This window comes from Actinoplanes sp. CA-015351, assembly GCF_050955685.1.
GTDB lineage: Bacteria > Actinomycetota > Actinomycetes > Mycobacteriales > Micromonosporaceae > Actinoplanes.
In genome coordinates, this window is sequence record NZ_CP192102.1 from 5577102 (window position 1) to 5692444 (window position 115343).

At 69.7% G+C, this 115343-nt stretch carries 95 protein-coding genes; 37 read left to right on the forward strand and 58 right to left on the reverse strand.

Annotation, left to right across the window (positions count from 1 at the left end):
* The first annotated feature begins 5 nt into the window (after positions 1–5).
* Positions 6–1121, forward strand: coding sequence for an alanine dehydrogenase (gene ald, locus ACQP2E_RS25525; RefSeq protein WP_433825465.1), 1116 nt, complete (start codon positions 6–8; stop codon positions 1119–1121).
* A 296-nt stretch (positions 1122–1417) separates the two neighbouring features.
* On the forward strand, positions 1418–2116 hold the full coding sequence (locus ACQP2E_RS25530) for a lytic polysaccharide monooxygenase (protein WP_433825466.1): 699 nt from the start codon (positions 1418–1420) through the stop codon (positions 2114–2116).
* Between the two features lie 51 nt (positions 2117–2167).
* Here the strand turns inward: ACQP2E_RS25530 and ACQP2E_RS25535 are convergent, their stop codons facing one another.
* From ACQP2E_RS25535 to ACQP2E_RS25565, 7 genes are all read right to left on the reverse strand, one after another.
* Positions 2168–2986 (reverse strand): MetQ/NlpA family ABC transporter substrate-binding protein, encoded by an 819-nt coding sequence (locus tag ACQP2E_RS25535; protein ID WP_433825467.1) that lies wholly within the window; start codon positions 2984–2986, stop codon positions 2168–2170.
* A 14-nt stretch (positions 2987–3000) separates the two neighbouring features.
* A complete protein-coding gene (locus ACQP2E_RS25540; RefSeq protein ID WP_433825468.1) occupies positions 3001–3657 on the reverse strand; it encodes a methionine ABC transporter permease in 657 nt (218 codons plus the stop codon).
* Positions 3654–4628, reverse strand: coding sequence for a methionine ABC transporter ATP-binding protein (locus ACQP2E_RS25545; RefSeq protein WP_433825469.1), 975 nt, complete (start codon positions 4626–4628; stop codon positions 3654–3656). Before ACQP2E_RS25545 ends, ACQP2E_RS25540 begins: the two co-directional genes overlap by 4 nt.
* A 137-nt stretch (positions 4629–4765) precedes the next feature.
* Entirely contained in the window at positions 4766–5458 is a 693-nt protein-coding gene (locus ACQP2E_RS25550) for a response regulator (protein WP_433825470.1), read from the reverse strand.
* Positions 5446–6606 carry a sensor histidine kinase gene (locus tag ACQP2E_RS25555; protein WP_433825471.1) on the reverse strand — a complete coding sequence of 387 codons (1161 nt, stop codon included), beginning with the start codon at positions 6604–6606 and terminating at the stop codon, positions 5446–5448. The genes ACQP2E_RS25550 and ACQP2E_RS25555 overlap by 13 nt, the downstream gene beginning before the upstream one ends.
* A complete protein-coding gene (locus ACQP2E_RS25560) occupies positions 6603–7289 on the reverse strand; it encodes a YqeB family protein (protein WP_433825472.1) in 687 nt (228 codons plus the stop codon). Before ACQP2E_RS25560 ends, ACQP2E_RS25555 begins: the two co-directional genes overlap by 4 nt.
* A gap of 94 nt (positions 7290–7383) precedes the next feature.
* Positions 7384–8580, reverse strand: a complete 1197-nt coding sequence (locus ACQP2E_RS25565; RefSeq protein WP_433825473.1) for a PucR family transcriptional regulator — start codon at positions 8578–8580, stop codon at positions 7384–7386.
* A 77-nt stretch (positions 8581–8657) separates the two neighbouring features.
* Between ACQP2E_RS25565 and ACQP2E_RS25570 the strand changes: the two genes are divergently transcribed.
* Both ACQP2E_RS25570 and ACQP2E_RS25575 read left to right on the forward strand, forming a co-directional pair.
* The gene (locus ACQP2E_RS25570) at positions 8658–9767 is read left to right on the forward strand and encodes a ferredoxin reductase (RefSeq protein ID WP_433834050.1); all 1110 of its coding nucleotides are present in this window, start codon (positions 8658–8660) and stop codon (positions 9765–9767) included.
* A gap of 85 nt (positions 9768–9852) precedes the next feature.
* Positions 9853–11028, forward strand: coding sequence for a fatty acid desaturase family protein (locus tag ACQP2E_RS25575; RefSeq protein ID WP_433825474.1), 1176 nt, complete (start codon positions 9853–9855; stop codon positions 11026–11028).
* Between the two features lie 38 nt (positions 11029–11066).
* Here the strand turns inward: ACQP2E_RS25575 and ACQP2E_RS25580 are convergent, their stop codons facing one another.
* The 10 genes from ACQP2E_RS25580 to ACQP2E_RS25625 form a co-directional block, all read right to left on the reverse strand.
* Positions 11067–12395 carry a 6-phospho-beta-glucosidase gene (locus ACQP2E_RS25580; protein ID WP_433825475.1) on the reverse strand — a complete coding sequence of 443 codons (1329 nt, stop codon included), beginning with the start codon at positions 12393–12395 and terminating at the stop codon, positions 11067–11069.
* Positions 12396–12402: 7 nt separating this feature from the next.
* Positions 12403–13467 carry a carbohydrate kinase family protein gene (locus tag ACQP2E_RS25585; protein ID WP_433825476.1) on the reverse strand — a complete coding sequence of 355 codons (1065 nt, stop codon included), beginning with the start codon at positions 13465–13467 and terminating at the stop codon, positions 12403–12405.
* Between the two features lie 43 nt (positions 13468–13510).
* Positions 13511–14062, reverse strand: a complete 552-nt coding sequence (locus ACQP2E_RS25590) for a hypothetical protein (protein ID WP_433825477.1) — start codon at positions 14060–14062, stop codon at positions 13511–13513.
* Positions 14063–14238: 176 nt separating this feature from the next.
* A complete protein-coding gene (locus ACQP2E_RS25595) occupies positions 14239–14748 on the reverse strand; it encodes a GAF domain-containing protein (protein ID WP_433825478.1) in 510 nt (169 codons plus the stop codon).
* 1 nt (position 14749) lies between these two features.
* Positions 14750–15022 (reverse strand): hypothetical protein, encoded by a 273-nt coding sequence (locus tag ACQP2E_RS25600; protein WP_433825479.1) that lies wholly within the window; start codon positions 15020–15022, stop codon positions 14750–14752.
* 86 nt (positions 15023–15108) lie between these two features.
* Complete coding sequence (locus ACQP2E_RS25605) at positions 15109–16731, reverse strand: methyl-accepting chemotaxis protein (RefSeq protein ID WP_433825480.1); 1623 nt, start codon at positions 16729–16731, stop codon at positions 15109–15111.
* 121 nt (positions 16732–16852) lie between these two features.
* The gene (locus tag ACQP2E_RS25610; protein ID WP_433825481.1) at positions 16853–18403 is read right to left on the reverse strand and encodes an MFS transporter; all 1551 of its coding nucleotides are present in this window, start codon (positions 18401–18403) and stop codon (positions 16853–16855) included.
* A 40-nt stretch (positions 18404–18443) separates the two neighbouring features.
* Positions 18444–18887 carry a MarR family winged helix-turn-helix transcriptional regulator gene (locus ACQP2E_RS25615; protein ID WP_433825482.1) on the reverse strand — a complete coding sequence of 148 codons (444 nt, stop codon included), beginning with the start codon at positions 18885–18887 and terminating at the stop codon, positions 18444–18446.
* A 28-nt stretch (positions 18888–18915) separates the two neighbouring features.
* Entirely contained in the window at positions 18916–19362 is a 447-nt protein-coding gene (locus ACQP2E_RS25620; RefSeq protein WP_433825483.1) for a hypothetical protein, read from the reverse strand.
* 450 nt (positions 19363–19812) lie between these two features.
* Positions 19813–20574 carry a TIGR02452 family protein gene (locus ACQP2E_RS25625; protein ID WP_433825484.1) on the reverse strand — a complete coding sequence of 254 codons (762 nt, stop codon included), beginning with the start codon at positions 20572–20574 and terminating at the stop codon, positions 19813–19815.
* 115 nt (positions 20575–20689) lie between these two features.
* Between ACQP2E_RS25625 and ACQP2E_RS25630 the strand changes: the two genes are divergently transcribed.
* The 6 genes from ACQP2E_RS25630 (at position 20690) to ACQP2E_RS25655 (ending at position 26293) form a co-directional block, all read left to right on the forward strand.
* The gene (locus ACQP2E_RS25630) at positions 20690–21472 is read left to right on the forward strand and encodes an ABC transporter ATP-binding protein (RefSeq protein ID WP_433825485.1); all 783 of its coding nucleotides are present in this window, start codon (positions 20690–20692) and stop codon (positions 21470–21472) included.
* A gap of 22 nt (positions 21473–21494) precedes the next feature.
* Positions 21495–22496 (forward strand): aliphatic sulfonate ABC transporter substrate-binding protein, encoded by a 1002-nt coding sequence (locus tag ACQP2E_RS25635; RefSeq protein ID WP_433825486.1) that lies wholly within the window; start codon positions 21495–21497, stop codon positions 22494–22496.
* Positions 22493–23284, forward strand: a complete 792-nt coding sequence (locus ACQP2E_RS25640) for an ABC transporter permease (RefSeq protein WP_433825487.1) — start codon at positions 22493–22495, stop codon at positions 23282–23284. The genes ACQP2E_RS25635 and ACQP2E_RS25640 overlap by 4 nt, the downstream gene beginning before the upstream one ends.
* 293 nt (positions 23285–23577) lie before the next feature.
* The gene (locus ACQP2E_RS25645) at positions 23578–23757 is read left to right on the forward strand and encodes a hypothetical protein (RefSeq protein ID WP_433825488.1); all 180 of its coding nucleotides are present in this window, start codon (positions 23578–23580) and stop codon (positions 23755–23757) included.
* Positions 23754–24965, forward strand: coding sequence for an FxsB family cyclophane-forming radical SAM/SPASM peptide maturase (locus tag ACQP2E_RS25650; protein ID WP_433825489.1), 1212 nt, complete (start codon positions 23754–23756; stop codon positions 24963–24965). Before ACQP2E_RS25645 ends, ACQP2E_RS25650 begins: the two co-directional genes overlap by 4 nt.
* On the forward strand, positions 24962–26293 hold the full coding sequence (locus ACQP2E_RS25655) for an aKG-HExxH-type peptide beta-hydroxylase (protein WP_433825490.1): 1332 nt from the start codon (positions 24962–24964) through the stop codon (positions 26291–26293). The genes ACQP2E_RS25650 and ACQP2E_RS25655 overlap by 4 nt, the downstream gene beginning before the upstream one ends.
* Positions 26294–26320: 27 nt before the next feature.
* Here the strand turns inward: ACQP2E_RS25655 and fxsT are convergent, their stop codons facing one another.
* From fxsT to ACQP2E_RS25685, 6 genes are all read right to left on the reverse strand, one after another.
* On the reverse strand, positions 26321–30517 hold the full coding sequence (fxsT, locus tag ACQP2E_RS25660; RefSeq protein WP_433825491.1) for an FxSxx-COOH system tetratricopeptide repeat protein: 4197 nt from the start codon (positions 30515–30517) through the stop codon (positions 26321–26323).
* 266 nt (positions 30518–30783) lie between these two features.
* Positions 30784–32082: a ferredoxin reductase family protein gene (locus ACQP2E_RS25665; RefSeq protein ID WP_433825492.1), complete on the reverse strand. Its 1299-nt coding sequence runs from the start codon at positions 32080–32082 to the stop codon at positions 30784–30786.
* 119 nt (positions 32083–32201) lie between these two features.
* Positions 32202–33203 (reverse strand): TAXI family TRAP transporter solute-binding subunit, encoded by a 1002-nt coding sequence (locus tag ACQP2E_RS25670; protein WP_433825493.1) that lies wholly within the window; start codon positions 33201–33203, stop codon positions 32202–32204.
* Positions 33200–35218, reverse strand: a complete 2019-nt coding sequence (locus ACQP2E_RS25675; protein WP_433825494.1) for a TRAP transporter permease — start codon at positions 35216–35218, stop codon at positions 33200–33202. Before ACQP2E_RS25675 ends, ACQP2E_RS25670 begins: the two co-directional genes overlap by 4 nt.
* Positions 35219–35279: 61 nt before the next feature.
* Entirely contained in the window at positions 35280–36875 is a 1596-nt protein-coding gene (locus ACQP2E_RS25680) for a methyl-accepting chemotaxis protein (protein ID WP_433825495.1), read from the reverse strand.
* Positions 36876–37216: 341 nt separating this feature from the next.
* Entirely contained in the window at positions 37217–39538 is a 2322-nt protein-coding gene (locus ACQP2E_RS25685; protein WP_433825496.1) for a beta-galactosidase, read from the reverse strand.
* A 209-nt stretch (positions 39539–39747) separates the two neighbouring features.
* Between ACQP2E_RS25685 and ACQP2E_RS25690 the strand changes: the two genes are divergently transcribed.
* The 6 genes from ACQP2E_RS25690 to ACQP2E_RS25715 all read left to right on the forward strand — a co-directional run bounded on the left by ACQP2E_RS25690 (position 39748) and on the right by ACQP2E_RS25715 (position 46310).
* The gene (locus ACQP2E_RS25690; RefSeq protein ID WP_433825497.1) at positions 39748–41055 is read left to right on the forward strand and encodes an ABC transporter substrate-binding protein; all 1308 of its coding nucleotides are present in this window, start codon (positions 39748–39750) and stop codon (positions 41053–41055) included.
* Positions 41056–41110: 55 nt separating this feature from the next.
* Positions 41111–42082 carry a carbohydrate ABC transporter permease gene (locus ACQP2E_RS25695; protein WP_433825498.1) on the forward strand — a complete coding sequence of 324 codons (972 nt, stop codon included), beginning with the start codon at positions 41111–41113 and terminating at the stop codon, positions 42080–42082.
* A 2-nt stretch (positions 42083–42084) separates the two neighbouring features.
* Complete coding sequence (locus ACQP2E_RS25700) at positions 42085–42936, forward strand: carbohydrate ABC transporter permease (RefSeq protein ID WP_433825499.1); 852 nt, start codon at positions 42085–42087, stop codon at positions 42934–42936.
* A gap of 14 nt (positions 42937–42950) precedes the next feature.
* Positions 42951–43970, forward strand: coding sequence for a LacI family DNA-binding transcriptional regulator (locus ACQP2E_RS25705; RefSeq protein ID WP_433825500.1), 1020 nt, complete (start codon positions 42951–42953; stop codon positions 43968–43970).
* Between the two features lie 136 nt (positions 43971–44106).
* On the forward strand, positions 44107–45213 hold the full coding sequence (locus tag ACQP2E_RS25710; RefSeq protein ID WP_433825501.1) for a glycoside hydrolase family 53 protein: 1107 nt from the start codon (positions 44107–44109) through the stop codon (positions 45211–45213).
* Positions 45213–46310 carry a glycoside hydrolase family 53 protein gene (locus ACQP2E_RS25715; RefSeq protein ID WP_433825502.1) on the forward strand — a complete coding sequence of 366 codons (1098 nt, stop codon included), beginning with the start codon at positions 45213–45215 and terminating at the stop codon, positions 46308–46310. Before ACQP2E_RS25710 ends, ACQP2E_RS25715 begins: the two co-directional genes overlap by 1 nt.
* Before the next feature lie 68 nt (positions 46311–46378).
* On the opposite strand, the gene ACQP2E_RS25720 is transcribed toward ACQP2E_RS25715, so the two are convergent.
* Together ACQP2E_RS25720 and ACQP2E_RS25725 are read right to left on the reverse strand one after the other, a co-directional pair.
* Positions 46379–46651 carry an ArsR/SmtB family transcription factor gene (locus ACQP2E_RS25720; RefSeq protein WP_433834052.1) on the reverse strand — a complete coding sequence of 91 codons (273 nt, stop codon included), beginning with the start codon at positions 46649–46651 and terminating at the stop codon, positions 46379–46381.
* 47 nt (positions 46652–46698) lie between these two features.
* Positions 46699–47145: an SRPBCC domain-containing protein gene (locus ACQP2E_RS25725; protein WP_433825503.1), complete on the reverse strand. Its 447-nt coding sequence runs from the start codon at positions 47143–47145 to the stop codon at positions 46699–46701.
* A gap of 113 nt (positions 47146–47258) precedes the next feature.
* On the opposite strand from ACQP2E_RS25725, the gene ACQP2E_RS25730 reads away from it, so the two are divergent.
* Entirely contained in the window at positions 47259–48140 is an 882-nt protein-coding gene (locus ACQP2E_RS25730) for a hypothetical protein (protein WP_433825504.1), read from the forward strand.
* Between the two features lie 46 nt (positions 48141–48186).
* Here the strand turns inward: ACQP2E_RS25730 and ACQP2E_RS25735 are convergent, their stop codons facing one another.
* The 5 genes from ACQP2E_RS25735 to ACQP2E_RS25755 form a co-directional block, all read right to left on the reverse strand.
* Complete coding sequence (locus tag ACQP2E_RS25735; RefSeq protein WP_433825505.1) at positions 48187–48489, reverse strand: TM2 domain-containing protein; 303 nt, start codon at positions 48487–48489, stop codon at positions 48187–48189.
* Positions 48490–48569: 80 nt separating this feature from the next.
* Positions 48570–50774, reverse strand: a complete 2205-nt coding sequence (locus tag ACQP2E_RS25740; RefSeq protein WP_433825506.1) for an MMPL family transporter — start codon at positions 50772–50774, stop codon at positions 48570–48572.
* 18 nt (positions 50775–50792) lie between these two features.
* A complete protein-coding gene (locus ACQP2E_RS25745; protein ID WP_433825507.1) occupies positions 50793–51356 on the reverse strand; it encodes a TetR/AcrR family transcriptional regulator in 564 nt (187 codons plus the stop codon).
* A 71-nt stretch (positions 51357–51427) separates the two neighbouring features.
* Positions 51428–52162, reverse strand: coding sequence for a hypothetical protein (locus tag ACQP2E_RS25750; RefSeq protein WP_433825508.1), 735 nt, complete (start codon positions 52160–52162; stop codon positions 51428–51430).
* Positions 52159–53835 (reverse strand): AAA domain-containing protein, encoded by a 1677-nt coding sequence (locus ACQP2E_RS25755; RefSeq protein ID WP_433825509.1) that lies wholly within the window; start codon positions 53833–53835, stop codon positions 52159–52161. Before ACQP2E_RS25755 ends, ACQP2E_RS25750 begins: the two co-directional genes overlap by 4 nt.
* A 132-nt stretch (positions 53836–53967) precedes the next feature.
* Here ACQP2E_RS25755 and ACQP2E_RS25760 point away from each other — a divergent pair, with 132 nt between their 5' ends.
* From ACQP2E_RS25760 to ACQP2E_RS25770, 3 genes are all read left to right on the forward strand, one after another.
* Positions 53968–55503, forward strand: coding sequence for a glycosyltransferase 87 family protein (locus ACQP2E_RS25760; RefSeq protein WP_433825510.1), 1536 nt, complete (start codon positions 53968–53970; stop codon positions 55501–55503).
* Positions 55504–56096: 593 nt separating this feature from the next.
* Positions 56097–57296 (forward strand): hypothetical protein, encoded by a 1200-nt coding sequence (locus tag ACQP2E_RS25765; RefSeq protein WP_433825511.1) that lies wholly within the window; start codon positions 56097–56099, stop codon positions 57294–57296.
* Between the two features lie 39 nt (positions 57297–57335).
* Positions 57336–58973, forward strand: a complete 1638-nt coding sequence (locus ACQP2E_RS25770; RefSeq protein ID WP_433825512.1) for an amidohydrolase — start codon at positions 57336–57338, stop codon at positions 58971–58973.
* A 61-nt stretch (positions 58974–59034) separates the two neighbouring features.
* Here the strand turns inward: ACQP2E_RS25770 and ACQP2E_RS25775 are convergent, their stop codons facing one another.
* Entirely contained in the window at positions 59035–59736 is a 702-nt protein-coding gene (locus ACQP2E_RS25775; protein ID WP_433825513.1) for a hypothetical protein, read from the reverse strand.
* A 277-nt stretch (positions 59737–60013) separates the two neighbouring features.
* Between ACQP2E_RS25775 and ACQP2E_RS25780 the strand changes: the two genes are divergently transcribed.
* Positions 60014–60736, forward strand: coding sequence for a laminin G domain-containing protein (locus ACQP2E_RS25780; protein WP_433825514.1), 723 nt, complete (start codon positions 60014–60016; stop codon positions 60734–60736).
* 43 nt (positions 60737–60779) lie between these two features.
* Here the strand turns inward: ACQP2E_RS25780 and araA are convergent, their stop codons facing one another.
* The 5 genes from araA to ACQP2E_RS25805 form a co-directional block, all read right to left on the reverse strand.
* Positions 60780–62270: an L-arabinose isomerase gene (araA, locus tag ACQP2E_RS25785; protein ID WP_433825515.1), complete on the reverse strand. Its 1491-nt coding sequence runs from the start codon at positions 62268–62270 to the stop codon at positions 60780–60782.
* The gene (yjfF, locus tag ACQP2E_RS25790) at positions 62271–63296 is read right to left on the reverse strand and encodes a galactofuranose ABC transporter, permease protein YjfF (protein WP_433825516.1); all 1026 of its coding nucleotides are present in this window, start codon (positions 63294–63296) and stop codon (positions 62271–62273) included.
* Positions 63293–64300: an ABC transporter permease gene (locus ACQP2E_RS25795; RefSeq protein ID WP_433825517.1), complete on the reverse strand. Its 1008-nt coding sequence runs from the start codon at positions 64298–64300 to the stop codon at positions 63293–63295. Before ACQP2E_RS25795 ends, yjfF begins: the two co-directional genes overlap by 4 nt.
* Entirely contained in the window at positions 64297–65823 is a 1527-nt protein-coding gene (locus tag ACQP2E_RS25800) for a sugar ABC transporter ATP-binding protein (protein ID WP_433825518.1), read from the reverse strand. The genes ACQP2E_RS25795 and ACQP2E_RS25800 overlap by 4 nt, the downstream gene beginning before the upstream one ends.
* Before the next feature lie 64 nt (positions 65824–65887).
* The gene (locus tag ACQP2E_RS25805) at positions 65888–66877 is read right to left on the reverse strand and encodes a substrate-binding domain-containing protein (RefSeq protein WP_433825519.1); all 990 of its coding nucleotides are present in this window, start codon (positions 66875–66877) and stop codon (positions 65888–65890) included.
* 345 nt (positions 66878–67222) lie between these two features.
* Here ACQP2E_RS25805 and ACQP2E_RS25810 point away from each other — a divergent pair, with 345 nt between their 5' ends.
* A complete protein-coding gene (locus ACQP2E_RS25810; protein ID WP_433834054.1) occupies positions 67223–68251 on the forward strand; it encodes a LacI family DNA-binding transcriptional regulator in 1029 nt (342 codons plus the stop codon).
* Between the two features lie 179 nt (positions 68252–68430).
* Positions 68431–69087: a hypothetical protein gene (locus tag ACQP2E_RS25815; RefSeq protein WP_433825520.1), complete on the forward strand. Its 657-nt coding sequence runs from the start codon at positions 68431–68433 to the stop codon at positions 69085–69087.
* A 1003-nt stretch (positions 69088–70090) separates the two neighbouring features.
* Here ACQP2E_RS25815 and araD read toward each other — a convergent pair.
* The 7 genes from araD to ACQP2E_RS25850 form a co-directional block, all read right to left on the reverse strand.
* Positions 70091–70804, reverse strand: a complete 714-nt coding sequence (gene araD / locus ACQP2E_RS25820) for an L-ribulose-5-phosphate 4-epimerase AraD (protein ID WP_433825521.1) — start codon at positions 70802–70804, stop codon at positions 70091–70093.
* 78 nt (positions 70805–70882) lie between these two features.
* Complete coding sequence (gene pstS, locus ACQP2E_RS25825) at positions 70883–71917, reverse strand: phosphate ABC transporter substrate-binding protein PstS (RefSeq protein WP_433825522.1); 1035 nt, start codon at positions 71915–71917, stop codon at positions 70883–70885.
* Positions 71914–73179, reverse strand: a complete 1266-nt coding sequence (locus tag ACQP2E_RS25830) for a hypothetical protein (protein ID WP_433825523.1) — start codon at positions 73177–73179, stop codon at positions 71914–71916. The genes pstS and ACQP2E_RS25830 overlap by 4 nt, the downstream gene beginning before the upstream one ends.
* 101 nt (positions 73180–73280) lie before the next feature.
* Positions 73281–74486, reverse strand: a complete 1206-nt coding sequence (locus ACQP2E_RS25835; protein WP_433825524.1) for an esterase-like activity of phytase family protein — start codon at positions 74484–74486, stop codon at positions 73281–73283.
* A gap of 58 nt (positions 74487–74544) precedes the next feature.
* Entirely contained in the window at positions 74545–80607 is a 6063-nt protein-coding gene (locus ACQP2E_RS25840; RefSeq protein WP_433825525.1) for a DUF4011 domain-containing protein, read from the reverse strand.
* A 1086-nt stretch (positions 80608–81693) separates the two neighbouring features.
* A complete protein-coding gene (locus tag ACQP2E_RS25845) occupies positions 81694–84387 on the reverse strand; it encodes a hypothetical protein (protein WP_433825526.1) in 2694 nt (897 codons plus the stop codon).
* Between the two features lie 206 nt (positions 84388–84593).
* On the reverse strand, positions 84594–85613 hold the full coding sequence (locus ACQP2E_RS25850; protein WP_433825527.1) for an NADP-dependent oxidoreductase: 1020 nt from the start codon (positions 85611–85613) through the stop codon (positions 84594–84596).
* 104 nt (positions 85614–85717) lie between these two features.
* Here ACQP2E_RS25850 and ACQP2E_RS25855 point away from each other — a divergent pair, with 104 nt between their 5' ends.
* The 3 genes from ACQP2E_RS25855 to ACQP2E_RS25865 are packed head-to-tail and all read left to right on the forward strand — an operon-like array spanning position 85718 to position 87620.
* The gene (locus ACQP2E_RS25855; RefSeq protein WP_433825528.1) at positions 85718–86335 is read left to right on the forward strand and encodes a TetR/AcrR family transcriptional regulator; all 618 of its coding nucleotides are present in this window, start codon (positions 85718–85720) and stop codon (positions 86333–86335) included.
* Positions 86336–86356: 21 nt separating this feature from the next.
* Positions 86357–87103 (forward strand): NADPH-dependent F420 reductase, encoded by a 747-nt coding sequence (locus ACQP2E_RS25860; RefSeq protein WP_433825529.1) that lies wholly within the window; start codon positions 86357–86359, stop codon positions 87101–87103.
* Between the two features lie 28 nt (positions 87104–87131).
* Complete coding sequence (locus ACQP2E_RS25865; RefSeq protein WP_433825530.1) at positions 87132–87620, forward strand: molybdenum cofactor biosysynthesis protein; 489 nt, start codon at positions 87132–87134, stop codon at positions 87618–87620.
* 23 nt (positions 87621–87643) lie between these two features.
* Here the strand turns inward: ACQP2E_RS25865 and ACQP2E_RS25870 are convergent, their stop codons facing one another.
* Positions 87644–87799, reverse strand: coding sequence for a hypothetical protein (locus ACQP2E_RS25870; protein ID WP_433825531.1), 156 nt, complete (start codon positions 87797–87799; stop codon positions 87644–87646).
* Positions 87800–87933: 134 nt separating this feature from the next.
* Between ACQP2E_RS25870 and ACQP2E_RS25875 the strand changes: the two genes are divergently transcribed.
* From ACQP2E_RS25875 to ACQP2E_RS25885, 3 genes are all read left to right on the forward strand, one after another.
* On the forward strand, positions 87934–88281 hold the full coding sequence (locus tag ACQP2E_RS25875; RefSeq protein WP_433825532.1) for an ArsR/SmtB family transcription factor: 348 nt from the start codon (positions 87934–87936) through the stop codon (positions 88279–88281).
* A 13-nt stretch (positions 88282–88294) separates the two neighbouring features.
* Complete coding sequence (locus ACQP2E_RS25880) at positions 88295–88777, forward strand: SRPBCC family protein (RefSeq protein WP_433825533.1); 483 nt, start codon at positions 88295–88297, stop codon at positions 88775–88777.
* A gap of 168 nt (positions 88778–88945) precedes the next feature.
* Entirely contained in the window at positions 88946–90031 is a 1086-nt protein-coding gene (locus tag ACQP2E_RS25885; protein ID WP_433825534.1) for a methyl-accepting chemotaxis protein, read from the forward strand.
* Here ACQP2E_RS25885 and ACQP2E_RS25890 read toward each other — a convergent pair.
* The 5 genes from ACQP2E_RS25890 to ACQP2E_RS25910 all read right to left on the reverse strand — a co-directional run bounded on the left by ACQP2E_RS25890 (position 90011) and on the right by ACQP2E_RS25910 (position 93968).
* Entirely contained in the window at positions 90011–91042 is a 1032-nt protein-coding gene (locus ACQP2E_RS25890) for an LCP family protein (RefSeq protein ID WP_433825535.1), read from the reverse strand. The two genes, ACQP2E_RS25885 and ACQP2E_RS25890, sit on opposite strands and share 21 nt — an antisense overlap.
* 111 nt (positions 91043–91153) lie before the next feature.
* Entirely contained in the window at positions 91154–91774 is a 621-nt protein-coding gene (locus tag ACQP2E_RS25895) for a TetR family transcriptional regulator (protein WP_433825536.1), read from the reverse strand.
* A gap of 42 nt (positions 91775–91816) precedes the next feature.
* Positions 91817–92545: an ABC transporter permease gene (locus ACQP2E_RS25900; protein WP_433825537.1), complete on the reverse strand. Its 729-nt coding sequence runs from the start codon at positions 92543–92545 to the stop codon at positions 91817–91819.
* Entirely contained in the window at positions 92542–93267 is a 726-nt protein-coding gene (locus ACQP2E_RS25905; RefSeq protein WP_433825538.1) for an ABC transporter ATP-binding protein, read from the reverse strand. Before ACQP2E_RS25905 ends, ACQP2E_RS25900 begins: the two co-directional genes overlap by 4 nt.
* A gap of 26 nt (positions 93268–93293) precedes the next feature.
* A complete protein-coding gene (locus tag ACQP2E_RS25910; RefSeq protein ID WP_433825539.1) occupies positions 93294–93968 on the reverse strand; it encodes a dienelactone hydrolase family protein in 675 nt (224 codons plus the stop codon).
* A gap of 134 nt (positions 93969–94102) precedes the next feature.
* Between ACQP2E_RS25910 and ACQP2E_RS25915 the strand changes: the two genes are divergently transcribed.
* Positions 94103–94516 (forward strand): hypothetical protein, encoded by a 414-nt coding sequence (locus tag ACQP2E_RS25915; RefSeq protein ID WP_433825540.1) that lies wholly within the window; start codon positions 94103–94105, stop codon positions 94514–94516.
* 34 nt (positions 94517–94550) lie between these two features.
* On the opposite strand, the gene ACQP2E_RS25920 is transcribed toward ACQP2E_RS25915, so the two are convergent.
* Positions 94551–95396 carry a GAF and ANTAR domain-containing protein gene (locus ACQP2E_RS25920; protein ID WP_433825541.1) on the reverse strand — a complete coding sequence of 282 codons (846 nt, stop codon included), beginning with the start codon at positions 95394–95396 and terminating at the stop codon, positions 94551–94553.
* 304 nt (positions 95397–95700) lie between these two features.
* Here ACQP2E_RS25920 and ACQP2E_RS25925 point away from each other — a divergent pair, with 304 nt between their 5' ends.
* On the forward strand, positions 95701–96405 hold the full coding sequence (locus tag ACQP2E_RS25925; RefSeq protein ID WP_433825542.1) for an ANTAR domain-containing protein: 705 nt from the start codon (positions 95701–95703) through the stop codon (positions 96403–96405).
* A gap of 1129 nt (positions 96406–97534) precedes the next feature.
* Here ACQP2E_RS25925 and ACQP2E_RS25930 read toward each other — a convergent pair.
* Entirely contained in the window at positions 97535–98905 is a 1371-nt protein-coding gene (locus ACQP2E_RS25930; protein ID WP_433825543.1) for a pyridoxal phosphate-dependent decarboxylase family protein, read from the reverse strand.
* Between the two features lie 83 nt (positions 98906–98988).
* On the reverse strand, positions 98989–100305 hold the full coding sequence (locus tag ACQP2E_RS25935; RefSeq protein ID WP_433825544.1) for a jacalin-like lectin: 1317 nt from the start codon (positions 100303–100305) through the stop codon (positions 98989–98991).
* Positions 100306–100488: 183 nt separating this feature from the next.
* Between ACQP2E_RS25935 and ACQP2E_RS25940 the strand changes: the two genes are divergently transcribed.
* Positions 100489–102393, forward strand: coding sequence for a phosphatase PAP2 family protein (locus ACQP2E_RS25940; RefSeq protein ID WP_433825545.1), 1905 nt, complete (start codon positions 100489–100491; stop codon positions 102391–102393).
* A gap of 73 nt (positions 102394–102466) precedes the next feature.
* Here the strand turns inward: ACQP2E_RS25940 and ACQP2E_RS25945 are convergent, their stop codons facing one another.
* Positions 102467–103222, reverse strand: a complete 756-nt coding sequence (locus tag ACQP2E_RS25945; RefSeq protein WP_433825546.1) for a DeoR/GlpR family DNA-binding transcription regulator — start codon at positions 103220–103222, stop codon at positions 102467–102469.
* 57 nt (positions 103223–103279) lie between these two features.
* On the opposite strand from ACQP2E_RS25945, the gene ACQP2E_RS25950 reads away from it, so the two are divergent.
* Entirely contained in the window at positions 103280–103963 is a 684-nt protein-coding gene (locus ACQP2E_RS25950; protein WP_433825547.1) for an NUDIX domain-containing protein, read from the forward strand.
* A 6-nt stretch (positions 103964–103969) separates the two neighbouring features.
* Positions 103970–105265: a prolyl oligopeptidase family serine peptidase gene (locus ACQP2E_RS25955; protein ID WP_433825548.1), complete on the forward strand. Its 1296-nt coding sequence runs from the start codon at positions 103970–103972 to the stop codon at positions 105263–105265.
* Here the strand turns inward: ACQP2E_RS25955 and ACQP2E_RS25960 are convergent.
* Entirely contained in the window at positions 105244–106149 is a 906-nt protein-coding gene (locus ACQP2E_RS25960; protein WP_433825549.1) for a LysR family transcriptional regulator, read from the reverse strand. The genes ACQP2E_RS25955 and ACQP2E_RS25960 overlap by 22 nt on opposite strands.
* 104 nt (positions 106150–106253) lie before the next feature.
* Between ACQP2E_RS25960 and ACQP2E_RS25965 the strand changes: the two genes are divergently transcribed.
* Positions 106254–109619 carry a bifunctional proline dehydrogenase/L-glutamate gamma-semialdehyde dehydrogenase gene (locus ACQP2E_RS25965; protein WP_433825550.1) on the forward strand — a complete coding sequence of 1122 codons (3366 nt, stop codon included), beginning with the start codon at positions 106254–106256 and terminating at the stop codon, positions 109617–109619.
* A gap of 72 nt (positions 109620–109691) precedes the next feature.
* Here the strand turns inward: ACQP2E_RS25965 and ACQP2E_RS25970 are convergent, their stop codons facing one another.
* The 3 genes from ACQP2E_RS25970 to ACQP2E_RS25980 all read right to left on the reverse strand — a co-directional run bounded on the left by ACQP2E_RS25970 (position 109692) and on the right by ACQP2E_RS25980 (position 111495).
* Positions 109692–110306, reverse strand: a complete 615-nt coding sequence (locus ACQP2E_RS25970) for an RraA family protein (RefSeq protein ID WP_433825551.1) — start codon at positions 110304–110306, stop codon at positions 109692–109694.
* Positions 110307–110421: 115 nt separating this feature from the next.
* Positions 110422–110877, reverse strand: coding sequence for a hypothetical protein (locus ACQP2E_RS25975; protein WP_433825552.1), 456 nt, complete (start codon positions 110875–110877; stop codon positions 110422–110424).
* Positions 110878–110898: 21 nt separating this feature from the next.
* The gene (locus tag ACQP2E_RS25980; RefSeq protein ID WP_433825553.1) at positions 110899–111495 is read right to left on the reverse strand and encodes an HAD family hydrolase; all 597 of its coding nucleotides are present in this window, start codon (positions 111493–111495) and stop codon (positions 110899–110901) included.
* 57 nt (positions 111496–111552) lie between these two features.
* Here ACQP2E_RS25980 and ACQP2E_RS25985 point away from each other — a divergent pair, with 57 nt between their 5' ends.
* Positions 111553–112176, forward strand: a complete 624-nt coding sequence (locus ACQP2E_RS25985) for a maleylpyruvate isomerase N-terminal domain-containing protein (protein ID WP_433825554.1) — start codon at positions 111553–111555, stop codon at positions 112174–112176.
* Between the two features lie 713 nt (positions 112177–112889).
* Here ACQP2E_RS25985 and ACQP2E_RS25990 read toward each other — a convergent pair.
* The gene (locus ACQP2E_RS25990; RefSeq protein ID WP_433825555.1) at positions 112890–114356 is read right to left on the reverse strand and encodes an aldehyde dehydrogenase family protein; all 1467 of its coding nucleotides are present in this window, start codon (positions 114354–114356) and stop codon (positions 112890–112892) included.
* Positions 114357–114510: 154 nt separating this feature from the next.
* Between ACQP2E_RS25990 and ACQP2E_RS25995 the strand changes: the two genes are divergently transcribed.
* Entirely contained in the window at positions 114511–115320 is an 810-nt protein-coding gene (locus ACQP2E_RS25995; protein WP_433825556.1) for an IclR family transcriptional regulator, read from the forward strand.
* Positions 115321–115343: the final 23 nt, after the last annotated feature.

Here is a 115343-nt window from a genome sequence, read left to right on the forward strand (position 1 = left end):
ACCCCATGCGCATCGGCGTACCGAAAGAGGTCAAGAACCACGAGTACCGGGTGGCCATCACCCCGGCCGGCGTGGTCGAGGCGGTACGGCACGGGCACGAGGTTCTGATCCAGGCCGGCGCCGGCGTCGGATCCGCGATCACCGACGAGGACTACCTCGCCGCCGGCGCGTCGATCGCGCCGGACGCGGACGCCGTCTGGGACGCCGCCGACATGGTCCTCAAGGTGAAGGAGCCGATCGCCTCCGAGTACCACCGCCTGCGGGCCGGCCAGGTCCTCTTCACTTACCTGCACCTCGCCGCCGACGCCGAGGGGACCAAGGCGCTGCTGGAGAGCGGGACCACCGCGATCGCGTACGAGACGGTGCAGCTCGCCGACGGCTCGCTGCCGCTGCTGGCCCCGATGTCCGAGGTCGCCGGGCGGCTCGCACCGCAGGTCGGCGCGTACAGCCTGATGAGCAACAGCGGTGGCCGCGGTGTCCTGCCCGGTGGCGTGCCCGGCGTGACCCCGGCCAAGGTCACCGTGATCGGCGGCGGTGTATCCGGGGTGAACGCGGCGACCATCGCGCTCGGCCTCGGCGCCGACGTGACGGTTCTCGACCTGAGCATCCCGCGTCTGCGGCAGATCGACGCGCAGTTCGGCGGGCGGGTCAAGACGCTGGTGTCGAGTTCCCTGTCGATCGAGCAGTCGGTGATCGAGGCCGACCTGGTGATCGGCGCGGTGCTGGTGCCCGGCGCGAAGGCACCGACCCTGGTCAGCAACGACCTGGTCAAGCGGATGAAGCCGGGCTCGGTGCTCGTCGACATCGCCATCGACCAGGGCGGCTGCTTCGAGGACTCGCGGCCGACGACGCACCAGGACCCGGTGTACCGCGTTCACGAGTCGGTCTTCTACTGCGTCGCGAACATGCCGGGCGCGGTTCCGAACACCTCGACCTACGCGCTGACCAACGCCACCCTGCCGTACGTGCTGCGGCTCGCCGACCTCGGCTGGAAGGACGCCCTGCGCGCCGACCCGGCCCTCGCGCTCGGCCTCAACACCCACGACGGCACGCTGACGAACGACTCGGTGGGCTCGGCGCTCGGCCTCCCGACCGAGACGGTCGCGAGCATCCTGGCCTGATCACCCTCCCCCCACGCGCCCTCCGCTGCTCCCCCAGCGCGAGGGCGCGCCCCTTTTCCAGAGGGCTGACAGGAAAAGGGCGCGACCACTCACGCAGGTCGCGCGGTGCCAGGGCGCGGTCTGGACGCGCAGCGGCCAGCGCCCGGCACCGCGCCCTCGGCGGGAGCGGCGGTCCGTACCCCCGCCCTGATGCGACATCTTGAAATTGACCTTGGGTCTTCGCCTTTTCTGTTAGGAAAGTTTGCTTTATATTTTTGTCACACCCATCAATTGATGTTCATCATTGGAGGAGTGACATGCGCAAGTTGCTCGCCCTGCTCGCGGTCGCCATTGTGGGCGCCGCCGGGTCGTTGCTGGCGGCATCCCCAGCAGCGGCGCACGGGTACGTCTCCTCGCCGCCCAGTCGCCAGGCGCTCTGTGCGCAGGGCGTCATGTCGTGCGGGCAGATCAAGTACGAGCCGCAGAGTGTCGAAGGCCCGAAAGGTCTGAAGACCTGCAACGCGAACGTGGCCGGGTTCGCGGAGCTCAACGACGACAGCCGGGGCTGGCCGGCCACCAGTGTGAGCACGTCGCAGACGTTCACCTGGGTCAACACGGCGCGGCACGCGACGGCGAACTGGGAGTACTGGATCGGGAACACCCGGGTCGCGTCGTTCAGCGGCAACAACCAGCAGCCGCCGGCCACCCTGTCGCACACGGTGAACCTGAGCGGGTTCTCCGGGCGTCAGAAGATCCTCGCCGTCTGGAACATCTCGGACACCACCAACGCGTTCTACTCGTGCATCGACGTCAATGTCGGCGGCAGTGGCGGCGGAGGCGGGACCACTCCGCCGCCCACCGGCAGCTGCGGCGGGGTGTCGGCGTGGACGAGCTCGACCGTGTACGTCGGCGGAAACTTCGCCACCTACAACGGCCGCAAGTGGAAAGCGTCCTGGTGGACCCAGGGCGAGACGCCGGGCGCAGCGGCGGTCTGGGTGGACCAGGGCGCCTGCTGAGTCTTTACCTGCAAAGCGGGCCGCGCGATGCGCGGCCCGCTTTCCATCAGCTCAGAACGCGGCGAGGACGGAGCCCTGGTACTTGTCCTCGATGAACTTCTTCACCTCGGCCGAGTGCAGCAGCTTCTCCAGCTTCACGATCCGCGCGTCGGACTCGTCACCGGTACGCACGACCACCAGGTTCGCGTACGGGTTGTCGTCACCCGTCTCCAGCGCGAGCGCGTCAGTCGACGGCTTCAGGCCGGTCTCGATCGCGTAGTTGCCGTTGATCACCGAGATCGCGGTGTCCTCCAGGCTGCGCGGCAGCTGCGCGGCTTCGAGGGCCTTGAACTGCAGGTTCTTCGGGTTCGCGGTGATGTCCTTCTCGGTGGCCTTGACGCCGACGCCGTCCTTCAGCGTGAGCAGGCCGTTCTTGGCGAGCAGGCTCAGGGCACGGCCCGAGTTCGACGGGTCGTTCGGGATCGCGACGACGCCACCGGCGGGCACGTCGGCGATGGCCTTCACGGTCTTGGAGTACACGCCGAGGGGCTCGATGTGCACCGGCTTGAGCGCGGTGAACGTGTAGCCCTTCGCGGCGACCTCCTCCTCCAGGTACGGGATGTGCTGGAAGTAGTTCGCGTCGATCTGCTTCTCGCTGAGGGCGACGTTCGGCTGGATGTAGTCGTTGAACTCGACGATCTCCAGCTTGAGGCCCTCGGCGGCGGCGAGGTTGTCGGCGACGTACTTCAGGATCTCGCCGTGCGGAACCGGGCTGACACCGATCTTGAGGGTGTCGGACGCTTCCGAGGAGGAGTCGTCGGATCCGCAGGCGGCCAGGCCTCCGACCAGGAGCGAGGCAGCGGCAAGTACGGCGAGGGAGCGGCGGCGCATTGTCGTGGGACCTTTCATCGATGGGAGAGCCGGCGGACGAGGACGTCGCCCACCATCTGGACAAGCTGGACGAAGACCACCAGCGCCACCACCGTGGCGATCATGACTTCGGTCTCGAAGCGCTGGTAGCCGTACCGGATCGCGAGGTCACCGAGGCCACCGCCGCCGACCGTGCCGGCCATCGCCGAGTACCCGATGATCGCGATCACGGTGATCGTGAGGCCGGCGATCAGGGCCGGCAGCGCTTCGCGGAGCAGCACCTTGCCGACGATCTGGCGGCGGGTGGCACCCATCGCGACGGAGGCCGCGACCACGTCGGCCGGCACCTCGCGCAGGGCCGCCTCGACGATCCGGGCGAAGAACGGGATGGCGCCGACGGTCAGCGGGACGATCGCCGCGTCGGTGCCGATGGTGGTGCCGACGACGGCCCGGGTGAACGGGATGATCGCGACGAGCAGGATGATGAACGGCAGTGACCTGCCGACGTTGACGATCAGGCCGAGCACGGCGTTGACCGGTCGCGCCGCAAGCAGGCCACCGGAATCGGTGAGCACCAGCAGCACGCCGACGAGCAGTCCGCCGGCCGCGGTGAGCAGCGCGGAGACGCCGACCATCCAGGCGGTCTCCTGGAACCCGGTGCCGAGCAGCTCGAAGACTTCGGACCAGGTCATGACGCCACCCCCACCTGAGCGCCCGACTTGCGCAAGAAGTCGATGGCGTCCTCGTTGGTGGTGCCGGGCAGAGCGATGCGCCACCGGCTGGCTCGCGTCGCGGCCAGGGTTTCCACCGAGCCCGCCAGGATGCGCACATCGACGTCGAAACGCCGGGCCAGCTCGGTGATGAGCGGCTTGTCCGCGTCCGCACCGCTGACCGTCACGTCGATCACCGTTGAACCGTCGAGCTCAGCGGGCGCCTCCAGCGGAAACAGGTCGCGAGCCAGCTCGGAGTCACGGCGCAGCAGGTCGGCGACCCGGCCGGACTCGACGAACTTCCCGTCCCGCATCACCGCGGCCGACGTGCATATCCGCTTCACCACAGTCATCTCGTGGGTGATCAGCAGGATGGTGAGGCCGAGCCGCCGGTTCAGGTCGAGCAGCAGCCGCAGGATCGATTCGGTGGTCTCCGGGTCGAGCGCGGACGTCGCCTCGTCGGAGAGCAGAACCTTGGGCCGCGCGGCAAGCGCGCGAGCGATACCCACCCGCTGCTTCTGCCCACCGGAGAGCTGCGACGGGTACGCGTCAGCCCGCCCACTGAGCCCGACAAGCTCCAGCAGTTCCGCCACCCGTGCCCCGCGCTCGGCCCGCGGCGCGCCGGTCACCTCCAGTGCGAACGCGACGTTGCCCGCCACGGTCCGCGACGAGAGCAGCGCGAAGTGCTGGTGGATCATCCCGATGCCGTGCCGGGCGATCCGCAGCTGCTTGCCGCCGAGCGCGGTCAGCTCGACGCCGTCGACCGAGACGGTCCCGGTGTCCGGCCGCTCCAGCATGTTGACGCAGCGCAGCAGCGTGCTCTTGCCGGCACCGCTCTGCCCGAGTACGCCGAAGACCTCGCCTTCGCCGACAGTCAGGTCGACGTTGTCGACAGCATTGACGGATTGCTTTCTTGAGCGGTACGTCTTACGAAGCCCGCGGATTTCTATCACGTAAAACACCCTGGTCAGCCGATGTGACGCACGTCGCAAAACCTACTGGATCGATGGGCTTTGCACCGCGGCCTACCGTAGCGTTCAGGATGCTGTGAATCCAATCGGTGTAACGACCCTCACGGCGTTCGTTACTTTCACCGCCGCTGGGCGGCCTCGTGCACCAGGATGGCGATCTGCACGCGATTGGCGCATTTGAGCTTTTCCAGCAAACGGGACACATACGCCTTCACCGTCGCGATGCTCATGTGGAGATCGCGGCTGATCTCCGCGTTCGACGCGCCGGTGGCAACCGCCTCGGCGACGTCACGCTCCCGCTCGGTGAGCCGGTCCAGAGGACTCGGCCGACGGCCGGCACCGGGCGGAGCGGTGCCGGGCTGGCCGGCTCCGGGATTCTCGCTGCGGCCGATCGCGTGCGAGATCAGTCTCGGGACCACCGACGGCGCGAGGATGGACTCGCCGGCCGCCGCCCGGCGCACCGCGGTCAGGATCTCGGTGGGCGCGATGTCCTTGAGCAGGAAACCGTTGGCGCCCAGCCGCAACGCCCCGAGCAGGTGCTCGTCGGTGTCGAACGTCGTCAGCACCACGATCGCCGGCAGCGGCCCGTCGAGGCGCAGCTCGGCCGTGGCGGCCAGGCCGTCCATCCGCGGCATCCGGATGTCCATCAGCACGACGTCCGGCCGCAGCTTCCGGGCGGCCGCGACCGCTTCCACCCCGTCGCCGGCCTCGCCCACCACCCGCAGGTCCGGCCCAGCGCCCAGGACCAGGGTCAGGCCGACCCGCACGAGCGGGTCGTCGTCGGCGATGAGAACCCGGATCAGCTCGGCCACGGCAGCCACGCTTCCAGATAGAAGGCCGTGCCGGTGAACGGGTCGGCCCGGACACCGTGGCGCAGCCGGCCGCCGATCAGCTCGACACGCTCGGTGAGCCCCACGAGCCCGGCGTGCGCCCCGGGCACCGCGGTTTTCTGGCCGGGCTTCAACGGGTTCGAGATGAGTACGTGCAACTCGGCGCCCCCGGAGCGCTCCAGGAGCAGGTGCACCGGTGCGGTGGGCGCGTGCTTGCCGGCGTTGGTGAGGCCCTCCTGGACCAGGCGGTAGACCGTGCGGCCCAGTGACGCGGAGACGGGTGTCCCGTTGAGGCGGTCGACGGCGTTGACGCGTACCCCAGCGGTCTCGGCCTCGGTGAGAAGGTCGCTGAGCCGGCTCAGGTCGGGTTGCGGCCGCAGGCCGCCGTCGGTCTCCCCCGCGGCCTGCCCGCCGGCACGCAGCACTCCGAGGATCTCGCGCAGGTCCTCGAGGGCGTGGTGTGCGCTGTCGCGGATCGTCGCGGCCGCTTTCGCCACCTCGTCGGCGGTGAGGTCGGGGCGGATCTGTAGGGCGCCGGCATGCAGGCTCACCATCGAGATCCGGTGGGCCAGGGAGTCGTGCATCTCCCGGGCGATCCGCTCGCGTTCCAGCGAGCGCAGCCGGTCGGCGCGCAGCCGGGCCTGCTCCTCGGCCTGCTCGGCGCGGTGCCGCAGCGACTCGATCAGCTCGAACCGGGAACGCACCGCCACCGCGACCGCGATCGCCACGACCAGCAGCGCCGAGGTGAGCAGGAGCTCCGCGACCGGCGGCAGCTCCGGATCGGGGCGGCGCCAGCCGTACACGGCGGCGGTGATCATGCTGAGCACGATCGTCACGGCGAGCGCCCGGGTCCGCCGCTGGATGACGAGCGTGTAGAGCGCGGCCACCGACGCGTAGGCCGCCGCGTCCGTGATCGCGGCGATCGGCATCAGGAAGAGCGCCACGGCGAACGGGTGGCTGCGCCGCCACCAGAGCGAGAGCGAACCGACGCAGCCGAGCAGGAGAACCCAGAACGTCTCCTCGCCGTGGATCCGGCCGGTCGACTCGGCCTCGCCGGCGAGCACCATCGCGCAGAAGCAGGAGATCAGGATGGCGGCGACGTCGATCGCCCGGTCCTTGGCCCCTCTCATCGGTGGACCAGGGGGCGCCAGAACTGCTGGCCGCTGTCGTCGCGGACGGCGTATCCCAGTTTCTGCAGCGTTTCGCGCAGCTCGCCGGTCTCGGCGCCGGCTTTCTTGCGCAGTGCCACGGCGCGCGCCGACATCACCGCCTCGGCCTCGATCGGCAGCTGGCCGGACTCCGGCTCCCACCGGGAGTAGAGGTCGTCGAACGGGTCGGTGTCGTGCCACGGATAACCATGCCGGCGGAACGCCTGCCCCATGGCGGCCCTGCTCGCGCCGGGCTCGCCGTGGAACATCCGCCGCGAGTCGTGGTCGAGCAGGATCAGCAGGTCACGCTCCGGGTAGAGGGCGCCGATGTCGATGCGCGCGAACGTCCGCCGGTCGCCCGCGGTCTGCAGCTCGACCTCGTCGTCGTCGACGGTGACCCGGGTGACGCGCCGCAGGATCTCGGCGGTGACCAGCAGCCCGAGGACACCGAAGATCACCGTCTGCACGGCGAGCTGCCAGCCACCGTCGACGCCGGCCACGGCTTTCACCACGAAGCCGAACGGCAGGGCGATGCCGAGGCCCGCCAGCCATCGGGCAAGAGGCGGCAGGGCCAGGGCGAGCAGGACGCCGAGCGTCACCGGGCCGAGCACGATCAGTGCCCGGTCGAGCCGGGAAAGGCTGAGGACGGTCGGTTCGCTGCTCACGACAAAGACGCTAAGCCCTGGGCAACAGCCGGGCCAGACGACCAAAGTCGGCCGTTCGCGACTTTGGTCTATCCCACGAGGGATCCGGCTTGGTCTATCCCGCTGAAGGATCCGGCACCGCCAGGGCGATCGTCAGCGCCAGCACCCACTCCGGCTCCTTCAGCCGGTCACCGTACAGCTCCCGCAGCCGCGCCATGCGATACCGCACCGTCTGCGGGTGCACGAACAACTCCGCCGCCACGTCCTCACGCCGGCCGTGGTGCAGCAGCCAGCTGCGCAGCGTCTCCAGCAGTTTCGCCGCGGCCGCGCCCTTCTCCCCGGCGAGCGGCGCCAGGGCGCGGGCCCGCAGGTCGGCGAGCGCGCTCGGATCGGCGGTCACCACCACGCTGGCCAGGTGATCCTCGGTGTCGAGCACGCCGCCGGCACGGGTCCGGCAGAGCTCGTGCACCCGGATCACCCGGGCCACCGAGGTCTGCGCCTCCAGCCACGGTCGGGCCGGTCCGATGGTCGCGCTGTGCCCGGTCAGCAGCCGGAACAGCGTCGGCCGGGAGGCGCCCTGCGGGTCGGGGACCAGCAGCACGGTCATCCCGGGAACCTCCGGCACCGCGTCGGCGACCTGAAGGGTCCGCGAATCCAGAAGGTCTATCACCCAGCGGGCCGCGCGCTCCGGCAGCATGATCGCGGTGAGCGTCTGCGGCGGCGTCCACTCGGCCTGCTCGGCGGCGGCCAGCAGCACGTGCGGCGGCTCACCGGAGACCAGTGCCTGGGCCAGCTCCTGGAGATGCCGCAGGCGGATTCGCCCGGACGCGGCCAGCTCGTCGGCATGCCCGGCCACGCTCGCCGCGGAGAGCTCGTCGATGTAGGCGAAGACCAGCTCGGCGAAGTCGGCGATGGTCGAGGCCGGCTGCCCGGTGCCGACGCTGATCGCGGCCAGCTCACGCCAGGAGACACGCGCACCGACCCGATAGGCCGCCAGCAGGGCGTCCAGGCTGCGGCCCGATCGGGCCTCACCCCTTCCCAATGCGTACGCCCCGTCGAGCGCCGACTGCAGCGGAGTTCCCGGATCGGCCCCGGGACGCGACACGAGCTTGAAGAATGTGCCGAGTGCCGCCTGCACGGCCCGCTCGATCTTGTGCCCGAGTTCGCCGGCGAACGCCTCGGCGTACGCCGGCACCTCCATCGTGATGGCCGCGATCGTCTGCACGGCCACTTCGGGCAGCCCGTGCAGCAGCGGAGCGACGACTTCCTCGGGAAGCCGGTAGGAACGTACGTCGCGTAACGGCTCTCTCACGCGAAGTCCTCTCGTTTACAGTCCGACCCTTGTTCCCGCCGAACAATTATGCGGCCTCGGATTCACTTCCCCAGGTCATGCTTTCGCCCGGCCGAGCCAGCAGTCTTGTACACGTGCCAGTTACACAGACATTGCGCAACGGAGCGTGGCGTGTCGTCGAGCTGATCACCACACCTGTGGTGCCTGCTGATTACCTCGACGTCATCGCGCCGCTCCGCAATCCCAACGTCCTGCGTGCCCGGATCGAGGCGGTTCGCCCGGAGACGGAGAACTCCGTCACGCTCGAGCTGCGCCCAGGTCGCAACTGGCAGCCGCACCAGCCCGGACAGTACGTCCGCCTCGGCGTGGACGTCGACGGCGTACGGCTCTGGCGCGCCTACTCGGTGAGCAGCGCGGCCGGCCGTGCCGACGGCAAGTTCACGGTGACGGTGAACGCCGTCCAGGACGGTGTCGTCAGCTCGTACCTTCTGAAGCACGCCCGGCGCGGCATGCTTCTCGCGCTCGACCTGCCGGCCGGTGACTTCCTGCTGCCCGGACAGCGGCCGGCCAAGGCCCTCTTCGTGACCGCGGGCAGCGGCATCACCCCGGTGATGGGGATGCTGCGCAGCGCTGTGCACGAGCTGCCCGACGTGGTGGTGGTGCACTCCGCGCGTACCGAAGAGGATGTGGTCTTCGGCGCCGAGCTGCGATCGCTGGCCTCGCAGGGCAAGATCCGGCTGATCGAGCGGCACACCCGCGCCGACGGCCGGATCAAGGCGGCCGACCTGGCCGACCTGGTGCCCGACCTGTTCGAGCGGGAGACCTGGGCCTGCGGCCCGGGCGAGATGCTTGACGCACTCACCGAGCATTGGACGGACGCGGGCGCCGAGGAGCGGCTGCACGTCGAGCGCTTCCGGCCGACCGTGCTGGTGGCCGGCGACGGTGGCACTGTCACCTTCGAACGATCCGGGACGGTCGCCGACGCTCCCGGCAGTGTCTCGATCCTTGAGGCGGGCGAGTCCGCCGGCCAGCTGATGCAGTCCGGCTGCCGGATGGGCATCTGCTTCAAGTGCGTGCTGCCGCTGCGCGAGGGCATCGTGCGCGACATGCGCGACGGATCGTTGACCACCGCGACCGAACTCGACGAACCCATCCTGATCCAGACGTGCATCTCGGCCTCCGCCGGGCCGTGCCGTCTGGACGCCTGACATCAGCTCCTTTCTCCCTGAGAACCGAGCACCCCGAAGAACCGAGCTCCCTGAGAACCGAGTTCACGAAGAACAGAGGAACGCCGTGACCACTTTGCAGCGCAAGGACGTCAACCCGATCGCTCACCTCACCCCTGAGGACATCGAGGCGATCGGCGTCGAACTCGACGCCATCCGCGACGAGTTCATCGCCAAGCGCGGCGAGAAGGACGCCGCGTACATCCGGCGCGTCATCAAGGTTCAGCGGCAGATCGAGGTCGGCAGCCGCGCGGTGCTGCTCTTCTCGCTGTTCCCGCCGGCCTGGATCGTCGGCACCCTGGGCCTGACCATCTCCAAGATCCTGGAAAACATGGAGATCGGCCACAACATCCTGCACGGCCAGTACGACTTCATGCGTGACCCGAAGATCCACTCGACCACCTGGGAGTGGGACTCGGCGTCGCCGGCCGAGCAGTGGAAGCACTCGCACAACGAGCTGCACCACAAGTACACGAACGTGATCGGCCGCGACAACGACCTCGGTTACGGCATCATGCGCGTCGACGAGCAGCAGCGGTGGACGCCGGCGCACCTCGGCCAGCCGCTCTACAACTTCGTCAACGCCGTCTTCTTCGAGTACGGCATCGCGGCGTACGACCTGGAACTGGGCCGCAACCTCAAGTCCAAGAAGCGCCGCAACAACCCGGCGTTCCGCGCCGCGCTCGCCCAGGTCGGCCGCAAGATCCGCAAGCAGGCGGCAAAGGACTACCTGGTCCACCCGCTGCTGTCGGTGCCGATCGGCCTGGCCTTCGGCAACCCGTTCGGCGCGCTGCTGGGCACCCTGAGCGCGAACGTGGTGGCGAACGTGGCCCGCAACCTGTGGACCCACTCGGTGATCATGTGCGGCCACTTCCCGAACGGCGTCGAGACCTTCGAGCGCACCTCGATCACCGGTGAGACCCGCGGCGAGTGGTACCTGCGTCAGATGCTCGGCTCGGCCAACATCTCCGGCAGCAAGCTGATGCACATCATGACCGGCAACCTGTCGCACCAGATCGAGCACCACCTCTTCCCCGACCTGCCGGCCAGCCGTTACGCGGAGATCGCGCCGAAGGTGCGGGCGCTCTTCGAGAAGTACGACCTGAATTACGTCACCGGCCCGCTGCCCATGCAGGTCGCGTCGGCGTGGGCCAAGGTCATCCGCCTGGCCCTGCCGAACCGCACGCCGGCCAACGACATCGACCACACGGTCCCGCCGCGCCGCGAGCCGGCCGTCGTCTGATAACACCGTCGCCGCCGGCTTCTTGAAAGCCGGCGGCGTCAGCGCAGGTAGCCGAGCTCCCGGAACGACGCGCGGTAACCGTCGACGAGCCGGCCGGCGATCTCGGTGGATCCGACGAGCGGGTGGGCGGCCATCGCGCGTACCGCGGCCGCCCGGGAGCCGGTGGCGACCGCTTCCAGGACCCCGCGCTCGGCGGTTTTCACCGCCCGGACCAGGCTCACCGCGTGATCCGGCAAGGGCAGGACCTTCTCGGGTACGGCACCGCGGGCATCGATCGTGCACGGAACCTCGATGACCGCCGCGTCGTCGAGGACGTCCAGGGTGCCGCGATTGCGCACGTTCAGAATGAGCCGGGCCGGTTCGTCCCGGGCCAGGGCCCGCATCACCGACAGCGCGACGCCTTCGTAACCGGCCGGCCGGGACTCGTCGTGCTCGCGCTCGCCGGCGCCGGCGAGTTCCCGGTTCTCCGCCATGTACGTCGCTTCGCGCTCCCGCCACGCCCCGAGCCAGGCGTCGAGGGGATCGTCGGTGGCGGCCAGCGAGGCGTAACAGCGGTGCTGCTGTTCGAGCAGGAACGCGCCCCGGGTCTGCGGCGCGTCCCGGACCGCGGCGAGCGTGCCGGCCGCGTCGTAGTAGTAGTGCAGGTATTCGTTGGGGATCGCGCCCAGCTCACGCACGTGGTCGACCCCGAAGAGGCGGCCCTCCTCCAGCGACTCCAGTTTCGCCGTGTCGGCCAGCAGACCGGGAAGCAGGTCGTCCCCGACGCCGTAGAGCCAGCCGAGATGGTTGAGCCCCGCGTAATCCACCCGGGTCGTCGCCGGATCGACCCCGATCACCCGCAGCACCCTGTCGACCAGCCCGGACGGTGAGTCGCAGATCCCGATCACCCGGTCGCCGAGCTCGGCGGTCATCGCCTCGGTGACCAGACCGGCCGGGTTGGTGAAGTTGATCGTCCAGGCGTCCGGAGCCAGCCGGGCGATCCGCGACGCGACATGATGCGCCACCGGGACCGTCCGCAGACCGTACGAGATGCCGCCCGCGCCGACCGTCTCCTGGCCGAGCACACCGGCGTCGAGGGCGATCCGTTCGTCGAGGACCCGGCCGTGCAGGCCGCCCACCCGGATCGCGCAGAAGACGAAGGACGCGCCGGTCACCGCGGTGTCGAGGTCGGTAGTGGTCACCACGGCCGGAGCGTCCGGCACGTCCCGGGCCAGGGCGGCGAGCACCCGCCCGATACCGTCGAGCCGGGCCGCGTCGACATCGTGCAGCGCCACCTCGGTGATCCCGGTACGCCGATGGTCGGCCAGAAGTGCTCGGTAGACCAGTGGCACCCGGAAACCGCCGCCACCCAGAATCGTCAGTCGCATCAGGACCTCAATGCTCGGCCCGGGCGTCGGAGAGCCGGGCGATGGTCGCGGTGGCCCGGTGCACGGCGTCACGCCGGCCGGGCGGAATCACGGCGTCGAGGAACCCGAACCGGCGGGCCAGCTCGGCCTCGGCGGACTCGTTGTGGCCGCGCTCGGCGGCGGCGCGCGCATCGGTCCACCAGTCGGCGATGTCGCCCCAGCCGGGCGCGGAGAGCGACCCGCCGAAGTGCTGCACGGACAGCGCCGCCACCAGGTTGGCGAAGGCGAGCCGGTCGGCGAGCGGCCAGCCGCCCAGGGTGCCGGTGATGAACCCGGCGGTGAACACGTCGCCGGCGCCGGTCGGGTCGAGCGCCTCCACCGGCACGGCCGGCACCGAAGCCACCTCTCCGGTGCTCGCGTCGGCCGCGATCGCGCCGTCGCCACCGCAGGTCACCACCACGACGGGGGCGAGGCCGGAGAGTTTGTCGAGCGCCTGCCGGGGTTCGTCGGTGCGGGTGTAACGCATCGCCTCCACCGAGTTCGGCAGGAAGCCATGGCAGTCGGTCAGTGTCGCGAGGACCTCGGGCGACCACTCCTCGGTCTCGTCCCACCCGACGTCGGCGAAGACGAGCATGCCCTCGGCCTTGGCCCGGTGCACCCAGCCCATGCCGGAGCCGGCCAGGCTGACGGCCGCGCTGCGGGCCGCCGGAAGGCCGTTGACCAGACCGTCGGGCTCGGTCGGCAGCGGATGACCGTGAGTGATCATGCTGCGGTCCCGGTCGTAGGCCACCGAGACGGTGACCGGCGAGTGCCAGTCGCTCACGCGTTTCGACGCGGAGAGGTCGATGCCCTCCTGGCGGCTGAGCACCTGGTGGCAGAACTCGCCGTACGCATCCGTGCTGAGCGCGGTGCCGAGCCCGGTGTGCAGGCCGAGCCGGCTCGCGGCGACGGCCAGGTTGGCCACCCCGCCGGGGCACGAGCCCATCCCCGGCGCCCACACCTCGGTGCCGGGCCCGGGCAGCTCACGGAGGCCGGTGAAGATGACGTCGAGGTACACCACCCCCGGCACGAACAGGTCGAGCTGTCCAGGCATCGTCCGATCTTACCCCCGCCCCCATCGGTCAAGTATCAATTGATCAGCGCGGGCGGCGCAGGTCACCGTGGGCGGCACGCAGTGTGTCCACCGTCCGATCGGTCCCCGCCGGGCGGACCGCGTCGAGCGCCGCCCACGCCTCGTCGAGAGCCCGGGTGAGCTCGCTGATCCGGCCGGCGTGCTGACGGCGGACGTCCTCGCGGACCCGCTCGATCCGCTGCAGCCAGCCCTCCTGCACCCGCGACGGCGCCGCCTGGATCGGCGCTGACTGGATCGGCGCTGACTGGATCGGCGCTGACTGGATCGGCGCTGACTGGATCGGGGCTGACTGGATCGGGGCTGACTGGATCGGGGCCGCGTGGATCGGGGCGACCTGTCGCGGAACGGGTGCCGGGGCGGGTGGCGCCCCGGCCGGCGGCTTGTCGCCCACCAGGTCGCTGACCGGCACGATCGCGGCGATCGGCCGTCCACCGTCGACCACCACCGTCACCTGGCCGGTGACCCCGGTGACCCGAACGAGTTGCTGGAACCGCAGGCGCGCCTCGGCGACGGTGAGCTCGATGCGGCGGCGGATCGGTGTGGCTGGTTCTCCCATGCCGTGATGATGCCGCCTGCCTACGACAATTTTCGGCGGCGGCGAACCGGACGGTCCGTCATGGTCGCCCGCACGGATCACCCGGGACCGGTCACACCGGCAGATGTCCGTCAGACCGCGCGGAAACAGGAAACCCCGTGCGGAACAGGAAACCCCGTGCGGTAACGAAAACCCCGTCAACCCGCCCGGTAGGAGCCCAGCAACCGCATCGCCTTCTCCGCACCGTCGGTCAGCAGCGCCAGGTCGACATCCGTGAAGATCCGCCGGCGGCTGTCGATCACGCAGTGCGCCCCGATCACCTGCCCGCCCTCACCGAGCAGCGGCACCCCGAGATAGCTGCGCAGCCCGGTCATCTCCAGGAAGGGGTTCCCGGCGTGCCGCGGGTCGTCGCGGCCGTCGATCACGCAGTACGGCTCGCCGGCGAGCACGGTGTGCGTACACATCGCCCACTCCGCCGGCGTGCCCTGCGCCTGTTGCACCCAGCCGGAGACACCGTGCCCTCCGATGATCAGCTGGGACGTGTCCAGCACGATCGAGACCAGCGACACCGGCGCTTCGAGCAGCGTCGCGCTGCGCTTGGACACCTCGTCGAGGCCGGTACGCAGATCCGGGTTGAGCAGGTCGTACCCGGCGATCTCCCGCATCCGCTCCGGGGCGCCGAGCCGGTCGAACAGTTCGGTGTGCACGTCAGCTCCTGACTGTCGTCTGCGCGGCGGCCAGCTCGGTGTACGCCGTGAGCCGGATCTGCACGGCGAGCGCACAGAGCCGGGTGATCGGGTCGGCGGCCGCCATCACCGGCAGGAGCCGATCGAGCGAGGAGCCGGAACCGGCGGCCCGGACCAGCTGCTCCCAGATCACCGGCCCGTCCCAGCGATGCACCCGGAGCACGGCGTCCCGCGCGTCCTCGACGGTGGGCCGGGCGAGACCGTAAACCTCGGCGTCCAGCGTAAGCACAGTCATTCGGGGCTCCGGTTCGGCTAGGGGACCTCAGCGAAGGGAGCATCGGCGGATCGGCGGGTGAACCGAGAGATATGGCCGAGTGATGTCTAGTGCCGGAACCCGCCGACCAGGTTGGTGAGGTCACCGGCGAGCCGGGTCAGGTCGGCGGCGGCCTGCTGGGTGGCCCGCGCCCCGTCGGCGGTGGCGGTCGCGACTTCGGCAACCCCGGAGACGGTACGCGCGACGTCCCCGCTGCTCGTGGCGGCGTCCGCGACCGAGCGGCTCATCTCCCCGGTGGTGGCGGTCTGCTCCTCCACGGCCGAGGCGATCGTGGTGGTGTAGTCGCCGATCCGCTCGATCACGTGGGTGATCTCACCGATCGCGGTGGCCGCCGAGTTGCTAGATTCCTGGATCGCGCCGATCCGCTGGGTGATCTCCTCGGTCGCCTTGGCGGTCTGCTGGGCCAGCTCCTTGACCTCACCGGCCACCACGGCGAAGCCTTTGCCCAGCTCACCGGCGCGGGCCGCTTCGATCGTGGCGTTCAGCGCGAGCAGGTTGGTCTGTTCGGCGATGCTGGTGATCAGCCGGACCACGTCACCGATCTCGGCGCTCGCCGCACCCAGTTCGGCGACCTGGTTGTTCGTCCGTTCGGCGACGGCCATGCCCTCCTGGGCGACCCGGGCCGCTTGCGAGGCGTTGGAGGCGATCTCGGCGATCGAGGCGCTCATCTCCTCGGCGCCGGCCGCGATCGACTGCACGCCGGTGTTCACCTCTTCGCTGGCGGTACTGGCCGAGCCGGCTTTCGCCGCCACGTCGGAGGCACCGCTTTGCAGCTGGGCGCTGACCACCGAGAGTTCCTCGGAGGCGCCGGCCAGGGTGGCCGCGGACCCGCCGATGGTGTGCACGGTGTCCCGCAGCCGCAGGATCGCGGAGTCCAGCGCGCGGCCCATCCGGCCCGGCTCGTCGTGCGAGGTCAGACCGCTGCTGCGGGTCAGGTCGCCGTCGGCGAGGCCTTCGCACACCTCGGTGACCCGGCGCAGTGAGCGGACGATGCCACGGGCCACCACGACACCCAGGCCGATCGCGACGACGACGCCGCCGATGAGCAACGTGATCGATTGGAGCCGGCTGGACACATAGGCGTCCTGGGCCTGCTTGGCGGCCGCCGCGGCGGCGGCCTGTTCGATCTCGCCCATTTCCGTGACGCTCGCCTTGATCTCGGTGACCAAGGTCTGCAGGTCGCCGTTACGAATCTCCAGCCAGGTGGTCAGGTCGTTGCGCGCCGACGCCGGGAGCAGCTGCTCCTCCGCGACCTTCACGAAGGCCTGCCAGTCCTCCCGTGCCTCGGCCACCATGGTGGCCGGCGGGACCGGGCCGGTGGACTCGTACTCGTCCCAGCTGGCCTCGACGGCTTCGACGTCGGCGGCGTACAGATCCGCGAACTTCTGCTTCGTGGCGGCGTCCTCGTTCATCGCCGAGTTCGACAGGTCGAGGCGCGCCTGGGTCATGCCGTTCTGCACCTCGCCGAGTGCCGCGACGCCGAGCACATTGCTGCTGTAGATCAGCTGCGCCGAGGTGCTGGCGCTGGAGAGCGCGCGCAGCCCCAGCACCCCGATCAGGAGTGCGACCACCGCGGCCACGCAGACCGCCACCAGGATCTTGATGTTGACACTGAGGTCCGCCCAGTAAGCCCGGCCCTTGGCCTGGGGCAGCACGGCCGTCGCCGTCATCGCGCTCATGCCTACCCAGTCGGCAACTGTGTCGCAACTACTTAGACCCTGCCGGGACTATGCAAGTCCGACATTTACCCAGCAAAGCGACGGGCCCTCGCCGTGACGAGGACCCGTCGTTCTACTGATGCGCCGGCGTACCCCGGCGGATTCCGACGACCGCCACCAGCGCCCCGGCGAAACAGAGCACCGCCGCGACCAGCGCCGCCACGTGCACCCCGTTGATGAACGCTGTTCCGGCGCCTTCGACAACTGCTGCGCGTACCGACGCTGTCATGTCGGCGGTGACCGGCGCGACTCCCATGCTCACCGCGTCCTTGGCCTCGGAGAGGCCCTGCGCCAGAGGCGCAGGAACTCCCGCGTCGGTGAGCGAGCCGGTAAGCGTGGCGCCGACCCGGCTGCTGATCAGGGAGATCAGCACCGACGTGCCGAGCGCGCCGCCGATCTGCAGCATGGTGGCCTGCAGGCCACCGGCGACACCACCGTCCTTGACCGGCGCGTTGCCGACGATCGCCTCACTCGACGCGGCCATCACCATGCCGACGCCGAGACCGAGTCCGATGAACGACGGCCACATCACGTGGTAGCTCGAATCGGTGTCCAGGAAGAGCAGGCCGAGTGAGGCCGCACCCTGCAGGACCATGCCGAGCGGCATGGTCAGACGCGGTCCGAACCTGTCGGTGAGCGCCGCGCCGACCGGGGAGGCGACCACCGAGGCGAGGCTGAGCGGCAGGGTGAGCACGCCGGCCATCACGGGTGTGTAACCGCGGACGTTCTGCAGGTACAGCATGATGTAGAAGATCGAGCCGAGCAGCGTGAAGAAGTTGATCGCGGTGATCACCGCACCAATGGTGAGAGCCGGGCTGCGGAACAGCCGCATCGGGAGCAGCGGGTGCTCCTGGCGCGTCTCGAACCAGCCGAACACCACGATGATCAACAGGCCGGCAACGATGGTGCCGATCGTTGATCCGGAGCCCCAGCCCCAGGTCTCGCCCTTGACCACACCGAAGATCAGGACGAGCAGACCGGCCGCGAGCAGCAGCACGCCGACCACGTCGAACTTGTGCCTGCCGGTCGAGTTCTTGCTCTCCGGCAGCACATAGGCGCTGAAGATCAGCGCGATGATGCCGATCGGCGCGTTGATGTAGAAGACCGATTCCCAGCTCACGTTCTGCACGAGCAGGCCACCGACGATCGGGCCGAGCGCGGTCGAGACCGACGAGACCATCGCCCAGATGCCGACCGCCATGCCGAACTTCTTCGGCGGGAAGACCGCACGCAGCGTGCCGAGCGTGTTCGGCATGAGCAGCGCGCCGAAGAAGCCCTGCGCCGCGCGGAACGCGATGACACCCTCGATCGACCCCGCCAGCCCGATCGCGACGGACGCGACGGTGAAGCCGGCGACGCCGATCAGGTAATACCGCCGGCGACCGAATCGGTCACCCAGCTTGCCACCGAGAATCAGCGCCGCGGCGAGCGCCAGCAGATAGGAATTGGTGACCCACTGCAGCTCAGCAGTGCTCGCGCCGAGATCGCGGCCGATCTCCGGGTTGGCGATCGACACGACGCTGCCGTCGAGTCCGACCATGAAAAGACCGAAAGCGACCGCGATCAGCGACAGCCAGGGATTGCCGCGGCGGCCTTCGGCCACCGGCGGTTGTGGTGCGGGCATGGTGGTGCTCCATCTTCAAACCATTTGATACGGAAAAAGCTCAGCGCCCGCCGTCACGAATAAGTCGCGACACTTCGGCCAGCAATGGCATGGCGACACCCACCGCAACCCGCTGTTCCTCGCTCAGCTGGTCGAGCGCGGCCGACAGATAACCGGTGAAGAACCCCTGCACGGCATCCATCCGGTGCCGGGCCTCCTCGGTGGTGTGCAGCCGTACCACCCGCCGGTCCCGCTCATCGGGCTCCCGGCGCAGCAGGTTGTCGTTCACCATCGCGGTGACCAGGGCGCTGGCGTTGTTCGGCCGCAGCTGGAGCTCGTCGGCGAGCTCGCGGACCGTGATGCCGGGACGTTCCCGGACCTGCCAGAGCGCGACGAGCTGCATCTCCGGCGGTTTCGGGTGGGTGAAGTCAGACTCAAGACGGCGTTCCAGGTTGCGGTGCAACTGGTGTGCCAGGTGCATCAACTGAACGGCTGTCTCGGTCATGAACCCATTATTAGGTATGACGGCATACCTATTTCAAGTTCATGGGTGGCGCGTCACTTTTTCTTACGTACGGCACCACGGGTGTGATGGGCAGCCGCCGCAGGAACGGCGCGAACGGGTCGCCGAACGTGCGCGCCGCCGTGGTGAGCAGCAGCGCCATGGCGACCATGCCGATCGCCGGCATGCCGATCAGCAGCGCGATCACCGAGCCGGTCAGCCCCGCCCAGACCATCACGCGCAGGCCGACGTCCACGACGGGGATGCCGCTGGGCCGCTGCCGGGTCCAGATCGGCAGGAACGATGTGGCGAGCGCAAGCCCGATCGCGCCGAGCACCGCCGCGACCGAAAGAAACGCCTGCGACCAGTGGTAGTGCCGGCCGGCCGCATAGGCCCCGGAAAGCACGCAGCCGAACCAGACCTTGCCCAGCGCCCAGCGTCCGACGCGGACAAGCGGATCCTCGGAATTCGTCGCCATCGCCAGCCCCCACCGAGCCGAAGTCGCCGCCCGAAGCCTACCGGCCACCCACCAGTCCCCGGCACCTCAACCCAGAGCCCACCCACCCAGCCGGCCGAGGGGGGCGGCCGGCCGGCCGGGCGAGCGGGCAGCCAGCTGTCGTGTATGGCTGCCGGCTGTCACTGACGGCGACCGTGGCGTACAGCCGGTTCGGGCTGGCTGTCACTCACGGCTGCCGGCTGTCACTGACGGCGACCGTGCCGTACAGCCGGCCTTGAGAACTCACTGCCGCCGGCGAGCACGGCCAGGCGGGCGGCGCTCTGGAGCGTGTCGATTTTGGGTTTGTTTTGCACCCGAATTCAACACGCTGTGGGCCCGCCGCGGGCCGGGACCCGCGGCGGGGACCCGGCGGCGGGACCGGCGGGTGACCCCTCGCTCCGGTCGCGCGGCCGATCGGCCGGGCTTACCCAGTTAGCTCGCCCTGGCCAGCCGGGCGCGGAAGACGTCGCGGACCTGCTCGCGGCGATCCAGGATCGCGAAGACGACCCGGTCGAACCACGGCGCCTCCCGCAGCGCGGTGGCGAAGACGTCCGCCACCAGCGCCGGGTCGTTGCCGAAGACGCCGCAACCCCACGCGCCCAGCACCAGTTCCCGGTGCCCGTGCGCGGCCGCCACCCGCAGGATCCAGCCGGCCCGGCGGGCCAGCACGCCAGGAATCGCCGGGAGCAGATCCGGCCGATCACGGACGACGGCGGTCCGGTTCGGCGCGGCCGCGGTGAGGAAGGAGACCGGGTACGCCTCCGGCAGCAGCTCACCGCGGTCGTCCCGGAACACCGGCACCCGCGGCGAGTAGATCACCCGATCGCTGTAGAGCGGCCCCCGGTGCTGCCGGTGGTGCAGATAGAAGTCCTCGGCCGCGAGCAGGCTCGGATAGAGCGCCGAACTGCGCGCCAGACTCTCCTCCTGGGCCTGCGCCCCGTTGATGAAACCGCCGCCGGGCTTGGTGGCCGACGCGAAGTTCAGGCAGGCCGGGTCGTCGAGCCGCGCCGCCGCGGCCAGCGTGGACTCCCCGGTGATCTCGATCGCCGGACGGCCGTCCACGGCGACGGTCGCGGGAAGGTCGTCGCCGGGCAGGTACAGCCGGGTGCCGCGAATGGCCCTCTCGATCTCCTCGGAGATGTCGGCGCCGCGCAGGCGGCCGTCCTGGACGATGGCGAGAGTCTCGGCAGCCATGGCTCGCAACGTGGCACGCATATCCGGAAGTCTGCCATCCGACCACCAGGTATGGAGATCTTCACATGCCTCTTAGTCTAGTAAGTCCGTAGGATTTATGGGTAAACTTCGCCGCATGAGCGCCGTACCCCTGAAGATCTCCGGCGTCGGCAAGGAGTTCACCGCGAGCGGCCGCCGGCGCGCCGTTCTGGCCGATGTGGATCTCGATGTGGCCGCCGGTGAGGTGGTCGCGCTGCTCGGCCCGTCCGGCTGCGGCAAGTCGACGCTGCTGCGCCTGGCCGGCGGCCTGGACATCCCGAGCTCCGGAACGGTGCTTGTCGACGACAGCCCGGTCCGTGGCTTCGAGCCCCGATGCGCCGTCGTCTTCCAGGAGCCACGGCTGCTTCCGTGGCGGACCATCGAACGCAACGTCGCGTACGGACTCCCGCGCGGAACCACCGGTGAGCGTGCGCGTACCGAAGTGGCGCATTGGCTCTCCGTCGTCGGCCTCGCCGACTTCGCGCGGCATCGCCCCCGGCAGGTCTCCGGCGGCATGGCGCAACGCGCCGCTCTGGCCCGCGCTCTCGCCCGGCGTCCCGGCGTGCTGCTGCTCGACGAGCCGTTCGCGGCGCTCGACGCCCTGACCCGGCTGCGCATGCAGGACCTGCTCGCCGAGGTCCAGCGTGAGGCCGGCACGACGGTGCTGCTGGTGACCCACGACGTGGACGAGGCCCTGCATCTGGCCGACCGGGTGGTCCTTCTGGGTGCTTCCGCACCCGGCGAGCCCGCATCGGTACGCCTGATCCAGCCCGTTCCCGGCGACCGCCCCCGCGACCGCGGCGATGCCGGACTTGCCGCCCTGCGCGTGACGCTGCTCGCCGAACTCGGTGTGCACACCACAGCTCCTCTCCCCCACTGATTCCCCTCGGAAAGGTTTACATATGCGGATTTATCGCCTTCTCCTAGCTGCGACGGCCGCCACCGCTCTGCTCGCCGGCTGTGTCCAGGGTGAGGACACCCCCGCCTCCAGCAGCGCCGGCGCCGCCACCACGCTGCGGCTCGACTACGCCTACTACAACCCGCTCAGCCTGGTGCTGCGCGAGCAGAAGTGGCTGGAGACCGAGTTCGCCGCCAAGAACGTCACGGTCAACTGGCAGCTCTCGGCCGGCAGCAACAAGGCGAACGAGGCGCTGCGCGCGGACGCCGTCGACATCGGCTCCACGGCCGGCGCGGCGGCGCTGGTGGCCCGTGCCAACGGTTCGCCGATCAAGACGATCAGCGTGTTCAGCCAGCCGGAGTGGGCCGCGATCGTCGTACCCAAGACGTCGGCGATCACGAACGTGGCCGGGCTCAAGGGCAAGAAGGTCGCGGCCACCAAGGGCACCGACCCGTACTTCTTCTTGCTGCAGGCCCTCGACGAGGCCGGGCTCAAGCCCAGCGACGTGGTCGTCACGAACCTGCAGCACGCGGACGGCAAGGCCGCCCTGGAACGCGGCGACGTGGACGCGTGGGCCGGGCTCGACCCGCTGATGGCCACATCCGAACTGGAGGCCGGCTCGAAGCTGATCTACCGCAACGTCGGCTTCAACTCGTACGGCGTCCTCAACGCCCGCGAGGCCTTCCTCACCGAGCACCCGGAGCTGGCGCAGTCCGTGGTGAACGCGTACGAGAAGGCCCGTCAGTGGATCAAGGACAACCCGGACCAGGCCGTGGCACTGTACGCCCGCGAAGCCAAGATCTCGGAGCAGGTCGCGAAGACGGTGCTCACCACGCGTACCCGCCTCGACATCGACCCGGTACCCGGCGCCGCGCAGCGTGCCGTCTTCGAGAAGATCCTGCCGGTCCTGGTCGCGGACGCCAACGTGAAGACCGAGGAGTCGGCCAAGACCGCGATCGACACCCTCTTCGAGCCCAAGTACGCCACCGCCCGGAGCGTTTCGTGACAGTGCTCCACAAACGTCCCGCTCTGCGGCCGGCTCTCCTGGGCCGGCCGCAGGCGGCGATCGGCCTGGTGCTGCCGCTGCTGCTGCTCGCCGGCTGGCAGCTGGCGGCGTCCGCCGGGATCTACTCCACGGCGCAGCTGCCCCCGCCGAGCGAGGTCCTGTCGGCGCTGACCGAGCTGATCCGGCGCGGCGAGCTCTGGCACCACCTGGCGATCAGCACCCAGCGGGTCCTGATCGGTTTCACCGCCGGCTCGGTCCTCGGCCTGGCCCTCGGCGGCCTGGTCGGCCTCTCCCGTACGGCGAGCGCCGCCCTCTCCCCGACGATCCAGGCGATCCGCGCGGTGCCGTCGCTGGCCTGGGTGCCGCTGCTGCTGCTCTGGCTCGGCATCGGCGAGACCCCGAAGATGGTGCTGGTGGCGATCGGCGCGTTCTTCCCGGTCTACACCACCGTCTCGGCCGCCCTCGCGCACATCGACCCGCACCTGATCGAGGTGGGCCGCGCGTACGGCCGCTCCGGCCTGCCCCTGCTCGGCACGATCCTGTTCCCGGCGGCGACACCGGCGATCCTGTCCGGCCTCCGGCTGGGCCTGGCACAGGGCTGGCTCTTCCTGGTGGCCGCCGAGCTGATCGCCTCGTCGATGGGCCTGGGCTTCCTCCTGATCGACAGCCAGAACACCGGCCGAACCGACATCATGCTGCTCGCCATCATCCTGCTGGCCCTGCTCGGCAAACTGAGCGACACCCTGCTGGGCCAGGCCGAAAACCGTCTCCTGGCAGCACGTCGCTGAAGGCGCAGGAAGTGAATAGATCACTTCCGCTTATCGTTCACGATCCGTCCAACGAGGATTGGCCCGCGATTCCGGCTTCCTCTGCCATAGGCCTGAGGAGACGGCCTGGGAAACTTATCCTCATCGAAGTATGGTGTCCCCAGAATCTCGATAGAACCCTGCCGCTCCATTGAGATCATTTGCGGTTCCGGTGTCACCGGGGACGCCGGCCGCCGCGCGGTACGCGGCCCGGCCTCGACGCCGGCTGGCACGACCGTGACTTTCCCGAAGCCGCGGACGCGAAAGGCTGGCGAATGAACGAGACCACTGGCGGACCGGGAGGGTTTGACGAGGCCATGCCCGACGTCACCGAAATCCCATTGCGCGAGCTGGACCCCGAGGAAGATCGAGTTCTGGACGCCGCTATCCGCCGCCTGGTGGCGGACATCGTCAATCAACGAGAGATCACGGCCGGCTTCGGCAGCATCTCGTGACAGCGGCGCTGGAGTGGCCGGCGACCATCGATGTCCGGGCCACCATCGCGAACGGCTTCGCGCCACGCCCGCTCCGGGATTTCGTCCTCAAAATTCACCAGCGCTGCAACCTGGCATGCGACTACTGCTATGTCTACACGATGGGCGACGACAGCTGGCGGCACCGCCCGCCGATGATGCCGCCCGACGTCTGGCGGTCCGCGGCGGCCCGGATTCGTGACCATGTCCTGACACACGGCCTCGATGAGGTTCGGGTGATCCTGCACGGCGGCGAGCCACTGCTGGTCGGGCGGGATCACATTCAGGCCCTCACCGAGGATCTGCGCGGCATCGTCCCGGACACCTGCCGGGTTCGCCTGGCGGTGCAGACCAACGGGATTCTTCTCGACGAGGCCATGCTCGACCTGTTCCGGGCGGAGTCGATCGAGGTCGGCATCAGCCTCGACGGCGCCGCGGCCGACAACGACCGGCACCGCCGGCACGCCGACGGCCGGGGCAGCGCGGCATCGGTGCAACGAGCGCTCCTGATGCTGGCCGATGATCGTTACCGGCCCATCTTCGCGGGAATCCTGTGCACGATCGACCCGGCGAACGACCCGGTCGGCACCTACGAGTCGATGCTGCGTCATCGGCCACCGTTGATCGATTTCCTGTTACCCCACGCGACCTGGCGAACGCCGCCTGCTCGCCCGGCGATCGGTGGCGGCGCCGCCTACGGGGACTGGCTCGTCACGGTCTACGACCGATGGCTGAACGCACCCCGGAAGGAGACCCGGATCAGGATCTTCGAGGAGATCATCAGCCTCCTGCTCGGCGGGGCCAGCCGGTCGGAACACGTCGGGTTGAGCCCGGTTACCGTCGCGGTGGTCGAGTCCGACGGCGCGATCGAGCAGGTCGACTCTCTGAAATCCGCCTACCCCGGCGCCGGTGAGACCGGCCTGAACGTGGCGGGCAACTCCTTCGACGAGGCGCTGCGCCACCCCGGTGTCCTCGCCCGGCAGCTCGGCGTGGCGGCCCTGTGCGCGAAGTGTCTCGACTGCCCGATCCACTTGATCTGCGGCGCCGGGCACTATCCGCATCGGTATCGCACCGGATCCGGCTTCCTGAATCCCTCCGTCTACTGCGCCGACCTGACCCGGCTGATCACGCACGCACAGCAGACCGTGACCGCCTACCTCGCCGGCCGAGCCGTCCAGGACGGCCGATGACCGAGGTCTATCACGTCTCGGCGGCCGAGTTGGACGAGATGGCGTCCGGGCCCTGCGGCGCGTCTTCGATGCGCCTGCTGCGGAACAGCCAGTTCAGCCGGAACCTCCTGCTGCTCAGGCACATCACCGATGCGGCGCCGGCCTCGGCAGCGCGCGACGACGCCCTGTCCCTGATCGACGCCGCACGGGCACACGACCCCGGCGCCGCGAGCCGTGTCCTGTCCGATCCGATGATCAGCGCCTGGATCAACCGTGTGATCCGCCGGCTGCACGGTTCGCCGGAGCCGTCCCCGGATTGGCGCGCCGACCTCGGTCAGATGACCGCCGTGGCGGCGACGGTTGCCGCCGAGGCGGGAGTGGACGGTGAGCTGCCCCTGGAGCATCGGGGCGAGACCGTAACGGTGCCGACCCGGGGTGTACTGACCGTGTCCGGCGAGGCGGACCGGCCGCTCACTCTCCGCGTCCGGTCGCACGAACTCATCGTGAGCGACGGGAACGGCGGGATCGTTGTACCGCCGGCATCGGACTCACCGGACTTAACTGACTCACCGACGCAACGCTGGCACGGTCTGCGACGTCTGAGCGCGCCGGCCGGAGACGCGCTGGTCACGGTCACGCTGGACGACCTGACGCCGTACCGGGACGTCTTCCACGCGCCTGCGACGGACCGGATCGACGGCGAGGAATTCAAGCGCTGGCGGCGGCTGTTCACCGGCGCGGCCGGGCTGCTCGACCGGCACGCCGGCAACCGGACGGCCGAGATCCTGCAGGCGTCGCGGACCGTCGTGCCGCTGCGCGCCGACGGCAGCGGCACGCTGCGGAGCGGCACAGCACGGCACGTCTTCGGCGCTTTCGGCACGACGAGGCCGGTATCAGCGGCCGTTATGGCGCTCACGATGGTGCACGAAATACAGCATTCGAAACTCAATGCGATTCTGGAGTTGAAGCCACTGTTCGACTCCGCCGATCCGAAACTCTATTTCGCGCCCTGGCGCGCCGACCCACGCCCGATGTGGGGCTTGTTCCACGGCGTGTACGCGTTTCTCGCCGCCGCCGACGTGCTGAACCGGATGCGCGCCGAACCCGCTCAGGAAATGGCGGCCGAGGAACAGTTCGCACGGGTACGCGGGCAACTTCGGACCGCAATGAATTCCTTGTTGTCGGCATCCAGTCTGACCTCTGCCGGATATCGGTTCGCGTCCGTCATGGATCGTAACCTGCGACTCCTGGAAGACGTCAGCGTTTCGCGGCAGGCCACCGATTCGGCGAACCGGACAATGGATCGCACCCGCGACCGATGGCGTGAACGCAACGGCCGCGCGGATTGACTCCGCGCGGCCGGTAATTGTCGCGTCTTACGTCGGCGGCGGTTCGATGTCGCATTCCGCGCGCTTGAAACGGCCCGCGTCGATCGTCTCCGGGTGGTCCGCGCCGAGCACCGCGGCGAAATCGGCGGTCGTGGCGTCGAGCAGCGCGATGCCGCTCGCGTCCTGACCGGTGGCCTGCAGGTCCAGAGCCGTGTTCACCGCGCACGACAGCGTGTACGGATGGTGATCGCCACGCACCTCACGGGAGATCTCCAGCGTCCGCGTGGAAAGCTCGCGAGCGGCCTTGACGTCGTGCGCGAGCACCAGGTCGTTGGCGACGCCGGTGGCCGCACAGAGCGTGTAGCCGTGCCGCGCGCCGAGCACCTGAGTCATCTCCTCCAGCACCTGCTCGCCGACTCTGCGTGCTTCCCGGTTCTCGCCCAGGCCGCGATAGATGATGGCCAGGTTGGACCGGGCGACCAGGCTCAGCGGGTGGCTCCGGCCGAACGTGCCCTCGTATCGGGTGACCGCGTTCACGGCTTTCTCCCGGGCGTCCGGGAGCCGGCCGCTGACCCGCAGGGTGTTGGCATAGGACATCGCCGCCGACAGCGTGTGCTCGTGGTTGAGGCCGAGCCGGGACTCGCACTCGTGCAGGTTCTCCTCCGTCCACAGCAGCGCCGCCGAGTGCTGGCCGGTCTTGCGGAGCGCCACGCCGAGGGCCCGCGCCGCCCAGAGCACGTACACGTGACCGCCACCGAGCAGCGTCCGGTACCGGGTGAAGACCCGGTTCAGTGAGTCCAGGGCCTCGGTGTAGCGCCCGCGGCCGTTCAGGTCCAGCGCCCGGTTCACGACACTGAACATGTACCGATAGTCGTCGTCGCCGACCTCCCGGCTCCACACGTTCATCAGCTCGTCGTCGACGGCGAGCGCGCCCTCGAAGTCGCCGAGCATGCGCAGGTTGACCGCGCCGTTGCTGCGCGCCCGAAGGGTCTGCTCGTCCTCGTCGCCGAAGACCAGGCGGTGCCGGCCGACGTTCCGCTCGTCGAACTCGAGAGCATCCCGGTAAAGGCCCGCGACCCGCAGGTCCACCGCGACACTCATCGCCGTGGCGAGCGTGTGCTCGTGCTCGGGCCCGAACTCGTCGCTCGCCTCCAGCGCCCGGTAGACCTCCTCGTCGAGTTCCCGGGCGCGCTCCTTCTCACCCAGGTCGCGCAACGCGTTGGCGAGATGCCGCTTGGCGATGAGCGTCAGCTCGCCTTCCGGCCCGACACCCTCGCCGGTGGCCGTCATCCATGACTCGAGGGCCATTTCACCGAGTCGCCGGCTACGTTCGTAATCGCCGTTCACGTACAGATAGCGAATCTGATCGAGAACGACCTGCCGTGCGCCGTGGATATCGGAATTGATCAGGTCAGCGGCGATGACATGCGGGCCGATCTCCTGATAAACCAGACCGTACCGGCGGCGGTCGTCGGGCTGCGCCGGGTTTGCCGCCGCGAAGATTCTCTGAACGTTTTCCTTGCTGTTCTTGAGTCGTTCTTCGCCCAATTCCTCGCGCAATACGAGTTGAACCAGCCGATGCACCTGAATGCGCTGATCCGGGTCGACCTTCGCCAGTCCGTATTTCCGCAGGTCCCGAATCGTCCGGCCGAGCTTGATCGGCTCTCGGAGCACCGGACGCAACGGATCAGAGATCGGTGCCTCCCGGGCCCTGCGAAGCATTCCCGCGGAAAGGTGCTCGGCACCGAGAAATGCGAAGAGCTCGAGCAACTGCGCGAGCGCGGGGTTGTCCGAGCGCAATTTCGCGAAGGCCAGACTGACGAACGCGGCAACGGTCATCGGGTACCAGGGCGGTTTGCCCTCGTCCATCAGGTCCCGGACGTGTGTCTTGAAGAGTTCGAGGTACTCGGTGACGCCCATCCCGGTCGCGGCCTGCCAGTACCGGGCCTGGTCCAGGGCGAGAGGCAGGTCGCCCAGCGTGTCGGCGAGCCGATCGGCGTCGCCTGCGGTGATCACCTCCTGACGGTTCTTCCGCAACAGGGCAACGCTCTCCGAGCGGGTGAACACGTTCACTTCGATCGGGTCGCTCGACTGGGACCAGTCCGCGTTGCGCGAGGTGATGACGACGTGCCCACCGGAGGACGGCACCAGGGGCAGGATCTCGTCGGGCTCGTCGGCGTTGTCGAAGACCAGCAGCCATCGCAGGTTCCCGTTGGACAGGGCACGCAATACGGCGTCCGCGGTCTGTTGCTGGTCGACGTTCTGCGTCAGGCCCAGCTCGTCACAGAGGTTCGCCAGCGAGGTGAGCGCCAGGGATTTCTGATCGGAGGGAATCCACCAGATGAGATCGTATCGATCGGTGTATCGATAAACGTATTCAAGCGCCAGCTGTGTCTTGCCCACCCCGCCGAGCCCATGCAGCGCCCGCGGGAGAACCGATGCCCTTTCGCTGGTCTCCAGCGCCGCGCGCAAAGAATTCAGGAGATCCTCACGGCCCGTGAAGTCCGGGTTCCTGATTGGAATGTTGCCGCGAATTTGCTGGCGTCCCTCCACCAGCCGCAAAGGATCGACAGCGTTTTTATCGAGCACTGTTGTCTTCGGCACGGGATCTCCATTGGGTGGTAATTTATCGCCAACGGCAGCAATGTCAGCGACATTTTTCACCGGGCCTATGGTACTGGACCGCTGACGCTCCTCGCGGCATATATGCCTGATCACTTCCTGGTCCAGGCCGGCCGCGCTTCCCGCCATATCTATCCATTCGTGAAGCGCTTTGGATTCGCGTCGTTCGCGCTGATGTGCAACGCGCTCCACAAAAGTGAACAGTCTTGGCGGTTTCCCCTGCGATTCCGGAAGCCGTTCGATCCCCCGCACGGCATTTACAAGATCATTCCAGTCCGCCGGATCGGTGGACTCCGGCACGACTTCGTTGTAGGCGGCCACCAGGGCCGGCTTTTCCACCACCGCGAACTGTTCGACGAGGGATTCGCGGTGCGCCGCGCTCAGCAAGCCGTCAGCCTGCGCCGGCTCGGCGGGATGTGACCCACCGACCTCTTTCAGCAGGTGCTGGGCCGCCATCGACCAGCTCCGCAACCGGCCCAGCTGGGAGCGGATCTCGTCGGCACGCCGGAACGCGGCGTCCCGGTCGCGCAGCACGGCGTCGATAGCTCGCGCCCATCGGTCGACCAGATCGTGGTCACCGTCCGCCATCGACACGACGATGCGCTGGGCGTCGTCCTGCGGAAGCACGTCCTCGAGGAGCACACCGAGCCCGCTGGAGGCGCTGATGAGAGCCGGCGTGCCGGCCACGATCGCCTCGACACCGACCAGCCCGAAACCCTCCGCCCGGGACGGCATCAGCACGAGAGAGGCGCGGCGAAGATCGGCGGTGAGCCGTTCACTCACATGCGTGTACGGCCGGACCACCACGTTGAGTGAGGGAATCCTGGCCCAGTCCCGTACCCGCTGCCGCAAGTCCTCGCCCGCGGTCGCCGGAGCACCACGGATCACGAACTCGACGTCAGGTGCCGAGCGGCCCCGCCATCGCAACGCCTGGCCCATCGCCTGCGCCGCGATGTCCAGACCTTTCAGCCCGGCGTCCTCCATCCGGCCGAACAGCAGGACCCGGCACAGTCCGGCCGGAGCGAGCCGCAGCCCACCGGCGGCGTCGTCGAAGCCGGGATCGAGTCGCAGCGGGAGGATGTTCTCCGGCACCAGGTCGTTCTGCAGGCGCTCGAACAGCCGTGGCCCGACGGCGACGACCCGGTGGGCGGTACGGGCCAGGGCCAGCTCCCGCTCGGTGCGATCCTCGGCCCGGGTCGCCGCGTCCTCGGGACGGCCGAGTTTGTGCCACTCGATCTCGTCCGGCGCCATGTGCACCACGTGCAGGCGCCGCGCTGCCGGGAAATGGTCCTCCTGGAGTGCCTTGGCGAACGGGCCGGTCACCCGTGCGTGGCCGATGATGATCGTCGGAACGAATCCGGCCGGCAGGGCCGGACGCCGCGCCAGTGCCAGCGCCTGGTCCGTCTCACCGTTCGCGGTGGTGTCCACCAGCGTTACCCCGAGCTCACGGGCCTGGCGCTTCTCCGCGTCGGATGCCGCCAGGACCACACACACCACTCGGGCGCCCTCACCCGCAAGCGCCAGGCACAGCTGACGGTTGAACGTGGTGAGGCCACCCTGACTCGAGTCCCATTCACTGCAGACGGCCAGCACGTGGTGCTGATCGTGTTGCCTGGCATTCATCGTCTGACACTCCCGGGCCGTTCGCCGGTTCGGGCGGCCCGACAGTCGAACCGACACATCGGACACGGGGTCGAGAACCACCTCTTCCCACGACCGGCCCGATTCTTCCCGGGTTTTGATACCCGCCGCAAGCACGGAATCGACATGCCCCGCCGGCCCGGCTGTCAGAATCGCCATCGATCCAGGTGAGAGGCTGGTCAACGCTCCGGCCGGAGGGTTGACCAAGAAATCCGAGTCCGCGCCATCCGTGCTCGTTGGAGCGACAGTCAGCCCGCCAGGCGGAACAGCTCGGCGTGGATCTGGCGGCTGGGGACCTTCAGGGCTCGCAAGCTCGCCACCACCGTCCGGGTCAGCGCCGCCGGTCCGCACACGTAGACATCCCGGGCCGCCACGTCCGGCACCAGCGACGCCAGACCCTCCGGGCGGAACGGCTGGTTCCGCCCACCGGTCCGCCCGGTGATCAGGCGCAGCCGGGCTCCCCGCACCCGGGCCAGATTGCGCAGCTCCCCGATCAGCACCGCGTCAGCCGCCGACCGCACCCGGTACAGAACCACCACGTCGGAACCGATCGCCGGGTCCTCCAGCAGAGCCCGGATCGGCGTCACCCCGATGCCGGCGGCGACCAGCAGAATCCCCGGACACGTCCGCTGTGCCAGGGTGAAAGCCCCGTACGGCCCCTCGGCGTACACCCGGCTCCCGATCGGGAGTGAACGAAGCCCTGCGCTGGTCGTACCCATGGCCTTTGCGGTCAATCGCAGCGAGCGACCGTTCGGCGCGGCCGAGAGGGAGAAGGGGTTGACCTGCCACCAGGATTGGTGGGACGGGAATCGCCAGAGGAAGAACTGGCCGGCCGAGGCGTTGAGGCGTTCCAGGGAGCGGCCGGTGACGTGCACGGAGACGACGTCGCGGGACTCGCGCACGACGGCCGCGACGGTGAGCCGATGCCGGGCGTTGCGGATCAGCGGAACGATCAGACGCCCGGTGATCAGTGAACCCAGGGCGAACGCCCACAGTCCCCACCAGTAGACCTGGGTCCACACGTTGACGGTGAAAGCGGTCCCTTCGTAGACCTGGTGCACCACCCCGAGGACGACGACCACGTAGAGCAGCAGATGGACCGCGTGCCAGGCCTCGTAGGAGAGACGCCGGCGCGCGGCCCGCACGGAGAACGCGACCACCAGCACGATCAGCGCGACCGCGATGACGCCGAGCAGCACCGGAAGCTGCCGGGACAGCGACACGGCGGTCCGCAGGAACGACACCCGGTCATACCTGGCGAACCCCAGGATGACGAACGCCGGGTGCAGCACGGCGAGCCAGAAGATCGCGAACCCGGTCCAGCGGTGCCAATGGGTGAGTTTGTCCATGCCGATACCGCGGTCGAGGATCGGCAGGCGGGCCACCAGGAGCAGTTGCAGCGCCATCACGAACGCCAGGTTCAGGCCGAGCAGCCGGCCGGCCTCGCCGAACGTGTTGTGCGCGGGCGGGCCGGCCAGCGCGTACATCGTCTGCACGACGGCCAGGTTGACCAGAAGGAACGCCCAGAGCGCCACGCGAGCGATCATCCCGGCCTCCCCCGCTGGAATTCCTGTCTACCGGGTGTACCGCCTCGGTCACTCTCCGGTTCAGCACCCTGCCAGCCGGTAGGCCCGAGCCGGCCGCACCGAGAGGTTGCCCCGTTTGTCTATTGAGGTGCGCCCAGGTCGTCCAGGGCCTTGGTGGCTCCGCGGTGGACCGGGACCGGGTCGGTGGATCGGGCGGTGGTCAGGCTGATCTCCTTGGCGGCCGCGTTGGCCTGTTCGAGCTGGGTCTTGCGATCGAAGAGCGTCTTGGTGAGCACGCAGGCCACGTCCGGGTCGAGGTCTTCGCGGACCAGCAGCACGTTCGGCACCACGATCGTCGTCACGTCGGCCGGTGTCTTGTAGGTGGCGGCCGGGATGGTGCCCTCGGCGTACACCTCGTTGATCTTCTGCATCTCCGGCAGCAGCGGGGTGATGTCGAGGAACTCGACCTTGTCCGCCGATGTGGTGAGCAGGTCGGTGATGCCCGGCGTGGGCAGGCCGCCGGACCAGAACAGGGCATCGATCGTGCCGTCCTTGACCCCGTCGACGGTTTTTGCGAGGTCGAGCTTCTGCGCGCTCACGTCCGCTGCGGGGTCGAGCCCGGCGGCGGTCAGGATCCGGTTCGCGATCACCTCGGTGCCGGACTTCGGCGAGCCGGTGGAGACCCGCTTGCCCTTCATCCCGGCGACGTCGGTGATGCCGGCGGCCTTCCGGACGATCACCTGGGTGTAGTTGGTGTGGATCCGGGCCAGCGCCGCGACCGGCTGCTTGCTGGTGAAGCTGCCGGTGCCGTTCACCGCGTTCGCGGCCGTGTCGGCGAGTGAGAACGCCACGTCGTAGGTACCGGCGACGAGCTGCTGGATGTTCTGCACCGAGGCGCCGGTCTCCGAGGCGGTCGCCTGCACGGTGCCGCCCGCCGCGTTGATCTGCTCGGCGTACGCGTTACCGAGCGCGAAGTACACACCCGTGGCATTGCCCGTCGCGATGCCGATCCGGGTGGACTGGCCGACCTCGCAGGTGACATCACCACCGGTGTCGGTGGCCGCGCTGTCCTGCCGGCCACCACAGGCGGAGACACCCGCCGCCAGGACGGCGATCGATGCGATGCTCAGGATCCTTCTCATGCGCTCCTCCGGGAAGACGAATCGGAAATATCAGAAGTGTCGGATGTAGCGACGGGATCGGCCGGCCCCGAGCGGCCGAGCACCGCCAGCACCACGGCCACCGCCAGCGCTCCCATGCCCAGCCCCACCGCGACCGGCTCCAGGTACAGCAGCAACAACCCCGCCACCGCGGCCAGCACCCGGGACGCCACCCCGGCCGGCCCCACCCCGAGCACCCAGCCCCCGGTGGCAACGGCCAGGCCGAGTACGGCGAGCGCGGCGACCGCCGTCGTCCACAGCACCCCGGCGATCGATCCGCGCGCGAGGAGGTGCTCGCCGTTGTCGGTCAGCACGAACGCGATCGGGGCGAGGAACGCCGGCAGCGCGTACTTGAGCGCCTGCCACATCGTCGGGATGGCGCGGCCACCGGTGATCGCGCTGGCGCCCACCGCGGCCAGCGCCGTCGGCGGGGTGACCTCGGAGAGCACCGAGTAGTAGAAGACGAACATGGCTGCGGCCGGCGCCGGCACACCGAGCGTCAGCAGCGCCGGCCCGATGATCACCCAGCCGATGATGAAGCTGGCGGTGACCGGCACGGCCAGCCCGAGCAGCGCCAGGGCGATCGCCGCCAGCACCACGGTCAGCCCGAGCACCACTGTCGGGTTGTCGCTGACCGCCTGCGCCGCGTTGACCAGCAACGACGCCAGTTGTGCGCCGAGCCCGGTCTTCGTGGTGGTCGCCGTGATGATGCCGGCGGCGGCGCAGACCGCCACGACGGGCAGCACACCGCGTACCCCTGCGGCGAGGGCCTCGAACGCCCGGCGCGGGGTGAGCCAGGTCCGCCGGTCCAGGAAGGACAGCGCCGCGGCGAGCACTGTCGCGTAGACCACCGAACGGGTCGCCGACTCACCGAGCGCGAGCAGCACCACGATCAGCACGAGCGACGAGAAGTGGTACCCGAAGCGGCCGAGCAGCCGCCATGAGGAAGCAGACGCGACAGCAACGGGCCGCACCCCGAACCGCCGCACGTCGATCTCGACGGCGAGCAGGATGCCCAGGTAGTACAGGACCGTCGGGATCATCGCCCAGCCGAGCACCGTCAGGTACGAGACGTTCAGATATTCGGCCACGATGAACGCGGCCGCCCCGAGCGTCGGCGGTGACAGGATCGCGCCGACCCCGGCCGCGGCCAGCATTCCGCCGGCCTGCTCACGGGGGTACCCGGCTTTGCGCAGCATCGGCCAGGTGACCGCTCCGACGCTGACCGCGGTGGCCGTACCCGATCCGGAGACCGTGCCGAGCAGGAAGCCGGCGGCTACCGCGGTGCGTCCCGCCGCGCTGCGTGACCTGCGGAAAGCGGCGACCGACAGGTCGACGAAGAATCGGCTCGCGCCGGAGAGGTCGAGCACCGCGCCGTAGATCGTGAACAGCACGATGTAAGTCGCCGCCACGTCCAGCGGCGTGCCGTAGAAGCCACTGCCCGAGTTGTAGAGCGCGTCGATGATCTGCGCGAAGTCCAGCCCGGCATGCGCGACGGCCCAGTGCTGGGGCAGCAGGCCGCCGTAATACGCGTACCCAAGGAAGATCGCGCAGACGACGGGGAGTGCCCACCCGGTGGTCCGGCGGCAGGCCTCGACGACGAGAAGGAGGAGAACGGCGCCGAAGGCGACGTCGACGGGTTCGAGCAGCCCCTGCCGGTCGAGGAAGGCGTTGTACCCGCCGGCGACCGGATTCACCGGATAAAGGCAAACGATCAAAGTCAGCCCAGCCAGGACCAGGTCGATCCAGGTGGGGCCACTTCCTCTTTTCGCACATCCCGATGGGTACGCGAGAAAGACGAGCGGAAGCGTGCCGGCCAGAAAAATGATCAGGTAGAACTGGCTCCCCTGGGCGAGCGGGCGGAACACCTGGGCGAGCACGAGCACTGCGACACCGAAGGCGACGATCGAGACGAAGGCGCCGAACCGGCCGGTCAGCGCGCGGGCGGGCCGCTCCTCCTCGTCGTAATGAACCTCAATAGATCGATCAACGCCCATGAAACGGACAGTACTATGTCCGCTCTTCTCGGTAACATCCGTTTACCGACCGGGTGACAGGTCAACGGCCGATGTCGAACCTCCGGACCGCGCCGGTCAGTTCGTCGGCCATTCCGGCGAGCTCGTGCGCCGCTGTCCGGGAACCCGCCAGCCCCGACGTGGTCGCCTGCGCGGCGTCCGCCACCTCGCTGATGTTGCGAGCGATCTCCTCGGCGCCGCCGGCCGCCTCGGTGACGCTGCGGCTGATCTCGCCGGCCGTGGCGGTCTGCTCCTCGACGGCGGACGCGATCGTGGTCTGGTAATCGCTGATCCGCACGATCACATCGGAGATCCGTTCGATCGCGGCGACCGCACTCGACGTGTCGCCCTGGATCTCCTGGACCCGCTGGCTGATCGTCTCGGTCGCCTTCGCGGTCTCCTGTGCCAGCTCCTTCACCTCACCGGCCACCACGGCGAACCCCTTGCCCAGCTCACCCGCGCGGGCCGCCTCGATCGTCGCGTTCAGTGCGAGCAGGTTGGTCTGCTCGGCGATCTGGTTGATCACCTTGACGATGTTGCCGATCTCGTTCGACGACTCACCCAGCTTCGCCACGATGCCGCTGGTCTCCTGGGCCACCGAGACGGCCTCACTGGCGACACCGGCGGCGTCCGAGGCGTTCGTGGCGATCTCCCGGATCGACACGCCCATCTCCTCGGCGGCCGCGCTCAGCGTGTTCACGTGCCGCGCCACGTCCTCGGCGGCCTGCTGCGCGGCGGCCGCCCGGTCCGACGCCGTCGCCGCCCCGCCGGCCAGGTTGTCGTTCACCGCGTTCAGGTTCCGGGACGAGTCGAGGACGGTCGCGGCGCTCCCGTTGATCACCGTGACGGCGTCCCGCATGCTCGTGGTCGCCTGGCGCAGCGCCGCGGCCATCTGGCCCACCTCGTCGCGGCTGTGCACGTCGGCGTCCCGGGTGAGGTCACCGGCCGCTACCGCCTTGAGGACTTCGGTCACCTTGCGTACCGGTCCGACCAGCGCGCGTACCGCGAGCACCGCGACGCCGAGGCCGATCAGCAGGCCGAGCACGCCGATCACGAGAACCTGGGTGGTCACCGAGCCCTTCGCGTCGGAGACCTCCTGGATGGCGGCGACCGCCTGCTCGGCGTGCTCGGTCTCCAGGGTCGCGAACTGTTCGTCGACGGCGGTGAAGACCGTGGTCCCCTCGTTCCAGCCGGTCCAGAACCCGGGCAGGTTGTTCGCGCTCGCGGCCGGAAGCATCACGTCGTCGCGGAGCTGGAGGAACTTCTCGTAGTTGGCCCGCAGCTCGGTGTTCAGCTGTGCGTCGGCGGCCAGCGGCGTGTAGTCGTCCCAGGTCGCCGCGACCTTGTCGTCCAGCTCAGCCACCTGCGCGGTGATCTTCTCCCGGAACGCGGCGCCGGACATGAAGTAGTTCAGCGTGAACATCCGGGTGCGCAGAACGTCCTGATGCAGGCTGGCGAGCAGCTGGATCGGCGTCACCCCGTGCTCGTACACGACCTTGGACTTGGTCTCGACGGTCCGCAACCCACCCACGGCGATACCGATGACCGCGGCGCAGGCGATCGCAACGGCCACGACCGAAGTGAGCACTTTGACAGCCATCGGCAGGTCGGCAAGACGCTGCCACGGCGAGCGAGACATGTTCCGGTCCCTTTCCTGGCAGCCACTCCTCCCCCACCCCCTCATTCGGCACCCGCGACGCGTCACTGAGCCCCAGTGGCGACGGCTTTCTCACGCGATCTTGTTGATTTCCACAAATACGTTGCCACTCAACTCGACAAGATCGACGGCGCTTTTTCGATCTTGTCGAGTTCTCCGCAAACGGTTCGGGGAAGTCGACAAGATCGGGAGGTGGCGACGATGCGCGGACCACCACTCACGCCCGCTTTCCCAGACCTTGTGCAGTGGGGCCGTCCTGTCGGCCGCAAGCTCACTGGATCGGGGAAGGCGGGCGTGGTGCCACCGGGCTCGTCGGCCTTGAATTACTGCTCGATCGCGGTGTAGCGGGGCAGGACGGTGATGGCGTCGATCGCCAGGAGCTGGTTGTCGACGGTGCTGAGGCGGGTGCGGGTGTCCGCGGGGACGTGGACCGGGGAGCCCGCGGCCAGGGGCAGCAGGTGGAGGGTGACCTCGGCGCTGGGGTGGTACCCCACGTCGGTGAGGTTGACCAGCCAGCGGGAGCCGTCCCAGAAGCGGTCGGTCACGGTACGCCCGTCGACGCGCAGCTCGCCGATGTCGCCGGCCCAGTCGATGCGCAGCAGCGCGTCGGCCGAGGGTTCGGCGGCCCAGGACGGCAGGGTCAGGCGGTACACCGCGGCCAGCTCGTCGAAGACGTCCGGGGCGGGTGCGGACGGGCGGCCGTCGTGCTTGCCGTAACTGTTCGGGACCGCCGTGGCCGCGGGGCGTACCAGCTCGGCGGTCACCACGCGCGAGACCGAAACGGCCACCGGCGCCGACGATGCCGGCGAGGACGAAGACGACGGGAGCACGTCCAGGTCACCGAACGCCCGGACGGCCGGGTCGTACACCCGTACCCTCGGGGTCTCCGCGGCCTTGACCCGCACCTTGCCGGAAGCGTCCCACTGGAGCTCGTCGGCGGAGAGGAGCAGGCGGCGGGCCGGCTGCTCGGCCACCCACGCGGATCCGGCCGTCCCGGCCGGGAGGACGAGTACGTCGAGAGATCCGAAACGGACAGGGGTGAAACCCGGCTCGACGATCACGGGTGCTGAGCCGGACAGCGCGATCTCCACCGGGATGCCGGCCTCGGCGATCAGCACCAGCGTCGGGACGGCGCCGGGCAGCAGGGTGAGCGCGGTCGCGGTGGCCCAGGCGATCCGGGTGTCACCGACGGCCAGGTTGACCGGCCAGCGGGCGAGGGTGCCGGACGGGATGTCGATGGGCTTCGACGGGAACTCGATGACCTCTCCGCCGTCCAGTTCGACCCGGAAGCGGGCCTGCTCATAACCGGACAGCGGGAAGTGCGGCTGGTGCCAGGCCACGAAGAGAAAGCCGGACCGGCCGTCGCTGCGCAGCGCCCAGCGCAGGGTCTCGCCGTCCTCGACGCCGGTGGGGCGGACCTCGGGCAGGCTGGACGGCATCTCGGCGAGCCGGTCGCCGAATGCGGCGAGGAACGCGTGCTGGCGGCGCAGCTCGGCGTGGCTGCCGGCCAGCACCCCGGCCTCGCCGATCGGCGCGTGGAAGTCGTATCCGAGGCGCGGGATGTCGTTGGGGTACCCGGTCGCGTGTGACTCCTGCATGCCGTGCTCGCCAGGCGGGTTGGTGCCGCCGGTGTACATGTAGTAGCCCTGCCAGGCCGACCCGTTGCCGATCTTGCAGTGCGCGATGGCGGCGACGTCGAGCGCCTCCGGGCGCGGCCGCCGGTGGTACGCCGTCGCCATCCCACCGGCCAGCTCGCAGGTCGCGGCCGGGAAGAGCTCCGACGGGGTACGCGGGCCGCCGGAAGCCGCCTCGATCGCCTGCGCCCGCCGGACGTCGGCACCGATGCCCGCGTCGTCCCAGACGTGCGAGAAGAAGTAGTGGTCCCGGAACGTGGGATCCCAGGGCGCATCGGCGTCCACCCAGAAGCCGTCGCCGTAACCGCCGTACAGCGGCAGCACCTCGGTCTCCGGCAGGTCGGCGCCGCCCCACGCGGTGGCCGTCCAGATCGGCGCGCTCATCCCGGCCTCACGGGCCATCCGCTTGAGCGTCACAAGGTGTTGTGGCTGGTCGTAGAGCTCGTTCTCCAGCTGGATGCCGAGAACCGTGCCGGTCGCCGAAGCCCGGCCGCCGAGAGCGGCACCGATCTGGCCGAACCACTCGCGGACCATCTCCAGGTACGCCGGGTCGTCGGTACGGTGCCGGACCGGCGCCTGCTGCACCCAGTCCGGGAAGCCGCCGTTGCGGCTCTCGCCGTGCACCCAGGGGCCGATCCGCAGCACCACGTCGAGTCCGGTCTCGATCGCCAGGTCGACGAACGCGGCCACGTCCAGGTCGCCCTCGAAGCTGACCTGGTCACGGTGCTCGGCGTGGTGCAGCCAGAAGATGTAACTGGCCACCACGGTCACGCCGCCGGCCTTCATCTGGCGCAGGCGCTCGGCCCAGCGGGCCCGCGGAATCCGGCTGTAGTGCACCTCGCCGGAGACCGGGATCAACGGCACGCCGTCGCGGGACAGGTAGCGGTTCGTCAGCGCGAGACCGGGTCGCACGTCGTCCTCGTTGGCCATCCGCGGCCGGCTCAGCGGCGTCGTCCAAGCCTGGTGGCGGACGGAGAGCGGCTCGGGCCACCTCGTTGATTCAGTGGTCACGAGAACCCCTCCTCGAAATTTGACTGTAACCGGTCACAGCCCGGCGAGCCCGAACCATACACAGCCTCGACAGGTTAAAAGCAAGGGCTTGACACATGGCCGTAACACCAGCACTGTAACCGGTCACAGGCTCCTTACCGAGACGCTCACCACTCGGACGGACCCGTCAACGGCTTCCCGTTCCCGGCCAAGCCGATCAAGGAGGATCGATGAAGACCAAATACGCCCCGCTCATGGCGGCTCTGACCGCAGCGGCTTTGTTCACCGGCACCGCCTGCAGCAGCTCCGACTCCTCGGAGGAGGTCAACCCCGACGAGAAGGTCGCGCTGACCTACTGGACCTGGACCCCGAACATGGAGAAGGTGGTCGCGGCCTGGAACTCCGCGAACCCCAACATCCAGGTCACGGTCAACAAGCAGGACGGCGGCGACCCGGCCGTCACCAAGCTGCTGACGGCGATCAAGGCCGGCAGCGGCGCGCCGGACATCATGCAGGCCGAGTACCAGAAGATCCCCACCCTGGTGTCGTCGGACGCGATCGCCGACATCGCCGGCGAGGTCGGCTCGCTCAAGGACAAGTTCCCGGAGGGTTCCTGGAACGGCGTCACGCTCGGCTCGGAGGCCGTCTACGGCGTCCCGCAGGACTCCGGTCCTCTGATGTTCTTCTACCGCTCGGATGTTTTCGAGAAGAACGGCCTCACCGCTCCCAAGACCTGGGACGACTACGCGGCCGCCGCCGAGAAGATCCACAAGGTGGATGCGAAGCAGTACATCGGCACCTTCTCCGCCACTGACGCGGGCCTCTTCACCGGCCTCGCCCAGCAGGCCGGCGCCTCCTGGTGGGGTGTGAACGGCGACGCCTGGAGCGTCAACATCAACGACGCCGCCACCCAGAAGGTCGCCTCGTACTGGGGTGGCCTGGTCGAGAAGGGCGTCGTCGACAACAAGCCGATGTACACCCCGGAGTGGAACGCCGCTCTGAACGACGGCACCCAGGTCGGCTGGGTCAGCGCCGTGTGGGCGCCGGGCGTGCTCGAGGGCAGCGCCAAGGACACCAAGGGCAAGTGGAAAGCGGCCCCGATGCCGCAGTGGGACGCCGCCAGCCCGGCGACCGGCAACTGGGGTGGTTCCGCCACGAGCGTGACGACCCAGACCAAGCACAAGGCGCAGGCCGCGAAGTTCATCTCGTGGCTCAACAGCGACCCCGCCGCGCTGAAGCTGCTCGCCACCGACGCGAACATCTACCCGGCCGCGAACGACGCCACCAGCGTCCTGACCACGCCGCCGGCGTTCTTCTCGGACCAGGCGGACTACTACACGATCGCCGCCGAGGCCGCGAAGGCCACCAAGCCGTTCACCTACGGCCCGAACGTCAACGTCGCGTACAGCGCGTTCAACGACGCCTTCGGCAAGGCCGCCGAGTCGAAGAAGGCCGCCGCCTTCACCGAGTCGCTCGCGACCATCCAGAAGACCACTGTCGACGACCTGAAGAACACCGGCTTCAACGTCGCCGGATGATCTGGGCGCCCGGGCAGGATCGTCCTGCCCGGGCCTCGTGGAGAAAGGTTCGGCGATGTCGCTGATCATTGACAAGCCTGCCGCGCGAGCGCGTCAGGTCCCGGTAAAGGCCGCCAAGCGCACCACCAAGCGCTCCGGCACCCCGTACGCCTTCCTCGCCCCGGCGATGATCCTCTTTGCGCTCTTCCTCGCCGCGCCGATCTTCTACGCCGGTTACCTGAGCCTGCGCAAGGTACAGGTCAGCGGGCTGGGGCTGGGTGCTGCGTCCCGGACCGAGGTGTGGGCCGGGCTGAGCAACTACGCCCGCTCGCTCACCGATCCGGACTTCCTGCCGAGTGTGCTGCGCGTCGGGGCGTACGGCCTGATCGTCGTGCCCACGATGCTCGGCCTGGCCCTGCTCATGGCGCTGCTGCTGGACGCCGCCCGCACCCGGGAATCGATCAGCAAGTTCGCCCGCATTTCGATCTTCCTTCCGTACGCGGTGCCGGCCGTTGTCGCCTCGCTGCTCTGGGGCTTCCTCTATCTGCCTCGGGTCAGCCCGATCACCGATCTGTTCGAGGCGGTCGGCATCACCGCGCCGAACCTGCTCTCCAGCGACCTGACGCTGTGGGCGGTGGCGAACATCGCGATCTGGGGCGGCACCGGCTTCAACATGATCGTCATCTACACCGCGCTGCGGGCCGTCCCGACCAGCCTGTACGAGTCGGCCCGGATCGACGGCGCGTCGGACTTCACCATCGCGTGGCGCATCAAGATCCCGATCGTGATGCCCTCGCTGGTCATGACGTTCGTTTTCTCGCTGATCGCCACGCTCCAGGTCTTCGCCGAGCCGATGACCCTGCGGCCACTCGCCAACACGATCTCCACGACGTGGACGCCGCTCATGAAGGTGTACCGGGACGCCTTCACCCGCAACGACATCCATGCGGCCGCCGCCACCTCGGTGATCATCGCGCTCGCCACGTTCATCCTGTCCTTCGGCTTCCTGAAGCTCGTCGGCCGGCGCGCGTTCAACCAGGAAGACTGACCATGACAACCGTTACCGCATCACGGCAAAGAAGAAGCACACTCGCGACCACCCTGCTGATCCTCGGCGCCGCTTACTGCCTGCTCCCCGTTCTCTGGGTGCTGATCGCCTCCAGCAAGAGCGCCGGCGAGCTGTTCTCGACGTTCACCCTCGCCCCCAGCACCCACCTGTGGGACAACATCGTCGACCTGAACAACTACCGCGACGGCCTGTACTGGCGGTGGATGGCGAACACCGTCCTGTACGCCGGTGTCGGCGCCGCCGCCTCGACGCTGATCTCCGCGATGGCCGGGTTCGCGCTCGCCAAGTTCGATTTCCGGGGCAAGAGCTTCGTCTTCAACGTGATCCTCGCCGGCGTCCTGGTGCCCGGCGTCATCCTGGCCATCCCGCAGTACCTGCTGCTGGCGAAGGTCGGCATGACCAACACGTACTGGGCGGTGCTGCTGCCCAGCTTCATCAGCCCGTACGGCATCTACCTGGCCCGGATCTTCGCGGCCGCGTCGGTGCCGACCGAGATCCTGGAGGCGTCCCGCATCGACGGGGCCGGCGACTGGCGCACGTTCGTCAAGGTGGTCCTGCCGATGATGCGTACCGGCCTGGTGACCGTCTTCCTGTTCCAGTTCGTGGCGGTCTGGAACAACTTCATGCTGCCGTACATCATGCTCGGCGACGACAAGCTGTACCCGATCACGGTCGGCCTCAACGGGCTGCTCAACCAGGGCGCCAACCAACCGGCCATGTACACGTCGGTGGTCACCGGCGCGCTGCTCTCGATCGTCCCGTTGATCGCGCTGTTCCTGGCGCTGCAGCGGTACTGGCAGGTCGACCTGGCCGCCGGCGGGGTCAAGGCGTAGCTATGATCCCGAACGTGCAGTCGCGTAAACGCCCCACCATCCGCGATGTCGCTCGCGAGGCCGGGGTGTCCTATGCGACGGTGTCGAGGGTTCTCAACGGCCGCGACTGGGTGAGCCCGGAAGCCGTCCGCGCGGTGAACGACGCCATCACGCGGACCGGGTACACGACCAACCAGCACGCACGCTCCCTCGCCACCGGACGGTCCGGCTCGATCGCGTTCCTGCTCACCGAGCCGCAGCACCTGCTCTTCGAGGACCCGAACTTCTCGGTGCTGCTGCGCGGGGTGGCCAAGGCCCTCTCCGACCGGGAACTGACGCTGATCCTGATGATCGCGTCGACGCCCGAGGAGCGGAACCGGACCATCACGTTCCTCTCCGGCGGCCACGTCGACGGGGTGCTGCTGGTCTCCCCGCACTCCGGCGACCCGCTGCTCAAGCAGCTGGTTCAGGCTGAGGTGCCGATCGTGGCGTGCGGGCAGGTGCTCGGCTTCGAGGACACGATCAGCTCGGTCTCGGCGGACGACTGGGGTGGCGCCCGCAGCGCGGTGGAGCACCTGCTCTCCGCCGGGTGCCGCCGGATCGCCACGATCACCGGGCCGCAGGACACGTTCGGCGGGGTGTTCCGGCTACGCGGTTACTCCGACGCGCTGACCTCGGCGGGCATCGAGATCGACCCGGCGCTGATCGTGCACGGGGACTGGAGCCGGGAGAGCGGTGCGGCCGGGATGCGTACCCTGCTCGATCGTCTCCCGGACGTGGACGCGGTGTTCGCCGCGTCCGACGCGATGGCGTCGGCGACCCTGCCGGTGCTGCGCGAGCACGGCCGGGACGTTCCCGGCGACGTCCGGATCGTCGGCTTCGACGACTCCGGGCTGGCGGCCACCACCGAGCCGCCGCTCACGACCGTTCGGCATCCGCTGGAACGGATCAGCGAGGAAATGGTCCGGCTGCTCACCGATGTGATCGCCGGCCGTACCCCGCTCTCGATCACCGTGCCGACCAGCTTGGTGATCCGCTCCTCCTCACCCGCCTGAGAGTTCTTTCTCAGGCTCCCGGCGGGGCCGGCCTCGGTTTCCCCCCATGTACCGAGGTCGGCTCCGCGAAACACAGCACCACACCGCACGGAACCACGCACCCCCATTTCGCCCCTTTTGTCCACAAAGGAGTGTCATGAGATCCGTCCTCGCGATCGTCGCAGCCCTTGCGGTGGTCCTCACCCCCGTCCCCGCGTCAGCGCACGGCTCCGGCAAAGGCCCGGAACTCACCATGCGCGGCGCCGACGTCTCCACCCTCCCCCGCTCCCTGGAACTCGGCGCGAAGTTCTACGACTTCCGCGGCCGGCGCGACAACGTCTACGACATCCTGAAGCAGGCCGGCGTGAACTACGCCCGGCTGCGCATCTGGAACGATCCGACCAGCGGGTACTCCAACAAGGAGCAGGTGCTCAAGCAGGCGAAGGCGATCAAGGCCAAGGGCCTGAAGCTGCTGATCGACTTCCACTACTCGGACACCTGGGCCGACCCGGGCAAGCAGTTCACCCCGGCCGCATGGGAGGGCCACGACCTCCCGCAGCTGCAGAAGGACGTCTACGACTACACCTACGACGTCTGCACGTCGCTGAAGCGGCAGGGCACCACGCCGGACAGCGTGCAGGTCGGCAACGAGATCAACGTCGGCATGCTGTGGCCCGTCGGATACGTCGCCAACAGCGACTTCGGGCCGGTGGCAAGCCTGCTCAACGCCGGTTATGACGCCACCAAGGCCTGCAACAGGAAGACCCAGGTCCTGGTGCACACCGCCAACGCCGGCAACATCGACGCCGCCCACTGGTTCTACGACGGCATCACCGCCGCCGGCGCGAAGTGGGACATCACCGCGCTCTCCTACTACTGCATGTGGCACGGCAGCCTGGACAACCTGGCGACCGTGATCACCGACGTGAAGTCCCGGTACGCCAAGCCGGTCGTCATCGCCGAGACCGCGTATCCCTACACCACCGAGAACTACGACCACCTGGAGAACATCATCCTGTCGCCGGCACCGTGCGACGGCATCCCGGCCACCCCCCAGGGCCAGGCCCAGGAGTTCTCCGCTGTTCAGGACACCGCCCGCACCGCCGGGGCGCTCGGCGTCTTCTACTGGGAGCCGACCTGGACCGCTGTCGACGGCAACGGCTGGGACACCGAGGACATCGAGAACTCGGGCAACGCCTGGGAGAACATGGCGACCTTCGACGACAACGGCCGCATCAACCCGTACATCCGCTGGGAGAAGTGATGCGCGCTCTGAAAGGTCTCCTCCTCACTGCCGCGCTCGTGATCGGCATCGCGATCAACCCCGCGGCCGCGCACGCCGCATCACTCACGATGCTCGGCGCTGACGTCTCCTCCCTGCAGCGCAGCCTCGACCTCGGCGCGAAGTACTACAAGAACGGCACCGCCACCGACCCGTACGACATCCTCAAGGGCGCCGGCGCCAACTACATGCGGCTGCGCGTGTGGAACAACCCGGTGAGCGGATACAACAACAAGGCCAAGGTTCTCCAGCAGGCGAAAGCGATCAAGGCCAAGGGCCTGAAGCTCCTGATCGACTTCCACTACTCGGACACCTGGGCCGACCCGGGCAAGCAGTACCCGCCGGTGGCCTGGGCCTCGCACTCGCTCACCCAGCTGCAGACCGACGTCTACAACTACACCTACGACGTCTGCACCTCACTCAAGGCACAGGGCACCACGCCGGACAGCGTGCAGATCGGCAACGAGATCAACGTCGGCATGCTGTGGCCCCGCGGACAGATCGTGAGCAGCAACTTCACGCCGCTCGCGTCGCTGCTGAAGCAGGGTTACAACGCCACCAAGGCCTGCAACAGCTCCACCCAGGTCATGATCCACACGGCGAACTCGGACAGCCTCACGAACGCCCGCTGGTTCTACGACGGCATCAAGGCGGCCGGCGTGACGTGGGACATCACCGCGCTCTCCTATTACTGCATGTGGCACGGGACGCTCGCGAACCTCTACAACGTGATCACCGATCTGCGTACCCGGTACTCGAAGCCGGTCGTGGTCGCCGAGACCGCGTACCAATTCACCTCGGCCGACGCGGACAGCGAGAAGAACTCCATCCCGGGCACCGTGCTCTGCGACGGCCTCCCGTCCACCTTCGCGGGCCAGGCCCAGCAGTTCAGCTGGGTGCAGAACACCGCACGCAACGCCGGCGCCATCGGCGTCTTCTACTGGGAACCCACCTGGTATGCCATCAAGGGCAACGGCTGGGATCCCGCCAACATCAACGGCACCGGCGACGGCTGGGACAACATGGCCACCTTCGACTGGACCGGCAACGTCAACCCCAACCTCGCCTGGACCCCGTAACTCACCCTCTGATCGCCCGGTCCGGCTCCCCGCCGGACCGGGCACCTTTCTTGGGTACGCGTAAAGCGTCATTCGCCGGACTGAATGGCCTCGGCAATCCGCTTGATCCGGCCGAGCCGTGCGTCCCAGGCCGAGCCGACCGCGGTGAGCTGCGCGACCGCCCGCCCCAGCTGCGCCTCGTCGACCTCATACCGCCGCTCCCGCCCGGCCGCGGCCGAGCGGACCAGCCCGGCCCGGTCCAGCACCGCGAGGTGTTTCGCCACCGCCTGCCGGGTCACCGACATGTGCTGACTCAGCGAGGTGGCCGTGCCGTTGCCGCCGACGAGCAACAGGTCGAGCATCCGGCGCCGGGTCGGGTCACCGATCGCCGACCAGAGGTCGTCGTCGATCACGGGTGCACCGGGAGCGCCGTGGCGTACGGCGCCAGCCTCGGCAGGAAGTGTTCCCAGCCGGTGACGTGGTCGTTGAAGCACTGCTCCAGGACAGCCGCCTCCCAGCCGCGCTCCCGGAACCCGGTCTCGGTCATCCGCAGCAGCGTCCCGTCACCCTTGGCCGCCAGCTCGAACGTCACCAGCAGCGAGTTTCCGGCAGCCGCCACCTCACCAGGGCCGTGCGTCCACCGGAACTGGAACAACGCCGGCGGCTTCGCGTCGACGACGGTGAACCGCTCCACCTTGTCCCCGAACGAGATCTGCCCGGCCGAGCCCGGCACCACCTCGTAACTCGCCTCGTCCGGCCACCACCCCTTGAGATGCTCCGGACTGCTGACCACCTCGAAGACCACCTCGGGCGTCGCCTCGACGTAGATTTCCCGCTCGATCACACCGAACTCCATGACATCCTCCTGCAACCTTTGGTTGCGCATCACGTTAGCGGTCCTCGGCGCCGTCACGCAACCATAAGTTGCACATCCACGAACGTGGGCGCGATACGTTACGGTGCCGAGTCATGGTCAGCATCGATACGACAGGCACGGGCCAGGACTGGCAGCCCGCGGACCGGGGTTCGCGGCACCTGGACATGATCACGGCGTCCGCCATAGTGCTCACCGCCAACGCCATCATCCTGCTGGCGATCGCGGTGGTCGGCGTGCCGTTCATGCTCTTCTTCCTCGCCGACGAGACCGAGACCTGGCAGCACCTCTGGCCGCTGGTCGCCACCCTGACCGGCGCCCTGACCCTCGGCACCCTCAACGCGGTGGCGACGGTGAGGTTCGCCCGCCGCCCGTCCGACCCGCCGCGCATCGCCGACGGCGTGGCAGCCCTGGCGACAGCGGCAGGGGCAGCGGTACTACTGACGGCATCCCCCGGCGTGGCCCTGCTGGCAGCACCGTTCGCGCTGGTCAACATGGCGGCGGCATGGGTGCTGTTCCGAGCCGCCTACGCCCGGCCGACGGCGGTGGCCGAGGTGGCAGAGTTCCCCGACCACGTCCCCGCCTTCGACTTCGAAGCCGCCGTCGACCTCGGCAAGGACGCGGCCGTCGAAGAGCACTCGCCTGCCCCCGAGGAGAGCTCGTCGGCTTACGATGAGGGCTCGTCGGCTTACGATGAGGGCTCGTCGGCTTACGATGAGGGCTCGTCGGCTTACGATGAGGGCTCGTCGGCTTACGAAGATCTGGCCCCCGAAGTCCCGGCACCCGGAGTCCCGGCACCCAGCGCCCCGGCACCCGGCGATGCCCTGACCGCTGGCCGCTTCCACTCCGCGGCGGATGCCCGGCGGCGACTGCGGAGTCAGGCAGCGATGCTGACGCTGGCCGGCACCAGGCTCCCGAGCCGAGCCACCCGCCCCCGCCAACCACCCCGCGATCTTGAGCGATCCTCAACCCCCTGAGGTGCACCATCGCTCAAGATCGGCCTGCGGCGAACCCTCCAGCCGCTCAAGATCGGCCTGCGGCGGAACCGTCCAGCAAGCCGTACCGGGCCATCACCTCGGCCCGGCGGCGCTCATTCACCACTCGCACCCGGCGGGGCAGGAAGAACACGTCGATCAGGGTCCACACGCCACACCCGCCGAGGGTGAAGAGCATGGCCACCGAGCGGCCCGTGTCGCCCAGGTAGAACCGGTGGCCGCCCAGCAGGCCCGTCAGGCACCACAGGATGACCGTCACCTTCAGGTCCTTGTGCACCGAGGCCGCCTCCGACTCCGCGCGGAGCAGGCGGTACTTGATCGGGTCGCTCACCGGCGCAACGATAGCGATACGCGTACCCATGCGGGAGAGGCCGCCACCCGGGGAGGGTGACGGCCTCTCTCGAGGGTGAGTCAGACGGAGCTGGGCTCGTCAATCGGTGCCGGAGCCGCGGACGGCGCCGGGGAGGCGGGCGACGCCGGGGGCTTGCGCTCCAGGGCGGAACCTTCCACGTCGAGTTCTGGCAGCCAGCGCAACCACGCCGGCAGCCACCACGCGGACCGGCCGAGCAGCGCGAGCGCCGCCGGGACCAGGACCATCCGCACGATGAACGCGTCGAACGCGATGCCCACCGCCAGGGCGAACGCGATCGGTTTGATGGTGTCGTTGCCCTCGGGGACGAAGGCGGCGAAGACCGCGAACATGATGGTGGCGGCGGCTACCACGACCGGGGCGGCCTGGCGGAAACCGGTGACGATGGCGTCGCGGGGCGACGCGCCGTGGGCGTGGGCCTCGTGCATCCGGGCGACCAGGAAGACCTGGTAGTCCATCGCGAGGCCGAAGAGGATGCCGACGATGATGATCGGCGCGAGGCTGAGGATCGGGCCGGTGGAGCCGGCGTTCACCGCGTCGGCGGCCCAGCCCCACTGGAAGACCGCGACCGTGGCACCGAACGCGGCACCGATGGTGAGCAGGAAGCCGAGTACGCCGACCACCGGCACCAGGATCGAGCGGAAGACCAGCACCAACAGGACGAACGCGAGGCCGACGACGAGCGCGAGGTACACCGGGAGCGCGTCGTTGAGCTTCTGCGAGACGTCGATGCTGACCGCCGTGTTGCCGGTGACGTAGACCTCGGCGCCGTCAGCGTCCGGGACCGTGTCGCGGATGGCGTTGACCAGGTCGATCGTCTTCTGGTCCTCGGGACCGGACGCCGGGATGATCGTGATGAGGGCGGCGGACTGGTCCTGGCTCGGCTGGGCCGGGGTGGCGAGGGCGACGTCCGGCAGGGCCGCGACCTGCTTCTGCACGGTGGCCGCGTAGCTGACCGCGTTCGGTCCGTCGACCAGGACGAGCAGCGGGCTGCTCACGCCGGGGCCGAAGCGGCTGTCCATGATCGCCTGCGCCTTGGCCTGGGTGCTGCCTTCGGCGGCACGCTGGTTCAGCGTGGTCTGCATCGAGAAGAACGGGATGGCGATGATGGCGAGCACCGCGACGGCCAGGACCAGGCTGAGGGTGCGCTGCTTCGTGACGAAGTGCGCCCACCCCTTGATGAAGCCCCGCCCGTCGGGAAGGTCGGTACCGGCGACAACCCCGCGCTGCTTGCGCGGCAGGGCACGAACTCCGACGAAGCCGAGGATCGCCGGTACCAGCGTGATCGCCACCAGCACCGCGATCACGATCGTCGCGGCGGCGGCCAGGCCCATCTCGGTGAGGAACGGGATGCCGACGATCGACAGACCGGCCAGCGCGATCACGACGGTGAGGCCGGCCGTGACGACGGCGGAACCCGCGGAGCCGACGGCCATCGCGGCGGCCGGTTCGACATCCAGGCCGCGGCGCAGCTCGTGGCGGAACCGGGTGATGATGAACAGGGCGTAGTCGATGCCGACGGCCAGGCCCAGCATCACCGCCAGGATCGGGGTGGTGGACTGGAGGTCGACGAAGCCGGTCAGGGTGACGATGCCGGCCGCGCCGATGCCGACGCCGACGATCGCGGTCAGCAGGTTCATGCCGGCGGCGACCAGCGAGCCGTACGTCAGGGCCAGCACGAGCAGGGCCACGACGACACCGAGGATCTCCGAGGCGCCGCCGATGTCGGCCGGGTTGCTCAGAGCCTCACCGTCGGCCTCGACGGTCAACCCCAGTGACCGCGCCTGCTCGACCTTGGCGATGATGGATTCGCGCTGCTCGTCGGTGACCTCGGACGGCTGCACGCCGAACGTGATCGAGGCGTACGCGGCGCTCTGGTCCCGCGACACCGCCGGGTTGGCCTCGTCGAGGGGGTTGCTCACCCCGACGACACCGGGCACCGTGCCGAGGTCGGCGACCGCCTTGGCGATCTGCGCGGCGTTCTCCGGCGCGGTGACGGTCTCGCCGTCCGGCGCCTCGAACACCACCTGCACGGTGGCGCCGGCCGACGCCGCGCCGTACTTCTCGGTCATCAGGTCCAGGGCCTTCGTCGACTCCTGACCGGGAATGCTGAAGGTGTTGGCAGTGGTCCCGGAGAGAGTGGCCGCTCCGACCCCGACAGCCACCAGGGCCAGCAGCCACACCAGCGTGACGATGATCCTGTGGCGTACTGACGCCAGCCCGAGGCGATGCAACAACGTTGCCATGAGGGGATCCCTAATTTCTCAGTGTGTGACGGAGGGGTGGCCGAGAGCGTTGCAGCCGACCTCGACGAGGCCGGCCATCGCGTCGGGGCTGAGCACGTCACGCAGGGCCACGCTGGCCACCGCGATCGCGCCGAGCGCGCCGACCTTGCGCAGAGCCCGGGGCGGGTCGCAGAGGAACTCCTCGCCGAAGGCCGCGGTGATGGCCTCGCCGATCTCCCTCAATGCCTGCCCCATCTCGCTCTCCGGTTCGCTGACCAGGGAGGAGAGGAGCAGAGCGACGACGCCCGGTTGCGCCAGCGCGAGCTGGGCCACGGCCGTGATCACGGCGCGGTCCCGCTCCGGCCCCACCGGCAGGTCCGACACACCGGTGGCGGTGTCCCGGACCTGGTTGACGCAGCGCTCGATGACCGCGTGCTGCAGGGCTTCCTTGTTCGGGAAGCGGTGCAGCAGACCGGTCTTCGAGTAGCCCACCGTGTCGGCGATGCGCTGGATCGACGTCTCCCTGAAGCCGTGGCGGGCGAAGAGGCTGGCCGCGGCGTCGAGGATTTCGTCGTCGATCTGCTGTCGGGTGGGACGGGGCATGGGACCACCGTAGACTGGAATGGACCAGGACGGTCCGTCAGGGACCGTGTTGGTCCACACACTGACTCATGTCAGGTTTCGAGGTTCCCGCCAAGGAAAGGGATAAACCCGGCGAGGTAGGGATCCGGTCCGTCCAGGGCTTTGCCGAACACCAGGTGATCTCCGGCGCAGATCACCAGATAAATCGGCAGATATCGTAGTTGAACTCGCGAAATCTCGGCCGCCACCGGCAACGCCGCGCCCGTGAAGTCCCCCGCATCGGGCCGGGCGAGCAGCAACGAAACCGCATCCGGCGGCAACGACACCCCCGCGACCACCGAGAACACCGTCCCATCGGCCAGCGTCAGCTCCGGCTCCGCCAGCCACACCGAGTGCACCACCGTCGCGTACGGCACCGGCTCACCCCGGAACCCGTCGAACCGGAACGACAACCGCCGCCCCGTCGCCAGGTGATAGCGCCGCCCGTCCGCCACTGAACGCCGGCCCAGCTCGGTCAGGTTCAGCTTGTCGCCGTCGCGTACCAGGTGGCCGATCCCGGCGAGGTGACGCACCGCCCGGGCCACCAGCGGCGGCTCGACACCGAGGAACCCGGCGAGCTCGTCGGCCCGGTCCAGGCCGGCCTCGGCGACGGCCCGGGACAGATAGCGATCCAGCACGTCGTACGGCTGTGAATCCCGGACGGTCGCGGTCACCTCGACAGCCCACATCGGCAGCAGCAGCGGCACGATCCGCTGAGGTTCGACGCCGGGCAGGGCGTCCACCCGGCGCTCGATCTCGCGCAGCGGCAGGTGCGCCGGCTCGCTCACGATCCGGACCGCAGGCGTACGCGGTTCGCGGCCGGCGCCTTCTCCAGAAGCCGTTCCAGCACGCTGCGGTTGAGCAGCCCGGTCACCTCGTCCGGAACCGGCGCCGCCCCGAGGTCGAACAGTGGCATCCGGCCCACCGAGCCGGCGAGCACCGCCCGGCGGGCCCGGACCAGCGGCACCAGCGCGACCGGCAGCCCGGTCCGGCCCGCGTCCACGATCACCACCAGGTCGAACTCCAGCTCGCCGTGCTCCGGGCGGCCGACTCCGAGGCAGGTGGTGGCGACCACATCGGCGTACCGCAGCAGCTCGGCGTGCAGTTGCCGGCTCGGCCGCGCGGCCCGCTGACGCCACTCGCGCAGCAGCCCGGCCCGGCCGCGCAGCACCGGTTCGAGCCCGGAGCAGTGGCCGGCGAAATCGGTGAGGCCCGCGGCGTCGGCGGTCCACGCCGGCTCCGGCGCGACACCGGACATCAGGCGGGTCAGCCGGTGCGCGGACCGTTCGGCGGACTCGAGAGCGCGATGGGCGGCCAGGTCGGCGAACGCGGCACGATCGGCAGCGGCCCGGACGGCGGCGTCCTGCTCGACGTCCTTGTCCAGCCGGTCACGATGGTCGGCGTGCTCCTCGCGTACCCTCGCCAGGGTTTCCCGCGCGGTCAGCGCGGCGGGAGCGGCGACGGCGAGCCGGGTGCGCAGACGCCCGGCCCGCCACCGCCCGAACCGGGAGTTCTCCGCCCGGCTCAGCGCTTGACCGAGCCGGCGCACCGCGTCCTCGGCGAGCGTGAGATCTCGTTCGGCCACCTCGACGGCACGCCCGTGATCGCGCAACGCGTCACCGAGCCGTTCCCGGGCGGCCACGGCGATCGCGTCCCGCTCCTCGCCGGCCTGGTCGGCGCGCCGGCGCTCCTGCTCGGCCTCGGCCAGCGCGGTGGTCAGCCGCCGCAGCCAGCCCATCGCCGGCGAGGGCTCGCCGAGCCACGGTTCGAGCGCGACGGCGGCGGCCTGCGAGCGCGCCAGGATCCGCCGCTGGGTCTCGGCAGCTGCCGCGGCGAGGCTGCCCGGGCCTCCCCCGGGCTGATCGGCGCGGACCACCGTCGGCCCGGGCGGCAACCTGGTCACCACGGCGTCGACGGTCGCCGAGTCGGGTGCGGTGATCAGCACGCGCTCACCGCGCTCCGCCGCGGCTCGCACGATCTCCACGACGGTCAAGGTCCGTGCGGCGCCTCGCGGCGCGATCAGACAGAGCAGATCGGGTACGGCCAGAGCCCGCCGGACAGCCTCGGCCCGGTCCGGGGCCGGCCCCCGTGGTTCCTCGGTGTTGTCCTGGCTGCGGTGCTGCCAGTACGGGCCCGGTGGCGCGAACCGGCCCTCGGCCAGCAGCGCGAGCAGCCCCGCGTTGGCGGTCGCACCGGCACGCAGCCGGACGATGGCGTCCCGCTGAATCCGCTGCCCCAGACCGTATTCGACAGGTTCCTCCTCGGCCGGCGCCCGCGGGCCGGGGATCCGCTCGGGCACCGCGTCGAGCTCGTGGGCCGCCACCACGGCGAGTTCGAGGGCAGCGCAGAACCGGTCGTTCTTGTACCGTCCCGGATAGAAGGCGTCGACACCGAGACCGCCGCCACCGGAGGTGTGGCGTTCGCGGTCATCACGATCCAGATCGACAGAGGTCGACGCCATCCGCTCACCATAGTTCGGCCCCCGAGGGCCACCAAACACGCTTTGTGCGCTTTCCGGCTATGGAATCGCTCCCACCCGCGCCGGGCGGCCCGGCCGCTTCACACTCCCGGGTGACATGCCGATAGGTCACTCGTGGACCACATCCGCCGTGTGCCCGGAACCGCGCTCGTGGCACTGGCCGCGTTCATCGCGCTGAGCGGCCTGGTCCAGGTGCTCCAGGTGCTGGCCATGGGCATCGACTTCGAGCCGCTCCGCAACGCCGCCACGGACCTGCTGCACGGCGAGTCGGTCTTCTCCGACCCGTACTTCGTCTATCCCCCCACAGCGGTACCGCTCCTGCTGCCGACCGCGCTCGGCGACCCGTACACCGCCTTCGCCCTCTGGACGCTCGCCGGCGGCGCCGCCCTGGCCGGCGCCGCGTGGCTGGCCGGCCGCCAGGCCGAGCCCGCTTCCCAGGCCGAGCCCGCTTCCCAGGCCTCGCCTGCCTCCCAGGCCTCGCCTGCCTCCCAAGCCGAGCCCGATTCCCAGGCTGAGCCGCACTCCGGGGCCGAGCCACATTCCGGGGCCTGGCGCTGGCTCTGTGTGCGGGTTTGCGGTTGTCGGAGATGCTGGCGCCGCTCTCTGGCCGTGCCCGGTCGCCGGGCGATCATCACGGCGGTCGCGCTGCTCGGTCTCCTCGGCGGTTTCGCCGCGTCCCGGTCGCTCTCGCTGGGCAACCTCACCGTCTTCCTGGCGCCCGCGGTGATCGCGATCCTGCTGGCGTTCCACCGGGGCCGCTGGACGCTCGGCTGCGCGATCCTGGCCGCAACGCTGCTGGTCAAACCGATGCTGGCGCCACTGATCCTGGTGCCACTGCTGCACCGCCGATGGTCCGCCCTGGCCCGCACCATGATCCCGGCCGGAGCCCTGCTGCTGGCCGCGATGGCACTGATCCCGGGCGGCTCCCGATATCCCGAAATCCTGCGCTATGTCGTATCCGGCACCAACCTGCACGGCGACAACGCGATCAACAACCTCTCCCTGCGAGGCTGGGCCGAAGCGCACGCCTGGCCGCACCTCACCGGAATTGCCGCGGCCGCGGCAACATTGCTGATCCTCGGGGTACGCCTGACCGAGGCCCGGTCCTCCGGAAAACGCCCGCCTCCCGTCTGGCTGGGCACCCTGCTTCTCGTCAGCACCCTGCTGGCCGGCGGCATATCCGAGGTGCATTATCTCCTGGTGGTGCTGGCCGCGATCCTGGTGTTGCTGGCCCTGCAGCCGCCGGAGTCCCGGGCCTGGCTCCTGTTCACACCGGGCATCACGCTGCTGGCGATCCCCGGCCCCTACGTACAGATGCTGCTGGGCCGCCGGGCAAGCGGCCAGACCTGGTTCGTGGTGGCCGAGCTGCTGCTGTTCGCCGCCCTGCTGACCATGCACCTCCGGGGCGGCGCCCGGCGCGCAGGTGCAGTCCGGTGCGCAGGTGCAGTCCGGTGCGCAGGTGCAGTCCGGTGCGCAGGTGCAGTCCGGTGCGCAGGTGCAGTCCGGTGCGCAGGTGCAGTCCGGTGCGCAGGTGCAGTCCGGTGCGCAGGTGCAGTCCGGTGCGCAGGTGCAGTCCGGTGGCCAGGCGGTTCCGAGCCAGAGCATGCGTCCCCGGCAGCGTCGCCCCGCCGAGCCCCGATCACACAGTGAGCCCGCATCCCGGCCAACCTCAAGCGAGCCCAGGGCACACAGTGGCCCCCAGCCACGCAGGCGCCCAACCGAGCCCAGGGCACACAGTGGCCCGCAGTCACGCAGGCACCCAACCAAGCCCAGGGCACACAGTGGCCCGCAGCCACGCAGGCACCCAACCAAGCCCAGGGCACACGGTGGCCATCGGCGTTGACGGGAGCACACGGTGAGCCGAACCGTGACGAGAACACACGTTGGCGTTGTGTGCGACCTGACCACCGCTATGGCGTTGACAGGAACACACACAGCGGTTCGGTGTGCCGCCATCTCCGCTGGGCGGGACACGAGCACACGGTGGGCGGGCATCCAGGCGAGACGCGAGCGCACGGTGAGCTTTGGTCACGCCGGGGTGGGGGCGCACTGTGTGCTCCTGTTCGCCGAGGTGGGGCCGCACGGTGAGTGAGCGTCTCTCCGCTCGGGCTTCTCGGGCCGCGCAAGCCACTCAAGCCGTGCAAGCCACTCAAGCCGTGCAAGCCACTCAAGCCACCCGGGTCACACGGGTGGCTCGGGCTGCTGGAGTTGCTGGGGCTGCTGTTGTCGCTGGGGTTGTCGGGGTGGGGACGCGGGTGGCGCCTCCGGATCTGGAGGACTTCGCGGGGGCCGGGCAGCGGCTGCTCGGTGGGCATCTGGACGGGATCTACGAGAGCGCCTGGAACCAGGCGGGGCCGCTTCAGCTGCTCGTGAGCCGGCTTCTCCTCGTCGGCGGGGCGGACGGGATGCCCGCCGCTGTCACGTTCTTCGTGGTCAACGCGGGACTCATGGTCGCGGCACTCCAGCTCTGCGGCGGGAGACCACAGCCGGAGACGGGACTACGGCGGGAGACGGGACTGCGGAGGGAAGGGCTGCGACCGGAGACGGGGCCGCGACCGGAGACGGCGCCGCGACCGAAGACCGCGCCGCGACCGAAGACCGCGCCGCGACCGGAGACGGCGCCGCGGCCGGAGACGGGGCTGCGGCGGGAGGGGCTGCGGCGGGAGACGGTCGTCGGGCTCGTTGTGCTGCTGTGGCTCGCCGTGCCGGTTGTCGGGGACGGGCATCCTGCGGAGTTGGCGGTGCCGGTGCTCTGGGCGTACGCAATGGTCTTGGGAAAGAGCCGGCGGCTGGTCGCGGCCGGGATTGTGCTGGGGGTTGCCGTTGCGATCGCGCCGTGGGCGGTGCTGGGTTTTCCGTGTCTGCTCGCGGCCGGGCCGTTGTGGCAGGTCGTGCGGGTGGCGGGGCTGGGCGGGATTGTCGGGGCGGCGGCTTATCTGCCGTTTGTGGTCGGTGGGCATTTCGGAATGTTCGGGCATGTGTGGCCGGTTGCCGCGGGGACGCTCGCGGCGTTCGCCGGGCTTGAGCAGGTGAGCTGGGCGATGCGGCTCGTGCAGGCGGAGGTCGTGGCGGTGGGTTGCGGGCTGGTGGCGTGGCGATTCCGGGAGCGGGTGCTCGTGGTCGCGGGTGCGCCGGCCGTCGCGGTGCTGCTGAGGGTGGCTACCGACTCGGTGGAGCTGCGGTACTACTGGGGGCCGGTCGCGGTGACGACCGTGATGGTGCTCGCGCTGATGCCGGAGCGGCGGTGGCGGCTCGGCGTGCTGCTCGGTTATCTCGCGCTGCTCGCCGCCTCACTCGGCCGGCCGCTGGCAGGCGCGACGGTCTGCCTCGGCGTCCTCGTGATGGCGCTGGCGAAAGATTCGACGGGCAGGCACGGGGATTCGACGGGCAGGCACGGGGATTCGGCGAGCGCTCGCGGAGGTTTGACGGGTGCTCACGGGTAGTGATTCGATCAATACTCCCGACAGATCGGATCTGGAGTCATGCCCGCAGCTGACCTGCTTTTCGTCGGCGGACGGATCTTCACCGCCGATTCCGCCCGCGGTTACGCCACGACCGTCGCCGTGCGGGACGGACGGATCCAGGCCGTCGGCACCGATGAGGTACGCGACCTCGCCGGCCCGGGCACCGAGATCGTCGACCTGAACGGCGGGCTGCTGCTGCCCGGGTTCCAGGACGCGCACGTGCACGCGGTGATGGGCGGCGTCGAGCTGAACCAGTGCGACCTGAGCGGCACCGTCGTCGTCGACGAATACCTCCGGCGGGTCCGGGCGTACGCCGACGAGCACCCGGATCTCGAGTGGATCTCCGGCGGTGGCTGGGCGATGGAGAGCTTCCCCGGCGGGATTCCGGGACGCGAGCTGCTCGACAGCGTGGTGCCGGACCGGCCGGTGTTCCTCTCCAATCGGGACCACCACGGCGCCTGGGTGAACAGCCGCGCCCTGGAGCTGGCCGGGATCACCGCGGACACCCCGGACCCGGCGGACGGCCGGATCGATCGGGCGCCGGACGGCTCACCGTCGGGCGGGCTGCAGGAGGGCGCCATGCAGCTGGTCACCGAACTGCTGCCGGAGCTCACCGCCGCGGACCGGCTGGCCGGGCTGTACCGGGGCCAGGACCTGCTCTTCTCACTCGGCGTCACGTCCTGGCAGGACGCCATGGTGTGCGCCACCAACGGTTATCCGGATGTCTCCGACGCGTACCTGGCGGCGGCCCACGACGGCTCGCTGCGGGCCACCGTGGTCGGCGCGCTCTGGTGGGACCGGGATCGGGACGGCTCGCAGATCCCGGAGCTGGTCGCGAAGCGGGAGAAGTTCACCGTGGGCCGGCTGCGCTGCGACAGCGTGAAGCTGATGCTCGACGGTGTCGCGGAGAACTTCACGGCCGCGATGACGGCGCCGTACCGGGACGGCTGCGGCTGCGCCACCACGAACCAGGGTCTGTCCTTCATCGACCCCGCTCGTCTGCCCTCGTACGTCACCGAGCTGGACGCCCTCGGTTTCCAGGCGCATTTCCACGCGCTCGGCGACCGGGCGGTACGCGACGCGCTGGACGCGGTCGCGGCGGCCCGGGCGGCGAACGGCTGGAAGGACACCCGGCCGCACCTCGCGCACCTGCAGGTCGTGCACCCGGACGACGTGCCCCGGTTCCGGGAGCTGGGCGCGAGCGCGAACCTGCAGGCGTACTGGGCGTCGCACGAGCCGCAGATGGACGAGCTGACCATCCCGTTCCTCGATCCCGAAGCGGTGATTCATCAGTACCCGTTCGGCGACCTGCGCCGGGCCGGTGCGCACCTGGCGGCCGGCAGCGACTGGCCGGTCACCACGCCGGATCCGCTCGAAGCGATCCACGTGGCGGTGAACCGGGTGCATCACGGCAGCGACTACCCGCCGTTCCTGCCCGGTCAGGAGCTGGACCTGACGGCGGCGCTGACGGCGTACACGGCTGGATCGGCGTACGTGAACCACCTGGACGACAGCGGGGTGATCCGGGCCGGCAACCGGGCTGACCTGGTGGTGCTGGACCGGGATCCGTTCGCGGGTGCACCGCAGGAGATCGGTGACGCATCGGTGGCGATCACGTTCGTCGGCGGGGAACGGGTCTACACCGCTTCCGCATGAGAAAGGCCCGGGGTTTCGCCCCGGGCCCTGTCCCTTATTGCGTTAGGCGGCTGCTCGTCCTCTACTGCTTCTCGGCCGGCTGCTCGTCCTCGTCGTCGAACTCGTCGTCGTCCGCTTCCGGAGCGCCGTGCCGGGACTGGGCCTGGGCCTGGGTCTGGGACTGGGCCTGGGTCTGGGCTTGCGCCTGTGCGGCCTCCAGCTCCTCGGCCACCGGCTCCTCGTCGATCACCTCGGCGGTGAGCTGCGGCGCGTCCATCCAGAGGGCGCGCAGCTGGCTCTGCATGAACGCGGTGAGCCGGCCCCGGTAATCGCGGTCGAAGTCCTCCAGCGCCTCGATCTGCTGCTGGAGCGCTTCCCGCTTGGTGCCGAGGCTGCCGACCACGTCGTCGTACCGCTGCTGCGCCTGGTGGCGCAGCTGCTCGGCACCGGCCATCGCGTCGGCGCCGATCGTCTCGGCGCGGGCGCGGGAGTCCGCGACGATCTTCTCACCGGTACGCCGGGCGTCCTCGGCGCGGGCCTGCGCGTCCCGAGCCATCTGCTCGGCTCCGGCGCGGGCCTCGGCCAGCACCCGGTCGGCCTCGCGGCGGACGCTGTTCGCGTGGGCCTGTGCTTCGCGGGCGATCTGCTCGGCGGCGGCCAGCGCGTCCGTACGGATCTTGTCCGCGTGGTGCTGGGCACTCGCCACGTGCTCCTCGGCGGTGCGCTGAGCAAGGGCCAGCACCTGGAGCGCCTGGTTCGGCAGACCGGGGTTCGGGGGGATCATCGCGTGCTCCGAGGTCTCACTGTCCGTCCCATTGAGCAGCACTTCGACACGTTCCTTATCTGAGATCGTCAGCGCGGGGGGTCAGGCGCTGCCCCGGGTTCGGTGTCGGAGCGCGACCATGATCGGCGGATGCTACCAAGCTGAGCTGGCCGTTTGCGAGAGATCCTCAGTGATCGGGCGATGACACTGAGCTGCCGAATGCTGGAACGCTGGGTAAAAAGAACATTTGCCCCATAAGATCATTAAATTCTGCTCCGCCGCCCCTCAAGGATGAGCCATGGAACGCCGCCGCGCGCTGGTCGCCGCCCTGACAACCACGCTGACGGCCGCTTCCGCGCTGGTCGGAAGCCCGGCGAGAGCCGACGGCTATCCGGTGGCGTCCTGGAGCATGGACGAGGAGCCCGGCGCGAGCCGCATGATCGACAGCAGCGGCAACGGCCTGGACGGCAGAATCGGTGGCGAGGTCGGCACCGGATTGATGTCCGGCGACGACATCGGGTACCACTTCGACCGGCTCGAACCGGACACTCCGCCCGCCAGACCCGGCCATCTGGTCGTCGTTCCGGACGATTCGGCGCTCGATCCCGGCACGAACGACTACGCCGTCACGGTGCGGCTCCGCACCACCAACAAGTTCGGCAACATCATCCAGAAAGGCCAGGCCACGGTCTCCGGCGGCAACTTCAAGCTGCAGATCCCGAGTGGACGGGTGGAGTGCACGTTCCGCGGGCCGAAGGCGTTCCTGGAGGTGATCGCGCCGTACTCGATCAACGACGGGTACTGGCACGTGGTCCGGTGCGTCCGTGTCCAGGCCGGGGTGGTCCTCGTCATCGACGGGCAGCAGGTCGCCGCGCGTGACGGCTGGACCGGGCCGATCGCGAACTCGTGGCCGGTGACGATCGGCGGCAAGTACGAGTGCGACCAGATCGACGTGGGTTGTGACTACTACGCCGGGGACCTGGACTACATCACGATCGAGGCCATGCGCCCGCAGTGGTGAGCGCATGGCCGTCGTTCGTTTTCCCAGAGGTTCTAGCAGGTGCTCAGCGGAACCCTCGCGCCAGCCGGTGGTACGCCTGGTTCCAGCGCACCTCCTTGGTGAACGACCGCGACGTCGTGGCCGAGTCGATCACCAGCAGCTCGGTACCGGCCATCTCGGCCAGGTCGGCCAGCTCCTCCGCGCCGACCGACGACGACAGCACCGTGTGGTGCGGGCCGCCCGCGGTCAGCCAGCACTCGGCCGACGTCTCCAGTGACGGCGCCGGCTTCCAGACGGCCCTGGCGACCGGCAGCCTCGGCAGCGGCGCGGTCGGCGGAACCACCTCGATCTCGTTGGCGACCAGGCGGAACCGCTCACCCAGGTCGGCCAGGCCGAGCACGATCGCGGGGCCGGGCGCGGCGTCGAAAACGAGCCGGACCGGGTCCTCACGGCCGCCGATGCCGAGCGGGTGGATCTCCAGCTTCGGAGTGCCGGATGCGATCGACGGGCAGACCTCCAGCATGTGGGCACCGAGGATGACCTCGTTGCCCGGCGTGAGGTCGTACGTGTAGTCCTCCATGAAGGACGTCGCGCCGCCCGGTGCCATCGCCTTGAGCGTGTGTACCAGCACCGAGGTCTTCCAGTCACCCTCGCCGCCGAACCCGTACCCATCGGCCATCAGACGCTGGACCGCGAGGCCGGGCAGCTGGCGCAGGCCGCCGAGGTCCTCGAAGTTGCTGGTGAACGCCTTGAAACCGCCCTCGGTGAGGAACTGCCGCAGGCCCAGTTCGATGCGGGCGCCATATCTCAAGGATTCGTGCCGGTCACCGCCGGACAGCAGCTCGGGCGAAATTTCGTAAATGTCGGAATACTCCGACACCAGTTTGTCGATCTCCTCGTCGCCGATCTGGTCGACCACGGCAACCAGGTCGTTTACCCCGTACGTATTGACCGAGACCCCGAAGCGCAACTGCGCCTCGACCTTGTCCCCCTCGGTCACCGCGACGTCGCGCATGTTGTCGCCGAACCGCGCGAGCTTGAGGTTACGCATGGCCGAGTAACCCCGGGCCGCCCGCACCCACGTGTCGATCCGCCTGACCACCGCCGGGTTGCTGACGTGCCCGGCCACCGTCTTGCGCGGAACCCCGAGCCGGGTCTCGATGAACCCGAACTCCCGGTCGCCGTGCGCGGCCTGGTTGAGATTCATGAAGTCCATGTCGATCTCGGCCCAGGGCAGTTCCACGTTGTGCTGGGTGTGCAGGTGCAGCAGCGGCGCCCGCAGCGCGTCCAGACCGGCGATCCACATCTTGGCCGGCGAGAACGTGTGCATCCACGTGATCACGCCGAGGACGCCGGGCGTCGACGAGGCCCGGCGGCAGATGTCCAGAATCTGCTCGGCAGTGGTGAGCACCGGTTGCCAGACCACGTCGGCGTCCAGGCTCGCGTCCAGCTGGGCGGCGATCTCCCGGGACTGCGACGCGACCTGGTCGAGCGTCTCCGGACCGTAGAGTCCCTGGCTGCCGGTCAGGAACCAGACTTCCCCGTTGCTGCTCATCTACTTGACCTTTCTCGTCACGAGTCGCTGCAGGACGATGAAGGCGAAGAGCAGGACCCCGACGATGATCCGGGTCCAGGCCGCGTTCAGGTCACCCTGGAAAATGATGATCGTCTGGATCAGGCCGGTGACCAGTACGCCGAGCAGCGCACCGAACACGTAACCGGATCCGCCGGTGAGCAGCACGCCACCGATGACGCAGGCCGCGATCGCGTCGAGTTCCAGCCCGTTGCCCTGCAGGGCCCAGCCTGAGGTCGAGTTGATGCTGAACAGCACACCGCCGAGCGCCGCGCAGAAGCCGCTCAGGGTGTAGACGGCGATCCGCGTACGGGCGACCGGAAGGCCCATCAGCAGCGCGGAGTCGGCGCTGCCACCGATCGCGTAGACATTGCGGCCGAACCGGGTCCAGGCCAGCACCGCCGCGGCGATCAGCACCGCGGCGAGTGCCACGATGGCGATCGGCTTGGTGACGACGCCCTCGGCGAGCGGGATCCGGTACTCCGAGATCGCCTTCCAGGTCTCGTCGCGGATCGGGATCGACTGCTGGTTGATGAACAGCGCCAGCCCCCGGGCCAGGAACAGCCCGGCGAGGGTAGCGATGAACGGCTCCACCTTGAAGTAGTGGATCACCGCGCCCTGTCCGGCGCCGATCAGCGAGCCGAGCAGCAGCACCAGGACCAGGACCACGAGCGGCGGCCAGCCGCCCTGCAGCAGGGTCGCGGAGAGCGTGGTGGTCAGCGAGATGACAGCGCCGACCGACAGGTCGATGCCGCCCGTGATGATCACGAAGGTCATCCCGACCGCGACCACCAGCAGCACCGCGTTGTCGCGGAACAGGTTGACCACGACGCTCGGCTGCCCGAAGTTCTCGAAGTTCGCCACCGCGCCGCTGTACATGATCACCAGCAGGGCGAGGGTCGAGAGGATCGGGATGTACTTCGCGTTCGGCCGGTAGACCCGCCGGCGCGGGTTGGCGGGCGAGTCCTTCTTGTTGCCGGTGTCCGGCGTCGCGTCGATGGTGGTCACGCGAGAACCTCCGATCGCGTTCTGAAGCGCCCGAAGACCTTCTCGCGGAAGGCGGCGGACTGGGAGAGGCAGAGTGCGACCACGACGACGGCCTTGAACAGCAGCGTGGCCTCGGGCGGCACACCGACCGCGACCACCGTCACGCCGAGCGCCTGGATCAGCACGGCGCCGAGCACGGTCCCCGCGATCGAGAACCGGCCACCGATCAGCGCGGTGCCACCGATCACCACAGCGAGGATGGCGTCCAGCTCGATCAGGTTGCCGGCCGAGATGCTGTCGGCGCTCTTGATGTTCGCGCTGTAGATGAGGCCCGCGAGCCCGGCGAACCCGCCGGAGACCACGTACACCATGGTGGTGATCCGCCGGGACCGGATGCCGGCCAGCCGGCTCGCCGTCGGGCTGCCGCCCACCGATTCCAGCAGCAGGCCCAGCGCGGTACGCCGGGTGAGCAGCGTGATCAGGACGACCGCGGCGACCGCGATCAGGAAGGCCACCGGCACCGCGAGGAAGAAGCCGGTCGCGATGGTCGCGTACGGCCCGGACTGCACGTTGATGATCTGACCGTCGGTGATCAGCTGGGCGATGCCCCGGCCGGCCACCATCAGGATCAGCGTCGCGATGATCGGCTGGATGCCGACCAGGGCGACAAGCGCGCCGTTCCAGAGACCGGCCAGCAGCGATACCGCGATCGCGATCACGATGATCAGCAGCACCGAGCCGACGCTGTTCTGATTGCCGAGGTCGCTGATCAGCAGACACGCGACAGCGCCGGAGATCGCCATGACGGAGCCGACCGAGAGGTCGATGCCGCCGGTGGCGATCACCAGGGTCATGCCGAGCGCCACCAGCACCAGCGGCGCACTGCCCCGCAGGATGTCGATCAGGCTGCCGAAGAGGTGCCCGTCGCGAACCGTGACGAACTGGTTGGAGGTGAACGCGTTGACGATCAGCAGCGCCACGAGGATCGCCGCCGGCCAGAACAGTCTGTTCTTGAGGATGGTCATGCTGTCGCTCCGCTGGCGATGGTTTGCATGATGCGGTCGGCGTCGACGTCCGGCGTGTTCTCCAGCTCCTCGACCAGCCTGCGGTCCCGGAGCACCTCGATCTTGTGGCTGAGCCGGAGGACCTCTTCGAGCTCGGCGCTGACGAAGAGCACCGCCATGCCGCCGTCGGAGAGCTCGGCGACCAGCTTCTGGATCTCCGCCTTGGCGCCGACGTCGATGCCCCGGGTCGGCTCGTCGATGATCAGCAGCCGGGGCTCGGTGATCAGCCAGCGGGCCAGCAGCACCTTCTGCTGGTTGCCGCCGGACAGGTTGCGCACCGGGCGTTCCGGGTCGGCCGGCCGGATCTGCAGCGCCTTGATGTACTTCGCGACGATCTCGTCCTGCTTGCGGCGCGGGATCGGGCGGGTCCAGCCCCGGGACGCCTGCAGCGCCAGGATGATGTTCTCCCGGACGCTGAGCTCGCCGATGATGCCCTCGGTGCGGCGGTTCTCCGAGGAGAACGCGATGCCGCGCTTCATCGCCACCTGCGGGTCACGCAGATTGACCTGCTTGCCCTCCAGCAGCAGCTCACCGCTGTCCGGCTTGTCGGCGCCGAACAACAACCGAGCCAATTCGGTACGCCCGGACCCGAGCAACCCGGCCAGCCCGACCACCTCGCCGGCGTGGATCGTCAGGTCGAACGGGGCGATCGCACCGGTCCGCCCGAGCTCCTTGGCCTGCAGGATCGGCTCGGCACCGGCCACCTTCTCGCGGGTACGCCGGGCCTTGTCCTCCAGGGACTCCAGGGCGGCGAGCTCCTTGCCGATCATCTTCTCGACAAGGCGTACCTGGGGAAGCTCCTCGGTCTTGAACTCGCCGATCAGCTGGCCGTTGCGCAGAACGGTGAGCCGGTCGGAGACCTCGTAGATCTGGTCGAGGAAGTGCGAGACGAAGAGGATGGCCACGCCGTCCGCCTTGAGCCGGCGGATGACCGCGAAGAGCTGCGCCACCTCCGAGGTGTCCAGGCTGGACGTCGGCTCGTCGAGGATCAGCACCCGCGCCGAGATGTCCACAGCGCGCGCGATCGCGACCATCTGCTGGATCGCCAGGGAGTACGTGTTCAGCGGGGCTGACACGTCGATGTCCAGGTCGAGCCGGGCGAGCAGCTCGCTCGCGCGCCGCCGCATCAGGCCCCACTGGATCCGGCCGAACTTGCGCGGCTCACGCCCGATGAAGATGTTCTCCGCCACCGAGAGGTTGGTGCAGAGGTTGACCTCCTGGTAAACGGTGCTGATGCCGGCCTGCTGGGCCTGGAGCGGGCCGTTGATGTGCACGACCTCGCCGCCCAGCCGCACCTCGCCGCCGTCGATCGTGTAGACCCCGGTCAGCACCTTGATCAGGGTGGATTTCCCGGCGCCGTTCTCGCCCATGAGCGCATGGACCTCGCCCGGGAACAGCCGGAAATCGACGCCGTCGAGGGCGACGACGCCGGGGAAGACTTTTCGGATCCCGGTCATCTCGAGGACCGGGGACTGCTCGCCCATTCGTGCTCCGTTTCGAAGCTCCGCAATGCCCCGGCCGGGCCGGCCGGGGCATTGACGGTATGGATCAGTACTGGCGGGTGGGCAGGGCTTCCTTCGCCTGCTCCTGGGTGAACGTGGTCTCCTCGGTGAGCACCCGGGTCGGGATCTCCTCACCGGCGTCGACCTTCTTGACCAGCTCCATCAGCTGCGGGCCGAGGAGCGGGCTGCACTCCACGATGAAGTTGATCTTGCCTTCGGACAGCGCCGTCATGCCGTCCTTGACCGCGTCCACCGTGATGATCTTGATGTCGGTACCGGGCTTCTTGCCGGCCGCTTCGATCGCCTCGATGGCACCGAGACCCATGTCGTCGTTGTGCGCGTAGAGCACGTCGATGTCCGGGGTGGACTGGAGGAAGGTCTCCATCACAGTCTTGCCGTCGGCGCGCTTGAAGTCACCGGTCTGCGACTTCACGATCTTGAAGTTCGGGTTCGCCGCGATCTTCTCGGCGAAGCCCTTCTGGCGGTCCAGCGCCGGAGCGGAGCCCGTGGTGCCCTGCAGCTCGACGATGTTGACCGGCTCGGTCTTGCCTTCGTACTCCTTGACCAGCCAGTCGCCGGCCTTCTCGCCCTCGACGATGAAGTCCGAGCCGATGAAGGTCTTGTAGAGCGAGGTGTCCTGCGAGTCGACCGCGCGGTCGGTCAGGATCACCGGGATGCCGGCGTCCTTGGCCTCCTGGAGCACCGCGTCCCAGCCGGAGGTGACCACCGGCGAGAAGGCGATGACGTCGACCTTCTGCGTGATGAAGCTGCGGATCGCGGTGATCTGGTTCTCCTGCTTGCCCTGGGCATCGGAGAACTGCAGGTCGATGCCGGCCGCGGTGGCCGACTCCTGGATGGACTTGGTGTTCGCGGTACGCCATCCGCTCTCGGCGCCGACCTGGGAGAAACCAAGAGTGATCTTGCCGTCGCTGCCGCCGTCCGAGGCAGCGTCGTCGCCGCTGCCGCCACAACCGGCGAGCACGGAGACCGCCAGAACGCCTGTCAGAGCAGCCGCGGACCAGTTCCTGCGCACCATAACCTCCTGAAACTGTTACCGTTAACAAAACGATCAACGGTCGGCATGACGTGCCTTGACCGCGAGGATGTTCAGTTCGCTGCGACGGGCGTCACAGCTTGCGTTTCGTGAGTGTTACCGTTCTCAACGTGCCCGTCAAGAGATATCGATCTTTGTTTCAGCCAGATTGCAAGAACGGCTGTATCGCCCAGGGTCATCACCCGGTCACCTGCTAGATATCGTCCAATGGCGACTCCACCACCGGCGCCGGGTCCGGAACCCGCAGCTGAGCAGCGATCCGCAGCCGAGCTGAGAGCCCCGCGTGCCCGGCGGGAGATCCGCTCCGGCAAGGAGCGCGGCACCGTCATGCGGGACGTCGCGAAATTGGCGGGCGTCTCGCATCAGACCGTCTCGCGGGTGATCAACGAACATCCCAACGTGCGCGCCGAGACCCGGGAACGCGTGCTGGCCGCGATGCGCTCGCTCAACTACCGCCGCAACCTGGCGGCACGCACGCTCGCCACCCGCGAGTCGCACACCCTCGGCATCATCGGATTCGAGACCACGCTCTTCGGTCCCGAGTCCATGCTGTACGGCATCGAGAGCGCCGCCCGCGCCGCCGGTTACCTGGTCAGCGTCGCCACCGTCCGCGACCTGGAACACCGGCCGGTGCTGGAGGCGGTGGACCGGCTCGCCCAGCACGACGTCGACGGCATCATCGCGATCGCGCCGAAATCTTCGGTGATCACCGCCCTGACCCACGCTCCCGGCGGCCTCGCCTGCGTCGCGGTCGGCGGCGCGGGCCCGATCGCCTCGCCGCACGGCGGCGGCACCCCCGACGAACCATTCCCGACGGTACGCGTGGACAACGCGGCCGGGGCTCGCCTGGCCACCCGCCATCTGCTGGATCTCGGCCACGCCACGGTGCACCACGCCGCCGGCCCACCGGACTGGCCGGAGTCACAGGCCCGGGTGGAGGGCTGGCGCGAGACGCTGTACGCGGCCGGCGCGGTCGTCCCGCCGGTCACCTCCGGCTGGTGGGACGCGGCCGCCGGGTACGAACAGGGCCGCCGTCTCGCCGCCGACCACTCGGTGACCGCGGTGTTCTGCTCCAACGACCGGATCGCCCTGGGTGTGCTGCGCGCCCTTCAGGAGGCGGGCCGCCGGGTGCCCGAGGACGTCAGCGTCGTCGGGTTCGACGACATGCCCGACTCCGGGTTCTTCCTGCCCCCGCTCACCACCGTCCACCAGGACTTCGCCGAGCTCGGCCGCCGGGCCCTCGCTCTGCTGCTGCGCCACATGGGCCGCCCCGGCGACGCCCCGCCGGAGGACGTGGTGGTGGCGCCGTCACTGGTACCGAGGGCGAGTTCCGCGCCACCCACTCGCTTGTCATGACAGATCGTGACCACAGGAGGTGTCCAAGATCTGGCAGTCGGCACCGCGCACTCCCCCGGCCAGGCTTTTCTTCGGGGAAGTACTCACCCGCACCGGTGACGGAACCGGCACCCGGCCCGGCAGGCCGTTACAGTCCGGAAGGTGCTCGACGACGACACGACTCAGGTGGTGAGCAGCCGGTGACCAACAGATGGCTCGGCCGCCGCAAGAACCCACGCCTCTCGGGCACCCTGCACATCCTGGACGCCGCCGGTCGCGAACTCGCCGTGCCGCTGCGCGGCCGAGCCACGGTTCTCACCGCCGGTGGCACCGGCCTGACCGGGTACGGCGAAGTCTGGGCCGTGCACACCACAACAGCCGCACCGGACACCAGCCTGATGATCAGTTACGGACACGACGACAACGCCAGCAAGCGGGAGTCAGGCCTGTGCGCGGCCGGCGACACGGTGGTGCTCAGCGGCGTCCGCTTCACGTGGCGTCACCAACCGGCCGCGACAAGCACACCGATCCCCCGCCCCCGCGAAGCCATGCCGAACATGCCCCGCACCCCACCCTCGGGCCCGTCGCCGGCGCCGTTGTCCGCGTCCGCATCGGCGTCGGCGTCGGCGTCGGCGTCGGCGTCGGCGTCGGCGTCGGCGTCGGCGTCGGCGTCGGCATCAGCGGCGTCGTCGGCATCAGCGGCGTCGTCAGCGTCCGCGGGGGCGAAGTTCAACGCCCGCACCCAGCCGGCCCAGGTCTCACCGGCGCGCACCGAGCCCGCTCGCGGCAACCGCTCACCCGGCAGCGCGACGCAACCGTCCGCCCGCCCCAACGCCCGCCGCCCCTCCGGATCTTGACCGCTCCAAGACCCTCGCCGGGGTGGCCGGGTCTCCACAAAGCCGGAACTCCTCACCGGCGTGGTGACAACCCGTCACTAGGAAACGCGTAGATCAACCTAACCACCACGCCCTCCCGGCATAGAAAACTCGTGGTCGATTGGACGCCCGGAGCGCGCGAGGCCGGCAGCCCTTCTGAATCTTGAGCGACTTCCGACCTCACAGGGTCAACAATCGCTCAAGATCCACAAGGGAGCCCGGGTCAGCTACACGCGGCGGCCGAGGCAGCCATGACAGCTGCACGCTGCAACCGAGGCGCGCGCGGGGCAGCAGCCACGGTGGCCGTGCACGGTGGTCGTGCGCGGCAGCCACGGTGGCCGTGCGCGGCAGCCACGGTGGCCGTGCGCTGAGAGCCAGCCGGACTCTGTCGCAGCGGACCTGTCGGAGGGTGGATCAGGTCGCACACAACGCCACCGTGTGCCTTCGTCCACGCCCTGGCAGTGATGAAGCTACACAGACCGGAACCGTGCGACCCCACCCACGCCAGACCGAGCATCCGTGTGCTCCCGTCCACGCGCCCCGGAACCGAGATCCGAGACCCGAGACCCGAGACCACCGGGGGCCCTCATCCTGCTTCTACGTATCGAAGCCGATCAGCAGTCCCACTTCGCCACATTGACGTGCGAAAATGGCGCTACTCGAGGGTCAACAATCGCTCAAGATCCGCACGGAAACACGGAAAAGCGGAAAAGCGGAAAAGCGGAAAAGCGGAAACGCGCCGCAGCGGCCAGACGGCGGCGAGCAGCGGCGGCAGGCGACGCGCAACAGCGGTCAGTAAGCAGCGGTCGGCGAGCAGCAATTAGTCAGCGGGCAGCCGTCGGCGGGCAACCCAGCGGCGGCCAACCGAGCAACGGCCAACCGAGCAACGGCCAACCGAGCAACCGAGCAACGGGCAACGGCCAACCGAGCAACGGCCAGCCGTCGACGGGCAGCCGGGCAGCGGGCCGCAGGCAGCGGCCGGCTGTCAGGCGCTGGGCTTCGGGTTGCCGTAGTACGCGCCCGGCCCGTGCTTACGCTTGAAATGCCGCTCCTGCAGGTGCTGCGGGATGTTCGCCGCTGGGTTCAGTGCCAGCGTCTTCAGCGCCATCTCCGCCACCGCCTCACAGATGATGGCGTTCTGCACCGACTTGATGGGGTCCGCACCCCAGGTGAACGGCCCGTGGTTGGCGACCAGCGCGGCCGGCATCGCCCCCGCCTCCTCGTCGTCACCGATCGTCTCGACGATCACGCGGCCGGTGTTCAGCTCGTAATCGGTCGCGCATTCGGCAGCGGTGAGGCCACGCGTCACCGGCACCGGACCGTTGAACGTGTCGGCGTGCGTCGTTCCGAGCAGCGGAATGTCCAGCCCGGCCTGGGCGAACGCGACCGCGTTGGTCGAGTGCGTGTGCGTCACCCCGCCGATCGAGGGCCAGGCCAGGTAGAACGCCCGATGCGACTCGCTGTCCACGGACGGCCGCAGGTCGCCGGCGAGCACCTTGCCGGTCTCCAGATCGACCGGGACGAGGTGGTCCTCGGTCAGCTCGTCGTAGGCGATCCCGGACGGCTTGATCAGGTAGATCCCGGCCTCACGGTCGATGCCGCTGACGTTGCCCCATGTCAGCTGGGCGAGCCCGGCCTCCGGAATGATCTGGTTGGCCCGCAGCACGGCCCGGCGCAGAGCCTTGGAACCGTAAGTCACGTCGTCTTCCCCTCGGCCCACGGATGTTAGCGCTCACCCTAGCCGACCCCAGCGATCCCCTGACAAGCCCCGGAAACGTCACGTTAACGCCAACACTTCCTGTCGAACGCGGATCCGCAGCGCCTCCGGGAGCGCGGCGTGACCAGCCGCCTGCGCCGCCTCCTGCCCGGCCTCGCCTGCGGCATAGGCCAGGAAACTGCGGGTCACCGCAGGCGTTCCGGTCCGGCACACCACTTCATAGGAGACCAAGACCATCGGGTACGCGTAATCGGCCGTCCCGTCGTATCGCAGCTCGATCCGGAGGTCGTCGGTGATCGTCGCGCCCTCGATCGCAAGCCCGGCAGCGGAGTTCGACGGCGCCGTGAACGGACCGCCCGCCGCGCCGACGTGCACCACCGGCAGATCGTTCACGGTCGCGTACGACGACTCGACGTACCCGATCGCCCCGACCGTCCGGGCCACCGCGGCGACCACCCGGTGGCTGCCCTTCTCCCCGGTTCCGCCCGGCGCCCGCCAGTCGCCGCCGACCCCGTGCGGCCACTGCGGCCCGGCCGCCCCTGCCAGGTAACGGGTGAAATTGTCGGTGGTGCCACTGCTGTCCGCGCGGTGGATCGTACGAATGGGAATGGCCGGAAGCGCCGCGACCGGGTTCTCCGCCGCGATGGCCGGGTCGTTCCAGGCCGTGACCTTCCCGCTGAAGATCTTGGCGATCGTCTCCGGCGTGAGCCGGAGCTCGTCCACCCCGGCAACGTTGTACGCGAGCGCGATCGGTCCGGCGACCAGCGGAAGGTGCACCACCGGGCCACCGCACCGCTGCTCGGCCCGTCGCATGTCGTCCGCGCCGAGCACCGCGTCGGTGCCGGCGAAGTCACCGGCGCCGCCGAGGAAGGCACGCACCCCGGCGCCCGAGCCGGTGCCCGCGTACTCGACAGCCGCGTCCGGGCAGGCGATCTGGTACGCCTTGATCCACGCTTGGAGCGCGTTGGTCTGCGCCGACGACCCCTGCCCGGCGGCCGTGCCAGCGGCGCAGCTGATCCGTTCCGGTCGCGGCTCGGGCGCCGCGGAGCAGCCGGCGAGCGCCAGAAGTGCCAGCGCGACGAGCAGGACTCTCATCGGTACTCCGCCAATCGCCGGCGCACACCGGCCGCTGTCAGCACGATGACCAGGGCCAGAACCCCCACCGGCACGGCCACCGCGCCGGTGAGCGTGCGTTTCGCGGAGGCCAGCCCGCGATCGAACTCGGCCTTGCGCACCCCGGTGACCGCCGCGACGGCCGCGTCGAAGTACGCGAAGTCGAACGCCGCGTCACCGCGCCGGATCCCGGTGAGCGCGGTGATCGCCTCGCCGGTCCGGTCGTCCTCGGCCAGCGCGACGATCCGCTCGTGAGTGCGCTGATAGGCGGCCCACCGCTGCGCGGCCACCGGGTCCAGCCCGGTGAGCAGCTGCGACTTCCCGGCGAAGTCGTCCCGGTAATAGGCGAGGTTGCCGCTGACCAGGTACCGGCTGGTGTCGGCGGCGGCGTCGTACCCGATCGCCCGCAACTCGGACATCTCCAGATAGGGTCGCAGCCCGTCGGTGCGGGCCGCGGCGAGCCGGCGTTCCTGCGCGCCGAGGACCGTGGAGAACGCCACCAGCAGCGTCAGGCTCAGCGCGGTCGCAGTGATCAGGGCCGGGTTCCAGGTGCGGCGGAACCGCCGGGCCAGCCAGACCTGCAGGGCGATCAGCAGCACCAGCAGCGCACCACCTAGCAGCACGGCCACCGCGCCGCCGGCCGCCTCGGTGCCGCTCTTGGCGTCGTACGCGCTGTCCAGTCGCTGCTCGCTGACGGCCCGCAGCCGGTACGCGGCCGGGAGCAGCCGGACGTGCAGCAGGTTGGTGGCCTGGGTGTAGTAACCGAGCGCGTCGGCGGCGGAGTGCGGCTGCGCGGCGAGGGCCTGGCCCAGCCGCTGCCGGTAGACGGCGAGGCCGTCGAGCATCTCGGTGACCAGCGACCGTTCCAGATCGCCGGCCCCGGCGGCGAGCACGTCACGCAGGCCGGTGTCGATCTGCCGGCCGCGTTCCCGGTAGGCGCCGAGCGCGTCGAGCCGGCTGCCGGCCAGGGCGTCGGCGTCACCGGCGAGCAGGATCCGGGTGGCCTGCGCGTCCAGATCGCTCAGTGCGAAGTAGAGGTCGGCCGCGACGGCGGCCTGCGGAGCCGCCTGGTGGCCGATGATCCGCACCTGGTCCTGCACCCGCGCGGCCACCAGGCCGGTGGCGATCAGCAGAGCGGCGGCCGCGCTCACGGCCAGCGCTGACAGCAGCCTCAGACGGACCGGTGTGTCGCGCCGGGCCAGGTTTCGAGCGGTGGTCCTGGTCGCTTCCAATACCGCGGGCACGCCGTCACGGTAGGCCTGCACACCAATTCTCAAATCGTACCCAAGTGGGGTGAAGCGTTCCGATGCGCCGAAGCGCATCGGAACGTCCATCAAGAATTCACCTAGCGGAGAACGCGCTTGTCCGGCCGCAGCGACTCGGGCAGCGCGATGGTGATCCACTCGTTGTTGTCGGCGACGCCGGCGGTCCGGCCGCTGGAGAACGGGAAGTTGTTGTCGTTGAGCACGGCGATCGTCTTCTCGTCCAGGATGACCACGTCCTCGATGGTCTGGAACGGGAAGGTGAACGTGGTGCCGAAGCCGCCCAGCTTGCGCGGGTTGGCGATGTTCATCAGGTCGACGACGAGCGTCTTGTCGAGCAGGCCGTCCTTGTCACGGTCCCTCTTGTCGGCCAGATAGATCTTCTTGTTCACCGCGGTGGCGCCCTGGCCGTTGTCCCGCTCGATGATCAGGAAGCGGTCCTTGTCGACGGCGATGGCGTCACCGATCGCGTGCGCCGGGGCGTCGAGCTGGTACACGTACCGCTTGCCGGTGTACGCGCGGGTACGCAGGTCGAACTCGTTGAGCCGCAGCTGACCGGCGGTGTCACCGGTGACCGTGCCCTCCAGCAGCGGGTACAGGTAACGGCCGTCGGGTGACGCGGCCATGCCCTCGAAGCCCTTGCTGCCGCCGAGCGTCGCGGTCACGCCGGTGCGGGCCGCGGTCTCCGGCGCGATCACGCCGTCGAGCGGCGCGGGTGCCGCGAGCAGGCGGCCGCCGCGGTCGAAGTGCAGCAGGTACGGGCCGAACTCGTCACCGATCCAGTACGAGCCGTCCTTCGCCTTGACGATCGACTCCACATCGAAGTCGGAGCCGGTCAGCACCCGGTCGGAGCGGGTCAGCTTCCACGGCACGAAGCCGTTCGGGTCGGTCAGGTTGAGGCCGCCGACCACGTCGACCTGGTTGCTCGCGAACGCCGGCGCCAGCCGCTGGACACGGAGCAGGAAGTCACCGGAGTTGGCCTGGTTGCCGTACCCGTTGTCGGACAGCACGTCGAACGTGCCGTCACCGTTGGCGGCGATCCCGGAGAAGCCCTGGATCGGCTGGTCCGCGAACGGCGCCACGAAACCGTTCGTGTTGCCGGTGACCAGGCTGCCGGACGGCTCGCTGCCCGGCACGAAGGTGCCGGCCGGCAGCGAGGCCCAGCCGGTCAGCGTCGGCTTGGTGACCTTGATGTGGTGGCCTACGGCCACCGACGCCGTCCCGGCGACGGCCAGGGTGAGTGCGACGGCGCCGGCTATGGCAGCGGTACGAGTAACGATCTTTCCCATGATGCCGGACGTTAGGGATCCCGGGTTAACCGGGACCGTCGTATTGGTGGCGGCGAATTCACGTGTGGCTTGCCGATGACCGTCGCCGGCGGGACGGCTTGGTCATCGACTCCTCCTCTTCCTCGTCCTGGTCGGACGGCGCGGCCGCGTGCCGGGGCAGCGACGTCGCGTCCGGCAGCCCGTGCCCGATGGCGAGACCGTCCGCCAGATGGATCAGGTGTCCCTCGTCGGCCAGGTCGGCGATCAGCCCGGTCAGCCGGGCGTCGAGGTCGGCGGAGCGGCGAGCCGACCAGCCGTAGAGCCGCGCGGTTCCGGCCAGCAACTGGTCGACGGTGAGCACACCGCCGTCGTGGACCAGGTGCTCCAGAGCCACCCGCAGCTCGCTGTCGGCGACCTGGTCGGCCTTGCGCGCCACGTCCTCGGCCTTGGAGCGGACCATCGGCTCGTACTGTTCGGGGTCGCTCAGGAACGTGCCGTCCCAGCCCACGCCGGCATCGGTGATCGCCTCTTCGACCGCGGCGCGGGCCTGCTTCGTGATCCGGGCGATGCCCCACTCCTCCCGCATCCGCTGGAGCGCGATAGTGACGTGCACCGGGCCTTCCACCTGCGCGAGCTGCCGCACCGCGTCGACCAGGCGCACCTTGATGTCCGGGTCGGTGAGAACGGCGCCCGCGGGAAGCGCCTCCAGCTGCGCCTTGTGGTACGGCTCGGTCCAGATCTCGCTGAGGTGCTCGGCGACCGGGTGTTCCTCGTGCTCCTCGACTTCTTCGGCCTCGTAGTGCTCGGCTTCGTAGTGCTCGGCCTCGTAGTGCTCGGCTTCGTAGATCTCCGTCGCGTGCTCGGGGATCGGGTGCATGTCGGCCGGGTCGATGTCGGCCCGGTGCAGGTGCTCGAAGGCCACCGGGGTGACGTGCTGGTCGCCGACCACCACGTCGGGCTGGCTCTCGTACGCGAACGGCGGCTCCAGGTCCGCGTCGAGCTGCACGTCGGCCATCGCCGGCGCGGAGGTCCACTCGTGCGGGATCTCGGCGGCCGGCACCTCGATGCCGGCGTCGGCGATCTGCCGCCCGACGTCGTCGACGCCCGCGAGGTACGCGCCTGCCTCGTCGATCAGGTAGTCCGCGGCCAGGTACCACGGCTCCGGACCGGCCGGGACGTCGTACTGCAGGACCGGGCCGGTCGCGGCCGCCGTCTCCTGCGGGGTGATCTCGACGGTGACCTCGTCGGGCCCGCCGTAGACGGCGTGCTCGACGTTCTCCCCGTAGGCGTGCTCGACGTTCTCGCCGTAGGCGTGCTCCGACGTCTCCCCGTAGACCTCGGCAAAGGCCTCGGCGAAGGCGCCCTCGGCGGCGTCCGCCTCCTCGAACGCCTCGGCCAGGAGATCCGAGCCCTCCATCACGGGGCTCTCCATGACCGGGCTCTCGGCGACCGGGCTCTCGGCGACCGGGCTCTCCTGGACCGTCAGCTCCGGCGGCGCCTCGGCGGGGTACTCGGCCAGGGCCTGCTCGATCGCGATCCGGAGCCGCTGCTCCTCGTGCTCGCGGTCCAGGTACCAGGCGGTGCCCCAGATCCGGTGCAGGCGCCAGCCCAGCCCTTGAAGTACCTGCTCGCGCAGGCGGTCCCGGTCACGGGCGGCGGGCGCGGAATCGTACGTGGTCCCGTCGCACTCGATGCCGAGGACGTACGGGGAGTCGCTGCGGTGCGAGAGGCGGACGGCCAGGTCGACCCGGAACGCGCCGGTTCCTACCCGGGTCCGCACGTGATGACCCCACGAGGCGATCACCTCGCGAACCGAGTCCTCGAACGGCGTCTGCGCCTCGGCGGCCGGATCCGCCAGATCCAGGGAGGTGCCGCCGCCGGACGCGTAGTCCAGGTATCCGGCGAGGTGGCCCAGGTGCTCGTACCCCACGAGGTCCTGTCCCCGTACCGCGGAGACCACCTCGAGGCGGCGGGCCGCGCGGGTCGTCGCGACGTTGAGCCGCCGCCACCCGTCCGGTCCGTCCAGGCCGCCGAGCTCGGTGCCGATCGCCAGGATCATCACGTCCCGCTCGTCGCCCTGCACCGCGTCGAGGTCCTTCACGAAGAACCCGCGCAGCCGGTCCGAGTCCGGTGACCCGACCATGTCGGCCACCGCCGCCTCGATCTCCCAGCGCATCGACGGGGTGCAGGTGACCACGCCGAGCGTACGGTCGGGGCGGGTGACCAGGTGGTGGGCCACCCGGCTTGCCACCTCCTCGGCCAGGCTCGCGTCGTCCTCGGCGCCGAACAGCTGCACACCGGCGTCCGGCCCGGCGGGTCCGACCGCCGGGAACGTGTTGAGCCGTCCGGCGTAGAAGCTGTGGTTGGCGAACGAGATCAACGACTCGTGCCGGCTGCGGTAATGCGTGGTCAGGTCCATCACCGGGAACGCGCCGCAGTGGATGGCCAGGCCCAGGATCGACTGGCCGTCGCCGCCGGGCAGCGGCGCCGCGCCGAGCTGCCGGTCGTCACCCACCACGATCATCGAGCTGGCCCGGTACGCGCAGGTGATCGCGTCGGCGACCGGCACCCGGGACGCCTCGTCGACGATGACTACGTCGAAGAACAGGTCGGGCGGGATCAGCCGGCTCACGTCGGCCGGGATGGTCAGCACACACGGCTTCACCGCGAGGGTGGCGTTGCGGGTCTCGGCGAGCAAGTCCCGTACCGCTGGCTGGCGGCCCTGATGGGAGGCCGCGGCCCGCAGCATGGCGGCCTCGGCGACCGCGCTGCCGGACGGCTGCAGCTCGTCGACGGCGTTCATCACGTCGGCGACGGCGGCCCGTTCCAGCATCGTGTCCCAGAGGCGGAACTCGCTGATCAGCCGGTCTCGGGTGGCCGCGTCGAGCGGAGGCAGCCGCTCGTCCTCGCGGATGATCGTGTCGGCCCAGGATTGGAACAGGGCCCGTCCGAGCACCGGCAGCAGCTGGTCGACCGACAGGTCCTCACGGGCACAGAAGTCCACGACCGAGTCCAGGCCGTGCTCGCTGAGCACCGCGCGGGCCGCCTGGTGGTCGAACCACTCCTGCTGGCCCTGGCTGTCCTCCTTCAGCGCGGTGATCATCTCGCCGGCGTGCTCGTAGTCGTCCAGGATGGCGGTCAGCGACGGGTGACGGCGCGGCGCGAAGGCCCGCAGGATCCAGTCGCGGGCGGCCTGCCATTCGGCGACCCGGGACGGCAGGGCGTCGGTCGGGCGTACCTGGGCAAGGGCTTGGGCCTGCTCAGGAGTGAACGGGACGTCCTCGCCGGTGCGGACCCGGCGGGCCTCGGAGGCCCAGGACATCGCCTTGGCGAGCGCCTCCACGTCGGTCTGGGTGCCCCGGTAGACCGGGCCGAGCACCTCGGCGTAGTCGTTCGCGTTCGTCGTCAGCGAGCCGGCCGCGTCCGACGCGCTCTCCCGGAGCAGGCCGATCGACGCCGACTCGGCCAGGGTGAAGTCCCGCCCGGCGGCCACGCTGTACGCGGTGACCAGGTCACCGGCGGCGGTCAGCGGCTCCACGTGCGCCCGCAGCCAGGTGACCGCGTCGTGGACCGGACCGGAGGCGAGCTGTGGGCGGGGCGCCGGCTCGGGTGGCGTACGCAACGCCGCGGTGAACCGATCGAACTCCTTGCGCGCCTCGGTGACGATCCGGATGATCGCGCTGTTCGGAGTCGGCGCGCAGACCCGCTCGATGACGCCGGGCAGCGCCTCCGGCGGGGTGATCCGCAGGGCCTCCTCGGCGGTACGCAGCGCGTCCTGGATCGCGTCGAAATCGGTGTCCAGGTGCCGCCAGTGGCTGCCGAGGATCCGCGCGTACTCCTGCTCGGACTGCTCCAGCTCACCGATGGCCCGCTTCCAGGCGGCCGCGGCGGCGAGGTTGGCGACCGCTTCCGAACGCTTCACATCGGTACGCGCGATGCCGGCCGCGACCCGCTTGTCCCGCCGGTACGGCGCCCGCAGCTTGCGCATCCCCTTGTGCTCGGTGGCGAACCGCTCGGCGAGCTCGTCCACCGGTTCCACCAGGGCGTTGTCGTTGAAGTGCTCACGGGCCCGGGACTCGGCGGCCTTCACCACCTCGACGGCGCGCTGCAGCACCCGGGCGGCGGCACGGGCGGCCGCCATCCCGCTCGTGTCGAACCAGCTGGGCTCCGGCTTGTGCGGCCGGTTGAGCAGCTCGACGATCGCGGCGACCCGGCCGATGTCGGTGAACGCGACCACGTTCGGCAGGCCGAGCCGGGCGGTGACCCGGTCCAGGCTGTGCTGGTGCTGTTCGAGGCGGTCGGCCTCCTCGGCGAACCGGCGGGCCAGCCCACGGGCCTGCGCGGCGGTCAGCGGCAGCAGCTCCACGGCCGGCGGGTTCAGGTGGGCCAGGCTCGGCACGATCGGCAGCTTCGCCGGGGACGGCAGCGCCGACCAGGTCACGCCCGCTTTCGTACGTACGACCTCTTCGGCGTGGTGCAGCGACCGCAGGTGGCCGACCAGGCTCTCGGCGGCTGCCGCGACCGGCTCCAGGCTCTCCAGGGTGAGCCACTCGTCGGGCGCCTCGGCGGGCCGCCGGGCGGCGTGCCCGACCAGCGTGGTCAGGGTGATCGCGTCGGAGAGCGCCTGCGCCTCGAAGACGACAGCGAGCCGGTCACCGGCGACCGCATCGGCCAGGTGCTGCAGAGCGATCTGCGCCTGGTGCAGGCGCGCGTCCAGCCGGTTGCGGTCGATCACGTCACGCCAGAGGAACTCGTCGCCCTCCAGCGCCGGCCGCCACGCGCGGCCGAGACTCTCCGCGGCGTCCCGGACGCGCTGCAACGATTGCGTCGTCAGGGGTACGGGCAGCGTGTACGGCACCGGACCGGCCGGCAGATCGGTCATCTGTGCGCACATGCCGAGCACGTCGTGCAGCCGATGACCGAGGGGTTCGCGGACCTCGTTCATCGCTTCGGCGTACGCATTGAGCCTGATCCGGTGCTGGCGCAGCTCCTCGCGCTCGTCGGTGGAAAGGCTGGGCGGCGGCAGCGGGATGAAGTCGAGCGCGGTGGCGAGCGTGCCCGCCACCTGGTGCCGGCCGATCCGGTCGCTGTGCAGTTCGAGCAGGTATTCGTCGAGGCCGACCCCACCCAGCCGCTCCTTGACGCCGTCCAGCGCGGCCGCCTTCTCGGAGACCAGCAGCACCCGCTTCCCGGCGTGGATCAGGCAGGCGATCATATTGGCGACCGTCTGCGTCTTGCCGGTGCCAGGTGCGCCGCGCATCACGAACGTGCGCCCGGCCACGGCCGCCGCGATCGCCGACCGCTGCGCGGCATCGGCGTCCAGCACCAGCGGCACGTCGTCCGGCGCGGCCAGCTCGTCGATGCGATTCAGGGGTACGGGTTCGAAGCGCAGCGCGTCCGGCTGGGAGATCGGGTCGGTGGCGAGGGCACGGACCACCGGGTGGGCGAGGATCTGCCGTTCGTTCTCGACCAGGTCGGCGTACATCACCTCACGCTGCACGTCGAAGCGGGACAGCAGCACGGCCTCGTCCGAGTGCCAGTCCGGCTGCTCGCTGATCGCGGCGTCCAGGCGGGCCCAGAACACGGTCAGGTCCAGGCCGTTGAGGCTGTCCACGACCGGCAGCTCGATCCCGTACGCCCGCAGCCGCACCGCGAGCGCCGGGTTGACGATCGGGTCGTCCGGCCGGGCCTGCAGCCGTGGGTAGTCGAGCGGGTCCGGCACGACCAGCTCGACCGGCAGCAGCAGAATCGGGCTGGTGAACCGCTGCCCGCCGTCCTGCCAGTGCAGCGACCCGAGCGCCAGATACAGCGCCGAGATCCCCTGCTCGAACTGATCACGCCGCGCGGTACGCCGCAGCGCGTGCAGCGTCGCGTCCATGTCCGCGTCGATCATCTCGGTCTGGAACACGTTGGCGGCGCGCGGCCGCGGCCCCTCGGCCTGCTCCTCGATCCCGAGGAACCCGCACTCACGCCCCTGGTGCAACGCCTCCACGATCGTCCGCGGCGTCGGGCTCACCACCGCCACGACGCCGGGCCCCGTTGGATCCACGTCGATCAGTGGATTGTCACCGGTGAAGTCGAGCAGACCGGCACGCCAGGACTCCAGCACTCCGCGAACACGCGCATCCGGCCGTCCGGTCAACCCGTCAGCATCATCCCACCGCATTGCCACATTCCAACAAGGCAAGGTGGGTCACCGTGGCGATTTTCCGGGTTAACCCGACGTTCCGGACTTCAACCAATCGAATTCGGCCTGTCGAACCAGGCCCAAGACGTGCTCTGCCGCTACAAAACCCCACAAACAGAACATTACCGACATGGCGTGCGTCCCGGGCGTGGCGTACCCACCCACCCCACACCCCAGCCCTCGATCAACCCGGCCACAGCCCCCGGACGCGCGCCCACGGTGAGCCCTCGCCCGCCCGGGACGCGCGCCCACCGTGTGCCCCCACCCACCCCAGACGCGCGCCCACGGTGAGCCCTCGCCCGCCCCAGACGCGCGCCCACCGTGTGCCCCCACCCACCCCAGACGCGCGCCCACGGTGAGCCCCCACCCACCCCAGACGCGCACCCACCGTGAGCCCCCACCCGCCTCGGACAGGTCCTCACGGTGAGCTCCTGTCCGCCGGGACCAGCCCTCGATCAGAGAGCCAGCAGTCTCGCCGTCGAATCAGCAGCGCTGGGCACCGGCTGGTCCGGTCGGCGCTCAGCGCTGCCACACCGACCGCCAGGCGGCACTGGAAGCCAGCTCGCAGAATTCGGCTGGCTCTCACGGCTGTTTCGCGGGCGTTGAGACAACCGCGAGAGCCAGCCGGACAAGATCACGTGGCCGGGCGCCGGACCGGACCGGGCTCGCCAGCGCTCGGTGATCCGGACGGGCCCGAACTGCGGAGACGGGGGTACACACAAGAAGCCGACTACCGTGATGAAGACACACCGTGCGCGTTTGTGAACTCCCATCACGGTCCTGGCGTGGATGAGGTCACGCAGAGCCGTTACGTGCGCCCTCATCCACCCTTGCTGATCTTGGCAAACCTCACCGCGCCAGCCAGTCGGCCAACGATCAGAGAAACGGCCACTGCCCGCAAACGCTCGCGTCGGGCCGGCCGGCACAGAGCCAGCCCGCCCGCACAGAGCCAGCCCGCCCGCACAGAGCCAGCCCGCCCGCACAGCGAGCCAACGCGGCCAGCCAGCACACGCCAGCCAGCCAGCGCACGCCGAACGGGCATCAGTCCCAGATGGGGGTCCACCACTGCCAGCCCGCTGGGGCCAGGGGCCAGCTGGGGTCGGGGCGCCAGCCTTCCGGGGGGTACCAGCCGTCCGGCGGGACCGGCCAGCCCGGCGGGACCACGAACTTGATGCCGGTGGGTGCGCCGGGGATGGCCGGGTGCGGGTTGGATTCGGGGGCCGGGGACACCGGAGCGACCGGGTTGACCGGGTTGGTGGCGGAGCGGCGGTTGGCGTTGCTCTTGACCACGGCTGCCAGTGCGGGGATCACCGTGGTCTCGGTGATGTTGGCGCTGTCCAGGGACTGGCCGATCGGCGCCGGGCTGACCGGGTTGGTGAACGGGTCGACCAGGCCGGTGTCGCCGAACGACGGCGCGCCCGAAGCCGGGATGGCCGACCGCGGCGAGGCCGACAACGCCGTCGCCGTGAGCGACGAACCGGAACCCGATAAGCCAGAACCCGACGAACCCGAACCCGACGAATCGGAACCTGACGAGCTGAGGTCAGACGATCCGGAGCTGGACGAACGAGAACCGGATAATCCGGAGCCGGACGGCCCGCTCTGGCCGCCGGATCCCAGGGACGAGACCGAGGAATACGAACCTGACGGGAACGCCGACGACGACGAACCGGACGGCGACGAACCGGACGGCGACGAACCGGACGACCCCAGCGCCGCACCGGACGACCCCAGCGCCGCACCGGACGACCCCGGCGCCGCACCGGACGGTGACCCGGACACCGAGGCGGACGGACCGCCGAACGCCGTACCGGAGTTGGAGCCGGCGAACGACGAACCCGAGGTCAGGCTCGAGTTTGTCGGGCCCGAGGGCAGCCCGGGGCTGACCGCCGCGGACGAGCCCGCGTTCGGCGAACCGGAGATCGGGGAGCCCGGCAGCGCCGAGTTGGGCGCCGGGGAGGCCGGGCGGGCGGAACCCGCATCGGCCGGCGGGTCCAGGCGCGGGGACGTGCTACCGGGCAGCGACCCGGTGGAGGGCAGGGTGGGCAGCGCGGTGGCGCTGGGTACGGCCCAAGCCGGCACCCCGGCGCTTGGCGTGGCCCAGCTCGGCACTCCGTCGCCCTGTGCAGCCCAATTCGGCGCCGCATCGCCCTGAGCAGACCAACTCGGCACCCCGTCGCCCTGAGCAGCCCAATTCGGCGCCGCTTCGCCCTGAGCAGACCAACTCGGCGCCGCATCGCCCTGCGTGTTCCAAGTGGGGGCCGATTCGGTCTGCGCCCAGCTCGGCACCGGCTCGCCCGGCGCGGCCCAGCTCGGAACCGGCTCGCCGCCGGCTGAACGGACCGGCAGCCCGTCGCTCGAACCCATCCGGCCGGAACCGGCGTCCTGACCGGCCCCGCCGTCGGCGTCACGGCCGCCGCCGAACTCCGGAGCGCCGGGACGCCGGGACGCCATGTCCCCGGTGGCCCGGCCCAGGCCCGCGTCGCTCGCGATGCCGAGCCGCAGCCCGGACTGGCCGGCCGACCAGCCGGACGTCGTCTCGCCGGGCCCGCCCGGGGTCCAGCCCTGCGTCTCGTCACTGCGAACCCAGCTCGGCACCGCTTCACCGGACGCAGCCCAGCTCGGCACCGGCTCCCCCGAACCAGGAAGACCCGAGCCTGAACCCGGAACTCCTGAACCTGAACCCGGAACACCCGAACCAGAACCCGGAACACCCGAACCAGAACCCGGAACACCCGAACCAGAACCCGGAACACCCGAACCAGAACCACCCGAACCCGGAACACCCGGATCAGAACCCGCCGCTGCCCAGCTCGGCTCGGCCGGCGTGGTCCAGTTCGGGGTGATTCCCCCGGCCGGGCCAGGTGCCGCGCCTGGCGTGACCGGTCCCGTGGAGGCCGCGCCGGACGTGGGCACACTCGCGGTGGCCCGGCCGGGAGTCGAGGAGGCCGGGAAGGCGGACGGCGACGACGCCCCGCGCCCCTGCCAGGGCTCCGGCAGATCTTGAACACGGGAGATGTAGAGCATCACGCTGGTCTCGCCGGCGTTGCCTTTCACGATGCCCCGGGCCGCGGTGAGCAGGCCCTGCTCGGAGAGGTGGCGCAGCGTGGGCAGCAGCTCGCCGCTCATCTTCGGGCTCAGGTCGCCGACCCGGGCGTCGCCGATGCGCACCTCGACGAGGTGGTCGGCCATCTCGTGCAGGGACACGTACGCCCAGCACTCGCCCTCGGGCCGGAGCAGCGGGCGCAGCGCGTCGAGGTGCTGCTGCTGGCCGTTCACCTGGACGGCCGAGCCGGAGGGCAGCAGACGATGGTCGGCCAGCGGCGGGTCGTTCGCCGGGTACAGCATGTGCGGCTCGGCGAGGTCCAGCCGGATGGTGCCGACGAACGCGGGCGGGCGGCCGTCGTACTCACCCCACTCGCGGCCGTGGATCTGGGCGTTCACCTCGGGTACGAGACCACGGCCGGTGAGCGTGGTGAGCACCTTGACGTACCGCGCGGCCTCCGGCCGGGGCAGGTGCCCGAGCAGGCTGGAGTCGGACCAGACGCCGACCGCGTTACGGTCGTGGCGGTTGTTCCGATCCGGTATGAGCTGCACGGGAACGGTTATGTCGGTGCCCTGGGGGTTGAAGTCGGAGCCGAAGAGAGCACGTATCGCCTTCGCGTAGTGCGTCTCGCCGACCACCTCGGCACTTGCCCAGCCCGCTTGTCCCCAAAGTTGGAACCGATTCGCCACACGGGAACGCTAGTGTCTGCTTTCCGTCAGTCACGTCGTCCTAACGGACGAGTCCGATCATCCATACGTTCCGTATCGCGATCATCAGCGCCCTGCGACCAAATCATCGTTCAGGATCCGGCAAACCGGAAACAGCTACACAGAGTTACCACGGAGCCGGTCCGGGCCCCGCTGCGAACGGGACCCGATTCCGCGTACCCGAATGATCAGGAACGGACAGTGGGCAGGTCGCCGACCTTGACCACCATCTTGCCGGTGTTGTCCCCGCGCAGAACGCCGAGGAACGCCTCGGGGGCGTTCGCGAGGCCCTCGACGATCGTCTCGCGGCCGGAGATCTTGCCGGCGCGCAGCCAGGCTCCGGCCTCGGCGAGGAAGTCGGGCATCCGGTTACCGTGGTTGCCGACGATGAATCCGCGCAGGTTGAGTTCCTTGCCGATGGCGAGCGCGAGGTTGCGCGGCGCGGCCGGCGGCGCGGTGTCGTTGTACTGAGCGATAGCGCCGCAGAGGGCGAAGCGGGCGAACTTGTTTGCCGAGCCGATCGCGGCCTCGAGGTGGTCGCCGCCGACGTTGTCGAAGTAGACATCGATGCCGTCGGGCGCGGCGGCACGCAGTTGTTCCCGGACAGGCGCGTCCTTGTAGTTGAACGCTGCGTCGAACCCGAGCTCCTCCACCAGGTGCCGCGCCTTCTCCGCGGAACCGGCACTGCCGATCACGCGCTTCGCTCCGCGAAGCTTGGCGATCTGGCCCACCACGCTGCCCACGGCGCCGGCGGCGCCGGAGACGAAGACCGTGTCACCCTCGCGGAACTGCGCGATGTCCAACAGACCGACGTACGCCGTGAGGCCCGTCATGCCGAGCAGACCCAGGTACGCCGAAAGCGTCGGAGCGGCGGCCGGGTCGACGACGCGTACCCGATCGGCGGCCGCGACCGCGTACTCCCGCCAGCCGAGACCGTGCGCGACCACCGCACCGACCGGGACCGACGCGGCGTTGGAGGCGACCACCTCGCCGATCGCGGCGCCGTCCAGCGCCGCGCCGACCTCGAAGGGCGCGACGTAGGACTTGGTGTCATTCATCCGGCCGCGCATGTACGGGTCGACCGACATGTAGATGTTGCGGATCAGCACCTGGCCGTCGCCGGGCGCAGGAGTCTCGGTCTCGGCGAGCGTGAAGTTCTCGGCGGTGGGCCAGCCGGTGGGACGGGAGGCGAGGCGGATCTCATGCACGGGATTCTCCTGACAGAGGACGGCGTGTCGTTGCTTCTCGACAGTATGTCGAAAAAGTCGACACCGTGTCGACTCTGCTCTGTTAGCAGCGTTACTGTGATCGCATGACCCCTCCCACCGGCCGGCGCCGTGGCCCCAGCAAGGGTGACCGGCGCGAGCAGGCGATCCTCGAGACCGCCCGCGAGCTGCTGGCCCGGAAACCGCTCGCCGAGATCACCATCGACGAACTGGCGGCCGGCGCGGAGATCTCCCGGTCGAGCTTCTACTTCTACTTCGACTCCAAGCTTGCCGTCGTGGTCGCGCTGCTGCACGGCCTCACCGGCGAACTGATCGCCGGCTCCGGCCCGTGGCTGGACGGCACCGGGCCGGACTCCGGGGCGCTGCGGCGCTCGCTGACCGGCCTCGCCACGCTGTGGACCAGCCACGGCCGGCTGCTGGCCGGAGCGCTCGCCGCCGCGCCGGGCTGCCCGCCGATCGCCGAGTGGCGATCCACGCTGCGCGACGCGCACGTGAAACGCCTCGCCGAGCGGATCGAGCGGGACCGCGCGGCGGGCCTCGCGCCGGACGGACCGGCGCCCGCCGTCCTGGCCGGCATGATCGACGACCTGCGCCTGGCGGCGTTCGCGAACGCCTCGTCGCCCGGCGAGCTGGTTGATGACCTCGTCGTCGTCGAGCTCCGGATGCTCTACGGGGATTTGCCGATTCGGCATTCGGACTCCTGATCCAGCAGGCACCCTGGGGTCATGCGAATCGGTGTCATTGGAGCAGGTCAGCTCGGCGGCACTCTCGCTACGTGGTGCGCCGAAAGCGGGCACGAAGTGGCCGTCACCTCGCGTCACCCGGAGCGACTGCGTGAGCAGGTCGACAGGATGAACGGGAAGCTGCGGGTCATGTCGATCGCGCAGGCGGCTTCGTTCGGGGAGATGGTGATCTTCGCGCCGAACTGGTCCGGCGCGAGAGAAGCCATCGACCTGACGCGCTCGGCACTGGAGGGCAAGGTCGTCCTCGACGCCACGAACCCGGCGGACGGCGCGCCGAGCCTCGGCGCCTTCACCGGAGCGTTCGGCGGCGGCGGCTTCTCCGGCGCCAGCGTCAAGAGCGCCGAAGCGGTCGCGGCAGCCGTGAACGGCCCGCCCAGCGAGGCGGCCGACCGGATGCTGAGCCGGGCCGGCGGCAAGAGCGGCCTGGAGACCCTGATCGAATGGGCGCCCGGCGCGCACTGGGCGAAGGCGTTCAACACCATCTCCACCGACGTGCTCAGCCGGCGGCGCGGGCACGACCCGCTGCTCGCCGAGTTCGTCTGCACCGACGAGCGCGACGCCCGGGAGGCCGCCTGCCAGATCATCCGTGATCTGGGGTTCGCGCCGTTCTACGCCGGCGGGGCGAAAGCGGCCCGGCTCACCGAGACCGGCGGCCCGCTCCAGTCCCGCGAGGTCGACGTGCAGGACGCCACCGACGCCCTCGCCGACGCACTGGCCGGACTGCGCTGAGGATAAGAACTGACCCTAGAATCCGGCCATGCCGGAGATCGTCGAGCTGCTCGCCTCGTCGCGCCACCGCTTCGAGGGCCGGCCGGCTGACGGACCGGCGCCCGCCCCGGACGGCGAGCTGACCCGCGAGATTCACGTCCGGGCCGGGCTCGGCATCGTCGGCGACCGATACTTCAATCACCCGGCGCACAAGGACGCGAGCGTCACCGTGATCGCGCGCGAGTCGCTGCCGCCGGGCGCCGGGCTCACCCGGGTGCGCCGCAACATCCTGGTCGCCGGCATCGCCGTGGACGCCCTGGTCGGCTCGGTGCTCAGCCTGGACTCCGGGGACGGCCCGGTGCTCCTGCGGGTACGCCGACCGGCCAACCCCTGCGCCTGGATGGACGTGACGATCGGCCCGGGCGCGTGGCGGGCGCTGCGCGGCAAGGGCGGGATCCGCTGCGTGCCGCTGAACGACGGCGTGCTCCGGATCGGCCCGGTGACCGCCTCTGTTCTGCCCGAAGGATCGGCCCGGTGACCGCCTCGGTTCTGCCTGAAGGATCAGACCAGCGCTAGCTGAATCTCCCGGCCCTCCGCAGCCATGGAGGAGGCACGCTCGGCCGAGGCCCAGTTGAAGGTCTGGTCCTCGGCGCGGCGACGCAGCCACGCGGCGTGCGTGTCGCGGGTGGTGGGCGGGGTCGAGGTACCGATGCTCATGCTCATGACGACTCCTGTGTCGGCGTGCTTGGCTAGGTGATCCCTTGATCGGCCACGGCGAAGCCCACTCCAGGAGAAACGGACTCCGCACCCGACTTGCCACCGCCCGCAACCAGCCACTAACGTACAACCACATGGTTGTAGGTTCGGAGGTCGAGGCGGCGGATCGGGTCTTCCACGCCCTCGCCGACGCCACCCGGCGGGACATCCTGACGAGGGTGATCCGCACCGGGCAGTCCGTCTCGGAGCTGGCCCGGCAATACCCGATGAGCTTCGCCGCCGTGCAGAAACACGTCGCGGTGCTGGAGCGGGCCGCCCTGGTCAGCAAGGTCCGGCGCGGACGGGAGCAGATCGTGCACGGAGAGGTCACGGCCCTGCGCCGGGTGGCCCTCCTGCTTGATGCGTACGAAGAGGTCTGGCGGCGCCGAGCCGACCGGATCGCGGACATCCTGGACGAGAACGACTCCACAGAAAACCACTGAAAGGGGACCGGTCATGCCGGTTGTCAGCGCTGTCAAGGACGTGGACACACTCACCATGACGTTCGTCGCGGAGTTCGAGGCGAGTGTCGAGAGGGTCTGGCAGGTCTGGGCCGACCCGCGCAAGCTGGAGCGCTGGTGGGGCCCGCCGACCGTGCCGGCCACCTTCGAGCGGTTCGAGTTCGAGCCGGGTGGCCAGGTGCGCTACTACATGACCGTCCCGGACGGTACGAAGGCCCGTGGCTGGTGGACGATGACCGCGATCGAGGCGCCACGCCACCTCGAGTTCGACTTCGGGTTCGCCGACGAGAACAACGAGCCGGTCGACCCGAAGGACTGCTCGCACGGCGTGGTCACGCTCGAAGGCCTCGGCGAGCGGACCCGGATGACCCTGGTCTCCGGCTTCACCAGCGCCGAGCAGCTGGAGCGGATGGCCGAGATGGGCATGATGGAGGGCATGCGCCTGGCCCAGAACCAGATCGACGACCTCCTGGCCTGACGCGGAGCCGGCCGAAAGCCACCCGCGGGGCAGCCCGAAAGCACCCGCGGGGCAGCCCGAAAGCCACACGGCGCGGCCCGAAAGCGACTCCCAAAACAGGAACCGCATACGTAGGACCGTTCCGCCAGGTAGCGTCGGCAACGTGTCGACGACGGCTCAGGATCCGGCGTGAGCCCCACCTGGCCGGAACGGGTCCGCGGTGCGGGCGCCACCACGAGCGCCCAGCGGATCGACGAGCTCACCGCCGCCCTGGCCGACCGGGACGCCGAGATCGACCGGCTGCGCGCCGATCGGGACGCCCGCGCGCAGACCGCCCAGGTCGAGCAGGTACGCCTCAACCAGCGGCTGCGCAGGCGCGCGAAAGAGGCGATCGACAGCACCGCCGACGTGATCGGCGGCAAGCTGGAGGACGTCGTCGTGCAGGTCGGCGCGGCCCGGGACGCGGCGGCCGCCACCCAGGAACGGGTGACGATCACGAACGACGCCGCCGAGGCCCTGGTGCAGCGGGCCCGCAGCGCCGACGAGGCGGCCACCGCGCTGAACGCGAGCCTGCGCCAGGTCGCCGGGATCGCCAGCGTGATCTCCCGGATCGCCTCGCAGACCCGGCTGCTCGCGCTGAACGCCACCATCGAGGCGGTCCGGGCGGGTGCGGCCGGCAGCGGCTTCGCCGTGGTGGCCGACGAGGTGAAAGGTCTCGCGAACACCACCGCGGACTCGACCGAGCAGATCACCAGCACGATCGCCGCCCTGGAAGCGGACGTGGCGCAGATGGGCGAGACGCTCAGCGCGATCATCCGGGACGTCGGCGAGATCGAGGACGCGATGCGCCAGCTCGGCGGGATCGCCGACCGGCAGAGCGACATCGTGATGCTGCTGCACCAGAGCGTGGACGCCACGATGGAGCAGATCGGCGACCTCTCCGACGTGGCCGAGCGGCTGGAACGCCGCCGGCACGACAGGCTCCCGGTCCGGGGCCGGGTCTCCATCACGACGCCGTCACAGACCGTCGACGCCGAGGTGGTGGATCTCAGTGCCGACGGCCTCGGCTGCATGGTCGCGCGAGGCGCGTCTCTCACGGTCGGCGATGCGGTACGCACGGAGTTCACCATCGACGGCTTCCGTGCCGCCGCCGAGGCAAAGGTGGCCCGCCGCCTGCAACGCGACGACGGGTCCCTGGAAATCGGCCTGGAGTTCCTGGAGCCGCCCGCCGGCGTGGAGGATTTCGTGGCCGAACTAGGCTCCGACGGTTCCTGAGAACGCCGGGTTCGCCACGAAATAGTCGGCCATCGTGTCGGTGTGCAGCGCCGCGAACAGCTCCGAGCACTCCGCCGCGGACAGCTCGTTGGCAGTACCCGCCGCGGTCCGCACGAACCCGGACGACGGCAGCGTGGTGAACGCCAGGTCGTCCGGCCGCAGCCCGGAGAGGTCCCGGAACGTAGCGGCCAGATTCATCCCCGAATCCACCACCAGTGACCCGGCGATCGCCGAGACGAACGAGTCCAGCTTCATCGGGTTGGCGGCGATGCCCAGCGAGGTCACCTTCTGGGCGAGTGCCCGCAGGTACTGCTGCTGCCGCTTGACCCGGTCGAAGTCACCGTTCGGCAGGCCGTACCGCTGCCGGACGTAGACCTCGGCCATCCTGCCGTCCAGGTGGTGCCTGCCCGCCTTGAAGGTCACGCCGGTCCGCTTGTCGCGCACGGTCTTGGCGATCTTCACGTCGATCCCGCCGACCACGTCGGTGATGGTGCGGATGCCGGCGAAGTCGACGCTCACCACGTTGTCGATGGTCAGGCCGGTGAGGTGGCTGACGACCTGGACCACCAGCGGGGCGCCACCCCAGGCGTACGCGGCGTTGACCTTGGTCTTGCCGCCGGCCCACTTGCCGGCCACCGGCGGGATGTAGACGTACGAGTCACGCGGGATCGACACGACCGAGGCGGCCGAGCCGGTGCCGTCGACGTGCACCAGCATGATCGTGTCGCTGCGCGACTGCCCCTCGGACCAGCCCTTGCGGGTGTCCACGCCGAGCACCAGCACGTTGCGTGCCGAGCCGGCCGCGGCGGCGGGGCGAACCGGCGCCTTCGAGCTCTTCGAGGTGTGTACCCACGAGTTGTACTCCGGCTTCGCGGTGATCGGCGGCAGCGCCGCCGCCTCGGCGAGCACGTCGTCGCGGCCGACCAGGTCGTTGAACCGGTACGCGAGGAAACCGGTGGTGACGGTGACCGACCCGGCGACCAGCGCGAGCACGACGAGAAGCGTGGTCACGGCCTTTCCCCAGCGGGGCATGCGTTTCCAACGCGACAACGGGTGAACCTCCGGGGTGCTGATGCGGGCGGTCACCCTGCAGATCGGCAGGAACCCCGAAACGGCTGAGGATCATCCGCCGGCACCGGTACCGTCGAACACCCCCGGCAGGTTCCCAGTGAGGTAACGCTGCACGGTCGGCCCGATCGCCGCCACGACCACGTCGATCGGCGCGGACGCCAGCGGCTCCACCTTGATCACGTACCGGGCCATCGCCATCCCGACCATCTGACTGGCCGCGAACGTGACGCGCAGCTGCCCCTCCGCCTCGTCGAGGCCGAGTTTCGGCACGGCCCGGCGCAGGATCTGGGTGATGATGAACTCGCGGAACATCGTGGTCGCCCACTCGTTACCGACCGTCGAGCGCAGCAGCGCCACACCGGCGGCACCCGCTGGGCCGTCCCAGATGACCAGGAACGCCCGGACGAACTTTTCGCCGATCTCGTCACGCGAGCCCGCCGCCGCCTCGGTGATCAGGTCGAGCGGGTCCATCGGCGAGTTCATCGTCGCCAGGAAGAGCTTGTCCTTAGAGCCGAAGTAGTGATGCACCAGCGCCGGATCGACTCCGGCACTGGTCGCGATGGCACGGATCGAGGCGCCGTCATATCCCTTTTCGGCGAACGCGCTGCGTGCTGCCGCCAGGATCGCTTCGCGGGTGTCCGGGTTACCGGGACGGCGTCCGGTCCGTCGCACTCTTTCTCAACCCCTTCTTGCGTACGCTCACAGCAGTTGATCTCATCCCGTCCGGCGCCGCAAGGTCGCCGCACCGAGGGCGAGTGCGACGATGATCGCGCCTGCCACCACGATCAGATCACGCCACATGGTTCCGGTGGCCTCGGCGTGCGCGCCGACCTCGGTGAGCGCCTCCACGGAGTACGACAGCGGCAGCGCGTTGCTGATCGCTTGCAGCCATCCGGCCATCTGGTCGCGGGCCACGAAGAGCCCGCAGAGCAGCAGCTGGGGCGCCGCCACGACCGGCATGAACTGCACCGCCTGGAACTCGGTACGCGCGAACGCGCTGCACAGCAGGCCGAGGGCGACACCGAGCACGGCGTTGGCCACGGCGATCAGGATGACGAGGCCGAGGCTTCCGGCGGTCTCCATGCCGAGCACGCCATAGGCGAAACCGGCCGCGACAGCCGCTTGCAGGGCCGCCGCGAGACCGAACGCGACGCCGTACCCGAAAAGCAGGTCGAGCTTGCCGACCGGGGTGGTGAAGAGTCGTTCGAGGGTGCCGTTGGTGCGCTCGCGGAGCATCGCGATGCTGGTGATCAGGAACATCACGATGAACGGGAAGACGCCGAGCATGATCAGGGCGATCCGGTCGAAGGCGCCGGGCGTCCCCTCGTACATGAAATAGATGAGCGTGATCAGAAGCGTGGGCACCACGATGATCATCGCGATGGTCCGCGGGTCGTGCCGCAGCTGGGTGAGTATCCGCCGGATGGTGCTCGCCAGGATCATGTGGTGGCCAGCTTCTGGTCGCGGATCAGGCGGAGAAAGGCCTGGTCGAGGTCGTCGGTGCCGGCGGACCGCTTGACCGCGGCCGGGGTGTCGTCGGCGATCAGCACGCCCTCGCGGATCAGCAGCAGCCGGTCGCAGCGGTTCGCCTCGTCCATCACGTGGCTGGAGACGAGCACGGTGGCGCCGTCGGCGGCGAGCCGGCGGAATTGGTCCCACAGCTCGTCGCGCAGCACCGGGTCCTGGCCCACGGTCGGCTCGTCGAGCACCAGGACGTCGGGCCGGCCGACGATCGCGCAGGCCAGCGAGGCGCGGCTGCGCTGCCCGCCGGAGAGGTCGGCGACGAGCTGGCCGGCGTGGCCGGACAGGCCGACCGCCTCGATCGCGGCGTCGGCGTCCTTGGCGGTCAGCCGGTAGAGGCTGGCGAAGTACCGGGCGTTCTCCCGGACGGTCAAGTCGGCGTAGACACTCGGCGCCTGTGTCACATACCCGATCCGGCGGCGCAGCGGCGCCGAGCCGGCCGGGTGGCCCAGGACGGTCACCCGACCTTCTTTGATCAGTTGGACGCCGACGATGGCCCGCATCAGCGTCGTCTTGCCGCTGCCGCTCGGTCCGAGCAGGCCGGTGACGCTGCCGTGCGGGATGGTGCAGGTGAAGCCGTTGAGGACGATTCTCTTTCCGCGTTTGATCACGAGGTCCCGGACCTCGATCGCGTTGTCGGACATGGTGTCAAGGTATGCCGATGTCCGCGCTAATTCAACAGGTGATGAATTTCTGGCGCCATGTGCGATTGGAAGAAGCCGGCCGCCTCCTCCGCCACCTGGTCCAGGGCGCCCGGCTCGGAGAACAGGTGCGAGGCGCCCGCGATCACCCGCATCTCCGCGCTGATCCGCATGGTGTTGCGGGCCTGCTCGTTGAGATCGAGCACCTCGATGTCCTTCTCGCCGACCAGGAACATCGTGGGTGCGCGTACCTCCAGCAGGGCCGGGCCGGCCAGGTCGGGGCGGCCACCGCGGGAGACGATCGCGCGTACCGCCTCGGGCCGGGCCGCCGCCGCGACCAGCGCCGCGCCGACGCCGGTGCTCGCACCGAACAGTCCGAGTGTCAGCGCCGCCGTCGGCGGGTTGTCCCGCGCCCAGTCGATGAGCCCGATCACCCGGTCGGCGAGAACACCGACGTCGGTTCGCATCTGACCGGTACGCGCGTCCACCAGCTCCTCCTCCGGCGTCAGCAGGTCGGCGAGCAGCGTGGCGAACCCGTACTCGTGCAGTTCCGTCGCGACGATCTGGTTGCGCGGGCTGAGCCGGGAGTCGCTGCTGCCATGGGCGAAAACGATCAGCCCGGCGGGGTGCTCCGGCAGACACAGGTCGCCGTTCAGGCGTACGCCGCCGACCTCGATCCGTTCCTCAGTTCTCCAACTGGTCATGACCCGAGGATTACCCGTCCGAGCTGCTGATATACGCCTTTTCGGTTTGCCTCAGCGGGGGTCTTCGTTTGTCTCAGCAGGGGTCTTCGTTTGTCTCAGCAGGGGTCGCGCGGCACCGATCAGGAGGAGGAAGAGTGCTTACGGGAGTCGAGGCCGCCATGTCCATTTCCCGGTTGAACCGCAGCCAGCCGGCCCCTCCGGCAGGCCCGGCCCGGCCCGCGCGGGACCGCAACCACCACGCCCGCGAGGACGCCGCGTCGCTGACCGATCGTGATCGGGAACTGATCCTGCAGGCCACCGGTCAGCAGATCAAACCCGGCGACGTCAACGCCGGATGGATCAACTCATTGGCCGCCGCCATCGCCGCCGACCGCGCCACCGGCACACTCGCCCCCGGCCAGGAGGTGACCGAGGTCTACCTCAAGGACCTTTCCCGGCGGTACGACCGCAACGGCGGGCGCAACCCGGTCGCCGGATACCTCGAACCGGCGCTGCGCCACCTCGACCAGCAGGGCGCACGACGCGGACGGCTCGACGTGAGCGCCTGACAACCCCCGTTGCCGCCAGGCGCCCACGCCAAGATCAAGGAGCCCGCTGGGTACGGTCCACAAGCGCCGCCGCCACGTCACGCAGCTTGCGGTTGCTGTCCTGGGACACCTTCGTGAGGATGCCGAACGCCTCGTCGGCGCTGCACCGCCGCTCGCCCATGATGATGCCCTTGGCCTGCTCGATCACGGCCCGGCTCTCCATCGCGGCCTGCATGTGCTGAGCCAGGTTCACGGTGCTGTCGTAGAGGTGCGCGTTGCCGAGCGCCACCGCCGCGTACCGGACGAAGGTCTGCGCCAGGGTCACGGCGTCGTCATCGAACGCGTGCGGCCGTTCGCCGTACAGGTTGAGCGCGCCGGCCATGCCCTCCACGATCGGCAGCCCGACCGACAGCACACTGCCGAACCCGGCTGCCGCGGCCAGCTTCGGCCAGCCATCCCAGCGGTCGTCGTTAGCGGCATCCAGAACCGCAACCGTCGTCGGGCCGGGCGCCGTCGTCGTCGGGCCGGGCGCCGTCGTCGTGCCGGGCGCCGTCGTCGTGGTGTCGTGCGCCGCCGTCGTCGGGCCGGGCGCTGCCGTCTTCGTGTCGTGCGCTGCCGTCTTCGTGTCGTGCGCTGCCGTGAGGCAGGGGCCGCCGGACCGTTCGTACTGCCGCTCATCCAGCATCAGCGTGGCCGCGCTGGTGTGCGCCGCCGTGTACGCCTCGCCGTCACGGATCATGGTGATGGACACCTGGTCGGCGCCAGGCAGAGTCCGCCGGGCGAGATCAGCGACCTGGTGCAGCACACCGTTGAGGTCGGTCTCGCCCAGCTTGATGCGGCCTAGTTCCGCAAAGATGCGGCCGAGTTCCGCGAAGGAATCGGTCGGGTCGTGCGCCTTCAACGTCAGAGGATCCCCGCAGCGGTGCGCGATCCGCCGAATGCGGCTCGCGTCGGTTACCGGTGGTGCTGCCCGGACAACCACGTGGTGTGGCCGCCGGATCCGCGCCGCTGCTTGACGCTGGTTGGCCGATGTCGATGGACGACTTCGGCCGCAGTTGGCAGATAATACCCAAGAACCTCCGCGAGGCGGACACCGGCGGGTACTCACCCGTTAGTGGGGAGGTTGTCGGGGTATGCCGCTGTTTGGGTTCTCCCCGTTCTTGAACTCACGACGTTCTCGCTCGACGTGACCCAGACTCGAACTCATGACGCCTGACCTGGCCGATCCCACCGCAGCCCTGCACGAGCTGGGCCGGATCACCCTGGGCGACACCGACCTCGAAGGCGTCCTCGACCAGGTCGCGACCCTGGCGAAACGTGCCGTACCCGGCGCCCACGAGGTCTCGGTGACCCTGATCCGCACCGACGGCCCGCGCACCGTGGCCTGCACTGGCGACGCCGCCCTCTGGATCGACAAGTGGCAGTACGAGAACGGCTGCGGCCCCTGCCTCGCCGCCGCCGCCGAACGCTCCACCCTGCTCGTCGACGACGTCCGCGCCGAGAACCGCTGGCCGGGCTGGCAGGACCACGCCGGCTCGGTGGGCGTACACAGCGCCCTCTCGGTGGGCCTGCCCATCCACGAGACGGCGACCGGCGCCCTGAACATCTACGCCGCCTCCGCCCAAGCCTTCGACGCCGACTCAGTGGTCCTGGCCGAAACGTTCGCAGGCTACGCGGCGGTCTCCCTGGCGAACGCCCACTTGTACGACACGACGGCAGCCCTGGCCCGCCAGATGCAGCTGGCGATGGAGAGCCGAGCCGTGATCGAACAGGCCAAGGGCATCATCATGAGCCAGCGCAGGTGCACGGCGGACGAGGCCTTCACCATCCTGTCCAAGGCCTCCCAGGCCGCAAACCGCAAACTCCGCGACGTAGCCGCCACCTTGGTAACCCGAGCCTCCCGCCCCTAACCCACCCACCCACCCCACTACCCTTCCCACCTGGCCCACCCAGCCACCACCCTTCCCACCTAGCCCACCTGGCCCACCTAGCCCACCCAGCCACCACCCTTCCCACCTAGCCCACCTAGCCCACCTGGCCCACCTGGCCCACCCAGCCCACCTGGCCCGCTGACCCGCCGCCCTTCCCGCCTGGCCCACCACCCGGCGCCTGCCCCCCTGACGGCGTGTTTGCCAGCCCACACCAACCCGACGGCACAAGCGACGCCCAGCGCCCAGCGCCCAGCGCCCAGCGCCCAGCGCCCAGCGCCCAGCGCCCAGCGCCCAGCGCCCAGCGCCCAGCGCCCAGCGCCCAGCGCCCAGCGGGATCTTGAGCCTTTGTAGACGCCTGGGTCGCAAATGACTCAAGATCTGCGGGAAAGCAAGATCGACCGCGCCAGCCCCCACGACCACGACGGCGACGGCGAGCCGACTGCGACCATCAACGCGACTGCCGAGCGGGCGCCCCGGCCGGCGGCCATCACCGTGCCGCCGCATGGGTCGGATCAAGCGGCGCAGTGGCCCGAGCGAGTTGAGGGAACACGGTGACCCGGCGCCACGTGGACCAGCGCACACAATCGCGCGGAAAAGCGTGGACGAAACCACACCGTTGCCGTCCGTGTGCCCACATCACGGCTATGGCGTAGACGAGAACGCACAGAACCGTTCCGTGCGCTCCTATCCATCCTGCGTCCCACCGACGACGAGCAACCAGCGCGGCTCGATCGATCACCCCTCGGCCGGCCAAGCGCAATCAAGGGCACACGGTGGGCCCTCACCCAGCCAAACCTCGGCCAATCCAGAGCCCACCGTGGGCCCTCATCCACGCCGAACCAAGCCCAACCCAGAGCCCACCGTGGGCTCCCAACCACGCCGAACCAAGCCCAACCAGAGCCCACCGTGGGCCCCCAGCCACGCCAAACAAAGCCCAACCCAGAGCCCACCGTGGGCTCCCAACCACGCCAACAAAGCCCAACCCAGAGCCCACCGTGCGCCCCAACCACGCAAAAAAGCGGAATCGGAAAAGCGAAACCGAAAAGCGAAACCGGAAAACGCCACCCAACACCACAACCCCGCAACGCAAACCCCGCCCCAACCCGGCTCACACCAAGTGCTTGCGTAAAACCTCCACCACCCGCTCCACATCCTCACTAGTGGTCCGCCAATTACTGAAAGCCGCCCTCAACGCCGGAACCCCCCGATAAACCGTCGGCGTCAAGAATGCTTCACCCGACTCCGCGACAGCCTCGACAGCCCGCCCCACATCACCGGCAAAGGTGAAGCAGACGACATTGAGGCGTACCGGGGAAAGGAGCTTGACCCCCGGCACAGCCGCGAGCCGCTCGCCGAGAAGATGCGCCGCCGCGATGTCGCGCTCCACGATCTCCCGATGCCCGCCGACGCCGTAGGCGGCGAGGGTGAACCACGCCGCAAGCGCCCGTAGACGGCGCGAGTTCTCCGGCGTGAGATGCACATGATCAGGGTTCGGACCGGGGTCACCGAGATAAGCGGCGGCATTCTGGAACACCCGGACCTGAAGGTCACGACGCCGGGTGAACTGCACGGCCGAGTCGTACGGAACATTCAGCCACTTGTGCAGATCTACACAGACCGAGTCCGCCAACTCCAAGCCGTCGACCAAATGAGAATGCGACGGTGAGAGGGCCGCGAAAGCGCCGAACGCCGCGTCGACATGCAACCAGAACGGATACCGGGAACGCAGTGCGGCGATCGCCCGCAGATCATCGAAGTCGACGGTGTTGACCGTTCCCGCATTGGCGACAACGATGGCCGGACGCCCGCCGAGTTCATCGAGCAGAGACGAAAGGGCCGCGACGTCGACAGCCTCCCGGCCCTCCAGCGTGGGCACCAGACGCAAGGAGTCACGACCGATTCCGAGCATCGCCAGCGCCTTGACCACGCTGGAGTGCGGTGTGCCCGACAGCACCGTTACCGGGCCGAGCGCCCCCACGCCCTGGCGTGCGACCTCGACCCCGAGCTGCTCCCCCAGCCACTCCCGGCCGATGGCGAGGCCGACGGTGTTCGACATGGTCGCGCCGGAGACGAACGTGCCCGTGAAGTCCTGACCGAGATGGAACATGTCCCGCAGCCATCCGACCGTCTCGTCCTCGAGGTCGGCGGCCGACGAGCCGGACCGGTTCGACCCGTTCTGGTCGAGCGTTCCGGTCAGCCAGTCGCCGGCGAGCGCGGCCGGAGTGACGCCGCCGGTGACGAAGCCGAGATAGCGCGGCCCGGCGCTGCCGGAGAAACCCGGCGCCCAGCGCTCCCCGAACAATGCGAGAGCACCGGCCGCGCCGGCACCGTCAAAAGGGAGTGGCGCAGGACTCAATGTCCCGGAACCACGCGCCACCGCCCGCTCGTCGATATCGAGCAGCAACCGCGTCGCGTAATCACGAGTGGACTGCAACAGTTCAGGAAATGCGGCGAGGTCGCCGGCGAGTAATGGATCCACGTCTGCGAACGTAAATCCCCCACCGGCGACCCGTCGCGGTCCACTTCACGAACGCTGGCCCCTGACCAGCAAGAAAACCCAGATCACCGAGGCGTGTAGATGAACCCCACCTTGTCCACTGCCGTTCCGGATCGCCCGTGGAAGCCCGCGATCTGCATACCGGCCGGGGCGGTCCGCGTCACACAGTCCGGCGTAGTCGTCCCACCAGCAATGCTGTTACCGAAATTAGTGGTGAACCGCGCGTAGAAGATCCGAGTACGCCCGCTGTAAACCCCACGGCAGGCATAGGCACTCGTCACGTATTCACCACTGCCGAGCACCAGCGTCTTGGCCGTCCCCCCGGTCCCGCCGTGCGCCAGCACGGTCCCGCTGGCAAGCGTCGCCGAGACCTGATCGACACGAGTCCCGGCACGCAGCCCGATCGAGCGGAGCGGCCCCGCCGCGTTGATGTCGTTGTAGTGATCCCCGTGCGGCCCGCCGAACTGCTCACTCACCTGGTACGCCGGGTTCGAGGCCCAGCTGAACGAGGTACTGATCGGGAAGTGGTCGGACAGCATCAGCCCGTCGGTGGTGACGAATCCGGCGTGCTCGTTGTGATACCCGACAGCGTTCAACGTGACGGACCGGCTGCTCCGATAGAGAACCTTGTCGACCACCTCGCACGTGTCGGTGATCGCCGCCGCGTCACAGAGCAGCGCGTCGGCACCGGCGGCCGGGGCGACCCCGCCGCGCTCCAGTTTCACCCAGGCGTCGGTGAGCCCGTTGGCGGTGTTGAAGTCCCGGATCGTGTCGGCGGCCCGGGTGTACCGCGTGTTCGTGTCCCCCATCACGATCACCGCGTTCCCGGCCGAATGCGACGCGATGAAAGCGGTGAGCTGACTCAGATTCGAGGCACGCGACTCCTGGTCACCCGCGTTGGTCCCGGCATTCGTGTGCAGGTTGTAGAAGTCGACGTAAACGCCATCGGCAACCCGGGTACGCGCGAACGTGAACCCCTTCGGCGTAAGACAGTCCCCGGAGTCGAGCTGACAGGAATCCCAGTCACCACGCTCGAAGTCGTCGGTGTCGTACGGCAACGTGGACAGAGTGTTGAGCCCGGACCCGATGCCCGCGCCCCCGCTTGTCGGCGTCCGGTACGCGTGCGTGGTGTCCGCCGCGTACAGATAGGCGTGGTAGTTGAAGTCCTCCTGGACCTGAACCACTTCGTACGGTTCGAGGCGCTGACCGATCGCGGTGGTCGCGGTCTCCCGGTCGACCTCGGCGCTGGAGAGCAGTTCCGGCAGGCCGGCGACGTTGTAGGTGAGCACGTCGAAGGATCCGCTGGCGGCATGGGCAGGAGTGGGGACGGCTAGCAGGGCGGCGGCGAGAACGCCGGTCGCGAGGATTCCCTGGCGAAGCATTACCGGACGGTAACCAAAGGCCCAGGCCGGAGGGAAGAGTCAATCGGCGAACGTCGAGTTACGGAACCGAGCTGAGCTGCTGCTTTAAGATTTGTTCACGTTCACAACATAGGAAATTGGGAGAGCCTTAGCCGGGCACACGAAAGCTGAGCTCGATCTTGCCGACCAGCTTGGAGCTCCCCCATGAATCTCAGCCGCCGTAGCCTGCTGCGCGCCTCCGCCGCCGGAACAGCCGGCCTGCTCGCCGGCCCGCAACTCCTGTCCACAAGCGCGACAGCGACAGCGACAGCGACGACACAAGCAGCAACAACAGCAGAAACCGCTGCGGCAGCCTTCGTGGACAGCTACCAGACGAACATCACGGCGAACCTCACCGCCGAGACCAACGCCGCCGTCCGGATCCTCACCGGCATGAAGCAGGTCTGGTCCACCGGCACCGCCTGGAACACCGGCACCGTCCTCGACCAGGCCTTCCTGCGCGCCAACGTCCGCTACTGCGTCAAGACCACGCACGAGCGCACCGACGCCGAGGCCGCCCGCGCGTTCGTCGTGGACCGCCAGCACCAGAGCTACTCGGTGATCGCCGGCCTCGGCCCGCTCGCCGACGTCTACAAGGCGGGCGCGCTCGCCGTCACCAGCATCACCTCAGCCCCGGCGACCACCCCGGCCACCACGATCAGCGACGCGGTCCCGGCCGGCGCCCCGGCAGGCTCGGCCATCGGCGCCGGCTCCCCCAGCTCCGCGCTCGGCAAGGTCGTCACCCTGGTCAACACGCTGCGCGGCAACTACTCGTCGGGCAACCCGTCGAAGTTCTCCTACCAGTACCCGCGCCCGTGGCGGATGAACGCCGACAGCGAGGTCGTGCCCACCGGCGAGATCGACGCGCTGGGCTTCCCGGTCTACGAGTCGGACACCGTCGTCGTCCCGCAGCTGCTCCGCCAGCGCAGCACGAACCCGGCCGAGGACGGCGGTTATGTCAGCGGCCACACCAACGCGCTCTACCTCGCCTCGATCGCCCTCGCCTACGCGGTCCCGGAGCGCTTCCAGGAGATGATCACCGCGGCCTACGATCTGGCCGAGACCCGGATCATCGCCGGCATGCACTCCCCGGCCGACGTCATCGGTGGCCGCATCCTCGGTACCGCGCTCGCCGCCGCCATCCTCGGCGACGCGGCCAACGCGACCCTCAAAGCCGAGGCGCGCGCCCAGGCGCTTGCCTACTTCCAGACCCAGGTCGGTGGAGACCTCTTCGCCTACGCTCACTCTTCGATCACCAGCGATGGGTACGCGGACCGCGCACGCAACGCCGCCATCGTGAAACCGAAGCAGACGTACGGCCTCCCGCGCACCCGCAACCGCGCCGCCTTCACGGTGCCGAAGGGTGCCGAGGTCCTGCTCGAGACCCGCCTGCCGTACCTGGACGCCGCGCAGCGCCGCGAGGTCCTGCGCACCACCGGCCTGGCCGCCGGTAACCCGCTGCTGGACGGCGGCGAGCAGTGGGGCCGCCTCGACCTGTTCACCGCGGCCGACGGTTACGCCGCGTTCGACGCCACTGTCGCGGTCAGCCTGGACGCCACGGCCGGCGGCTTCTCGGCGGCGGACACCTGGCGCAACGACATCGAGGGCCGCGGCGGCCTGATCAAGCTGGGCACCGGCGCGCTGACCCTGGCCGGCGACAACGAGTACCAGGGCGGCACCACGATCGCCGAGGGCACCCTGGTCGCGGCCGCGAAGAACGCGCTCGGCTCGGGCGACGTCACGGTCACCGGCGGCACGCTGCGCCTCACGGCGGAGAAGGTCCACATCGGTGGCGAGCTGCGCCTGCGCGCCGGCACCCTCTCGGCGACGGTACGCCCGCACGGCGCCGCTCCGCTCACCGTCCACGAGGAGGCCACGGTCGGCGCCGGCACGGTTCTCGAGATCGCCGTGACCCCGGACAAGAAGTTCGACGCCTCCAAGGCCATCCCGGTGCTGAAGGCCCGCAAGATCCGCGGCCGCTTCGCCAAGCTCGTGGTGACCACCCCCGGCTACCAGGCCGAACTGATCCACCAGAACGACACGGTCGCCGTCCGCCTGCGCAAGGCCTGACCCACCACCCCAGGCCGGCTCGTGCTCGCGGTCGCCGCCAAGCCCGGCAAGCGACCACGAGCACCAGCCGGCCTCAGGCCGGGATGATCGGAGTCCCGGCCTGAGTCAATGCGGTCAGCACCGGGTGCGTGGCGGGCGCGTCGGTGATCACACCGGACACCTCGGTCGCGGGCAGCACCACGAACGGTGAGGCCGCGCCGATCTTCTCGCTGCTGGCCAGCACGTAGACGTCGGCAGCTCGGGCGGCCAGGATTCGCTTCATCGCTGCCTCGTCGGCGTCGCCGGTCGTCAGCCCGGCCTCGTGGTGCACGCCCGTCACTCCCAGCAGGAAGAGGTCCGCCGTCACCCGCTGGGCCGCCTCCGCCGCCGCGGCTCCCGACGTCACCGCCGAGTGCTTGAAGAGGCGGCCGCCCAGCACGTAGACCTCCACCGCCGGATGGCCGACCAGCGCCGCCGCCACCGTCGGGCTGTGCGTCACGATCGTCGCGCGCAGATCGTGGGGCAGGGCCGCCGTCACCGCCAGAGCCGTCGTCCCGCCGTCGAGCAGGACCGTCGCGCCGGGGCGGATCAGCGCGGCCGCGGCCGCCGCCACCCGTTCCTTGCTCGACGTGGCGACAGCGGCCCGGGAGGCGTAGTCCGCCACCGCCGCGGAGACCGGCAGCGCCCCGCCGTAGACCCGCTGGCACAGACCCGCCGTCGCCATCTCCCGCAGGTCACGCCGGATGTTGTCCTCGGCGACACCCAGCTCGGCGGCCATGTCCTTGGCCACGATTTTGCCGTCGGCATGCAGCCGGGCCAGCAGGTAGTCGCGTCGCTCCGCTGGCAACATTGCGCGTTTCTCCTTGGTGTTGTCGACTGTTACGTGTTTCGAGTGTACGTTCTCACCATGACTAACCGAAGCGGCATCGACATCCCTGACGCCCGTGGCCGCACCGGCCTGGACCGGACGGGACGCGACCTCACCGGCAACCCGGACGTGGTGATCCGGGACGTGGAGCTGCTCGCCACCGCGTGGCACGTCCTGCGCCGGACAACGTACGACTACCGAGGCCGTGACGGGCAGTGGAGCCGGCAGCAGCGGGAAACCTACGACCGGGGCGACGGCGCGACAGTGCTGCTCCACGACCCGGCACGCGACACCGTCCTGCTGACCAGGCAGTTCCGGTTCCCGGTCTACGTGAACGGGCACCCGGACGGCATGTTCGTCGAAACAGCCGCCGGGCTGCTCGACGGCGACGACCCGGCAGCGGCGATCCGCCGGGAGGCGAGCGAGGAGCTGGGCGTCGCGATCGGCGAGCTGGAGCCGGTCTTCAGCGTGTGGATGAGCCCGGGATCGGTGACCGAAAAGGTTCACTGTTTCGCGGCCACCTACAGCCCGGCACAACGCGTCGGCGACGGCGGTGGCCTGGTCGAGGACGGCGAGGACATCGAGGCCGTCGAGATTCCACTCGCCGACGCGCTCAAGATGATCGAGACAGGCGAGATCGCCGACGCCAAAACGATCATGTTGATCCAATGGAAGGCCCTTGACACACATCGACGCCGCCCATTGGATGTTACCGGGAGGTAAACACCGATGATCGGTCGTGCCGCGCTCGCCCTCGCCCTTCTCCTGCCCGCCGCACCAGCCCAGGCCGCAGTCCAGGCCGCAGCGCAGGCTGCCTGCCAGGCGCCCGCACCTGGCCTGCCCGGATACGTGGTCGCCGACCCGGCGTGCAACATCGACGGCACACCCTTCGAAGCGCTGGCCGGCGCCCGGATCTGGACCGGGATCAAGGACGGCGCGGCGTACCGGATCGAGAAGCCGAAACGCTGGAACGGCCGGCTCGTCGTCTACGCGCACGGCTTCCGGGGCAACGGGACCACCGTCTTCGTCGACAACCCGGCGCTGCGCGCGCACTACATCGAGCGCGGCTTCGCGTGGGCGGCCTCCAGTTACGGCACCAACGGCTACGACGTGTCGCAGGGCGTGACCGACACGCACGCGCTGATCGACGTGTTCCGGCAGGCCACCGGCGCCACGGCACGGAAGGTCTACATCACCGGCGCGTCGATGGGCGGCCACGTCACCGCCGTCGCGATCGAGAAGTACCCGCGCACGTTCGCCGGCGCGATGCCGACCTGCGGGGTGCTCGGCGACGTCGAACTGTTCGACTACTTCCTGGACACCACGGTCACCGCCGCCGCACTCACCGGCGTAAGGACAGACTTCCCCGCCTCACCCGCGTTCGGCGCCCAACTATCAAAGATCATCCCCGCCCTGGGCGTGACGACCGGCCTCACCGACGCCGGCCGTACCTGGTCCGGCGTCGTCGAGCGGCGCAGCGGCGGCGAGCGGCCCGGATTCGACGCGGCTTTGGCATATTGGAACGCGGCAGCACAGGGCGGCGTCCCGTTCCTGTTCAGCTTCTACCCGAGCCTGACCGCCGGATCCGTCGACAACCGGCACACGCTGTACCGCTCGACCGACACCCGCCGGCTGACGGCAACGGAGAAGAAGCTCAACGCCGACGTTCTGCGCGTCCGCCGGACCACCACAGCGGACGTGCCGGTGGTCGCCGGCAAGCCGCGGATCCCGGTTCTCTCGCTGCACGGGATCGGCGATCTCTTCGTCCCGTTCTCGATGGAGCAGTACTACGCCCGCGAGTCGCACGGCCGCAACTTCGTCTCCCGCGCCATCCGCGACGTCACGCACTGCGGCTTTACCCAGCCCGAGCTGCGCCAGGGCTTCGACGATCTGGTCCGCTGGGTCGAGACCGGCCGCCGTCCCGCGGGCGACGCGATCCTGGATCGGCGCACTGTCGCTGCCGCGACCTTCGGTTGTCGCTTCACCATTGGGGTACGCGGAAACTACCCGCCCTGCGGAGGCTGAACCGCCTCGGCGAGGGCCTCCCGCAGGGCCCTCGCCGCCGGTGAAGCCGCCCCGGCCAGCCGCTGCGCCGTGAAGATCGTCCGCCGCGGCAGTCCGTCCAGGTCGAGAAGCCGGCAGGACGTCTCCCGGCCCGCCCACACCAGGTCCGGGATGAGCGCGACCGCGTTGCCGGACTCGACAAGCCGCATGTGGGCCTGCAGGTCGGCGGTCTCGTACCGGACGTCCGGCTCGAAACCGGCCCGCCGGCACAGCTGCTCGGCGAAGTGCCGGGACGCGGCGCCGCGTGGCTCCATCACCCACGGCATCTGCCGGGCGTCCAGCAGCGAGTCCACCTCGTGCAGGGAAACCGCCGGGTCGGGGAGCGCCAGCCGGATCGCATCGGTGGTCAGATCTCGCCGATCGAGGCCAGGATGGTGCGGAGCGGCGTGAGCCGGGTATTGCTCTGCGATGACCATGTCGAAGTCGCGCGCCCAGGTCTCGCGCAGCGCCTCCTCGGGTTCGCGCTGGACCATCTCGACGCGTACGTCGGGAAAGCGCAGCGCCATGGCCCGCAGGGTGGCCGGCATGAAGGCGAGTGCCGCCGACTGGAAGACCGCGACCCGCACCCGTCCGGTGACCCGGGTCGCGGCGGCCTGCAACCGGGCCTCGGCGCGCTCCAGGGTGTCCAGGATCTCGCCCACCGAGGCGACCAGGACCTCGGCCTGCGGAGTGAGCTGCACCCGGCGGCCGGCTTTGCGCAGCAGCTGGGTGCCGGTCTCCTTCTCCAGCAGGCTGAGCTGCTGCGACACGGCGGACGAGGTGAAGTTGAGCGCCTCGGCGACAGCGGCGATCGTGCCCCGGACGGCGAGTTCACGGAGCAGGATCAGACGACGGATCTCCAACACCGCCGATACTTTAGCCCAACTTAAGAGCATCGCTCATAAAGCATCGCTTTTCCTAACCGGATGCCCGGACTCACACTGTTGCCGAAACCGGAAGGAGCATCCCGATGTCTGAGATCGCCGAAGAGACGATCGCCCTGGTACGGCGCTGGCTGCGCGAGGCCGCGGACGTTCGCGTCGGCGGCTCGGCAGCCCAGCTCGCCGGCGTGCTGCGCGACCCGAAGGGCCTCGCGTTCACGGTCGGCTTCGTCGACGGTGTGATCCGCCCGGAGGACCTGCGGGTCAGCGCCCGGGCCCTGCGCTCACTCTCCGCCGACGTCCCCGCGTTCCTGCCGCTGCACCTGCGCGCCGCGGTACGCGCCGGCGGCTTCTTCGCCCCGATCATGCCCGGCGTGGTCGTACCGATCGCCCGGCGCGCGCTGCGGCACATGGTCGGTCACCTGATCGTCGACGCGTCCGACGCCCGCCTCGGCAAGGCGATCGCCCGGATCAGGAAGCGCGACGTCCGGCTCAACGTGAACCTGCTCGGCGAGGCCGTCCTCGGCCGTGGCGAGGCAGCCCAGCGGCTCAAGAGCACCGAGCGCCTGCTCGCCCGCCCCGACGTCGACTACGTGTCGATCAAGGTGTCGTCGACGGTCGCCCCGCACAACCCGTGGGCGTTCGAGGAGTCGGTCGCCGACATCGTCGAGGAGCTGACGCCGCTCTTCACGCTTGCCGCCGACACCGGCAAGTTCGTGAACCTCGACATGGAGGAGTACAAGGACCTCGACCTCACGATCGCGGTCTTCACCAAGCTCCTGGACCGTCCCGAGCTGCTCAAGCTCGAAGCCGGCATCGTGCTGCAGGCCTATCTGCCGGACGCGCTGCGCGCGATGATGCGCCTGCAGGAGTGGTCGGCGGCGCGCCGCGAGCGTGGCGGCGCCGGCATCAAGGTGCGCCTGGTCAAGGGCGCGAACCTGCCGATGGAACGGGTCGAGTCGGAGCTGCACGGCTGGCCGGTCGCCACCTGCGACAGCAAGCAGGCGACCGACACCAACTACAAGCGGGTCCTCGACTACGCGCTGCACCCCGATCGGATCACCAACGTCCGGCTCGGCGTGGCCGGTCACAACCTGTTCGATGTCGCGTACGCCTGGGTCCTGGCAGGGAAGCGGGACGTGCGCGCCGGGATCGAGTTCGAGATGTTGCTCGGCATGGCCGAAGGCCAAGCCGAGGCGGTCCGGCGCGAGGTCGGTGGGTTGTTGCTCTACACCCCCGTGGTACGCCCGGAGCAGTTCGACGTGGCGATCGCGTACCTGATCCGACGGCTGGAAGAGGGCGCGAGCCCGGACAACTTCATGTCGGCGGTGTTCGAGCTGCACACGTCGGCGGAGCTGTTCGCCCGGGAGGAGCAGCGGTTCCTGGCCTCCCTCGCTGACCTGGACTCCTCGCCCGCCGAGATCCCGCTCGCGCACCGGGTGGCCGACCGCTATGCCGCCGTGCCGCGCTCGGAGCCCGGTCTGTTCGTCAACACCGCGGACACCGACCCGGCGGTGGCCGCCAACCGGACCCGGGTGCGTGCGGTTCTGGAGCGGTCCGCGTCGTCGCAGCTCGGCCTCGACCTGCCGCGGATCAGCGACCAGGCGCACCTGGACGCCGCGCTGGAGAAGGCCGCCGCCGCGTCGTGGGGCGGCGCCGACCGCCGGGCCGTGCTCCACCAGATCGGTGAGGCGCTCGAAGCCCACCGCTACACGTTCCTCGAAGTGATGGCCGCCGAGGCCGGCAAGACCGCTGACCAGGCCGACCCGGAGATCTCCGAGGCCGTCGACTTCGCGCACTACTACGCCGAGCTCTCGGCCGCGCTCACCGCAACCGACGGTGCCGTCCCGGTGCCGGCCCGGCTCACCCTGGTCACGCCGCCGTGGAACTTCCCGGTCGCCATCCCGGCCGGCTCGGTGCTCGCCGCGCTGGCCGCCGGCTCGTCCGTGGTGCTCAAGCCGGCCGGGCCGGCCGAACGCTGCGGCACCGTGCTGGCCGGCGTCATCCGCGACGCTCTCGGCGCCGCCGGGGCCGACCCCGACCTGGTCACCCTGCTGCAGGTCGAGGAGAACGAACTGGGCCGCTCGCTCATTGCGCACCCGCTCGTCGACCGGGTGATCCTGACCGGCGCGTACGAGACGGCTGAGCTGTTCCGCTCGTTCCGTACCGACCTGCCGCTGCTCGCCGAGACCAGCGGGAAGAACGCCATCATCGTCACGCCGAGCGCCGACCTGGACCTCGCCGTGAAGGACGTCGTGTCGTCCGCTTTCGGGCACGCGGGCCAGAAGTGCTCGGCGGCTTCGCTGGTCGTGCTGGTCGGCAGTGTCGCCCGGTCCGACCGGTTCCGGACACAGCTGCTGGACGCGGTGTCGTCGCTGGAGGTCGGGTACCCCGCCGATCCGCGTAGCCAGGTCGGCCCGCTGGTCGAGCCGGCCGCCGGCAAGCTGCTCGACGGTCTGACCACGCTCGGCGCCGGCGAGAAGTGGCTTCTGGAGCCGCGTTCGCTCGACGACTCGGGCAAGCTGTGGAGCCCGGGCGTACGCGACGGTGTGCGGCGCGGGTCGGCGTACCACCGCACCGAGTACTTCGGGCCGATCCTCGGCATCATGACGGCCGGCAGCCTCGACGAGGCGATCGAGCTGGTCAACGAGGTGGATTACGGTCTGACGTCGGGTCTGCACTCGCTCGACGCCGGCGAGATCCGCACGTGGCTGGACCGGGTTCAGGCCGGCAACCTCTATGTCAACCGCGGCATCACCGGCGCGATCGTGCGCCGCCAGCCGTTCGGCGGCTGGAAGAAGTCCGCGGTGGGCGCCGGAACCAAGGCCGGCGGCCCGAACTACCTGGTCGGCCTGACCGGCTGGGAATCCCGCGAGTCGTCAGCCACGGCCCCGGTGACCCACGACGGTGTCCGGGCGCTGCTGTCCGCCGCTTCCGCCCTGTCCGCCGCGGATGTCGCGCGGGTCGAGCGGGCTGCTCGCAGTGACGCGGCGTTCGCGCTGTCCGCGCTGGAGCCGTCCGACGTCTCCGGCCTGTCCGCCGAGCGCAACGTGCTGCGGTACGTCCCGTGCCCGGTGACGGTCCGGCTGGCCGCCGGCGGCTCGGTCGCGGACCTGGTACGGGTACTCGCGGCAGGCACCCTCGCCGGCGCCGACGTGCGGGTGTCGACGGCGTCGCCCCTGCCGGCGTCGCTGGCAGCCCTGCTCCCGGGCGCGGTGGTCGAGGACGACGCCACGTTCGCAGCCGGGCAGGGCGCCGGCCGGGTACGCCTCATCGGAGGATCAGCGTCCGCCCTTACCGAGGCGACCGGTGGACGCCCGGATCTGGCCGTCTGGTCTGGGCCGGTGACCGAATCCGGTCAGGTGGAGCTGCTGCCGTTCCTGCACGAGCAGGCGGTCAGCATCACGGCACACCGCTTCGGCAACCCCCTGGCACTGGCCGCCGAGGTCCTCTGAACCGATCTTCCTGGCCGGCTCGCACTGCTGTCCCGCCACCGGTGAGACAGCAGTGCGAGCCGGCCGGGGGCTCTAACCCGTGAAGCCGTGGCCTGCCAGCGCCTTCTCGATGCGGGCCCGGTGCGACTCCTGCCAGTCGTCGAGGGTCTCCGCCTCCTCCTTGGCGAGCTTCGCCCGAGCGGCCTCGAGCACCTCCGAGGACCGGTCCCGCGGCACCACCACGACACCCTCCTCGTCGGCCACCACCACATCGCCGGGACCGACGACGACACCGCCGCAGACCACGTCACGGCCGTGGGTGCCCAGCTCGGACTTCGTACCCGGGATCGGGATGACGCCCCGCGCGAACACCGGGAACCCGATCTCCCGCACCTCGCCGAGATCACGGATCAAGCCGTCCAGGACGAACCCCGCGATGCCCCGCCGATGCGCCACCGCGCAGACGTTCCCGCCGGCCAGGGCATAGTCGAGATCACCGGACTGCACGACGACCACGGAACCCGGTGCGGCCCGATAGATGGCGGCGTGCAGCATCAGGTTGTCGCCGGGCGGGCAGCTCACGGTGAACGCCGGACCGGCGATCCGCGGCACCGGCGTCCAGAGCGGCCGGATGCCGATGTCCATCACTCGTGAACGGTCGAGCACGTCAGCGAGCGTGGTAGGCGGAATGCTGTCGAAACCGGTCATACTTCCTCCATCGGTGGGCGGCACCCATGATCAGGCTGCCGGTCACCGAGGGGATCCCGCAACTGTCAGGCCGCCGGGATCCCGCAACTGTCAGGCCGCCGGGATCCCGCCGCACTCAGGCGGCTGCCGCGGCCGCTGCGGCCTCCGCCACGGCGATCAGCACGCCGAGAACGAAGATCTGAACGGGCAGGTCGAGGCCGGGCAGGTCGGCTTCCAGGTTGCCGGTCCAGCTGCTGGTCTTGCGGATCGTGCCGACCGGCATGCCGTTGTGCAGCATCTGCTGGTCGTTGCGCCAGACCGAGGTCCGCTGGAAGTCGAACGTCCGGCCGCCGGCCGCCACTGTCCAGTTCTTCCGGTTCACCTTCGCCGCCTCGGCGACCACGGCACCGGAGCCGCTGGTCATCGTGTACTTCGTTCCCCAGCCGTTGGCGCGTACCGTAAAGGTCTGGTCGTCAAGGGTGAAGGAACCGCCGCTTCGCCAGACGCTCGAGTCCCAGGTGGTCACCTGCGCGCCGTCGAGCAGCAGGTTGTATCGCGAGCGCCAGATGCTCTGTCTCTCGGCCGTCAGCATGCCACCCAGAATAGATAACCGTCACAAACGGCGTTCCCACGGCGGCGGTACGCGCACCGCGGTCATCCCGGCCGCGACAGCGGCCGCGACGCCGAGCTCGGTGTCCTCGAAGGCGAGGCAGCGGGCGGGGTCGACGCCGAGCAGCGAGGCCCCGAGCAGGTACGCGTCCGGAAACGGCTTGGGCCGCGGGTATTCACCCGCGCAGACCAACGTCTCGAACCGGTCGAGCAGCCCGAGCGCTTCGAGCGAGGCGGTGACGGCGAGCCGGGTGCTGCCGGAGACCACGCCGATCGGCAGCCGGCCGTACGCGTCCTCGATGTGTTCGAGCACGCCCGGCACACCGGTGATGCTGGGCAGCCCGGCCCGGAACAGCTCCTCCTGCCGCTCGGCGACCTGATGAACCGGCATGTCCAGGCCCTGATCCGCGTTGAGCGAGGCCACGATGTCAGCCACCGGCCGCCCGCCCCACGCGTAGAACAGCTCCTCCGGGAACACACATCCCCACTCGGCGAGCGCCGCCTGCCAGGCGACATAGTGCGCCGGCATCGAGTCGGTGATCGTTCCGTCGCAGTCGAAGAGGTACGCCTGATAGTCGCCGTCCGGCACGGGTAGCAGCACCAACGCAGGTTACGGCGGCGGCTCGCCGCCGCGGCCCGCACATGGCAGGTTGGTGACATGGACTACCGCCGCACCTACCGCTCCGCCGCGATCGCGTTCGCCGACCTGGTCTCCCGGATCCCGCCGGACCGGCTGGACGGTCCGGGCCTGGGCGAGTGGACGCTGCGTGACCTGCTCGGCCACACGGTCAGTTCGGCGTTGCGCCGGGTGCCCGAGCTCCTCGCCCAGCAGGCCCCGATGCTGGTGGTCCCGGCCCCGGAGTTCTATTTCGCCGCGGCCCGCCGCGCGCCGGCAACGGTGGTCGCGGCCGCCAGAACAGCGTCAACCGTCGATGCCCGCGAGACCGGCAAAGCATTGGGCGAACGCCCGGCGGACGCGGTCAGCGGCTTCGTCGGCCAGGCCACCGCAGCCCTCGCCCAAGCCGGCGACGATGATCTGATCGTGACACCGGCAGGCGGCATGCGCGTAGCCGACTGGCTCCCCACCCGCACGTTCGAGCTGGTGGTGCACGCCTCCGACGCCGCCGAGGCCGCTGACATCCCGATCACTTTCGACCACGACACCCTGTCCGAGACAGCGTCGCTCGCGGCCCGCCTCGCGGTCACCCTGGGCGACGGCCCAGCGATCCTCCGCGCGCTGACAGGCCGCACACCCTTACCGACAAACTTCACAATCCTCTAAAACCACCGTACGCCAAACAGCCTCCCCACCCACACCAACCACCACCAGTGCCCGGCCCCGCTCAGGCTTGCCCCGCGCTCTGCCCCCACCCGCGCTCTGCCCCCACCCGCGCTCTGCCCCCACCCGCGCTCTGCCCCCACCCGCGCTCTGCCCCCACCCGCGCTCCGCCCCCACCCGCTTGGCGCCGCTCCGCTCTGCTCTGCTCTGCTCTGCTCTGCTCTGCTCTGCGTGGATCTTGTGGACTTCCCCGCAGACGGGGCCGCACAACTCCGCAAGATCGAACAAGCCTGGCCGATCTTGCGGAGTTACGCACAAACGGTTCGTCGAAGTCCACAAGATCCGAAAGGCACCGCGCTCACCACGCCGAAACCATGAAGCACCGCGCTCACCACGCCGAACCCGTGAAGCACCGCGCTCACCACGCCGAACCCGTGAAGCCCGCGCTCACCACGCCGAAGGGTGAAGCACCGCGTTGGCCGAAACCGACATGGCGCTGACGGCCGTCACCGCAATCTCGTGCACTTGTGGTCGATCAGCCGGCCAAACCGCACAAGATCTTCGAACGGCACCGCGCACCGAGAAACCGCCACGGCGCCACCCCGCCACACCGCCACGCCGCCACACCGCCACACCGCCACCCCGCCACTCCGCCACGAACCCGCTACCGCTCCACACATGGCGGAACCTGAGAAGCTGCCGGGTGGCGTGCGCGGCTAGAAGGGGAATGGGCGGGTGGATTGGCGGGCCGTCAGCCACTGGGTTTCGGTGAACTCCTCGGCGGCGAAGCCCATGCCGAATCGGCCCGCGCCGCTGTCCTTGACGCCGCCGAAGGGCATCTGGGGTTCGTCGTTGACCGGCTGGTCGTTGATGTGGACTATGCCGGCCTGCAGGCGCCGCGCCAGATCGAGGCCACCATAGGCGTCGCCGGTGATCACGCCCGCTGTCAGGCCGAAAGCTGAGGCGTTCGCCCGGTTCACCGCTTCGTCGACGGAGGACGTCTCTTCGATCATGACGACCGGGCCGAAGGTCTCGTCGAAGGCCAGCTCCGCCGAGTCGGGCACCCCGGACAGGACCGTCGGCGGGAAGCAGCGGCCGGACGGCACGCCGCCGGTCAGCAGCACGGCGCCGAGATCTACGGCCTCGGTGACGCGGCGGGAGAGCAGCGACAACGCCCACTCGTTGATCACCGGACCGATCACGGTGGCCGGGTCGGCGGGGTCCCCGGACGGCAGCGAAGCGGCCCGGGCGACGAAACGTGAGGTGAACTCGTCGCTGATCGCCCGGTCCACGATGATCCGGCGGGCGCACATGCAGGTCTGCCCGCTGTGCACGAACGCGCCGTACACCGCCGCGTCGACGGCGTAGTCCAGGTTGGCGTCGGCGAGCACGAGCAGCGGGTTGTGGCCGCCGAGCTGGAGGACGGCTCGTTTCAGGTGGCGGCCGGCGAGTTCGGCGAGGCGGCGGCCGGTGACGGTGGAGCCGGTGAAGCTGATCCGGCGTACCCGGGGGTCGGCGATCAGGGTCTCGGCGATGACGCCTGCCTCACCGGGCGCGTGGGTGATCACGTTGAGCACGCCGGCGGGCAGGCCGGCCTCGGCGAGCAGTTCGGCCCAGAAGGCGCCGCCGGTGAACGGCGCTTCCTCGGACGGCTTGAGCACCACGGTGTTGCCGACCGCGATCGGCGCGACGACGGCCCGGCCCGCGAGGACCAGGGAAGCATTCCACGGGGCGATCGCGGCGACCACCCCGACCGGACGCCGCATCGCGAGGGCACGGGTGCCGTCCAGATCGGAGGGGATGATCTGCCCGGACGGCGCGTACGCCAGCCCGGCCGCCTGCCGGAGCAGGTTGACGCAGAAGTCCAGCTGGATGCCGGCGAAGGTGACGCCGCAGCCGGTCTCCGAAGCCAGCAGGCGCCGTACCTCGGAACGCCGGCCGTCCAGGATCGCAGCGGCCCGCAGAAAGATCTCTTGCCGCTGCCCCGGTAACGACGCGGCCCAGGCGTCGAAAGCATCGGAGGCGGCAGAAACCGCCGCCAGGGCGTCGTCGGCGTCGCCGGCCGCCACGGACGCGAAGACCCCGCCGGTCCACGGGTCGCGTTTCTCGAAGACACGCCCGTTGACACTGGAGGTCCAGACCCCGCCGATGTGGTGCCGCACGGCACTGATCTCCTGGTCCATCGCGCTGCAGATGGTAGCCGACCGGCAACAGCCGAAAATTCACCGGACTTCACCGGCCCGTGCCCATGTCGACCTCCCGTGCGGCAGATATTGCTGTGGATTCCGACGGTCAACAGCGTGTTTCACAGAGTCGAACGCGACGTTACGATGCGGCATGGCCCTCGATGAGGACAGCACCACGAGCAGCAGTTTCTCCCAGTCGCTCGAGCGCGGGCTGGCAATCCTGTCGTCGTTCAACGAGACAACGCCGGTGCTCGGCGTCGCCGACCTGTCCCGGGCCGTCGCGCTGAACAAGAGCACCACCTACCGGTACGTGGCGACGCTGGCCCGGCTCGGGTACCTCCAGCAGGATCCGGAGACGAAGAAGTACTCGCTCGGGCCGCGCGTGGTGGACCTCGGATTCGCCGCGATCAACGCCCTGGAGGTCAACCGGGCGGCGGCGCCGTACCTGCAGGCGCTGGCCGACGAGACCGGGTACACGGTGAGCATGGCGGTGCTGGACGGCACCGACATCATCTACGTCGAGCGCCGGCGCAGCTGCCGGTCCAGCGGCGGATTCGCGATGGCGCTGAACCTGCACGTCGGGTCGCGGCTGCCGGCGTACTGCACGTCGATGGGGAAGGTTCTGCTCGCCCATCAGGAGCCGGCCGTGCTGCGCGGGCTTCTGGACCGCACCGACTTCGCCCGGCGCGGGTCGAAGACGCTGACCAACCGGGAACAGCTGACCGCGGCCCTGGCCCGGATCCGGCAGAGCGGCGTGGCGGTCAACGACGAGGAGCTGGCGGCCGGGCTGCGGTCGGTCGCGGCGCCGGTACGCGACCGGACCGGGCGGGTGGTCGCCGCGATCAACATCGCGGTGCACCTGACGGTCTGGTCGACAACGGCCGATGCGGTGGTCGGCCGGCTGGAACGCCCGCTGCGGCACAGCGCCGCCGAGATCTCGAACCGCCTGGGGTACCGATAACCGGCACAGCGTTTCAGTGAGTC

Excerpts from the sequence above, each read along its gene's own strand:
- ald (WP_433825465.1), top strand. The coding sequence starts at position 6 with ATGCGCATCGGCGTACCGAAAGAGGTCAAGAACCACGAGTACCGGGTG.
- ACQP2E_RS25530 (WP_433825466.1), top strand. The coding sequence starts at position 1,418 with ATGCGCAAGTTGCTCGCCCTGCTCGCGGTCGCCATTGTGGGCGCCGCC.
- ACQP2E_RS25535 (WP_433825467.1), bottom strand. The coding sequence starts at position 2,986 with ATGCGCCGCCGCTCCCTCGCCGTACTTGCCGCTGCCTCGCTCCTGGTC.
- ACQP2E_RS25540 (WP_433825468.1), bottom strand. The coding sequence starts at position 3,657 with ATGACCTGGTCCGAAGTCTTCGAGCTGCTCGGCACCGGGTTCCAGGAG.
- ACQP2E_RS25555 (WP_433825471.1), bottom strand. The coding sequence starts at position 6,606 with ATGAGAGGGGCCAAGGACCGGGCGATCGACGTCGCCGCCATCCTGATC.
- ACQP2E_RS25570 (WP_433834050.1), top strand. The coding sequence starts at position 8,658 with ATGCTTTCGCCCGGCCGAGCCAGCAGTCTTGTACACGTGCCAGTTACA.
- ACQP2E_RS25580 (WP_433825475.1), bottom strand. The coding sequence starts at position 12,395 with ATGCGACTGACGATTCTGGGTGGCGGCGGTTTCCGGGTGCCACTGGTC.
- ACQP2E_RS25585 (WP_433825476.1), bottom strand. The coding sequence starts at position 13,467 with ATGCCTGGACAGCTCGACCTGTTCGTGCCGGGGGTGGTGTACCTCGAC.
- ACQP2E_RS25590 (WP_433825477.1), bottom strand. The coding sequence starts at position 14,062 with ATGGGAGAACCAGCCACACCGATCCGCCGCCGCATCGAGCTCACCGTC.
- ACQP2E_RS25600 (WP_433825479.1), bottom strand. The coding sequence starts at position 15,022 with ATGACTGTGCTTACGCTGGACGCCGAGGTTTACGGTCTCGCCCGGCCC.
- ACQP2E_RS25605 (WP_433825480.1), bottom strand. The coding sequence starts at position 16,731 with ATGACGGCGACGGCCGTGCTGCCCCAGGCCAAGGGCCGGGCTTACTGG.
- ACQP2E_RS25610 (WP_433825481.1), bottom strand. The coding sequence starts at position 18,403 with ATGCCCGCACCACAACCGCCGGTGGCCGAAGGCCGCCGCGGCAATCCC.
- ACQP2E_RS25615 (WP_433825482.1), bottom strand. The coding sequence starts at position 18,887 with ATGACCGAGACAGCCGTTCAGTTGATGCACCTGGCACACCAGTTGCAC.
- ACQP2E_RS25620 (WP_433825483.1), bottom strand. The coding sequence starts at position 19,362 with ATGGCGACGAATTCCGAGGATCCGCTTGTCCGCGTCGGACGCTGGGCG.
- ACQP2E_RS25625 (WP_433825484.1), bottom strand. The coding sequence starts at position 20,574 with ATGGCTGCCGAGACTCTCGCCATCGTCCAGGACGGCCGCCTGCGCGGC.
- ACQP2E_RS25630 (WP_433825485.1), top strand. The coding sequence starts at position 20,690 with ATGAGCGCCGTACCCCTGAAGATCTCCGGCGTCGGCAAGGAGTTCACC.
- ACQP2E_RS25635 (WP_433825486.1), top strand. The coding sequence starts at position 21,495 with ATGCGGATTTATCGCCTTCTCCTAGCTGCGACGGCCGCCACCGCTCTG.
- ACQP2E_RS25645 (WP_433825488.1), top strand. The coding sequence starts at position 23,578 with ATGAACGAGACCACTGGCGGACCGGGAGGGTTTGACGAGGCCATGCCC.
- ACQP2E_RS25655 (WP_433825490.1), top strand. The coding sequence starts at position 24,962 with ATGACCGAGGTCTATCACGTCTCGGCGGCCGAGTTGGACGAGATGGCG.
- fxsT (WP_433825491.1), bottom strand. The coding sequence starts at position 30,517 with ATGAATGCCAGGCAACACGATCAGCACCACGTGCTGGCCGTCTGCAGT.
- ACQP2E_RS25665 (WP_433825492.1), bottom strand. The coding sequence starts at position 32,082 with ATGATCGCTCGCGTGGCGCTCTGGGCGTTCCTTCTGGTCAACCTGGCC.
- ACQP2E_RS25670 (WP_433825493.1), bottom strand. The coding sequence starts at position 33,203 with ATGAGAAGGATCCTGAGCATCGCATCGATCGCCGTCCTGGCGGCGGGT.
- ACQP2E_RS25675 (WP_433825494.1), bottom strand. The coding sequence starts at position 35,218 with ATGGGCGTTGATCGATCTATTGAGGTTCATTACGACGAGGAGGAGCGG.
- ACQP2E_RS25680 (WP_433825495.1), bottom strand. The coding sequence starts at position 36,875 with ATGTCTCGCTCGCCGTGGCAGCGTCTTGCCGACCTGCCGATGGCTGTC.
- ACQP2E_RS25690 (WP_433825497.1), top strand. The coding sequence starts at position 39,748 with ATGAAGACCAAATACGCCCCGCTCATGGCGGCTCTGACCGCAGCGGCT.
- ACQP2E_RS25695 (WP_433825498.1), top strand. The coding sequence starts at position 41,111 with ATGTCGCTGATCATTGACAAGCCTGCCGCGCGAGCGCGTCAGGTCCCG.
- ACQP2E_RS25700 (WP_433825499.1), top strand. The coding sequence starts at position 42,085 with ATGACAACCGTTACCGCATCACGGCAAAGAAGAAGCACACTCGCGACC.
- ACQP2E_RS25710 (WP_433825501.1), top strand. The coding sequence starts at position 44,107 with ATGAGATCCGTCCTCGCGATCGTCGCAGCCCTTGCGGTGGTCCTCACC.
- ACQP2E_RS25715 (WP_433825502.1), top strand. The coding sequence starts at position 45,213 with ATGCGCGCTCTGAAAGGTCTCCTCCTCACTGCCGCGCTCGTGATCGGC.
- ACQP2E_RS25720 (WP_433834052.1), bottom strand. The coding sequence starts at position 46,651 with ATGCTCGACCTGTTGCTCGTCGGCGGCAACGGCACGGCCACCTCGCTG.
- ACQP2E_RS25725 (WP_433825503.1), bottom strand. The coding sequence starts at position 47,145 with ATGGAGTTCGGTGTGATCGAGCGGGAAATCTACGTCGAGGCGACGCCC.
- ACQP2E_RS25730 (WP_433825504.1), top strand. The coding sequence starts at position 47,259 with ATGGTCAGCATCGATACGACAGGCACGGGCCAGGACTGGCAGCCCGCG.
- ACQP2E_RS25740 (WP_433825506.1), bottom strand. The coding sequence starts at position 50,774 with ATGGCAACGTTGTTGCATCGCCTCGGGCTGGCGTCAGTACGCCACAGG.
- ACQP2E_RS25745 (WP_433825507.1), bottom strand. The coding sequence starts at position 51,356 with ATGCCCCGTCCCACCCGACAGCAGATCGACGACGAAATCCTCGACGCC.
- ACQP2E_RS25755 (WP_433825509.1), bottom strand. The coding sequence starts at position 53,835 with ATGGCGTCGACCTCTGTCGATCTGGATCGTGATGACCGCGAACGCCAC.
- ACQP2E_RS25770 (WP_433825512.1), top strand. The coding sequence starts at position 57,336 with ATGCCCGCAGCTGACCTGCTTTTCGTCGGCGGACGGATCTTCACCGCC.
- ACQP2E_RS25775 (WP_433825513.1), bottom strand. The coding sequence starts at position 59,736 with ATGATCCCCCCGAACCCCGGTCTGCCGAACCAGGCGCTCCAGGTGCTG.
- ACQP2E_RS25780 (WP_433825514.1), top strand. The coding sequence starts at position 60,014 with ATGGAACGCCGCCGCGCGCTGGTCGCCGCCCTGACAACCACGCTGACG.
- araA (WP_433825515.1), bottom strand. The coding sequence starts at position 62,270 with ATGAGCAGCAACGGGGAAGTCTGGTTCCTGACCGGCAGCCAGGGACTC.
- ACQP2E_RS25795 (WP_433825517.1), bottom strand. The coding sequence starts at position 64,300 with ATGACCATCCTCAAGAACAGACTGTTCTGGCCGGCGGCGATCCTCGTG.
- ACQP2E_RS25800 (WP_433825518.1), bottom strand. The coding sequence starts at position 65,823 with ATGGGCGAGCAGTCCCCGGTCCTCGAGATGACCGGGATCCGAAAAGTC.
- ACQP2E_RS25805 (WP_433825519.1), bottom strand. The coding sequence starts at position 66,877 with ATGGTGCGCAGGAACTGGTCCGCGGCTGCTCTGACAGGCGTTCTGGCG.
- ACQP2E_RS25810 (WP_433834054.1), top strand. The coding sequence starts at position 67,223 with ATGCGGGACGTCGCGAAATTGGCGGGCGTCTCGCATCAGACCGTCTCG.
- pstS (WP_433825522.1), bottom strand. The coding sequence starts at position 71,917 with ATGAGAGTCCTGCTCGTCGCGCTGGCACTTCTGGCGCTCGCCGGCTGC.
- ACQP2E_RS25835 (WP_433825524.1), bottom strand. The coding sequence starts at position 74,486 with ATGGGAAAGATCGTTACTCGTACCGCTGCCATAGCCGGCGCCGTCGCA.
- ACQP2E_RS25855 (WP_433825528.1), top strand. The coding sequence starts at position 85,718 with ATGACCCCTCCCACCGGCCGGCGCCGTGGCCCCAGCAAGGGTGACCGG.
- ACQP2E_RS25860 (WP_433825529.1), top strand. The coding sequence starts at position 86,357 with ATGCGAATCGGTGTCATTGGAGCAGGTCAGCTCGGCGGCACTCTCGCT.
- ACQP2E_RS25865 (WP_433825530.1), top strand. The coding sequence starts at position 87,132 with ATGCCGGAGATCGTCGAGCTGCTCGCCTCGTCGCGCCACCGCTTCGAG.
- ACQP2E_RS25870 (WP_433825531.1), bottom strand. The coding sequence starts at position 87,799 with ATGAGCATCGGTACCTCGACCCCGCCCACCACCCGCGACACGCACGCC.
- ACQP2E_RS25875 (WP_433825532.1), top strand. The coding sequence starts at position 87,934 with ATGGTTGTAGGTTCGGAGGTCGAGGCGGCGGATCGGGTCTTCCACGCC.
- ACQP2E_RS25880 (WP_433825533.1), top strand. The coding sequence starts at position 88,295 with ATGCCGGTTGTCAGCGCTGTCAAGGACGTGGACACACTCACCATGACG.
- ACQP2E_RS25900 (WP_433825537.1), bottom strand. The coding sequence starts at position 92,545 with ATGATCCTGGCGAGCACCATCCGGCGGATACTCACCCAGCTGCGGCAC.
- ACQP2E_RS25905 (WP_433825538.1), bottom strand. The coding sequence starts at position 93,267 with ATGTCCGACAACGCGATCGAGGTCCGGGACCTCGTGATCAAACGCGGA.
- ACQP2E_RS25910 (WP_433825539.1), bottom strand. The coding sequence starts at position 93,968 with ATGACCAGTTGGAGAACTGAGGAACGGATCGAGGTCGGCGGCGTACGC.
- ACQP2E_RS25925 (WP_433825542.1), top strand. The coding sequence starts at position 95,701 with ATGACGCCTGACCTGGCCGATCCCACCGCAGCCCTGCACGAGCTGGGC.
- ACQP2E_RS25935 (WP_433825544.1), bottom strand. The coding sequence starts at position 100,305 with ATGCTTCGCCAGGGAATCCTCGCGACCGGCGTTCTCGCCGCCGCCCTG.
- ACQP2E_RS25940 (WP_433825545.1), top strand. The coding sequence starts at position 100,489 with ATGAATCTCAGCCGCCGTAGCCTGCTGCGCGCCTCCGCCGCCGGAACA.
- ACQP2E_RS25945 (WP_433825546.1), bottom strand. The coding sequence starts at position 103,222 with ATGTTGCCAGCGGAGCGACGCGACTACCTGCTGGCCCGGCTGCATGCC.
- ACQP2E_RS25950 (WP_433825547.1), top strand. The coding sequence starts at position 103,280 with ATGACTAACCGAAGCGGCATCGACATCCCTGACGCCCGTGGCCGCACC.
- ACQP2E_RS25955 (WP_433825548.1), top strand. The coding sequence starts at position 103,970 with ATGATCGGTCGTGCCGCGCTCGCCCTCGCCCTTCTCCTGCCCGCCGCA.
- ACQP2E_RS25965 (WP_433825550.1), top strand. The coding sequence starts at position 106,254 with ATGTCTGAGATCGCCGAAGAGACGATCGCCCTGGTACGGCGCTGGCTG.
- ACQP2E_RS25970 (WP_433825551.1), bottom strand. The coding sequence starts at position 110,306 with ATGACCGGTTTCGACAGCATTCCGCCTACCACGCTCGCTGACGTGCTC.
- ACQP2E_RS25975 (WP_433825552.1), bottom strand. The coding sequence starts at position 110,877 with ATGCTGACGGCCGAGAGACAGAGCATCTGGCGCTCGCGATACAACCTG.
- ACQP2E_RS25985 (WP_433825554.1), top strand. The coding sequence starts at position 111,553 with ATGGACTACCGCCGCACCTACCGCTCCGCCGCGATCGCGTTCGCCGAC.
- ACQP2E_RS25990 (WP_433825555.1), bottom strand. The coding sequence starts at position 114,356 with ATGGACCAGGAGATCAGTGCCGTGCGGCACCACATCGGCGGGGTCTGG.
- ACQP2E_RS25995 (WP_433825556.1), top strand. The coding sequence starts at position 114,511 with ATGGCCCTCGATGAGGACAGCACCACGAGCAGCAGTTTCTCCCAGTCG.